At 56.3% G+C, this 86106-nt stretch carries 83 protein-coding genes, 1 tRNA gene, 1 other RNA gene and 3 pseudogenes; 63 read left to right on the top strand and 25 right to left on the bottom strand.

The window, feature by feature from the left end; all coding sequences use genetic code 11:
- Positions 1 to 180 precede the first annotated feature (180 nt).
- The 8 genes from EL26_RS23895 (at position 181) to EL26_RS14735 (ending at position 7721) form a co-directional block, all read left to right on the top strand.
- Positions 181 to 1359 (top strand): WXG100 family type VII secretion target, encoded by a 1179-nt coding sequence (locus tag EL26_RS23895; RefSeq protein WP_052036420.1) that lies wholly within the window; start codon positions 181 to 183, stop codon positions 1357 to 1359.
- 46 nt (positions 1360 to 1405) lie between these two features.
- Positions 1406 to 1882 (top strand): immunity protein Imm33 domain-containing protein, encoded by a 477-nt coding sequence (locus EL26_RS26735; protein WP_476688971.1) that lies wholly within the window; start codon positions 1406 to 1408, stop codon positions 1880 to 1882.
- 203 nt (positions 1883 to 2085) lie between these two features.
- Positions 2086 to 2658, top strand: a complete 573-nt coding sequence (locus EL26_RS14755) for a hypothetical protein (RefSeq protein ID WP_038090420.1) — start codon at positions 2086 to 2088, stop codon at positions 2656 to 2658.
- A gap of 112 nt (positions 2659 to 2770) precedes the next feature.
- On the top strand, positions 2771 to 2920 hold the full coding sequence (locus tag EL26_RS25550; RefSeq protein ID WP_161780738.1) for a hypothetical protein: 150 nt from the start codon (positions 2771 to 2773) through the stop codon (positions 2918 to 2920).
- 364 nt (positions 2921 to 3284) lie between these two features.
- Positions 3285 to 4043 (top strand): sensor histidine kinase, encoded by a 759-nt coding sequence (locus EL26_RS14750; protein WP_052036419.1) that lies wholly within the window; start codon positions 3285 to 3287, stop codon positions 4041 to 4043.
- A 1-nt stretch (position 4044) separates the two neighbouring features.
- Positions 4045 to 4482, top strand: coding sequence for a hypothetical protein (locus EL26_RS14745; protein WP_038090417.1), 438 nt, complete (start codon positions 4045 to 4047; stop codon positions 4480 to 4482).
- A 114-nt stretch (positions 4483 to 4596) separates the two neighbouring features.
- Positions 4597 to 6684: a sensor domain-containing protein gene (locus EL26_RS14740; protein ID WP_052036418.1), complete on the top strand. Its 2088-nt coding sequence runs from the start codon at positions 4597 to 4599 to the stop codon at positions 6682 to 6684.
- Positions 6685 to 6803: 119 nt separating this feature from the next.
- Complete coding sequence (locus EL26_RS14735) at positions 6804 to 7721, top strand: copper amine oxidase N-terminal domain-containing protein (protein WP_038090413.1); 918 nt, start codon at positions 6804 to 6806, stop codon at positions 7719 to 7721.
- Between the two features lie 50 nt (positions 7722 to 7771).
- On the opposite strand, the gene EL26_RS25545 is transcribed toward EL26_RS14735, so the two are convergent.
- Positions 7772 to 7927: a hypothetical protein gene (locus tag EL26_RS25545; protein ID WP_161780737.1), complete on the bottom strand. Its 156-nt coding sequence runs from the start codon at positions 7925 to 7927 to the stop codon at positions 7772 to 7774.
- Between the two features lie 37 nt (positions 7928 to 7964).
- Here EL26_RS25545 and EL26_RS26475 point away from each other — a divergent pair.
- Positions 7965 to 8102: pseudogene (locus tag EL26_RS26475) on the top strand (hypothetical protein); the annotation flags it as partial.
- 52 nt (positions 8103 to 8154) lie between these two features.
- On the opposite strand, the gene EL26_RS26225 reads toward EL26_RS26475, so the two are convergent.
- Positions 8155 to 8817: a TetR/AcrR family transcriptional regulator gene (locus EL26_RS26225; protein WP_038090411.1), complete on the bottom strand. Its 663-nt coding sequence runs from the start codon at positions 8815 to 8817 to the stop codon at positions 8155 to 8157.
- 164 nt (positions 8818 to 8981) lie between these two features.
- Here EL26_RS26225 and EL26_RS14725 point away from each other — a divergent pair, with 164 nt between their 5' ends.
- The 12 genes and pseudogenes from EL26_RS14725 (at position 8982) to EL26_RS14670 (ending at position 21298) form a co-directional block, all read left to right on the top strand.
- Positions 8982 to 9962, top strand: coding sequence for an aldo/keto reductase (locus EL26_RS14725; RefSeq protein WP_038090409.1), 981 nt, complete (start codon positions 8982 to 8984; stop codon positions 9960 to 9962).
- 154 nt (positions 9963 to 10116) lie between these two features.
- Positions 10117 to 10998, top strand: coding sequence for a branched-chain-amino-acid transaminase (gene ilvE / locus EL26_RS14720; protein ID WP_038090407.1), 882 nt, complete (start codon positions 10117 to 10119; stop codon positions 10996 to 10998).
- Positions 10999 to 11445: 447 nt separating this feature from the next.
- The gene (locus tag EL26_RS14715; protein ID WP_038090404.1) at positions 11446 to 11724 is read left to right on the top strand and encodes a hypothetical protein; all 279 of its coding nucleotides are present in this window, start codon (positions 11446 to 11448) and stop codon (positions 11722 to 11724) included.
- A 323-nt stretch (positions 11725 to 12047) separates the two neighbouring features.
- A complete protein-coding gene (gene ilvE, locus EL26_RS14710) occupies positions 12048 to 12953 on the top strand; it encodes a branched-chain-amino-acid transaminase (RefSeq protein WP_038090395.1) in 906 nt (301 codons plus the stop codon).
- Positions 12954 to 13064: 111 nt separating this feature from the next.
- Positions 13065 to 13547 (top strand): annotated as a pseudogene (locus EL26_RS26220) (thiamine pyrophosphate-binding protein); the annotation flags it as partial.
- Positions 13548 to 13902: 355 nt separating this feature from the next.
- A complete protein-coding gene (locus EL26_RS14700) occupies positions 13903 to 14967 on the top strand; it encodes a sensor histidine kinase (protein ID WP_038090391.1) in 1065 nt (354 codons plus the stop codon).
- Positions 14968 to 14992: 25 nt separating this feature from the next.
- Positions 14993 to 15613: a response regulator gene (locus EL26_RS14695; RefSeq protein WP_038090477.1), complete on the top strand. Its 621-nt coding sequence runs from the start codon at positions 14993 to 14995 to the stop codon at positions 15611 to 15613.
- A gap of 111 nt (positions 15614 to 15724) precedes the next feature.
- The gene (locus EL26_RS14690) at positions 15725 to 16507 is read left to right on the top strand and encodes a sulfite exporter TauE/SafE family protein (protein ID WP_038090388.1); all 783 of its coding nucleotides are present in this window, start codon (positions 15725 to 15727) and stop codon (positions 16505 to 16507) included.
- A gap of 13 nt (positions 16508 to 16520) precedes the next feature.
- Positions 16521 to 17654 carry an MBL fold metallo-hydrolase gene (locus EL26_RS14685; RefSeq protein WP_038090385.1) on the top strand — a complete coding sequence of 378 codons (1134 nt, stop codon included), beginning with the start codon at positions 16521 to 16523 and terminating at the stop codon, positions 17652 to 17654.
- 75 nt (positions 17655 to 17729) lie between these two features.
- The gene (locus EL26_RS14680) at positions 17730 to 19067 is read left to right on the top strand and encodes a cytochrome ubiquinol oxidase subunit I (protein ID WP_038090377.1); all 1338 of its coding nucleotides are present in this window, start codon (positions 17730 to 17732) and stop codon (positions 19065 to 19067) included.
- Positions 19057 to 20079, top strand: coding sequence for a cytochrome d ubiquinol oxidase subunit II (locus EL26_RS14675; RefSeq protein WP_038090369.1), 1023 nt, complete (start codon positions 19057 to 19059; stop codon positions 20077 to 20079). The genes EL26_RS14680 and EL26_RS14675 overlap by 11 nt, the downstream gene beginning before the upstream one ends.
- A gap of 22 nt (positions 20080 to 20101) precedes the next feature.
- Positions 20102 to 21298 (top strand): NAD(P)/FAD-dependent oxidoreductase, encoded by a 1197-nt coding sequence (locus tag EL26_RS14670; protein ID WP_038090367.1) that lies wholly within the window; start codon positions 20102 to 20104, stop codon positions 21296 to 21298.
- A 43-nt stretch (positions 21299 to 21341) separates the two neighbouring features.
- Here the strand turns inward: EL26_RS14670 and EL26_RS14665 are convergent, their stop codons facing one another.
- Positions 21342 to 21935 carry a biotin transporter BioY gene (locus tag EL26_RS14665; RefSeq protein WP_038090364.1) on the bottom strand — a complete coding sequence of 198 codons (594 nt, stop codon included), beginning with the start codon at positions 21933 to 21935 and terminating at the stop codon, positions 21342 to 21344.
- 98 nt (positions 21936 to 22033) lie between these two features.
- Between EL26_RS14665 and EL26_RS14660 the strand changes: the two genes are divergently transcribed.
- Both EL26_RS14660 and EL26_RS23880 read left to right on the top strand, forming a co-directional pair.
- Positions 22034 to 22948 (top strand): ATP-binding cassette domain-containing protein, encoded by a 915-nt coding sequence (locus EL26_RS14660; RefSeq protein WP_052036415.1) that lies wholly within the window; start codon positions 22034 to 22036, stop codon positions 22946 to 22948.
- The gene (locus EL26_RS23880) at positions 22945 to 24672 is read left to right on the top strand and encodes an ATP-binding cassette domain-containing protein (protein ID WP_052036414.1); all 1728 of its coding nucleotides are present in this window, start codon (positions 22945 to 22947) and stop codon (positions 24670 to 24672) included. Before EL26_RS14660 ends, EL26_RS23880 begins: the two co-directional genes overlap by 4 nt.
- A 16-nt stretch (positions 24673 to 24688) precedes the next feature.
- Here the strand turns inward: EL26_RS23880 and EL26_RS14650 are convergent, their stop codons facing one another.
- From EL26_RS14650 to EL26_RS14630, 5 genes are all read right to left on the bottom strand, one after another.
- Positions 24689 to 26149, bottom strand: a complete 1461-nt coding sequence (locus tag EL26_RS14650) for a sensor histidine kinase (protein WP_052036413.1) — start codon at positions 26147 to 26149, stop codon at positions 24689 to 24691.
- Complete coding sequence (locus tag EL26_RS14645) at positions 26146 to 26874, bottom strand: response regulator transcription factor (protein WP_038090363.1); 729 nt, start codon at positions 26872 to 26874, stop codon at positions 26146 to 26148. Before EL26_RS14645 ends, EL26_RS14650 begins: the two co-directional genes overlap by 4 nt.
- Before the next feature lie 90 nt (positions 26875 to 26964).
- Positions 26965 to 27717: an ABC transporter permease gene (locus EL26_RS14640; protein WP_038090361.1), complete on the bottom strand. Its 753-nt coding sequence runs from the start codon at positions 27715 to 27717 to the stop codon at positions 26965 to 26967.
- Positions 27718 to 27729: 12 nt separating this feature from the next.
- Positions 27730 to 28443 carry an ABC transporter permease gene (locus EL26_RS14635; protein WP_052036412.1) on the bottom strand — a complete coding sequence of 238 codons (714 nt, stop codon included), beginning with the start codon at positions 28441 to 28443 and terminating at the stop codon, positions 27730 to 27732.
- Positions 28443 to 29357: an ABC transporter ATP-binding protein gene (locus EL26_RS14630; protein WP_038090350.1), complete on the bottom strand. Its 915-nt coding sequence runs from the start codon at positions 29355 to 29357 to the stop codon at positions 28443 to 28445. Before EL26_RS14630 ends, EL26_RS14635 begins: the two co-directional genes overlap by 1 nt.
- Before the next feature lie 168 nt (positions 29358 to 29525).
- Here EL26_RS14630 and EL26_RS14625 point away from each other — a divergent pair, with 168 nt between their 5' ends.
- Positions 29526 to 31271, top strand: coding sequence for a stalk domain-containing protein (locus EL26_RS14625; protein ID WP_152559275.1), 1746 nt, complete (start codon positions 29526 to 29528; stop codon positions 31269 to 31271).
- Between the two features lie 114 nt (positions 31272 to 31385).
- Here EL26_RS14625 and EL26_RS14620 read toward each other — a convergent pair.
- A tRNA-Arg gene (locus EL26_RS14620) sits at positions 31386 to 31460 on the bottom strand.
- A 126-nt stretch (positions 31461 to 31586) separates the two neighbouring features.
- On the opposite strand from EL26_RS14620, the gene thiD reads away from it, so the two are divergent.
- Positions 31587 to 32426, top strand: coding sequence for a bifunctional hydroxymethylpyrimidine kinase/phosphomethylpyrimidine kinase (gene thiD, locus EL26_RS14615; RefSeq protein WP_052036410.1), 840 nt, complete (start codon positions 31587 to 31589; stop codon positions 32424 to 32426).
- Between the two features lie 126 nt (positions 32427 to 32552).
- On the opposite strand, the gene comER is transcribed toward thiD, so the two are convergent.
- Positions 32553 to 33395, bottom strand: coding sequence for a late competence protein ComER (gene comER, locus EL26_RS14610; RefSeq protein WP_038090348.1), 843 nt, complete (start codon positions 33393 to 33395; stop codon positions 32553 to 32555).
- Between the two features lie 126 nt (positions 33396 to 33521).
- Between comER and EL26_RS14605 the strand changes: the two genes are divergently transcribed.
- From EL26_RS14605 to EL26_RS14530, 17 genes are all read left to right on the top strand, one after another.
- Positions 33522 to 33713 (top strand): YetF domain-containing protein, encoded by a 192-nt coding sequence (locus EL26_RS14605; RefSeq protein WP_038090346.1) that lies wholly within the window; start codon positions 33522 to 33524, stop codon positions 33711 to 33713.
- A 139-nt stretch (positions 33714 to 33852) separates the two neighbouring features.
- Positions 33853 to 35250: an RNA polymerase factor sigma-54 gene (gene rpoN, locus EL26_RS14600; RefSeq protein WP_038090342.1), complete on the top strand. Its 1398-nt coding sequence runs from the start codon at positions 33853 to 33855 to the stop codon at positions 35248 to 35250.
- Between the two features lie 166 nt (positions 35251 to 35416).
- The gene (locus EL26_RS14595; RefSeq protein WP_038090339.1) at positions 35417 to 36451 is read left to right on the top strand and encodes a sugar-binding transcriptional regulator; all 1035 of its coding nucleotides are present in this window, start codon (positions 35417 to 35419) and stop codon (positions 36449 to 36451) included.
- A gap of 27 nt (positions 36452 to 36478) precedes the next feature.
- Positions 36479 to 37489 carry a type I glyceraldehyde-3-phosphate dehydrogenase gene (gene gap / locus EL26_RS14590; RefSeq protein ID WP_038090337.1) on the top strand — a complete coding sequence of 337 codons (1011 nt, stop codon included), beginning with the start codon at positions 36479 to 36481 and terminating at the stop codon, positions 37487 to 37489.
- A 182-nt stretch (positions 37490 to 37671) separates the two neighbouring features.
- The gene (locus tag EL26_RS14585; protein ID WP_038090335.1) at positions 37672 to 38859 is read left to right on the top strand and encodes a phosphoglycerate kinase; all 1188 of its coding nucleotides are present in this window, start codon (positions 37672 to 37674) and stop codon (positions 38857 to 38859) included.
- A 41-nt stretch (positions 38860 to 38900) separates the two neighbouring features.
- Positions 38901 to 39665 (top strand): triose-phosphate isomerase, encoded by a 765-nt coding sequence (tpiA, locus tag EL26_RS14580; protein ID WP_038090327.1) that lies wholly within the window; start codon positions 38901 to 38903, stop codon positions 39663 to 39665.
- Positions 39666 to 39677: 12 nt separating this feature from the next.
- The gene (gpmI, locus tag EL26_RS14575) at positions 39678 to 41213 is read left to right on the top strand and encodes a 2,3-bisphosphoglycerate-independent phosphoglycerate mutase (protein WP_038090324.1); all 1536 of its coding nucleotides are present in this window, start codon (positions 39678 to 39680) and stop codon (positions 41211 to 41213) included.
- Between the two features lie 55 nt (positions 41214 to 41268).
- Entirely contained in the window at positions 41269 to 42555 is a 1287-nt protein-coding gene (gene eno, locus EL26_RS14570) for a phosphopyruvate hydratase (protein ID WP_038090322.1), read from the top strand.
- A gap of 143 nt (positions 42556 to 42698) precedes the next feature.
- A complete protein-coding gene (gene secG, locus EL26_RS14565; RefSeq protein WP_038090319.1) occupies positions 42699 to 42935 on the top strand; it encodes a preprotein translocase subunit SecG in 237 nt (78 codons plus the stop codon).
- A 104-nt stretch (positions 42936 to 43039) separates the two neighbouring features.
- On the top strand, positions 43040 to 43738 hold the full coding sequence (locus EL26_RS14560) for an alpha/beta hydrolase (protein ID WP_038090316.1): 699 nt from the start codon (positions 43040 to 43042) through the stop codon (positions 43736 to 43738).
- Positions 43739 to 43871: 133 nt separating this feature from the next.
- Positions 43872 to 46331, top strand: a complete 2460-nt coding sequence (gene rnr, locus EL26_RS14555; protein ID WP_052036408.1) for a ribonuclease R — start codon at positions 43872 to 43874, stop codon at positions 46329 to 46331.
- Between the two features lie 84 nt (positions 46332 to 46415).
- The gene (gene smpB, locus EL26_RS14550; RefSeq protein ID WP_038090314.1) at positions 46416 to 46889 is read left to right on the top strand and encodes an SsrA-binding protein SmpB; all 474 of its coding nucleotides are present in this window, start codon (positions 46416 to 46418) and stop codon (positions 46887 to 46889) included.
- 63 nt (positions 46890 to 46952) lie between these two features.
- Positions 46953 to 47323, top strand: a transfer-messenger RNA (tmRNA) gene (gene ssrA, locus EL26_RS24625).
- Between the two features lie 99 nt (positions 47324 to 47422).
- Entirely contained in the window at positions 47423 to 48658 is a 1236-nt protein-coding gene (locus EL26_RS14545; protein WP_038090313.1) for an AAA family ATPase, read from the top strand.
- Positions 48655 to 49311: a retron system putative HNH endonuclease gene (locus tag EL26_RS14540; protein ID WP_038090311.1), complete on the top strand. Its 657-nt coding sequence runs from the start codon at positions 48655 to 48657 to the stop codon at positions 49309 to 49311. The genes EL26_RS14545 and EL26_RS14540 overlap by 4 nt, the downstream gene beginning before the upstream one ends.
- Positions 49312 to 49436: 125 nt before the next feature.
- Positions 49437 to 51440 carry a site-specific DNA-methyltransferase gene (locus EL26_RS14535; RefSeq protein WP_038090310.1) on the top strand — a complete coding sequence of 668 codons (2004 nt, stop codon included), beginning with the start codon at positions 49437 to 49439 and terminating at the stop codon, positions 51438 to 51440.
- Between the two features lie 3 nt (positions 51441 to 51443).
- Positions 51444 to 53750, top strand: coding sequence for a DEAD/DEAH box helicase family protein (locus EL26_RS14530; protein ID WP_038090308.1), 2307 nt, complete (start codon positions 51444 to 51446; stop codon positions 53748 to 53750).
- Positions 53751 to 54021: 271 nt separating this feature from the next.
- On the opposite strand, the gene EL26_RS14525 is transcribed toward EL26_RS14530, so the two are convergent.
- On the bottom strand, positions 54022 to 54606 hold the full coding sequence (locus tag EL26_RS14525) for a Uma2 family endonuclease (protein ID WP_038090299.1): 585 nt from the start codon (positions 54604 to 54606) through the stop codon (positions 54022 to 54024).
- A gap of 395 nt (positions 54607 to 55001) precedes the next feature.
- Complete coding sequence (locus EL26_RS14520; RefSeq protein WP_038090297.1) at positions 55002 to 55460, bottom strand: VOC family protein; 459 nt, start codon at positions 55458 to 55460, stop codon at positions 55002 to 55004.
- Between the two features lie 178 nt (positions 55461 to 55638).
- On the opposite strand from EL26_RS14520, the gene EL26_RS24990 reads away from it, so the two are divergent.
- From EL26_RS24990 to EL26_RS14480, 9 genes are all read left to right on the top strand, one after another.
- Complete coding sequence (locus EL26_RS24990) at positions 55639 to 56361, top strand: hypothetical protein (protein WP_152559273.1); 723 nt, start codon at positions 55639 to 55641, stop codon at positions 56359 to 56361.
- 12 nt (positions 56362 to 56373) lie between these two features.
- Positions 56374 to 56847 (top strand): hypothetical protein, encoded by a 474-nt coding sequence (locus tag EL26_RS14510; protein ID WP_038090293.1) that lies wholly within the window; start codon positions 56374 to 56376, stop codon positions 56845 to 56847.
- Positions 56848 to 56857: 10 nt separating this feature from the next.
- On the top strand, positions 56858 to 57346 hold the full coding sequence (locus tag EL26_RS14505; RefSeq protein ID WP_038090291.1) for a hypothetical protein: 489 nt from the start codon (positions 56858 to 56860) through the stop codon (positions 57344 to 57346).
- 157 nt (positions 57347 to 57503) lie between these two features.
- Complete coding sequence (locus tag EL26_RS14500; RefSeq protein ID WP_038090285.1) at positions 57504 to 57728, top strand: FeoA family protein; 225 nt, start codon at positions 57504 to 57506, stop codon at positions 57726 to 57728.
- Between the two features lie 15 nt (positions 57729 to 57743).
- A complete protein-coding gene (gene feoB, locus EL26_RS14495; protein WP_038090282.1) occupies positions 57744 to 59750 on the top strand; it encodes a ferrous iron transport protein B in 2007 nt (668 codons plus the stop codon).
- A gap of 27 nt (positions 59751 to 59777) precedes the next feature.
- Positions 59778 to 59942, top strand: coding sequence for a FeoB-associated Cys-rich membrane protein (locus tag EL26_RS24620; protein WP_081857223.1), 165 nt, complete (start codon positions 59778 to 59780; stop codon positions 59940 to 59942).
- 153 nt (positions 59943 to 60095) lie between these two features.
- The gene (locus EL26_RS23875; protein ID WP_052036407.1) at positions 60096 to 60716 is read left to right on the top strand and encodes a transcriptional regulator; all 621 of its coding nucleotides are present in this window, start codon (positions 60096 to 60098) and stop codon (positions 60714 to 60716) included.
- 37 nt (positions 60717 to 60753) lie between these two features.
- Positions 60754 to 61980 (top strand): MFS transporter, encoded by a 1227-nt coding sequence (locus EL26_RS14485; protein WP_038090280.1) that lies wholly within the window; start codon positions 60754 to 60756, stop codon positions 61978 to 61980.
- A 51-nt stretch (positions 61981 to 62031) separates the two neighbouring features.
- Entirely contained in the window at positions 62032 to 63276 is a 1245-nt protein-coding gene (locus EL26_RS14480) for a PD40 domain-containing protein (protein ID WP_052036406.1), read from the top strand.
- 174 nt (positions 63277 to 63450) lie between these two features.
- Here EL26_RS14480 and EL26_RS14475 read toward each other — a convergent pair whose 3' ends face one another.
- Positions 63451 to 63807: a SagB/ThcOx family dehydrogenase gene (locus EL26_RS14475; protein WP_052036405.1), complete on the bottom strand. Its 357-nt coding sequence runs from the start codon at positions 63805 to 63807 to the stop codon at positions 63451 to 63453.
- Positions 63808 to 63982: 175 nt separating this feature from the next.
- Here EL26_RS14475 and EL26_RS14470 point away from each other — a divergent pair, with 175 nt between their 5' ends.
- Positions 63983 to 65218: an MFS transporter gene (locus tag EL26_RS14470; RefSeq protein ID WP_038090278.1), complete on the top strand. Its 1236-nt coding sequence runs from the start codon at positions 63983 to 63985 to the stop codon at positions 65216 to 65218.
- A 23-nt stretch (positions 65219 to 65241) separates the two neighbouring features.
- Here the strand turns inward: EL26_RS14470 and EL26_RS26730 are convergent, their stop codons facing one another.
- The 4 genes and pseudogenes from EL26_RS26730 to EL26_RS23870 all read right to left on the bottom strand — a co-directional run bounded on the left by EL26_RS26730 (position 65242) and on the right by EL26_RS23870 (position 68835).
- Positions 65242 to 66285: an acetate/propionate family kinase gene (locus EL26_RS26730; protein ID WP_052036422.1), complete on the bottom strand. Its 1044-nt coding sequence runs from the start codon at positions 66283 to 66285 to the stop codon at positions 65242 to 65244.
- Positions 66286 to 66396: 111 nt separating this feature from the next.
- Positions 66397 to 66942, bottom strand: a pseudogene (pduL, locus tag EL26_RS26725) (phosphate propanoyltransferase); the annotation flags it as partial.
- A gap of 37 nt (positions 66943 to 66979) precedes the next feature.
- Positions 66980 to 68260, bottom strand: a complete 1281-nt coding sequence (gene hcp / locus EL26_RS14460; RefSeq protein ID WP_038090275.1) for a hydroxylamine reductase — start codon at positions 68258 to 68260, stop codon at positions 66980 to 66982.
- A gap of 158 nt (positions 68261 to 68418) precedes the next feature.
- Positions 68419 to 68835: a helix-turn-helix transcriptional regulator gene (locus EL26_RS23870; RefSeq protein ID WP_052036404.1), complete on the bottom strand. Its 417-nt coding sequence runs from the start codon at positions 68833 to 68835 to the stop codon at positions 68419 to 68421.
- A 193-nt stretch (positions 68836 to 69028) separates the two neighbouring features.
- On the opposite strand from EL26_RS23870, the gene EL26_RS14450 reads away from it, so the two are divergent.
- The 3 genes from EL26_RS14450 (at position 69029) to EL26_RS14440 (ending at position 71463) form a co-directional block, all read left to right on the top strand.
- Entirely contained in the window at positions 69029 to 69241 is a 213-nt protein-coding gene (locus tag EL26_RS14450) for a helix-turn-helix domain-containing protein (protein ID WP_038090266.1), read from the top strand.
- A gap of 193 nt (positions 69242 to 69434) precedes the next feature.
- Positions 69435 to 70475: an alpha/beta hydrolase gene (locus EL26_RS14445; RefSeq protein ID WP_052036403.1), complete on the top strand. Its 1041-nt coding sequence runs from the start codon at positions 69435 to 69437 to the stop codon at positions 70473 to 70475.
- Positions 70476 to 70530: 55 nt separating this feature from the next.
- Complete coding sequence (locus EL26_RS14440; protein WP_038090263.1) at positions 70531 to 71463, top strand: DMT family transporter; 933 nt, start codon at positions 70531 to 70533, stop codon at positions 71461 to 71463.
- Between the two features lie 35 nt (positions 71464 to 71498).
- Here EL26_RS14440 and EL26_RS14435 read toward each other — a convergent pair whose 3' ends face one another.
- Positions 71499 to 72170, bottom strand: a complete 672-nt coding sequence (locus EL26_RS14435) for an SOS response-associated peptidase (protein ID WP_038090262.1) — start codon at positions 72168 to 72170, stop codon at positions 71499 to 71501.
- An 81-nt stretch (positions 72171 to 72251) separates the two neighbouring features.
- Positions 72252 to 72617, bottom strand: a complete 366-nt coding sequence (locus EL26_RS23865; protein ID WP_052036402.1) for a helix-turn-helix domain-containing protein — start codon at positions 72615 to 72617, stop codon at positions 72252 to 72254.
- A 151-nt stretch (positions 72618 to 72768) separates the two neighbouring features.
- On the opposite strand from EL26_RS23865, the gene EL26_RS14425 reads away from it, so the two are divergent.
- From EL26_RS14425 to ppc, 3 genes are all read left to right on the top strand, one after another.
- Complete coding sequence (locus EL26_RS14425; protein WP_052036401.1) at positions 72769 to 72975, top strand: helix-turn-helix transcriptional regulator; 207 nt, start codon at positions 72769 to 72771, stop codon at positions 72973 to 72975.
- Positions 72976 to 73234: 259 nt separating this feature from the next.
- Entirely contained in the window at positions 73235 to 73750 is a 516-nt protein-coding gene (locus EL26_RS14420; protein WP_038090257.1) for a phosphatase PAP2 family protein, read from the top strand.
- Positions 73751 to 73948: 198 nt separating this feature from the next.
- Positions 73949 to 76759: a phosphoenolpyruvate carboxylase gene (ppc, locus tag EL26_RS14415; protein WP_052036400.1), complete on the top strand. Its 2811-nt coding sequence runs from the start codon at positions 73949 to 73951 to the stop codon at positions 76757 to 76759.
- Positions 76760 to 76831: 72 nt separating this feature from the next.
- Here the strand turns inward: ppc and EL26_RS14410 are convergent, their stop codons facing one another.
- Positions 76832 to 77704 carry an ankyrin repeat domain-containing protein gene (locus EL26_RS14410; RefSeq protein ID WP_052036399.1) on the bottom strand — a complete coding sequence of 291 codons (873 nt, stop codon included), beginning with the start codon at positions 77702 to 77704 and terminating at the stop codon, positions 76832 to 76834.
- A gap of 136 nt (positions 77705 to 77840) precedes the next feature.
- Between EL26_RS14410 and EL26_RS14405 the strand changes: the two genes are divergently transcribed.
- From EL26_RS14405 to EL26_RS14395, 3 genes are all read left to right on the top strand, one after another.
- A complete protein-coding gene (locus tag EL26_RS14405; RefSeq protein WP_338010861.1) occupies positions 77841 to 78389 on the top strand; it encodes a GNAT family N-acetyltransferase in 549 nt (182 codons plus the stop codon).
- An 85-nt stretch (positions 78390 to 78474) separates the two neighbouring features.
- The gene (locus EL26_RS14400; RefSeq protein WP_038090255.1) at positions 78475 to 78999 is read left to right on the top strand and encodes an RNA polymerase sigma factor; all 525 of its coding nucleotides are present in this window, start codon (positions 78475 to 78477) and stop codon (positions 78997 to 78999) included.
- Between the two features lie 4 nt (positions 79000 to 79003).
- Complete coding sequence (locus EL26_RS14395) at positions 79004 to 79858, top strand: anti-sigma factor family protein (protein ID WP_038090253.1); 855 nt, start codon at positions 79004 to 79006, stop codon at positions 79856 to 79858.
- A 122-nt stretch (positions 79859 to 79980) separates the two neighbouring features.
- On the opposite strand, the gene EL26_RS14390 is transcribed toward EL26_RS14395, so the two are convergent.
- The 3 genes from EL26_RS14390 to EL26_RS14380 form a co-directional block, all read right to left on the bottom strand.
- Positions 79981 to 80598: a hypothetical protein gene (locus tag EL26_RS14390; RefSeq protein ID WP_038090251.1), complete on the bottom strand. Its 618-nt coding sequence runs from the start codon at positions 80596 to 80598 to the stop codon at positions 79981 to 79983.
- Positions 80599 to 80715: 117 nt separating this feature from the next.
- Positions 80716 to 81006 carry a MazG nucleotide pyrophosphohydrolase domain-containing protein gene (locus tag EL26_RS14385; protein ID WP_038090249.1) on the bottom strand — a complete coding sequence of 97 codons (291 nt, stop codon included), beginning with the start codon at positions 81004 to 81006 and terminating at the stop codon, positions 80716 to 80718.
- Positions 81007 to 81131: 125 nt separating this feature from the next.
- On the bottom strand, positions 81132 to 81899 hold the full coding sequence (locus EL26_RS14380) for a MerR family transcriptional regulator (protein ID WP_038090247.1): 768 nt from the start codon (positions 81897 to 81899) through the stop codon (positions 81132 to 81134).
- Positions 81900 to 82183: 284 nt separating this feature from the next.
- On the opposite strand from EL26_RS14380, the gene EL26_RS14375 reads away from it, so the two are divergent.
- Positions 82184 to 83893, top strand: coding sequence for a methyl-accepting chemotaxis protein (locus EL26_RS14375; RefSeq protein ID WP_038090238.1), 1710 nt, complete (start codon positions 82184 to 82186; stop codon positions 83891 to 83893).
- Positions 83894 to 84072: 179 nt separating this feature from the next.
- The gene (locus EL26_RS14370) at positions 84073 to 84447 is read left to right on the top strand and encodes a VOC family protein (protein ID WP_038090236.1); all 375 of its coding nucleotides are present in this window, start codon (positions 84073 to 84075) and stop codon (positions 84445 to 84447) included.
- Between the two features lie 67 nt (positions 84448 to 84514).
- Here the strand turns inward: EL26_RS14370 and EL26_RS14365 are convergent, their stop codons facing one another.
- Positions 84515 to 85717, bottom strand: coding sequence for a macrolide family glycosyltransferase (locus EL26_RS14365; protein ID WP_038090232.1), 1203 nt, complete (start codon positions 85715 to 85717; stop codon positions 84515 to 84517).
- Between the two features lie 240 nt (positions 85718 to 85957).
- Positions 85958 to 86071 (bottom strand): FDLD family class I lanthipeptide, encoded by a 114-nt coding sequence (locus EL26_RS26720; RefSeq protein WP_420802068.1) that lies wholly within the window; start codon positions 86069 to 86071, stop codon positions 85958 to 85960.
- Between the last annotated feature and the right edge of the window lie 35 nt (positions 86072 to 86106).

Here is an 86106-nt window from a genome sequence, read left to right as displayed (position 1 = left end):
GCGCGGCGGTGGTCAGACCGGCGAGGGGAAACATCCACTTTTTCACTCTCTTCACTCCTTGGGTGTTGTTGTTGATACAGGCATTATTTAGTATATCGGAAATATTAATGAAGTTCTATAATAGATCGATTCTTGATCATTATTGAAGGTAAAATTTAAAATGGGGGAGAATGAGGTGAAATGATGTTACAAGCAGACCCCCAAAATCTGCGCTATGCGGCATTTCGTTTTTCCGCTGGAGCCACTGAACTTCGCAGGCTTGCCAGTCGAGCAGTCGGGTACAAAACGGAACTCGTCACGACAAATTGGAGAGGGACGGCCTCTCAAGCGTTTGACCCAAAAGCGGAACTTCAAGCCGGCTACCTCCGAAAAACCGCAGATGCCTTGGAAAAAGCGGTTTCCGCCTTGAACCAACTGGCCAATCACATCGACAGCATCGTGGACTTGCGAAGGCGGGCGGAGCAGTTTGAGCAAGCGAGTTGGGAATACGGCGGGGATTCGATCGACGAGTTGCACCACCGCCAAAACCTCGCCCGCCAAGCGGACTCCTTGCGTCAACAAGCCGATTGGGAAGCGAATCAAGCGGATGCAGCGGCTGCCAGTCAAATCCATGCGATTTTGACTCTGATTCCTGGGATTGGCGATCTGTTGAATCAGCACCATGAGATGCCGACAACCACTCTGGCTTACATAAAGCGTCAAGATGATATCCACGAGACGTTGGTCGAAGCGATCTTCCAGTATTACAAGTTGAAGCAATCCGAGGACTGGTCTGACGCAGAACGTTCCGAGACGGCCTCGCAATATTTGATCGACACAAACAAGATGAGCAGCCAAGATCTGTACAACATGCTGGAACAACTGCTGTCCGACGATGAACGTGCCGCACATTATCAATCCCTCGTCCAAGACCCCAACTTCGATGCCGACGCGTACTTGGAGAATGATGCAGGGTATAAAGGGTACGTGTTCGAACAAGCCTTCCAATCCGATAGCCCCGGCAGCACGGCCATCGCAGGAATCCAATTCGCCGTGTTTACCATGAAGGCGCTTCCGCCTAAATTTCAGGCGGACTGCGTGGAAAATAATGGTGGATTCGTTTCAGGAGAGAACATTGAAGAAGTAGACGAAAAAGCCGATCTATTAACAGCTTCAAATGCAATATCACGGACAGACTATGCAAAGCGTAGACGAAAAACACCAAGTGATGAGATACGGAAACAGGTAAATCCAGAGGGTCCCAAACTTGTTCCTGTTTACGGGTATCCAGTTGAGAAATTAGAGGCAGATCACATTTACCAGACAATGTTAGGGAGGAAATGCTACAAGCTGAGAGAATTGCGAAAGAAGCGATCCTAGACGCAATCCTGAGAGGACTTAATAAAAAGTGATACGTACGACAAGAATGATTGGCAATCAAACGATTGTTGTGACATGTGAAGATTTTCTAGAACCACAAGCCGAATGGCTGTTAGACCTCATTGAAGGGATCGGACATACTCGTTCCATCCATGATGGAATGAAAATACAAGTGGGGTGGACGATTCTTTCAGCCGTTGAACAAAACGGTGTTATGAAACTCGTAGCTCCAAATTATGAGACGAACCCGTTTACCGAAGCGACGGATGACCTTACCGTATCTCTATCGGTTCAGCTTGCACAGAATCATGTGCTTACGAAATTGAATGTAGAGGGAGAAACCTCTCTCTTCCAAGACAAAATCATCGCAGCCAAAGGAGCAATCGATCTGGAACGTGTCTATTTGGAACGTTCTACACATCAAACAGAAGGCGATTCAGGCTGGTACTTGGGTCCTGTTGACAATTCNACAATTCCGACGAGAACCCTGAACTGGAGGCCTATTACATCTACCAGTTGCTAAAAATCCGACCTTCCTTACTGAAAGCATTAGCGATACCACGAGGGTATCTGGTTGTATTCGAATAAGGAAGACATTGAAGCAGTTGTCGATGAGAACGATCAAAATATTTGGGGATAGTGTGACCGTAAAGCAAATCCCCGCCCCGCCGCAAAAATGAGTGTTCCCCCAAAAACTGCACATCCTACTCTCAGGAGGGGATGTGCATGGCAAGAGGCAGAGCCAGAAAAACCATCGGCATCACGTTGATGATCGCAGGACTGCTGCTCGCCGGGTACGTAGGCTTGACCTACTGGCTGGAGCATCGCAACGAACCGCCGAGCACCCCGGCCCCGCCGGAGCAGAATACTCCGGCAGCGTCGGACATCTCCGTGCCCGGCGTTCCCGCCGGATGGACCAAGACGCCGACGGGCAATCCCGGCATCTGGTCGGGGGTGGACTACACCAACCCCGCCGATCCGAAGCAAAAAGTCAGCTACGTCTACTCGCTTTGCATGGGCTGCGTGATGGAACCCGACCCGTTTGCCAAAGGCCAAAACGTCCCCGACCCGCTGGTCGCCCTGCCCAGCGACGCGCTCGACAAGCGCGTGGCGGACGATCACTTGAGCGCCACGTACACGCTCAGCACCAAACCCTATCCCACCTACGGCAAAATCAAAGTGGAGAAGGACGAGAACGGCGACTACAAAGGCTACTCCACCCTCGAAGTCACGCTGCCGCCAGACGACCAAGCACTCACGCAAAAAATTCTGAACGGCGGCAAAGACCCCGGTTCCTAAAAAACTCTCAGCTCCGCGCGGAGCCGGGAGTTTTTTTCATGGCAGAAGGAGGGAAATTTTTCAATTCCATTGAAGAGTTACGTAAGTAAGAAGTAAGGAGGTCAGCCATCTCGTGTTTGAACCGCTTTTCTTACAACTGCTTATCGTCTTGTTGCCCAGTATCGCGTTTCAGTTTTTGCAATTGCAGAGAGGAATCCCGAAGATCGTCTTCCACTCCCGGCGGATCGCAAGCCTGATCTGGGGTGGAACGGCGATGCTATGAGTGACGTTTGCGCTCGATGCAGGGAATGAGTACTATTGGGATTTGCGCTTTGCCCCGCTGGTGTTGGCGTTTCTGTATTCGGGGTTGGGCACAGGTCTGATTTCAATGGTGTTGTTTTTGCTGTACCGCGTGTTCGTGGTCGCGGGGCACTTTTCCGACGTTGCGATTCTGGGCACGATGGCCGTGCTGTCTGTACCCGCCTATGTCGCATGGCGGGGGCGCATGCAACGGTTGAGCAGCGGTTGGAGAATCGGCGTGTCGATCTTGTTGGCGCTCTTCGGAAGCGGCGTGACGTCGGCGTTTTTTTTTCTACTATCGCGAAACGAATCACCTGCCGTCGCCCCATCCTTGGTTGTATCCCCTCTTGATCTTGTTCGTCGTGGTGGGCGTGGCGGTCAACTGCGTGTTCGCCGAAGCGATCATCAAAAAAGTCGGGGTCGAAATCGAACTGCAACGCGTGGAAAAAACCGGCGTGATCAGCGAACTCGCCGCCTCTGTCGCGCATGAAGTCCGCAACCCGCTGACGGTGGTGCGGGGGTTTTTGCAACTGTTGCAAGAGCGGGTGCAAGGCTATGAGCGGGACCGCCAGTACATGAGTTTGGCGCTTAGCGAATTGGACCGGGCGGAGTCGATTTTGGGCGAGTACCTGTCGTTTGCCAAGCCGCAGACGGAGCGGATGGACCGTGTGGATGTCACGCAGTTGGTGGAGAGCACGTGCCACATCGTGCTGCCCTTGGCGAATTCCACGGGCGTGAAGTTTGCGTGGGACGCGGAGCCGGGGCTGGCGACGCGGGGAGACCGCAGCAAGCTGCAACAATGCCTGCTCAACCTCACAAAAAACGCCATCGAAGCGACTGCGTCCGTCTCGGGAGGCGAAGTACAAGTGGTCGTGGACAAACAGTTGAATTTCGTGCGCATCCGCGTCGTGGACAACGGCTGCGGCATGTCCGACGAACACCTCCAACGCCTCGGCACGCCCTATTATTCCATGAAGGAAAAAGGAACCGGTCTCGGCCTCATGACCACGTTCCGCCTCGTCGAAGCGATGCACGGCAAACTCAAATTCCACAGCAAACCGGGCACCGGCACGACGGCGGTGTTGCTGTTTGAAAGCGAGGAGTGACATGGCGAAGTCCCAGAAACAAAAACGGAAACAGAATCCAAGCAACCCCCGCATTCTCCCCGCAGGCCTTGGCAGCGGACTTTTTCTCGGGCTGGCGTTGACGCTGGCGAGCCGCGTTTCCGGGTACCCGCTCGATACCGTCCTGCTCGATCTCTCGTACGTGCCTGTGCTCTCCAACTTCAACACGCTGTTCGTCCAATGGGCGGCACATCTGCTCGTCGCGCTCGTCGCGGCGTGGGTGTACGCCAAACTCACCGCCCGCCTCGACGTTCGCAGTCGGCGGCTCGGCCTCGTCTACGGAGTGCTCGTTTCTTCGATCTATTTCGTCCTCGCTCCACAAGCGGCGCCGGAGTTGATGACTCCTTTTTCTTGGGAAGCCTATCTACTTTGGGTTGCTTTTCACATGTTGTATGGAATTGTTTTGGAGAAACTCCTTTAAAAAGGGTCTTATTTTTCACCCAAGATAAATTTCATTTCATATTATGGTGTGGTATGATTTGAAGTGAGAGAACTTGCATTTGATTGGTAAGGGGTTAGGGAAAGGGGTTACGCCATGGACGGGGGAAGAAAGGCAGGCTATGGTGTGTTTGGAACCCGAGACGAGCGCTTTCGGCTGATCGTCGAAAATGTAACCGACATGATCGCCGTCTTGGACAACGAAGGGACGATTCTCTACGCGTCGCCTTCCCACACGCAGGTGTTGGGGCGGGACCCGGCGTTTTACGAAGGCGTTTCTTCGTATGAATTCATTCACCCAAATGACGCACACAGCGTGCGCGACTTGATCGCCCGCATGCACATCACCAAAGAGCAGGCACAAATCGAATTTCAATTCCAAAGCGAGTTTGGTTGGAAGCAAATTGAAGTCCGCGGAATGCCGGTGCTGAGCGATGTGGGGGACATCGACGGCTTCGTGATCGTCGGACGCGACATCTCGGTGCGCAAAGAGGCGGAACGCCGCCTCGAAGAAAGCGAGCAACGCTACAAATCGCTCTACGAACAGAATATCGACGCCGTGTTCTCCTATGACACCGAGGGGAAGTTCATGGGAGGCAACCCTGCTTGGGAAGCGTTGACCGGCTATTCAGAAGCAGAACTGACAGGGAACGGCTCGACACATCATCTGATCCCAGCGGAAGACTTTGACCGCATCAACATGCATCTGCAAAAAGCTCTGCGCGGGGAGGCGCAGTTTTTTGAGATGACGTTTTTGCACAAACAGGGGTATCGCGTGCACGCGAGCGTCACGAACGTCCCGATCCTCGTCAACGAGCAGATCGTCGGCGTGTTCGGCATCGCCAAGGACATCACGAAACGCAAACGGGACGAGCAGATGATCTACCACCTCGCCTACCACGATCCGCTGACCAACTTGCCGAACCGCCGTCTGTTCCTCGACCGGCTGCAGTACGCCTTGGAAGACGCGCGCGAATCGCAGCAGAACGTGGCGGTGCTGATGCTCGACCTCGACCGCTTCAAAGTGGTCAACGAATCGCTCGGGCACGCCATCGGCGACCAGATTTTGCAGGAAGTGGCGGAACGCTTGCACAGTTGCATCGCGCCGGAGCACACGGTGGCGAGACTGGGCGGCGACGAGTTCGCGCTGTTGATGCCAAGCCTGCTCGATCCGGATCTTGCCGTGGAGACGGCGCAGCGCATCCTCAACGCGTTCACACCGCCGATTCTCGTAGCGGGCTACGAATTCCATATCACCGCCTCGATCGGGATTGCGATCTTCCCGGAGGACGGCTGCGACGTGAACACGCTGCTCAAGCACGCCGACACCGCCATGTACATCGCCAAAGACCAAGGCAAGAACAACTTCCAACTCAACCGGGCGGGCAAAAACAAGCAGGTCTTTGAATACATGGAGTTGGAAAACGACCTGCGCAAAGCCCTCGAACGCGAGCAGTTCGTGGTCTACTACCAACCGCAAATCAACATCAACACCGGATTCGTGATCGGCGTCGAAGCGCTGGTGCGCTGGCAGCATCCCGAGCGCGGTTTGGTGTCTCCGGCGCAGTTTATCCCGCTGGCGGAAGAGACCGGCCTGATCGCCCAGATCAGCGAATGGGTGATGCGGGAAGCGTGCCGACAAGCCCGGCAATGGCAAGTGGAGAAGTCGCAATATTTCAAGGTATCTGTTAATCTCTCGTCCAGCCAGTTCCAACAGATGGATTTGGTGGACAAAGTGCGGCGGATTCTGCAAGAGACGGAGTTGCACCCGCAGTACCTCGACTTGGAAATCACGGAGAGCATCGCGATGCACAACATCGATTTCGTGATTGCAAAACTCAAGCTCTTGGAACTCTTGGGCGTGCACATCTCCATCGACGACTTCGGCACGGGATTCTCGTCGCTGAGCTACCTCAAGAAATTCCCGATTCACACCCTGAAAATCGACCGCTCGTTCATCCAAGACATCACGACCGACCCGGACGACGCCTCGATTGTGACGGCGATTCGCTGGATGGCGCGCAGTCTCAACCTCGACGTGGTCGTGGAGGGTGTGGAAACCCACGAGCAGTTGGAGTTTTTGCGCACGATCGATTGCGACAAAGTACAGGGGTATTTCTATTGCAAGCCGGTGCCCGCCCGCGAGTTTGAGCGGCTGGTCACGCTCGGAGAACTGATGATTTGAGTGAGAGCCCGCGAGCTTGGACAAGCCGCGGGTTTTTTTCGACGTAACAGGCAGGGAGTGGCAGAGCAGGGGACGAATGGAGTAGAGACAAAGACTCATTACGTTGTGGAGGTCTTGTGATGAAAAAAAGTATCCGTCCCGTCCTTGGGGCGTTCCTGACGGGAGCGATGCTGTTGACGTTGTGGTCAGGCGGCACAGCGACGGCCGCGTCCAACATTCGCGTGCTCGTCGACAACAAACCGGTGCAATTGTCGTATCCGGCTGTGCTGGATCGCGACCGCGTGCTCGTTCCGTTGCGCGGCGTGGTCGAAGCGATGCACGGCGCGGTGCAGTGGCTGGAAGCCGATCAAACGGCGCAAGCGTCGCTTGGCGGGCGCAAGGTCTGGTTCCCGATCGACTCCACGACGATGGGGTTGAATCTGGGCGAAGGCACACAGTGGAAAACGATCGACGTCCCCGCGCAAATTCGAGACGGTCACACGATGGTGCCGCTGCGGGCGCTCTCCGAGGGTCTCGGCTGCAACGTCGGATGGGACGGCGCGACGAATACGGTGAGAGTAACGGCTCCGTCGAAAAGCGATGATCCGACGATTCCGGGCACATCCGGCGGAAACGACAATCCGGACGCAAACGGGAATCCCGGCACCACTCCGTCCACGCCGACTCCGGTCGATCCCAACACCGGGTCTGTGATCTCGCAAAGCCTGCCGGTGACCCAAACGCTCGGCAACGTCGACGTGACGGTGGTCTCGATGGAAGTGCTGGCCACGGAAACGATGTTCCGCATCCGCATCGACAACAACAGCACGATGTCGACCAGCCTGTTGGCAGGCATGTCGACGATGAAACTCAGCAACGGCAAGACGATCAAGCACCTCGGGGCGCACATGGACCCGAATCTGTTCGGCAGCGTCGAGCCGAACAATTCGCTGGAAGGCTACATCGCGCTGCCGGGCATTCCGACCGGCAACTCGCTGCTGTTGACGACGCAGTTGTACGGCAACCGCCAACCGCTGGTGTTCCCGATCGCCTTTTAGCCGACCTCAGCAAAAAGTCTCCTGCACCCAACCGGGCCAGGAGACTTTTTTTAGATAAAGCTGAGCGCCACGATGGCGACGGAGAGATGGAAGAGGATCTTGAACCAGTCCTTGTGCCGCGTCTGGTTCAGCAATTGAAACGTGGTATAGCCTGAATGGGCGAAGATGACCAGCCAACAGACCTTCAGAACAATTCCCGGCACCATAAACATCGCTCTCCCTCCTTGGTGAGGATAGTAGGAGATGAGTATGCGGGAAATCGGCACGGTATGCCTTTCTGGGTACAATGAGAGAAATGAGCGAGAGGCGGAGAACGTCCTCAACACCGTGTTGGAACTCGGCATCACCTTGATCGACACCGCCCGCGGCTACGGACTTTCCGAGGAGCGCATCGCCGGCACCGCCGGCAACGGGTTCTTTTTGGGATTCGCTCTTAGGACAAGCTCCTCGAAATCTTTTGCGCGAGATACTCCAACTGCTCCAGCATCTCTTCTTCTTCCATCCCCTTGCGCACGTCGGGGGAGAACAGTTGGTGTTTCTTCACCTCGTAGTAATCGAACAGCGCGTTGCGAAACGACAGGTTGTGCTCCATCAAGAACGCGGGGGTCAGCAAGTCGCGGAACATCTGCTCATCTTGCAACAGCAACAGAGTCGGGTTCAACTTCGGAAACAGCCCGGCTTCCATTCCTTCTTCGTACAGGCGCCGCAAGCGGCTGTTTCTCCGGTGGATCGCGCTTTTGATCTGCTCCAGCATCTCCGGATAGACGTCGCGCAAGTCGCGGTGGAACGCTTCCGACCCGTACGCGGTGATCAACAAGGTTTGCCGGAACGCCCGTTGGAAGCGCTGAACCAAGGTCTCGGAATCGTCGGTGCGCAGTTTCGTGTCCGCGTCGACGATCACTTCCACATAGGCGTCTACGAGATGCTGAATGATCTCGTCCTTGGACGAGAAGTATTTATACAGAGTCGCTTTGGAGATGTCCATCATCTTGGCGATCTCGTCGGTGCGCAGTTGTTGAAAGCCTTCCTTTTTGACATGGGTGATCAGTTTGCCGGCGAGTTTCCGCTTTGCATCTGGATCGTCATATCGAGACATGACCGCAATCCTCCACTTCGTAACCTTCCTTTCAGTATAGCAGAAACTTCATAGGTCGAAACAAAATAGACAAAGTAGACTAAAATAACGAAAATAGTTTACTTCGTTCAAGTCCCGTGGTAGGATATCTTCAAAACCACCCCTGAACAGAGAGGACGATCCTTATGAAAAAACGACACCTCGGCAAAAGCGGTCTCGAAGTTTCCGCTGTCGGCCTTGGCTGCATGAGCATGTCTCCCGATTACTACGGCGCGGCGGACGAGCAAGAGTCGATTCGCACCTTGCACTTTGCGCTCGACATCGGCGTGAATTTCTGGGACACCGCCAACGTCTACGGCGGCGGGCACAACGAGAAACTCCTGTCCCAAGTGTTGCGAGAACGCCGCGATGAAGTGGTGCTGGCGACGAAGTTCGGCTTCGTGCGCACCGAGCAAGGCTTGGTCGGCGTCAACGGAAGACCTGACTATCTCAAGGAACAGTGCGATTTGAGCCTGCAACGCCTCGGCGTCGATCATATCGATCTCTACTACTTGCACCGCGTCGATGCGGCGGTGCCGATTGAAGAGACGGTCGGCGCGATGGCGGAACTCGTGCAAGCGGGCAAAGTCCGTCATCTCGGACTCTCCGAAGTGTCGGGCGCCACGTTGCGCCGCGCGCACGCCGTACATCCGATCGCGGCTGTGCAATCGGAATACTCGCTGTGGAGCCGCGACATCGAAGCGGAAGTGTTTCCGGCTTGCCGCGAACTGGGCGTCGGCATCGTGCCGTACAGCCCGCTCGGACGCGGCTTCCTGACCGGCCAGATCAAGAGCCCGGACGATTTCGCACCGGACGACTTCCGCAAAGGACTGCCGCGCTTCCAAGGCGAGAACTTCCAACTGAACCTCGATCTCGTCCGCGAACTGGAAGCGATGGCGCAGGAGCGCGGCGTCAAAGCGTCGCAGCTCGCCCTCGCGTGGGTGCTCGCGCAGGGCGACGACATCGTCCCGATCCCCGGCACGACGAAGCGCGCCAACCTCCAAGACAACGCGAACGCCGCCGATCTCGTCCTCTCGCCGGACGACCTGCACCGCATCAACGCCATCGCGGAAAAAACCGCAGGGCAGCGCTACGGCGAGTACGCGTTGAAATTCACCAACTTGTAGTCCCGCTTCGAATCCCTCAGCACTCAGCATGATGAAAAAAGCCCGCTGCCGCCCGTCGCGCACGGGCTTTTTTTGTTATAATGTTCTGTAACAGAATACAGAGACATTTACGTTGGTTGGTAGAGTGTTTTTAAAACGGGAAGGGTGGAGAAGCATGAGCGAGTCGTTGATCTATTTGGATGGAGAGTTTGTTCCGAAAAGCAAGGCGGTCGTTTCGGTGTTTGACCACGGATTTTTGTACGGCGACGGGATTTTTGAGGGGATTCGCTGCTACTCGGGCAACGTGTTCTGTCTGCATGAGCACATCGTCCGCCTGTACGAGTCCGCGAAATCAATACTTCTGAACATCCCGTTGAACCCGGAAGAGATGTCGGCGGCGGTGGTGGAAACCCTGCAAGTCAACCGCATGTCCGACGCGTATATCCGGTTGATCGTATCGCGCGGTGTGGGCAATTTGGGGCTCGACCCGTCGTCGTGCGCGAAACCGACGGTGATCATCATCGCGGAACCGTTGAACCTCTTCTCGGCGGAACTGTACGAAGCGGGCCTCAAGATCGTCACCGTTCCGACCCGCCGCAACATCCCGGACGCGCTGAATCCGAAAATCAAATCGCTCAACTACCTCAACAACATCTTGGTCAAAATGGAAGCGGCCCGCGCCGGTTGCGCCGAAGCGCTGATGCTGAACCAAGACGGTTACGTCTGCGAAGGCTCCGGCGACAACGTCTTCCTCGTCAAAAACGGCAAGATCGTCACTCCGCCGACCTACCTCGGCGCGCTCGAAGGCATCACGCGAAACCTTGTGATCGAACTTTGCGCGGAGCTGGGGATTCCGTGCGAAGAGAAGCCGTTTACACGCCACGATGTCTATGTCGCGGACGAAGTGTTCCTCACCGGCACCGCCGCCGAGATGATTCCCGTCATCGAAGTCGACGGCCGCCAGATCGGCAAGGGTCAACCGGGCGAACTGACCCGCCGCCTGACCGAAGCCTTCCGAGGCGTGACGTCCACGCGAGGCACGAGAGTCCCGCTGTAAGAGGTGTCGCCACCTGATCGAGGCTTTCCGAGGCGTGACGTTCACGTGCGGCACGAAAGTCCCGCAATATGAGGAACCGCCTCCCGAAAGACCTCCTCCCAAGCACACCCTTCACTCCCGGCGGGAGGCACCCCATCAATAAATGCCCCTCTGTTTCTGCGGCAGAGAGGCTTTTTTATGCGCGAAAGGTACAGGGTATGAAACTTTTTTACGGAAAATTGGCTTAAAATGTGTCAGTCCATGTCGAAGTCTGCGGCGACAGAACCCTTGTCAAACTGACGGGTCGGTTTAATTGTCAGAATCATTGGCCTCGCTTTTCTCTGAGTCAAACAATTGTATCCGCTTACATTTGCTTCATTCAACGTTTAATCCTAATTGACAGAAAGTTGCGTCCCTTTCTATAATACGAGTAACAAAGGGACGCAACTACAAGGAGGCGAGCAGAAGATGACACACGCACTGTTTATCTGTTGTTCGAACCCGGTACAGATCTTGGGGCCGGTGGCGATGAGTTTGACGCAAGAAGGGTTGTCGATGGATGCGATGACGATTTCGCAGCGAGAGGAATTGGCGGAATTGCACTTGAGCGTCACCGGAGACGAAGACGCGGTCGAACGCTTCCGCAAGCAACTGCAAGACGTGCGCGGCGTACAGCTCGCCACAAACCTCTCGACCGACGAGCAAGGCTGGTTCATCTCTTCGCAAATCAACGAAGTGTACGCCTGATTTCTGAAAAAACTCCCCAGGAGGCACCCTCGCGTGCCTCCTATTTTCATGTCGAAACCACACGAAACATCAAAAAAAATTGGCTCAAAATGCACAGGTCCATCGCAAGCCCTCTCCCTCCCGCGCCCCCGTACAACCCCTCACAAACCTCTTAAATTATCTGAAAAAATGACACACGAAAGATAAGGTTATTTCCTTGTGTAAGCGCTTTACAAGTCCGGATTGGACCTCTCCCACGCGTTGACAGAGGCGCGGAGCAGTCCCATAATACGGGTAACACAGCTACGTGACAGATTTTTCAGACAAAAGAGGAGTGTAGAGAAATGAGCGAAACGTTGGTCTACCTGGACGGAGAATTTGTACCCAAAAGCAAAGCGGTGGTGTCGGTGTTTGACCACGGATTCCTCTACGGCGACGGGATTTTTGAAGGCATTCGCTGTTACGGCGGCAACGTGTTCTGCCTGCATGAGCACATCGTCCGGTTGTACGAGTCGGCGAAGTCGATCTTGCTCGACATTCCGCTCACGATCGAAGAGATGGAGCAGGCGGTGGTCGATACGCTGCAAGCGAACGGAATGGCGGACGCGTACATCCGCTTGATCGTCTCGCGCGGCGTCGGCAACTTGGGGCTCGACCCGCGCTCCTGCGCCCGCTCGTCGGTGATCATCATCACGGAAGCGCTGAGCCTGTTCCCGCAAGCGTTCTACGAACAGGGGCTCTCGATCGTCACCGTGCCGACGCGCCGCAACATTCCGGACGCGCTGAACCCGAAAATCAAATCGCTGAACTACCTGAACAACATCCTCGTCAAGATGGAAGCCGCCCGCGCCGGCGTCCACGAAGCGTTGATGCTCAACCAAGACGGTTATGTCTGCGAAGGGTCGGGCGACAACATCTTCCTCGTCAAAAACGGAAAAGTCATCACCCCGCCGACCTACCTCGGCGCGTTGGAAGGCATCACGCGCAACATCGTGATCGAGCTCTGCGCAGAACTGGGCATCCCGTGCGAAGAGAAGCCGTTCACCCGTCATGACGTGTACGTGGCAGACGAAGTGTTCCTGACAGGCACGGCTGCCGAGATGATTCCGGTCATCGATTGCGACGGACGCACGATCGGCAACGGCCAACCGGGTGAGATGACGCAACGCCTGACCGAAGCGTTCCGCGGCATCACTCATCAGCGCGGCACCAAAGTGCCTGAACTGTATACGGCAGTTGAAACGGTCTGATACCGAGACCCTACGGCGGGATCTTGAGAGGAGTGAGGCGCTTTGAAGCAAGACTTGTCAGCCCGTCACGAACCGCAAGTCAGCAGCACTCCGACCACGAGCCCGGAACACATGACCGGTTCCCGGATGGTGGTGGAATGTTTCAAACGCTTGGGCATCGATACGGTGTTCGGCTATCCGGGCGGCGCGATCTTGCCGCTGAATGACGCACGATACGACAGCGGCGTCGAGCACGTAATGACCCGCCACGAACAAGCGGCAATTCACGCAGCCGAAGGGTACGCCCGAGCGACCGGCTAAGTCGGAACGGTCATCGCGACCTCCGGCCCCGGCGCCACCCATCTCGTCACAGGCATCGCCGATGCTTGTATGGATTCCATCCCTCTCGTGATCATCACCGGTTAAGTGGCGACCGGGATGCTGGGCAAGGACAAGTTTTAAGAAGCGGATGTGTTTGGCATCACGATGCCGATCACCAAACACAAAGTCCAAGTCCGCGACGCCGCCGATCTCCCTCGCATTCTCCGCGAAGCCTACCACATCGCGGGGAGCGGGCGGCCCGGTCCGGTGTTGATCGATTTGCCCAATGATGTCTCCACGCAACTTGCCGTCTTTCACGATTCCTCCTCGTCTCCTTGCGCGGCTACAACCCATGCAGAGGGTATGGAAATTCCCTTTTCCGTCGACCCCTACCGCCGTCATCTCTTGCTGGAAGGGTTGGATGACATCGGCGCATGCGGCAGCCATCGATGCCTGCGAACAGCGGCAGGCGTAAACATCGTCGAATTCGAGCATGTCGGGATCAACGTGAATGTATCCACACATTTTAAAAATAGGGGGCAGCCCCTATTTTTTTTTGTTGCAAAGTGCGACATGATAAGAGAAGTGCAGAAGTCCGTTCTCCAGTTGGCAGGAGGGCGGACTTTTCCAAATCAGAGGAGGAGTTCCGATGGGTCATCCTGACTTCCACAATAAATATATGGAAAAAGTCTTTGAAAACCTGCAAGACGGAATCCTGATCATGAACCAAGACCGGGAAATACTGGTCATGAATCCCTCCGCCTCTCGAATGACCGGGTGGAAGATTGGACAACGGGTTCCCTATTGCAAATTCTGTCAAACGCGGGTCTGTGAAGAAGGGGAGGAGCCTTGCTATCTGGTGGCCAAACGGGAGGTGCCGTACTTCCTCTCGTCCATGCCGACCTATGAGGGAACCTACATCGACGTCGAGATGAGCACGGCGATCATTTATGAGTCGGAAAAAGAAGGGCAGCAGGAAATCTTGTTGGTGCTCAAAGACATGACGTTGAAGAAAAAAGAGGAAGAGGCGCGGTTTACCAAACTCTCTTTGCAAAAAACGCTTCAAGCCCAAGAAAGCGAACACAAACGCTTGGCGCAAGAACTTCATGACGGCATCGGGCAATCGTTGTATTCGGTGTCGCTTGGAGTCCAAGCGATTCAAAAACACTTGGAACAACTGGATCAAGAGGGCACGTTCAAAAGTTATTGTGCGGAACTGTCCCAAGTCATCGACCAAGCGATTCAGGACATCAAAATCTACACCACGCAGCTGCGTCCGACGGGATTGGACCAACTGGGTCTGGTTGCAGCTGTTACCACGATGCTCCAAACCCTGCAAAGCGCCAACACGGACATCGCGTTTGAGTTCAAGCACGACTACAACCTGCCGCTGTCGCAGATGATCTGCCTCAACGTGTATCGGGTGATTCAAGAAGCGGTTCATAACGCCTTGAAGTATGCCGAAGCCAAGTGCGTTTGCGTGACGATCGGGCAGAAAACGGATGATCGGCTCTTGACCTTGCAGATTCAAGACGACGGAAGGGGATTTGACCTCGGGAAGGCGAGGGAAGGATTGGGGCTGAAACACATGGAGGAACGTGTCCACCAAGTGCAGGGACAGATGCGAATTCAAACACAAAAGGGATACGGGACGGAAATTTTCGTGGAGATTCCGGTACCGGAAGAGGAGGGAGAATCTCGTGACCAAGTGTAGAGTGTTGCTGGTGGACGACCATACGATGGTGCGCAAAGGGCTGTCCATGCTGCTCGCCGCTTACCCCGACATTGAAGTGGTCGGGGAAGCGGAAGAGGGCAACGAAGCGGTGCTGTTGGCGCAAACGTTGCACCCGGACGTGATCTTGATGGATTTGTCGATGCCAAACGGTCTGGACGGATTCTTGGCCGGCAAAAAAATCCACGGCCTGCTCCCGGAAATCGGCATCATCGCCTTGACGATGCACGACGAAGAGGTTTTTATTCAACAGGCGATCAAAATCGGCGCGCGCGGCTATATCTTGAAAAATTCGCAAAGCGATGTGCTGGTGTCGGCCATCTACGAAGTTCACAAAGGCCGGCCTTATTTCCGTACGTCGGTCTCCGAAGAAAAAATTAAACAATGGTTGGAAACCAAGGAAGACGAGCCCCTTCCGTCCGTATTGACCGATCGGGAAAAAGAGATCGTGCGCCTTACCGTCTTGGGATTTACCAACAAGCAAATTGCCGACAAATTAATGATTTCCAACAAAACGGTGGAAAATCACAAAACAAACATCATGACCAAACTCAAGTTCACCACCAAACATGACCTGATTCAATTCGCGATTCGAAACGGATACTTTGATATTGTGGTCGAGAAGTAAGAGGGAACACACAGATAGGGGGGTTCCCCCATACTCAACAAGAAGGCGGTTCGGTAGGATGAAGACAGTTGGTGATGCAGAGGCAAGAAAACAGGAAAGAGGTGAGCCAACTTGTCTTTATCACTGATCGTGATCTTGTTTCTGCTCGGATTCGCCGGTTCGTTTCTTTCAGGTCTGGTTGGAATTGGAGGAGCGATCATCAATTATCCCTTGCTGTTGTACGTGCCGGCTGCCTTGGGAGTGGCTTCTTACACTGCCCATGAAGTTTCCGGGATTACGGCTGTACAGGTTTTTTTCGCGGCGCTGTCCGGGGCTTTGGCGTTGCGCAAAGCCAAAGTCATTCATTACAAACTCGTTGCGTACATGGGCGTTGCGATCTTGATCGGGAGCTTTGGAGGGGCGTATGGCGGGAAGTTTCTCTCCAGTGCGGGAGTTAACACGGTGTATGCGATTCTGGCCACGTTGGCGGTAGTGATGATGTTCGCGCCGAAAACGAAAACGGAAGACCTGCCCGTTGACCAGGTGCGCATCAACTACGGGATCGCCGTGGCCTCCGCTTTACTCGTCGGGGGTACGTCCGGAGTTGTGGGAGCCGGGGGGGCGTTCCTGTTGGTTCCGATCCTGTTGACCGTCTTGAAGATCCCGACACGAGTGACGCTCGCCACGTCGCTGGCGATCACGTTCCTCTCTTCAATCGGCTCCACGATCGGGAAAGTCATGGCAGGAGATGTGCTGTGGGGACCTGCGACGGTTCTGGTGGTCGCATCGGTTCTGGCCGCACCGCTTGGAGCCAAGATGAGCGGCAAAGTTCCTTCAATGGTTCTCCGGACGTTGTTAGTGTTGCTCATCGCAAGTACGGCAGGAAAAGTTTGGTTTGAAATTTATACAAAATAGAGGAGGAAGTTCCATGACCGTAAACATCATCAACGCAAAACAAATGCACGAGTGGATGGAAAAGCAAGACGACCTGTGTTTGGTGGATGTTCGCTCGCATCAAGATTTTGACAATTGGAAAGTGTTGACCAAATCGACGCCGCTGGTTTGCATCCCGTATGACGATTTTCAAGACGAGGAGCGAGAAACTTGGAAGAGCCTCCCGTCCGACCGGCCGCTCGGCATTATCTGCTACCGGGGCCGCTCGGCGCGCGAAGTGGCGGAGAAACTCGACGCCAAGGGATTGGATGTGTACGTTCTGGACGGCGGCATGCAGGAATGGAGCCAATTTTACCATCCGGTGACCGTTGTCGAGGACGGTTGGAAGTTGATCCAAATTCAACGCCTTGGCAAAGGATGCTTGTCGTACATGATCGTCTCCGGCGTCGAAGCGATGGTGGTGGACCCGGGCCGTCATATCGAAACATATCTCGAACTCGCCGCGCAAGAAGGCGTTCGCATCACCAGCATCATGGACACTCATCTGCACGCCGACCATATTTCAGGCGCCGTCGAATTGGCGGAAAAAACGGGCGCTCGGTACCTGATCTCTTCGCAAGAGATGCAAGGTTCTACTCTGCCGTATGTGCCGGTGGAATCTATGGACTCGATCAAGATGGGTGACGTGCAAGTCAAAGTGCTGCTCGTCCCGACTCCGGGGCATACGCCGGGTTCCGTTTCCTTCTTGGTCAATGACCGGTACTTGCTCTCCGGCGATACCGTGTTTGTCGGCGGCTTGGGCCGTCCGGACCTCGGCGGTCAGGCGAGAGCGTGGGCACAGAAACTGTACGAAACCGTATTCAACGGATTGGCAAAACTTCCGGATGACACGATTGTTCTGCCGACGCACTTTTCCTCGGTGGAAGAATTCAGCGCATCAGGCTACGTCGGGGCAGACTTGGGCACGATCCGCGCGAACAACGAAGTGATGCGCACCGAAGATTTGGAACTGTTCACCGAGATGGTGGCGGGACGCGTGGGCGCAACGCCGCCGAACTACACGGAAATTGTGGAACTGAACCGCGGACATCTGACGGCTGACGCAGACAAGAAACTGGAGCTGGAATTTGGGCCGAACCGCTGTGCAGCCAAACACTCCAATCTATAGGAAGTAACGAAAGAAAAACAACCGTCCCCATCGGCGGGCGGTTGTTTTCTTCCGGCAGGAGAAAGGGAGAGGACAATGAACTTGGATCAGACGATGCTCGCTCGTATCTTGACGATGATGACGCTGTCCTTTCACATCATATTTGCCACGTTGGGGGTCGGAATGCCGCTGGTCATCTCCATCGCGGAGTTTCTGGGGATTCGTCGGGGGGACGACCACTATCTGCAGATGGCCAAACGCTGGAGCAAAGGGTATACGGTGACGGTGGCGGTCGGGGTTGTCACCGGCACCTGCATCGGGTTGCAACTGTCTCTGCTCTGGCCGACGTTTATGAAATTGGGCGGTGACGCCATCGCGTTGCCGCTGTTTTTGGAAACGTTCGCGTTCTTCTTTGAAGCGATTTTCTTAGGGATCTACCTGTATTCGTGGAATCGGTTTTCCAACCCGTGGATTCACTGGGCATTGGGCATTCCCGTTCTCGTCGGTTCTTCTCTGTCCGCCTTTTTCATCATGACGGTCAACGCGTTCATGAACGCGCCGCAAGGGTTCAAGCTTCAAGACGGCAAGATTGTCGATGTTCAGCCGATCCTTGCGATGTTCAACCCGGCGACGCCGACGAAAGCAGGGCATATGATCTTGTCGGCGTGGGCGACCACCGCGTTTGTGTTGGCGTGTTTGGCGGCTTATCGAATGCTCAAAGGCAACAAGCAAGAGTATGTGAAGAAAGCGCTGCGACTGACGATGGTGCTCTCGTTGGTTTTTTCCTCCGGCACAGCTTTGTACGGCGATTTGGCCGGGAAGTACTTGGCGAAGCACCAGCCGGAAAAACTCGCGGCAGCCGAATGGCATTTTGACACGGGGACGCAAGCAAGCCTCGTGCTGGGCGGCGTGCTGAATGAACAAACGCACGAGATTTCCTACGGCGTGAAAATTCCATACCTGCTGTCTTTTCTCGCAACGGGTTCGCCAACGGGTGAGGTCAAGGGATTGAACGAAGTCGCCAAGGATTTGCAACCTCCGCTTTTTGTCCATTACTTGTTTGACGCCATGGCAGGGATCGGTTCGTATATGGTCTTGGTTCCGCTTCTCTACTTCCTCTGGACGAGAAAGCGCGGCAGAGAAGTTCCGAAGGGGTTGATGCGCTTGATCGTCTGGGGAGGTCCGTTGGCGATGCTCGCGATCCAACTCGGGTGGGTGTTCTCGGAAGTGGGACGCCAACCGTGGATTCTCGTCGGCTATCTGAAAACGGGCGCATCCGCGACGACCTCGGCCCATGTTGGTTCGATGGTAATCTTGTTCGGGCTGCTGTATGTCTTCTTGGGCGTCGCGGCGAGCCGGGTGTTGTTGCGGATGTTCCGAAACAACCCGATCCCGGCGGATGTTGACCAAGGGAGGGAGCCTCATGTCGCTTGAGAACGTGGGCATTACCGTGTTGTGGATGTTTCTCTATGGCTACGTCATCGTGGCGTCCATTGACTTTGGCGCGGGGTTTTTCTCTTACTACAGTTTCATCACCGGGCGGGAGCATCTCGTCAACGGCGTGATCGAACGGTACCTGTCCCCGATGTGGGAAGTGACCAACGTTTTTTTGATCTTTTTCATGGTCGGCTTGATCGGGTTCTATCCGGATACGGCTTACTATTACGGTACGGCGCTGTTGGTGCCGGGGAGCATTGCGCTCGTCCTGCTGGCGCTGCGCGGATCGTTTTACGCGTTCTCGCACTACGCCAAGTCGAGCGCTCTGTATCGCTTTCTCTACGGCGCGACCGGATTGTTCATTCCCGCTTCGTTGGCGACGGTGCTGACGATTTCCGAAGGCGGGTTCATCGACGAAAACAACGGCAAAGTGACTCTCGCTCTGGATCGCTTGCTCAGCAATCCGTATTCCTGGGCAGTGGTGCTGGTGGCGGTGACCAGCGTTCTGTATATTTCCGCAAGTTTTTTGGCGTACTACGCCAAGAAAGCACGAGATCCGGCGGCGGCGGAAACGTTGCGCCGGTTCGCATTGGCGACTGCGTTGCCGACCATCTTTGCTTCGTTGCTGGTGTTTTTTACACTTCGGACGCACAACCCGGGACATTTTGAGCGCATGTTGGACATCTATCCGCTGTTTTTGGGCAGTTTCGGTTGTTTCTTGGTTGCGTTCGCCCTGCAAGTGACGCGCAAGTCGTACGGGTGGGCGTTTGTATGGGTGATGCTGCAGTTTCTGTTCGCTCTGTTTGGGTACGGCGCTTCTCATCTGCCGTATTTGTTGGAGCCGTATATCAAGGTTCACGACAGCATCACGTCCCCGCAGATGGGCTTGGCGTTGGTGATCGGGTTGATCGCCGGGTTGTGCCTGCTCATCCCGTCGCTGGTCTTGCTGATGAAACTGTTTTTGTTTAACACCAAGTATGCGAGCGGCAAGTTGTCGGAGGAGCCATAGGAGAAAGGGAGGCGTTCAAGAGATGAAAACTCGTCATTATAAAGTCGTAATCGTCGGTGGAGGCAGCGGGGGAATCAGCGTGGCGGCCCGATTGCTGCGGGCGAACAGCGGTTTGGCTCGGCAAGTGGCCGTTATCGACCCGGCAACCAAACACTACTACCAACCGCTCTGGACGTTGGTGGGCGGAGGAGCCGCCAAACGGGAGCAAACAGAACGGGAGCAACGGTCGGTGATTCCACGCGGCGCCGATTGGGTGCAAGAAGCGGTTACGGAGTTTGAGCCGGAAACCAACACCGTGATCACGGCGTCGGGAAGCCGGTTCACGTACGAGTACTTGGTGGTGGCGGCCGGCATTCAAGTCGACTGGGACAAAATCAAGGGCCTGCGGGACACGATCGGCAAAAACGGAGTGTGCAGCAACTACTCATATGACTATGTGAACAGCACGTGGGAAGCGATTCGCAATTTCAAAGGCGGACGAGCGATTTTCACGCTTCCGAACACCCCGATCAAGTGCGGGGGCGCTCCGCAGAAGATCATGTACTTGGCGGACGACTATTTTCGGAAATCCGGGGTGCGCGCCAAGAGCGAGATCCGCTTTCTGTCCGCAAACGCCGGCATCTTCTCGGTCCCGAAGTACGCTGCGTCATTGAGTGAAGTGGTCAAGCGCAAAGAGATTCAGACCCGGTTCCAAATGAATTTGGTGGAGATTCGCGGGAGAGAGCGCCAAGCGGTGTTTGAGAACTTGGCGACCGGAGAGCAAGAAGTTCAGGACTACGACATGATCCACGTCGTGCCTCCGATGAGCGCGCCCGACTTTCTCAAGAAAAGCCCGCTGGCCGATGCGGCCGGCTGGGTGGACGTGGACGCAACCTACCTGCGTCACAAACGTTATGGGAACGTGTTTGCCTTGGGGGACTGCGCCAACTTGCCGACTTCGAAAACGGGAGCCGCGATCCGCAAACAGGCACCCGTCGTCGCGCAGAACCTGCTTTCCGTGATGCAAGGAGTCCCGATGAAGTCCACTTATGACGGATACACGTCCTGCCCGATCGTGACGGGGTACGGCAAACTGATCATGGCGGAATTCGATTACCAGTCTCAACCGAAAGAGACGTTCCCGTTTGATCAATCCAAAGAACGTTTGAGCATGTACCTGTTGAAAAAAAACCTGTTGCCGGCGATGTATTGGAAAGGCATGTTGAAGGGTCTGATGTAGGAAGAGGAGAGAAAGCCCCGGTCTGTTGACCGGGGCTTTTGGGTTAGTTCAGTTTGACGACTCGCGATTGAGCCGTGCCCACCAAGCGGGAAGAGGGGTAGAGTTTGCGAACGGGCAGCGCGATCAGCGCTGCGGCAACCGACTTGATCGCGTCGCCGAGCAAGAACGGGTAGCAGCCGCCGACGAGCGCTTTTTGCAAGCTCATGCCGGTGACGTGCATCAGCCACCAGACGCCGCTGACGTAGCAGAGCAGCGCGCCGAACACGTAGATGATCACCGCCAGCAAGACCGCCGCGACCGGGCCGTTGCCTTTGACTTTGTTGCCCAAGTAGCCGACGAGAAACGCGCAGACCGGATAGAGCATGACATACCCGCCGGTCGGACCCGCGAGCACGGAGAGGCCGCCTGTGCCGTGGAGCATCGGCAGGCCGAGGATGGTCAAGAGGATGACGAGCAGCATCGAGAAAAATCCGTACCCCGCTCCGAGGAAGATGCCCGCCAGCATGACGACCATGTTGCCGAGCGTGATGGGAACCGGCGTGAATCCGAGGTTGATGTTCACGTTGCTAAACACGACCATGAGCGCAGCAATCAAAGCGGAAAACACCAGACCGCGCACTGTGAGTTTCGAACGCATTGCAGAAACCTCCGTCCTAATGTTAACTTGGATACTAAATAGGATGACAATCGGATTCTACCACACAGGCAGCAGGGTTGAAAAGGGGAGGAAGCGACATGAGCAGGGAACAAGCGCTCGGCGGCAAGGAAGCGTTCAGGTTGCAAGGCGTGTCCGTTGCGTTTGCGGTGACCGGAGGGACGGGGGAGCATCGGGAAGCCGAGAACGAGACGACTACAAACACGTTGAAACACGCAGGCAGAAACGGCGGGTCTGCAAACCCGGACGGCATTCGTTTCGTCCTGCGTGATCTGGATCTCGAAGTCCGCCGAGGCGACTGGGTAGCCGTCGTCGGCCGCAACGGCAGCGGCAAAAGCACGTTGGGACGAGTCTTGGCGGGATTGTTGCCCGTCTCGCGCGGAACTTTGGAGCGCAGCGCAGGACTGGTGCAACTGGTCTTCCAAACCCCGGACGCGCAGATCGTCGGCGAAACCGTCTGGGAAGACGTCTGCTTCGGCCTGGAAAACCTCGCCGTCCCGCCCGACGAGATGCCCGCCCGCGCCGAAGAAGCCCTGCTCACCGTCGGCTTGCTCGAAAAAAAACACGCCAACGTCTCCACGCTCTCCGGCGGACAAAAACAGTTGCTCGCCGTCGCCGGTTGCTTGGCGATGAAAGCGGACGTGCTGGTGTTTGACGAAGCGACCTCCATGCTCGACCCGGAATCGCGGGCTCGGCTGCTCGACGTCGCCGCCCGCTTGCATCAAGCGGGGCAGACGGTGATCTGGATCACACAATGGATGGACGAAGTGGCGCGGGCGCAACGCGTCGTGGCGTTGGAAGTGGGGCGCGTGGTGTTTGAAGGCGCGCCGGAGGTGTTTTTTTATGGAAGAGAGGGGTCGGAGGGGCAGACGCCTTGTGACTCGTTAGGGTTTGCGCCGCCTTATGTCGTGCAGGTGGCGCGCGCGTTGGAGCGGCGCGGAGTCGCGTTGCGCAAGCGGCCGCTTTTGCCGGAAGAGGTGGGGGATTTCGTATGAGTTTGACAGTGCAGAGTGTGAGTTTGCAGGGGATCTTGCGCGAAGTGACGTGTGAAATTCATTCCGGCATCACGCTGTTGATCGGGCGCACGGGAGCGGGGAAGTCTACGTTGCTCGATGTGATGACGGGGTTGCAGAAGCCGACATCCGGTTCGGTGGTGCATGACGGCGTGCCGCTTTGGGACGGGAAGCGCGTCAACCGCGCGGTGCAAAACGAAATCGGCGTCGTGTTTCAATCGCCGGAACAGCAGTTGTTTGCGCGAACGGTGGAAGCGGAGTTTGTGTATTCGCTGAAGCCGCTGAAGTTGACGCCGGAGGAAACGGGGCGTCGTTCGCGGGAGGCGCTTCTGGCGATGGGGTTGTCGGCGGACTTGTTGCCGCAATCGCCGCTGACGTTGAGCGGCGGGCAGAAGCGCCGCGTCGCGCTGGGGACGACGCTCGCGGTGCAACCGCGCTGGCTGTTTCTGGACGAGCCGACGGCAGGATTGGACCCGCAAAGCACGGCGGGTTTGGTGGACTGGTGCCGCGAGTGGGCGGACGCAACGGATACAGGCGGGCTGGTGATCGCCACGCACGACCTCGACGCGTTCTTCCCGATTGCCGACCGCGTGCTCGTCGTGTCCGGAGGCCGACTGCTCGCCGACCTCACGCCGGACGAACTGTCCGCCAACCCGCAACTCCTCCACGAAGCGGAAATCGGGTTGCCGGAGAGTTTCCAAACAGCGGCAAGCCTTCGCAGGTGCGGATTCAACCTCCCGTCGAAAGTGCTCTCCCCGGAAGAGCTCGCGGAGGAAATTGCGTCGCAGATTCGTTCCAAGACGGAAGCCGGAAGCAACGTGCAGATGCGTTCTTTTGCGTCTGACGCAACTTCGCTAAGTTCAGAAGCCTCGCTGAATGCCGCGCCGAGGCGTTCTTTTGCAACCGACGTTGCACCGCAAAGTTCAGGTGCCGCCTCCCAACAATCCGAGCCCGAAGTGCCCTCCACCCCTCTCATCAACCGCTTGGACCCGCGTGGCAAGTGGGTTTTTTATATCGCGCTCTCGGTGGGGTTGTTGATGCAGACCACGTGGCCCGGCTTGCTCCTTGGAACCTTGCTGACCCTTGCTGTTCTGTTGCTTTCCAAAGCTTCTTACCGCGAACTGTTCCGCGTCACGAAGCCGTTCCTCTACTTCTTGATCTTCTCCGTGCTCCTTTCCGGTTTGCAGTTTGAGGGCGGACTGGGTTTCGCGCTCGACCCGGCGCTGTATACGTTCCGCCAAGTCTTCAAAGTCCTGCTCGTCCTCATCCTCGGCGTCCTGCTTTCCGCCACGACCGGCCAACTGAAGATGAAACGAGCTCTCGAACAAGCCCTCGCGCCGCTCGCCCGCCTGAAACTTCCGGTCGAAGCGTTCGCTCTGGCCGTCTCGCTGCTCCTGCGCTTCATCCCGGTGATCCTGCGCGAACTGCAACGCTTCTCCCGCATCACGCGCGCTCGCGGACGCTCCAACGCTAAACTCGGCGGCTTGCGCGTCCGCGACATCCCCGTGCTGGTGATCCCGCTCTTGCTCTCGATCTTCCAACTCGGCGAAGAGCTCTCCACCGCCATGGAAGCCCGAGGCTACGGCTCTTTCGGAAAAAAACGCACCCACAGCATACGCCTCCGCTTTCAGCGAGCCGATTTTCTGACGATGGGGCTTGGTGTTGCGTGTTTGCTGATCCTGATTCTGATCTCCCGTACGACGTAAAAAAAAACCGCTGCTCCTACCGCAGCGGTTTTTTTATGTCGATCGAAGGCACAGGCGGCAACGAAACCACAATCGTCGTTCCCGCGCCCACAGTGCTCTGTACCTCCAACTGCCCTTCATGCGCTTCCACGAGATGCTTCGCAATCGCCGTGCCCAGCCCGCTTCCGGCGCTTTCTTTCGACGCGGTGCTCGTCCCGCGGTAATAGCGGTCGAACAAGTGCTCCAACGTCTGTGCATCCATGCCGACGCCGTTGTCCGCGATGCGAATCCGCACCCCGCCGTCCTCCGCACGCAACACTTCGACTTCAATCCGCGTGCCGGGCGGGTTGTGCTTGGCGGCATTGACCAGCAAGTTGTCGAGCGCGCGCGAGAACCAGCCCCGGTCGAGCGGGTAGAAGATCGACGGCTGCTCAGCCGACGCAAACACCACTTCTTGATTCGACGTCTGCGGATGGTTGATCAAGTGAATCACCGATTGCCGAGCGACCTCAACCACGTCTTCCAGGCGGCGCTCCATCGGAAGCGCTTTGTTGCGCAGTTGGAAGGTCAAATTCAAGTCTTCCAGCAGGAGTTCCATATGCTTCGCTTTTTCCGAAATCACGTGCCCGAACTCGCGGACTTCCGCTTCGCTCCACGAATACTGCTCCGTGGCGAGCAACTCCGCGTACCCCTTTACGGAAGAGAGCGGAGTCTTCATATCATGCGAAACTCCCGCCATCCATTCTTCGCGGGTGCGATCCAAGCGGGCGCGTTCTTCCTCATTGGCTTGCAAAGCGTCCGTGACCCGCTCCAACGTGTTCAACACGTCGCGATAGAGCCGATACCCCCGGCGCAGATTGCCGGACGGATTCCGACTGCGCGCAATTCCGTCTGCGTCCACCGGCTCGCGAAGCTCGCCCGACGCGATGTTCTTCAACCAGTTCATCATGTGCAGCAACGGCGCTCCCAACTGGCGGCCGAACAGAAACGCCACCAACACGGCAAGCAACAAACTGCCGCCCAACACCAAGATCAAAAACCGCGTGCCGATCGACAGTTGCGTCTCCGCATCAAACGGCAGGGCGTAAACCCACGTCACCGAGTTCTCCCCGGAGCCCTTATACCACGTATGAAGCGCGTACCCGTACTCATGCGGATTCTCCCGCATGAACGCCAACTCACCGGGCCCGATGCGTTCGGGGATGTTCGACGGTTTGCGATACGCGAACAACTCCCGCCCGTCGCCGGAGAGCACCTGCACCCAACTCTGCGGAGCCAATTTCGCCAGCGTCTGGGGCGGCACGGTGGCGCGGCCGTCTTGCACCTCTGTCGTTTTTTCCAACTCGCTCAGGACATCAAACATCTCGTTCTGCTGCGGAATGACTTCCTCCGAATACTGCACCCAAAAAATCGTCCCGCCCCAAACCGCACTCACCAACACCACCAGCAGGAACACTTGAGACAGGAACTTCACCGTTAAGCGCGTCTTCAGATTCATCGGGAGTCCCCGTTCGGCATCGCCGCCAATTTATACCCCAACCCGCGAATCGTCACCAGCAAGCGCGGGCGGCTGGGGTCTTCCTCGATTTTCTCGCGCAACCGGCGGACGTGCACCATCACGGTGTTGTCGTCGCCCATGCTGTCTTCGCCCCAGATCGCTTCATACAACTGCTGGCGGGAGAACACGAAATTCGGGTGTTTGCAGAAATACAGCAGCAGTTGAAACTCCCGCGCCGGACAATCCACGGGGGTTCCGTCGACGACGAGCGTGCCGCTTTTTTCCTGCACTTGAAAGCGGCCGAAGTCGTATACCTGCTCGCGAAACTGCATCGCTTGCGGTTCCGCCTGCACGCGTTGGTGGCGGCGCAGGTGCGCTTTGACCCGAGCCGCCACTTCCAGCGGGTGAAACGGCTTGGTGATGTAATCGTCGCCGCCGATGCCAAACCCCATCAACTTGTCGAGATCGGACGTCCGTGCTGTCAAAAAAAGCACCGGCGCGTCCGTGAACTCCCGCATCCGGCGGCACACTTCAAACCCTTCCAGATCGGGCAGCATCACGTCGAGCACGATCAAATCCGGTTGAAACGTCCGGCAAACTTCGATCGCGTCCCGTCCGGTGGCGGCGAGACGGAGGTTGCGGTAGCCTTCCTTTTCCAAAACGATGCGCAACAGGTCGAGAATCGCCTGCTCGTCATCGACCAACAGCACACGCAAATCGTTCATCAGTGGTCACCTCAAGATACTAGCTTTCGCAGACAGGGAAAAAAGTCCTTGTTCGCGCAAGGACTTTTTTTCCAGAGGGTGTCTTCGGACTTAGTGCTGCACGTCGCGCTTGACGAAATGCGTCCAGCCCGCCGCCACCAGCACCAAACTTCCGCCGAGCACGAGCCAGAAGGAAATCGGCGCCAAGTTCAAGATGCCGCCATGCGTGGGGGACATGCCGAGATACGGCTGCGACCACAGGTAGTACACTCTGTACTTTTCCGCGTTCAGCAGCAGCATGCCGGGGATCGCGAGGATGACGTTGAGCGCAAACGGGAGGCCGAAGTTTTTCCAGACCGTCGCGACCCACAGCTGCAACGCCGCCAGCGGCACGAGGGTCAGCCAGCCGCTGAAACCGCTTTTGCCAAGTTCTGTCCACGGAATCGAACCTTCCACTTGCAGGCACAGTCCAAAAATCAGAACGCCTGCCAGCCAAAGGAATTGCGTGAGCGCCAGCATCCCGAGCAGATAGACCAGCTTCGTCAGATAGAGGGTGCTCCGCGAAACCGGGAGCGCCAGAAGCTGTTTCCAGCCGCCGTTCAGATGCTCAAAGCGGCACAACAGCGATGCATAGACGCCCGCCACCAGCGGGAGGAACAGCACGGCATACGTGCCGAGCATTTGCGGGTACATCCACAGCCAGTCATGAACTTCTGCTTGCCCTTGGGCGTCAGGGTGTGTTTCCCCCGTATGCACGTTGAGCCAGCCGAGCAAGAGGCCGAGCAGCGGGCCGACGGGGATGAGAAACCAGAGGCTCGATTTGCGCACTTTCATCCATTCCGAAACGAGAGAATTCCAGAACATTTCCTGCACCTCCTACTTCACTTCGCGCTTGGCGAAGTGAGACGCGCCTGCGAGGACAACCGCGCAAGCCACTCCCAATCCCAGCAGCGCGAACAACCACGGCTTAGGGTCGTGACCGACAGGGCTTGCATATTGCGGGTACGACCACGGAAGCCACGACGGCAACAGGCTCGCGGAGCCGCTGAGCAGCATGCCGACCACGCTGAGCAGAACCGGCAGCGCTTGGTTGTGAAACACGCTGGACAACCAGACCTGCAACGCCAAGACCGGCAACACCGCCAAGCAGGGAGCGAAGCATTCCGTCAGAATCATCTTCCACGGTGTCGGGCCGAGATCAAATCCCAAGCCGAACAGCACATACCCGACCGCCAGCAGCAGCGAGGAGATCCCAAGCATCGCGGCCAGCCACAGAAACTTCCCCACCAAGAGTTGAAAGCGGGAGATCGGCAGCGCCATCAACTGTTTCCACGTATGCCCTTGGTGTTCAATCCCGAGAAAAATCGACGCGAGGATCCCCGAGCCCAGCATCAGTGAAAACACCGTCAACACGTGCAGGATCTGAATCAGAGTCGCCCAGTTGTCTTGACCGGGCTTCACAAGCGTATCGTAGCTGACCGTATACGCCGCCGTCATCAGCGCCATCAAACCGACCGGCGTGAGGAGTGTCAGAGCGACGATCCACGTGCGGCGCAGTTTGAGGGAGTCGGATGCGAGAATCCGCCACATCAGAGGCTCACTCCCTTTCCGACGAGATCGAGGAAGATGTCTTCGAGCGACGGTTTGACTTCGCGCATCCGGTACACGGAGAAGCCCGCCATGACCAGTTCGCGGTTCACGCCTGCGGACGTTTCGAAGTCGGCGTTCGGGAGCGAGAGCAGGCCGTCCTCAAGCGTGACCGACCAGCCTTGGTCTTGCAAGAAATTCCGCACGTCTTGCGGGCGTTCGGTTTCGAGCACCAACTGCGGACGGCTTTGTCTGCGCAGATCGTCCATCGGGCCTTGGAAGATCATCTTGCCTTCGTTGATGATCCCGACCTGTGTCGCCATCTGCTCAATCTCGCTGAGCAAGTGGGAGGAGACGAGGACGGTGATGCCGTGCTGTTTCGGCATTTCGAGGATCAGTTCGCGAATCTCTTGAATGCCCGCGGGGTCGAGGCCGTTCGTCGGTTCGTCGAGAATCAACAGGTCCGGACTTCCGAGCAGCGCTGCTGCGATGCCGAGGCGTTGCTTCATGCCGAGTGAGTAGCCTTTGACTTGCTTGTTTGCGGCTTGCGTCAAGCGCACCAAGTCCAGCACTTCCGCCACGTGCTGGTCGCAAACGCCGAGCAGTCGCGCGATGACTTTCAGATTCTCCGTTCCGGTCAAGTGTCCGTAGTAGGAGGGAGATTCGACGAGAGAGCCGACCCTCCGGAGGACGGAGATGCGGTTTTTTTCAAGGTCTTGGTTGAAGAGCCGAACGCGGCCCGACGTGGGGCGGATCAGGCCCAGCAACATGCGGATCGTCGTCGTCTTCCCGGCGCCGTTGGGGCCGAGAAATCCGTAGATGCTGCCTTGGGGAACTTGCAGGTTCACGTCCGCGACCGAAACTTGTCGGCCGTAGCGGCGTGTCAGTTGTTGGGTTTGAATTACCATTTCGCTCATGTTGATCACCTCAAGGATCATTCTAGAGCCGGTTGTTGTACAGAAAAGAAACGGAACCTGAACAGAAGCTGAATTTTGACTCGTTTCTCTTCCTGTTTTGTTATAAAATGTAAGCGAGGAGGGGTTTTTCTGAAAAAACAACTACTGGCTTTCACCTTGATCGCTGCGATGGCAACACCGAGCCTTGCCTTTGCCGGCGAGCCAAAAAATGACGCGTCCGTACCGCTGCGTGTTCTCGCCAACCAATTGGGGGCGGAACTCCAATGGGACGCGGGCACGGCGACCGCCACGCTGACCGAAGGGGGCAAGTCCCTCAAAGTGCGGATCGGCTCGCGGAACGTGCAAATCGGGGATACGACTGTGACTCTGTCGGAACCGCTCGCGTTGCGGGAGGACCGAACCTACATACCGTTGTCTTGGGTGGAACAGCTTCTGGGCAAGGATCTGAACTGGAACGAAGCGGAGGGACGTTTGATCGTTGGCAATCCGTCCGCGTTTACACCTCAAGGGGCGAAGAATGGAAGCCACGCGAATTACGACCTGAACCTCGTGATGAACGAAGCGCATGAATTCAAAGTGACGGCGAAGGTGCAAGTGGAGAATCGTTCTGCGGATGTGTGGGACCATGCCGTTTTTTACTTCATCCCGAACGTGTTCACGGAGGAGTTCAAGAACCGGAACTTCGTCCCGAAATACAACAACCCGGACGGCACGCCGATCCTCGACGAGAACGGCAAGCCGCTGAACGACAGACTGCAATACGCCAAGGTGAACATTGACTCCCTGAAAACCGGCGGTCAGGACGCGGCCTATAAACTGACGGGCGATTCCCTCGACGTTGCGTTGCCGACCGCTCTCAAACCCGGTGAAAAAACGGAAGTGGACGTCACCTACACGTTCACGCTTCCGGAGCCGGGCAATCGGTTTGCCAAAGTGGACGAGGAGCAGTTGTACAAGCTGGCGGAATGGTACCCGATGCTCGCGACGTACAACGAATCGGGCTGGAACAAGTTCCCGTACTACCCATCGTCGGAGTCGTACTTCACGGACTTCAGCGATTTCAAAGTTTCGTATGAGTTGCCGGAGGGGTATTCGTTCATCTCTTCGGCGGAGAATGACTTGCCGCGCGGCACCAACAAAGGGCAGTTGACGGTGAACAACGTCAAGGAGATCTACGCGCAGATCGACGGCTCGCCGAGGCTCAAAGAGTTGGATCGGACGGTGGACGGCGTGCAGATTCGGGTGTTTGGGCGCAGCGAGGAAGATCAGGACGAAGCGTTGCAAGAGATTTTGGACGTGGCGGCGAAGTCGGTGCATTTCTACGGGGAGAACATCGGTCCGTACCCGCACAAGCAGTTGGACATCATGGCGAACGACGGCGGGATGGAGTATCCGGGCATCGTGACGGTGCCGGCGGATCCGAATCAGTACCCGTACGACCCGCTGTTTTTCAAAGAGACGGTAGCGCACGAGATTGCGCACCAGTGGTTTAACTTCACGGTTTCGTCCGACTCGTTCCATGAGGGCTGGCTGGATGAGGGGATGACGGAGCTTTCCACTTCGCTGTATATGTACGGGGTGGAGAAGGTGCCGGAGCAGGAAGCGTTCCGCTACCTGAGGTACAACCGCAAGTGGATGGACGGGCTGATGAGCAACATCTCGCTGTCGGAGTTGAAGCCGGGGCAGATGCTCCAAGCGTACTACACGCAACCGGCGTACGAGATGTGGGACCTCTTCAAGCGCAACAGCGGCACGACCGACCCTTTGCAAACGGGCCTGCATTTCCTGCATGATTACTTGAACGCCTATCAGTACCAGCAGATTACCACCCCGGAGTTTATTCGTTTTGCGGAAGCGTACTTCCCGACGGATGAGGGGTTTTATGGTGGTTGGTTGAAGCTGGGGGCGAAATAGGGGTTTAAGTTCGAGTAGAGTAAAAGCCGCGCTGACGTACCAGCGCGGCTTTTTTCAATACCAGTACAAAAAACACCCTGACGAAATCAAATCTCGTCAGGGTGTTTAATCAGTTGGCGTGCCCTGCAGGAGTCGAACCTGCCTCTGCGGCTCCGGAGGCCACCGTGATATCCGATACACTAAGGGCACGTGTGCATATCCAGTTGTGTGCGTTCCTCGGAGGAACAATTGCTATATTACACGATACCGGGACATTTTGCAACTCCCCACATTCTGTTACAATAACCGTAGCATTCCACAGAGAGGGGAACCAACATGGAAGCACAGGCAGCAAACGCAACCGAACAAGCCAAAACCCGCGTTCCGCGGGCGTTAACCATAGCAGGCAGCGATTCCGGCGGAGGCGCCGGCATCCAAGCCGATCTCAAAACGTTCACCGTCCTCAACGTCTTCGGTATGAGCGCTCTCACCGCGGTCACCGCTCAAAACACGCTCGGCGTTCACGGCATCTACAATTTGCCCATCGAAGCGATCGAGCAGCAGATCGACGCCGTCGCCACCGACATCGGGATTGACGCGGTGAAAACCGGCATGCTCTCGCAAGTCCCGATCATCGAAGCCGTCGCCCGCAAGATCAAACAGCACAACATCCCGAACCTCGTCATCGACCCGGTCATGGTCGCCAAGGGCGGAGCGAAACTGCTCGAAGACTCCTCTCAGCAAGCGCTGATCGACCACCTGCTTCCGCTCGCCACCGTCGTCACGCCGAACCTGCCGGAAGCGGAAGTCCTCATCAACCGTGAAATCAAAACGGTCGACGACATGAAGGAAGCGGCCCGCCGCATTCACGACTTCGGCCCGAAGTTCGTCGTCGTCAAGGGCGGTCACCTCGAAGGCGATGCGCTTGACATTCTGTTCGACGGCGAAACCTTCGAGCAGTTCGTCTCGCCGCGTCATGAAACCAAACACACGCACGGCACCGGCTGCACGTTTTCAGCGGCGATCACCGCCGAACTCGCCAAGGGCACGCCGATCCGCGAAGCGGTCGCCATCGCCAAGGAATTCATCACCTGCGCCATCCGAGACACCCTCGGCCTCGGGGCAGGCCACGGCCCGACGAACCACTGGGCGTACAACAACCGCAACAACAAGTAACGTCCACCGAAAATGAATTGCCCCCGGAGAGAGTTCGCCCGCACAGGTGAACCTTTTTCCATCGCGCATAACTCCATCAAAAAAAGCTGGCACCCAACCGGGCACCAGCTCCTTTTTTTCCTACGCCTAATCCTCATACTCCGTCAATTCCACCTTCATCACAGGCGTTTTCGCCCCGTGCTTGCTGTGCGCAATCGACCTCGTCGTCGCCAGCAACTGATCAAAAATCCCCGACATCGACGGCTGCAACACTTTAATCCCTTCCGCCGTAATCCCGCCGGGCACAGACACTCTGCGGATCACGTCGCTAAACTCAAACCCTTCCTCCGCAAGCAATTTGCCAAGCCCCAGCGTCATCTCTTTCACCAACGCATCTGCCAAGTCGCGCGGAATCCCGCCCTGACGCACAGCCGCCATCGCAAACTCCTGCAACAGCACCGCCAAAAACGCCGGCCCGCACGAACTCAAATCGGAACACACGCGCAGATCCGCTTCCTCCACCACCACAGGCTTGGAAATCGCGTCCAACAACGACTCCAACTCATGGCGTTCTTGCAGCGTCGTACGGCTCCCGTGCATCACCAACGTCACGCCCGAGAGCGCCACTTGCGTAATGGAAGGAATCACTTTCGCCACACGGCAGGGCAGGACGGCCTCCATGTCCTCCAACAACACCGCCGAATTGATCGACACAAAATAGTGGTCCTCTCGAATAGAAGGCAGTACTCCGTTTATCACAGCGGGGGCATCTCCCGGTTTTACACAGAGAAACACGACGTCCGACGCCGAAACGGTTTCTTCCGCAGTGGCGCAGACTTGCAAGTGCGGGTACCGCGTCTGGAGCTGCGCCAATTTTTCCGGGCTGCGATTGCAGGCGACTACCTGGATCTCAGAGGAAAGCGTGGATTGGACAAACGCGCGGATCAACATGCTTCCCATACTCCCGGTCCCAATGAATCCTATCCGCAAGGCAGTCTCCTCCTCTTCAAAAATTCACTTGCTATCCCCACCCTATGCTAGCAACCTGCCGTTGTATGCCTCTGAATGTTTACCCGCCACAAAGCACATGCTAACAAGATAAGGAGGTACGCACCCATGAACGCACAAAAACCCACATCCCTTCCGCTGATCCAAGCGGGCAAGATGTGCTACGAAAACCTCATGAAAGCCGGACTCAACGAACCTTGGCTGCGCGAAACGCTCTCCCAACTGCAAATTTACGACCTGCGCGACGTGCGCTTCGCCCTGCTCGACGAGAGCGGCGGCGTGCACGTTCTCTACGCCTAAAACCCGTTCTTTGCCACTCCCCGCGCCGTCGCAAAATCAGCGTCGTTCTGCTACACTGTTCAGTGACGACGCTTTTTTTCATGAGCAAAAAACGGAACCGACACGTCCCAAGGGGCGTTCAAAAGGGGGGACACGCGAGATGCAGATGGGGTACGGCTTGTGGCAAGAACAATCACAGCGCTTGGTCATGACGCCGGAGTTGCGCCAAGCGATTACGGTCTTGCAATTTTCATCGCTGGAGCTGCTGGAATACCTCGAAGGCGAACTCGCCGTCAACCCGGTGATCGAGTCCGAACAGCGCGTAGACTGGTCGGAACTCGCGCGGATGCAACGCGATTCGTCGTCCCGCGTCGCAGGTGCTCCCGCCGTGGAGTCCCGCGACCGCGATCGAGACGAGTGGGACCCCGCCGCCACCGTCCGCCAGAGCCAGTCGTTGCACGACCACTTGAGCAACCAACTGCGCCTGCAAAAACTCTCTCCCGAAGAGCTGCGCATCGGGCGTTACTTGATCGGAAACATCGACGACAACGGCTACCTGACGCTCGGCGTGCCGGAATGCGCGACCCAGCTAAAAACCAAACTGGAGCGCGTGGAAGCCGTGCTGAAAACTATCCAGACGTTTGAACCGACCGGCGTTGGAGCCCGCAACCTCGGAGAATGCCTCCGCCTGCAATTGGCGGAACTTGCGGAACGCACCGAACGCAAGGGACGTTCCAAACAGGAAAAAATCCCGTCCGCGATCTACCCGCTGATCGATCACTGTCTCGAAGACGTCGCCCAGGGACGCATCACCCGCGTCGCTTCCACGCTCGGCGTCACGCCTGCCGAGGTGCAGCGCATGGTCGACCTGCTGAAAACCCTCGACCCGAAACCGGGCCGGATGTACTCCACCGAAACGCCGCATTACATCATCCCCGACGTCTTCGTGGAAAAAGTCGGCCGCGACTACGTGGTCGTCGTCAACGAAAAAGCCTTGCCCAAACTCCACATCAACGAGTTCTACCGCAGCATGTTGAGCACCCAAGACCCGTCGCACAAAGAAACCCGCGATTACATCAACGGCAAACTCAACGGGGCGCTCTGGCTGATGAAGTCGCTTGAACAGCGCCGGCAGACGATCTACAATGTCACGCAAGCGATCGTGGAGATGCAGCGCGGTTTTTTCGACGGAGGCATTTCGAATATGAAACCGCTTACCTTGCGTCAGGTCGCCGACCAAGTCGGACTGCATGAATCGACGGTCTCGCGCGCGACCACGGGCAAGTATGCGCAGACGCCGCGGGGCGTGTTTGAGTTGAAGTATTTTTTCAACTCCGGCGTGCAGACTTCGACGGGAGACGGCGCGGCCGCCGAAAGCATCAAAGCGGAAATCCGCCGCTTGATCTCCGGCGAAGATCCCAAGAAACCGCTCTCCGACCAAAAACTCACCGACCTCTTGCAGGCGCAGGGCATCGAGATCGCCCGCCGCACGGTCGCCAAATACCGCGAAGAAGAAGGGCTTCCGTCCTCTTCGCAACGCAAACGCTACGATGACTAGAATCTGGAATAGAATCTCTCCAATTCACAGCGGAGGGTTGCAGATTTCCTCTGAGTTGGATATAGTAAAAATGAGCAGACGAAGTGTCTGCACTTTTTTCGGAGCAAGCGGGACATAATATGCATATGCGGGACATTATTTGACCCACGAGAGGAGGAACTTCCAGTTGCCAAATGAACTGCTGGCGCTCCAGCAACTGCTGGTCCCCGATCTACTCACCACGATGAAGAAGCGCTACCGCATCTTGCACCACCTTTTTCTTACACAACCGATCGGTCGGAGGGCTTTGGCCCAGCAGTTGCAGACAACGGAACGAATCCTGCGCGCCGAAGTGGATTTTTTGAAAGAACAGGGCTTGTTGACCATCGAAACGGTCGGCATGCACTTGACCGAAAGCGGCAAGTCCTTGCTCGACGACCTCGCCGACGTGATCCGCGAGATCGAGGGCTTAGGCTTGAAGGAACGCCGTCTCGCTGACAAGCTCGGCTTGCAGCAGGTGCGGATCGTCCCCGGCGACGCCGACCACGATCCGTTGGTGATCAAAGCGCTCGGTCACTCCGCAGCCGATTATGTCCGCGGAATTTTGAAGAGCGGCGACATCCTCGCCGTGACCGGCGGAACGACCGTCGCCACGGTGGCTGAGCAGATGCCGCGCACCCAATTGGGTGTGGAAGTGCTTCCGGCACGCGGCGGCATCGGCGAGAACATGGAGTTTCAAGCGAACACCATCGCCTCGAAACTCGCGACGAAGTTGGGCGGTACGTACCGCATGTTGCACGCCCCGGACCTGTTGGGCGACGAGGCGTTGCAAACGTTCATCTCGGAGCCGCACGTTCAAGACACTCTGCAACGCATCCGCAGCGCTCGGATGGTTGTTCATGGGATCGGGCAAGCTATCCCCATGGCAAAACGGCGCAAACTGCCTCCCGCCAAGATCGAACAATTGGCCGGGCAGGGGGCGATTGCAGAAGCGTTCGGGTACTATTTTGACCGCAGCGGCAACATTGTTCACGCGATGAACACGGTGGGGCTTCGAGTATCCGATCTCAAGCACATCGAACAGATCGTCGCCGTCGCGGGAGGCAAGTCCAAGGCAGAAGCAATCTCTGCCGTCGCGCACGGCTGTCCCTTGCATGTCTTAGTGACAGACGAAGCGGTGGCGGATGCCATATTAGAAAGCAGACGAGAAGAACGCACTTGATAGGAGAACCCAAGGAGGAGATTTCTCATGACGATTAAAGTAGGTATCAACGGATTTGGCCGGATCGGCCGCAACGTATTCCGCGCAGCATTCGGCCGCACCGATGTCGAAGTGGTCGCAGTCAACGACCTGACCGACGCGGCGACCCTCGCGCACCTGCTTCAATACGACTCCGTACACGGCGAATTCGAAGGCGAAGTCGTCGCGGAAGGCAACACCCTGCTCGTCAACGGCAAAGCGGTTCAAGTACTCGCGGAAAAAGACCCGGCACAACTTCCGTGGGCACAGCTCGGCGTCGACATCGTCATCGAGTCGACCGGCCGCTTCACCGACGCCAACAAAGCAAAAGCGCACATCGAAGGCGGCGGCGCGAAGAAAGTCATCATCTCCGCACCGGCTTCCAACGAAGACATCACCGTCGTCATGGGCGTCAACGAAGACAAGTACGACCCGCAAAACCACAACATCATCTCCAACGCCTCTTGCACCACGAACTGCCTCGCGCCGTTCGCGAAAGTGCTGCACGAGAAATTCGGCATCAAACACGGCCTGATGACCACCGTTCACTCCTACACCAACGACCAGATGATCCTCGACCTGCCGCACAAAGACCTCCGTCGTTCCCGTGCAGCCGCGCTCTCGATCATCCCGACCTCGACCGGTGCAGCGAAAGCCGTCTCGCTCGTTCTGCCGGAGCTCAAAGGAAAGCTGAACGGCTTCGCAATGCGCGTCCCGACCCCGAACGTCTCCGTCGTCGACCTCAACGTCGAAGTTGAAAAAGCAACCACCGCCGAAGAAGTCAACGCGTTCCTGAAGGAAGCTGCGGAAGGTCCGCTCAAGGGCATCCTCGGCTACTCCGACAAGCCGCTCGTCTCCATCGACTACAACGGCAACCCGAACTCCTCGACCATCGACGGCCTCTCCACGATGGTGCTCGAAGGCACGATGATCAAAGTCGTTTCCTGGTATGACAACGAGTGGGGCTACTCCAACCGCGTCGTCGACCTCTGCGCGTTCATGGAGCAAAAAGGTCTGTAAGTATAACATAATTGCCCGTACAACTGAAAAGAGTATGACAGATTGACCGAATTCTGTTTCCACACAGAGAAACATTTGGTAAAATCAAAACGAATTGCATGTGAGGAGGATGGATATCAGGTTCATTCTCCTCCTTTGCTATGATCGGAAGTCATTCTCATACATACCGGAGGTACGACCCTGTGAACAAAAAAACCGTCCAAGACCTCGACGTCCGCGGCAAAAAAGTATTTGTCCGCTGCGACTTCAACGTGCCGCTTGAAAACGGCGCGATCACCGACGACACCCGCATCGTCGCCGCGCTGCCGACGATCCGCTTCTTGATCGACAACGGCGCGCGCGTCATCCTCGCGTCTCACCTCGGCCGCCCGAAGGGCGAAGTCAACGCGAAGTACAGCCTCGATCCGGTGGCGGTTCGCCTCTCCGAATTGCTCGGCAAAAACGTGGAAAAAACGTCCGACTCGATCGGTCCGGCCGTCCAAGAGCGCGTCAACCTGCTCCAAGACGGCGACGTGCTGCTTTTGGAAAACGTCCGCTTCCACAAAGGCGAAGAGAAAAACGACCCGGAGCTCGCCAAAGCGTTCGCGTCGCTCGCCGACGTGTTTGTCAATGACGCGTTTGGCACGGCGCATCGCGCGCACGCTTCGACGGCAGGCATCGCCGACCACATTCCGGCGGTGGCAGGCTTCTTGATGGAGAAGGAAATCGACATCATGGGCCGTGCGCTCGACGACCCGAACCGACCGTTTACGGCGATCATCGGCGGCGCGAAAGTTTCCGATAAGATCACCGTTCTTGAGAACCTGCTGACCAAAGTCGACCAGTTGATCATCGGCGGAGGCATGGCGAACACGTTCCTCAAAGCGATGGGCTATAACCTCGGCGGCTCGCTCGTCGAGGAAGACAAAGTTCCGCTCGCCAAAGAACTGCTCGACCGCGCGGAGAAGGAAGGCGTGATGATCTTCCTGCCGGAAGACCTCGTCGTCGCGTCCGCTTTCAAAGCAGACGCCGAGCACAAAGTGATCGACGCCGAGCACGAAGGCGTGCCGGAGGGCTGGATGGCGCTGGATATCGGTCCGAAATCGATCAAGACGTTCGGACTCGTCATCGCCCGCTCCAACACCGTGATCTGGAACGGCCCGATGGGCGTGTTCGAAATGGAGGCGTTTGCCAAGGGCACCAACGCGGTGGCGGAAGCGGTCGCCAAGAACACCGGCACCACGATCGTCGGCGGCGGCGATTCGGTCGCAGCCGTCGAGAAATCCGGCCTCGCGGAAAAAATGACCCACATCTCCACCGGCGGCGGCGCGTCGCTTGAATTCCTCGAAGGCAAAGCGCTTCCGGGCGTGGTCGCCTTGCAAGATAAATAAGTAAGACAAATAAGCGGAGAACCAGAGGAGGGCAACCCCCAATGCGCAAACCGATTCTCGCGGGCAACTGGAAGATGTTCAAGACGGTCTCCCAAGCCCTTTCCTACGTCGAGCATCTCGACGGACTGCTCGCCGACATTCCGAACCAAAGCCAAGCGGACGTCGTCATCTGCGCCCCGGCGACGGCGCTCTACGCGGTGCACAATCAAGCGCAAGGCACCCCGATTCAACTGGGCGCGCAAAACGTGCACCAAGCGGAAGAGGGCGCGTACACCGGCGAAACGTCTGCGATCATGCTGAAGGACGCCGGCGCGAAGTACGTGATCATCGGCCACTCCGAACGCCGTCAATACTTCGGCGAAACGGACGAGTCGGTCAACGCGAAAGTTCAGCAAGCGCTCAAGCACGGCCTGCTCCCGATCGTCTGCGTCGGCGAAGATCTCGACCAACGCAACCAGGGCGTGACGAACACGCTCGTGGAGTCGCAAGTCCGCGCCGCGTTCAACGCGGTTTCCGCAGACGACGTCGCGCGCTCGGTCGTCGCGTACGAACCGATCTGGGCGATCGGCACGGGCATGACGGCGACGGCGCAAGACGCAAACGCCGTTTGCACGCACATCCGCTCGGTGCTCTCCGACATGTACGGCCAAGACAAAGCCAACCTCGTCCGCATCCAATACGGCGGCTCTGTAAAACCTGACAACATCGCGGAACTGATGGCGCAATCGGACATCGACGGCGCACTGGTCGGCGGTGCATCGCTTGATCCGGGAACATTCGCCAGCCTCGTTCGCAACGCTCTCTAAGGAGGTTCCATCATGACACGTCCAAAACCGGTCGCGCTGATCATCCTCGACGGCTTCGGCTGCCGCGAAGAGACGACGGGCAATGCCGTTTTTCTCTCGAAAAAACCGAACTTTGACCGCTACTGGAACACCTATCCGACCACCCACCTCGAAGCATCGGGCGAAGCGGTCGGCCTGCCGGAAGGGCAGATGGGCAACTCGGAAGTCGGACACACCAACATCGGCGCGGGCCGCGTCGTCTACCAAGAGTTGACCCGCATCTCCAAATCGATTCGCGAAGGGGAGTTTTTTCACAACGAAACGTTCCTCAACGCGATCAACCACTGCAAGGAAAAAGGCACGCACCTGCACCTCTACGGCCTCGTCTCGAACGGCGGCGTGCACAGCCACATCAACCATTTGATGGCGCTGTTGGAGTTGTGTCACGATCAAAAGTTTCCCAACGTCTACGTCCACGCGTTCCTCGACGGCCGCGACGTCGTGCCGGGCACGGCGACCGCCTACATTGAGGACCTGCAGGCGAAAATGACGGAGCTTGGCGTCGGCAAGATCGCCACCGTCCAAGGCCGCTACTACGCGATGGACCGCGACAAGCGCTGGGAGCGCACGGAGAAAGCGTACCGCGCGATGGTCTACGGAGACGGTCCGAAATCGACCGACCCGATCCAAGCGCTCAAAGACTCGTATCACGCGTCCGTCACCGACGAATTCGTCCTGCCGACTGTCATCACGCACGAAGACGGAACGCCGGTCGGTCTGATCCAAGACAACGACGCGATCATCATGTTCAACTTCCGCCCGGACCGCGCCATCCAGATTTCGCAAGTCTTCACCAACGAAGACTTCCGCGGCTTCGACCGCGGCCCGAAATTCCCGAAAGACCTGTACTATGTCACGCTGACCCGCTTCTCGGAGTCGGTCGGCGGGTTCGTCGCGTACAAGCCGACCAACCTCGACAACACGCTGGGCGAAGTGTTGACGCAAAACGGCTTGAAGCAACTGCGCATCGCCGAAACGGAAAAATTCCCGCACGTCACGTACTTTTTCTCCGGCGGTCGGGAAGCGGAGTTTGACGGCGAAGAGCGCGTGTTGATCCCGTCGCCGAAAGTCGCGACGTACGACCTGCAACCGGAGATGAGCGCGCACGGCATCGCCGACGCGTGCGTCGCCAAGATCGAAGAAGGTCATCTCGACTTCATCGTCTTGAATTTCGCGAATCCGGACATGGTCGGTCACACCGGGTCGCTGGAAGCGACGATCAAAGCGGTGGAAACGGTCGATGAATGCCTCGGCCAAGTCGTGGAGAAAATCCTCTCTGTCGGCGGTGTCGCGCTGATCACGGCGGACCACGGCAACGCGGACATGATGATCATGCCAAACGGCGAGCCGTGCACCACGCACACGACGAATCCGGTGCCGCTGATCCTCACGCAAGAGGGTGCAAGCCTCCGCGACGGCGGCGTGCTGGCAGATCTCGCGCCGACGATTCTGCACTTGCTGCAAGTGCAACAACCGAAGGAAATGACCGGCAAGACCCTGATTCAATAACGTTCAGGAACTAGAGAAAAACATACTCTATAGAAGAGATAGGAGTGTTTCATACATGTCTATCATTTACGACATCCGTGCACGTGAAGTTCTCGATTCCCGCGGCAACCCGACCGTTGAGGTGGAAGTTGAACTCGAAGACGGCACCCTCGGCCGCGCGATCGTTCCGTCCGGCGCATCCACCGGCGCGTACGAAGCGGTTGAACTGCGCGACGAAGACAAGTCCCGCTACCTCGGCAAAGGCGTGCTCAAAGCGGTTGAAAACGTCAACGAGCACCTCGCGCCGGAAATCATCGGCATGGACGCGCTTGACCAAGTCGGCATCGACAAGTATATGATCGAACTCGACGGCACCGACAACAAAGGCAAGTACGGCGCCAATGCGATCCTCGGCATCTCGATTGCGGTCGCGCAAGCAGCCGCGAGCTACCTCGGCCTGCCGCTGTACACCTACCTCGGCGGCTTCAACGCGAAAACCCTGCCGGTTCCGATGATGAACATCTTGAACGGCGGCAAGCACGCGGACAACACCGTCGACTTCCAAGAGTTCATGGTCATGCCGGTCGGCGCGGAATCCTTCCGTGAAGCGCTGCGCATGGGCGCGGAGATCTTCCACTCCCTGAAGTCCGTCCTGAAATCCCAAGGGCTGAACACCGCAGTCGGCGACGAAGGCGGCTTCGCACCGAATCTCGCGTCCAACGAAGACGCGCTGAAACTGATCGTCTCCGCGATTGAAAAAGCGGGTTACACGCCGGGCACCGACGTCATGCTCGCCCTCGACGTCGCGTCCACCGAAGTGTACCAAGACGGCAAATACAACCTCGAAGGCGAAGGCGTTGTCAAAACCTCCGAGGAAATGGTCGCTCTCTACGAAGAGCTCGTCTCCAAGTACCCGATCATCTCCATCGAAGACGGCCTCGCGGAAGACGACTGGGACGGCTGGAAGCTGCTGACCGAGCGTCTCGGCGGCAAAGTCCAACTCGTCGGCGACGACCTGTTCGTCACCAACACCACCCGTCTGGCGGACGGCATCGAGAAGGGCGTCGGCAACTCCATCCTCGTCAAAGTCAACCAAATCGGTACCTTGACCGAAACGTTCGACGCGATTGAAATGGCGAAGCGCGCAGGCTACACCGCTGTCATCTCGCACCGTTCCGGTGAATCCGAAGACGTGACGATCGCCGACATCGCCGTGGCGACCAACGCCGGCCAAATCAAAACCGGCGCACCGTCCCGTACCGACCGCGTGGCGAAGTACAACCAACTGCTGCGCATCGAAGACCAACTGGACTACACCGCGAAGTTCGGCGGCCGCGAGTCGTTCTACAACCTCAAGAAGTAAGTTCAACCTTTCGAAAAAACTCCCCCGGTCACGGCTTGGGGAGTTTTTTAAATGTCGGTCGATTCTTGTACAGCAGATGGGCATATGTTACAATAGACGGGTACATGTGTGGCTCTTCCGCACCTTGGAGGTGAGTAAGTTAGATGTTGACGTTTGCTAAAGTCTTGTTGGTCATCGTGGCGATCGCTTTGATCTTGGTCGTTCTGCTTCAATCGAGTAAGACTGCCGGTCTGTCGGGGGCGATCTCCGGCGGCGCTGAACAGATGATCGGGCGTAAAGCTCGCGGCTTTGACGCGGTTCTGGCTCGTTTTACCGCAGGTCTTGCCATCGCGTTCATCGGCCTCACCTTGTGGGTCGCTTGGTTGGTTACGCACCAGTAGTCGTTTCCTTTTTGACAAATCGAGTACCGTTCTCGTTCCTATCTCATGGGCAGAGGCGGTACTTTTTTTCATAGCTTTTTTCAAAACAGGAGGCTGAGACTTCGATGGGAGTTTGTCTGCTCATCCACGGCTTTACCGGGGCGCCGTCCGACCTCGGGCAATTGGGAGACCGCCTGCGCGACGCGGGACATACGGTCGTGATGCCGACGCTGGCAGGGCACGGCGGGTCGCGCATGGAGCTGGAGCGCGTCTCGTGGCTGGATTGGATTCACAGCGCGGAGAAGGAATTGACGGCGCTCTTGAAAGAACATCAGCAGGTGCACCTCGTGGGGTTTTCGATGGGCGGCCTGATCGCAACGTATCTCGCCAACAAGTACCGCGACCGCATCCGTTCGCTGACTCTGCTCTCGACGCCGATTTACACGATCAACCCGAAGCAGCTGTTCAAGACGATCGCCGAAGCGATTCAGAAATCGATGCGCAACACCGGCGGCGCACGGGACGAAGACGTGCAGCGCTATCTCGCCAAAGTCAAAAGCACGCCTGTGCGCGCGCTGGTGCATTTCCGCCGCCTCGTGCAGACCGTGAAGCCGTTGGTGGAGGAGATCGAGATGCCTCTGTTGGTCGTGCAGGGGGAGCTTGACGACCTCGTGGAAGCGCGCAGCGCGACGTACATCTACGAATTGGCGCGGAGTCAGACCAAGGAGTTGCGGTTGTACCCGCAGTCCCGTCATATGATCTGCGTGGATTGCGAATCGGAACAAGTGATGGCGGAAGTTGTCGGCTTCATCGGGGCGCAATAACCCCTTTTTGCATACATAAGTAGAGAGGCATGGTATACTTGGGACAAGGGGCATTTTATGGAAACATGCCCCCTTTTGTTTAGCATTCGATTTGCAGGAGATACTAGAGCAAAACGCAAAAGGGGGGACCAGCGTGCTAACAGAACAACACATCCTCGATTTGATGCGCGGTCTTGAATATAAGCCGATGAACGCGGAAGAGATGGAAGCGTACTTCGACTTGCAATCCGAAGAAGAAACCGAATCGCTGCTTCAACTCCTCAACATCATGGAGGAGGACGGCAAAGTCGTCCAAACCCGCAGCGCCGCATACGGGGTTCCGGAAAAAATGAACCTCGTCGTCGGCCGCATGCAGGGCAAATCGCGGGGCTTCGGCTTCGTGATTCCGGAAGATCCGGTGAAGTGGGATAAGGACGTGTTTATCGCGGCGGGGGATATGAACGGCGCGATGCACGGCGACCGGGTCATCGCCCGCGTCAACCGCAAAGGCAACGGCCCTCGCCAAGAGGGCGAGATCATCCGCATCTTGGAGCGCGCGACCAAAACGGTCGTCGGCACCATCACCACGATGACCAAGCGGTACGCGTTCGTCTCACCGGACGACAAGCGACTGGGCCAAGACATCTTCCTCGCGGAAGAGGACTTCGCCGGCGTCCAAGAAGGGCAGAAAGTCGTCGTCGAGATCATCGCCTATCCCGAGGGCTGGCGCAATCCGCAAGGCCGCGTGTTGGAGATTCTCGGCAACCCGGACGATCCGGGTGTCGACATCCTCTCCGTCATCCGCAAATACGGCCTGCCGGAAGAATTCCCGCAAGAAGTGCTGGAAGCGGCCAACGACATTCCGGATCTCATCACCGAGCGCGACCTCGTCGGTCGCCGCGACTTGCGCGACGAAGTGATCGTCACCATCGACGGCGAAGATGCGAAGGACTTGGACGACGCGGTGCATGTCAAGAAGCTCGACAACGGCAACTGGTTGCTCGGCGTTCACATCGCGGACGTGTCGTACTACGTTACGGAGGGCTCTCCGCTCGACCAAGAAGCGTACAAGCGCGGGACTTCCGTCTACCTCGTCGACCGCGTCATTCCGATGCTGCCGCACCGTCTTTCCAACGGCATCTGCTCGTTGAACCCGCAGGTGGACCGTTTGACGATGAGTTGCGAGATGGAATTCTCGCCGTCGTTGGAGCTGGTGCGCCATGACATCTTCACGTCGGTGATCAAGACCACGGAGCGCATGACGTACAACAACGTCTACAAACTGCTCTCCGGGGAAGCGGACGAAGAGCTGTTGAAGCGCTACGAGAAGCTGATTCCGATGTTCAAGGACATGGAAGAGCTGGCGATGAAACTCCGCCATCGTCGTTTCGACCGCGGGGCGATCGACTTTGACTTCCAAGAGACGAAGGTCATCGTCGACCGCGAAACCGGCAAAGTCGTGGACATCAAGAAGCGCGAGCACACCGTCGCCGAGAAGATCATCGAGGAATTCATGCTGGCGGCGAACGAAACCGTCTCCGAGCACTTCTACTGGCTGCAAGTGCCGTTCCTGTACCGGATTCACGAAGAGCCGGATTCGGAGCGTCTGCAAGGCTTCAACGAGTTCGTGCACAACTTCGGGTACCACCTGAAGATCGGCAACGGCAAGAGCGTGCATCCGAAGGCGCTGCAAGAGCTGTTGGAGAAAGTCAAGGGCGAGCCGGAGGAGCGGATCATCAACACCGTGCTGCTGCGTTCCTTGAAGCAAGCGAAGTACTCGTATGACCCGGTCGGGCACTTCGGGTTGGCGGCGACGTACTACTCGCACTTCACTTCGCCGATCCGCCGTTATCCGGACTTGCAGATTCATCGCATCATCCGCGACGTGATCAACAACGGCGGCAAACTGACCGAAGAGCGCCATGAGCGACTGGCGGCGATCATGCCGGAAGTGGGACGCCATACTTCCGAGCGCGAGCGTGTGGCGGTCGATGCCGAGCGCGAGACGGACGACATCAAGAAAGTGGAGTTCATGCTCGACAAAGTCGGCGAAGTGTTCGACGGCATCGTCAGCGGCGTCACTTCGTTCGGGATGTTCGTGGAGCTCGACAACTCGATTGAAGGCATGATCCACGTCTCCTACATGGACGACGACTACTACAACTTCAACGAGAAGCAATACTGCCTCGTCGGAGAGCGTTCGGGCAAAGTGTACCGCATCGGCGACCCGGTGCGCGTGAAGTGCATGGGCGCGAACAAACTGGACCGCACGATCGACTTCCAACTGTTGCGCAACGCCAAGGACCACGAGCGTCGCCGCACGATGGAGAACGAGCAGAAGGTCAAGCAGAAGAAAGAAAAGCGTCAAACCTTCGGGAAGAAGCGCAGCGAAACGGCGAAACCGGCTGCTTCGCAAAAACGCAAAGGCGGCGGTGGTGCTGGCGGCGCAGGTGCCGCAGGTGCCGCAGGTGCCGCAGGTGCCGCAGGTGCCGCAGGTGCCGCAGGCAGCAATGCCGGGGCTGGCAACGGCGGACGCACGCCGAAGGAATTGGGCGATCTCAAACAAGTGATTGCGAAGGCCAAACGCAACAAGAAGAGAAGAAATGCTCGCTAAACGCGGGCATTTTTTCCTTCTCTTGGGTTGACTAGAGGTACGTGTCAGTGTATGATATTTGGAACAAGAGGAGGTGCAGACCCTATGGCGACCAAGGCGGAAGAACCGAAAGTATTGGCCCAGAACCGCAAAGCGAATCATGACTATTTTATTGAAGACACGATCGAGGCGGGGATTGTCTTGACGGGCACGGAGATCAAGTCGGTGCGCCAGGGCAAAGCGAACCTCAAGGACAGTTTCGCGCGGATCTCGAATGGAGAAGCGTGGCTGTCGAACATGCACATCTCGCCGTTTGAGCAAGGCAACCGGTTCAACGTCGACCCGACGCGCACGCGCAAGTTGTTGTTGCATCGCGGACAGATCGACAAGTTGTTTGGTCAGATGAAGGAGAAGGGCTACGCGTTGGTGCCGCTCAAGATCTACGTGCGCAACGGCTACGCGAAAGTGTTGTTGGGCTTGGCGAAGGGCAAGAAGAACTACGACAAGCGGCAAGACTTGGCGAAGAAGGACGCGCAACGGGACATTCAGCGGGCGTTGCGTGAGAGGCAGAAGTACTAGGAAGTACCACCGCTTTTCGAGCGGATGTTGTGGTATACTAAGGGTGTACCGCTTCTCTTACATGGGGGCGTTTTTGGATTCGACGGGGATTGTTCGAGCATGTTAGTAGCGAGTCGTGGGGTTGCGAGGCCACGTTAAAAACGCGAACCTAAAGTAAACGCTAAGAAACAATCTTTCAACAACTCTTTCGCGTTCGCAGCTTAGTCTGTGAATCCGTTCAGCTCTCTGTCTCTCGCGTAGCGGGTTGAACGTCACTTTAGCGGGATAGTCGAAGGGATCGTCCGTGGCCCTCCGATGAAACTGTAACGGGCTGGTTGAAGGGAAGCGTGTCGCTCCGCGTCCCCGATACGACAACCCAATAGAGACGACTACACTCGTAGAAGCTCATGTAGCGAGGTCTTCGGACAGGGGTTCGACTCCCCTCGCCTCCACCAAATATGAAAAAGGGAGCATAAATGCGCAAAATTGCCATTTTATGCTCCCTTTTTTGATACTATACTACTACTAGTAGTATTGATGCGGGAGTGACAGCCGTGAAAATCACAAGATTACATATCAAAAACTATCGTAGATTTCGGGATTTAGAGTTGCAGTTGAATGGAGAGAGCGTAGTTCTGTTTGGCGAGAACGGGGCAGGAAAGTCTAGTGTTTTAGAAGCAACTTCGGCAGTTTTATCACGTATGGTTAGACATCTAACCCATGCAACCTTACGCGGTATAGAAGTAAAGGACGTGCGTTTGGGAGCCGATGTAGCGAGTGTGGATGTGGAAGTGGAACACTCCAATACAGAGTATAGTTGGGATACCATTTGCAAAATTCATGTTCTCAAGACACGCCAAAATTCTATTTCGATCAAACTTGGGCATGAAATACTTCGTCATTTAAAGCAGGGAGAGTATAATTTACCAATCGTCGTTTCTTACTCGGTTAATCGAGCCGTAGAAGACACTCCGCTTGACCTAAATGAAAAGAGGCAATTCAGCCAACTGTCTACTTACGATAACTCACTTACCAGCGGTACAGACTTCCGTGTCTTCTTCGAATGGTATCGATACCGTGAAGACCTTGAAAACGAAACAAAAGTCCAAACCAAGCAACTCGAGTACCAAGATATCCAATTACACGCCGTACGTACTGCGATCGAATCTTTCCTCCCTGGGTTTCACAACCTCAGAGTGATACGAAATCCACTGCAACTCGCAATCGACAAAGCCGGTCAAACACTCGAAGTCAACCAATTATCCGACGGCGAGAAGTGCTTGTTTGCCATGATTGGTGATCTGGCAAGACGGTTGGCTCTGGCAAATCCAAGCTTACCAAACCCATTGCTTGGCGAAGGGGTTTGTCTCATCGACGAAATCGAGTTGCATTTGCATCCTGAATGGCAACGAGAAGTCATCCCGAGATTGCGAACCACCTTCCCGAACGTCCAATTTATCATCAGCACGCACTCCCCTCAAGTATTAGGGGAAGTGAAAGATATGAACATCCTCAAACTCGAAGTAGTGGAAGAAGGCGTGACGGTAACGCCGCTGCCGAGCTTTTTTGGCAAAGACAGCAACCGCATCTTGGAAGATGCCTTCGACAGTTCGTTACGCAATCGAGCTATCAAACAACAAATCAGTGAACTGTTTCAAGCGATTGTGGAGGAGCAATGGGAGCAAGTGAAAACCCTCCATCAAGGTCTTGTGGACCAAGTCGGGCACGACGAACCGGAACTCGTAAAAGCAGATGTCTTAATCCGCCGAAAACGGAGCTTGGGAAGATGAAATATATCCAAAAACGGACGGAACCCCAAGAATTTGTGGACTGGAAGACTGATTTCCCAAGTTGGAACGATGGACGCGCCGCTAACTATGACGACCTCCAAAACCCCCTCAAAAACCAAGTCAAACAATCGTTGATCGAAGAACAAGGCAAGATCTGTTGTTACTGCGGGATGCGTATCGACGCAAGAAACACCCACATCGAGCATCTAAAACCGCAGCAACACTGTACGCCCGAGGAGAGTGTTGACTACCACAACATCGTCGCATCTTGCGAAGGGGAGAACAAAAAAGTCCATTGCGGGCATAACAAGCACAATTGGCACGACGAGGCCTTGTTTGTCTCCCCCTTACACGAAAACTGTGCAGCTCACTTTGTGTACACCTACGACGGAAAAATTCTCCCCTGCGAAGATTCCGAACTTGTACCTAAAGCGCGGGAGACGATTTTTCAATTAGGATTGGACAGCGAGAAGCTCAACGCATTGCGTCGTGTAGCTTGGGAGCCGATTTTGTATCTCGAAGACCTGACGATCGCAGACATTGACGCCTATCTTCAGGCTTGTGATACCCCTAATGATCAGGGTGAATTTCCTGAGTACGCGGCAGCCGTACAATCCATTCTTCAAGTGGAAAAAAGAAAAATGCTCTCATGAACTTCAAACAACCCTATCTCCACAAGCGGAGAAGGGGTTGTTTTCTTTTTGTTTACTCAAAAAAGGAATTTGTGTAGAATGAGATTACACAATAGGATAATTGAGAATGGAAAGGTGGTGTCTCCATGAACCCTTCTGTAGACCTTGAAAAACTTGAACGGGACGACCTTCTCAACATCGTCCGGGATTTCCTGAACTCCAACGGAATAGCCTTGCAATTCTCCGGTAAGAGAATGATTCAACAGATCCAAAAGAAAGTCCGTCCTCGTGTCACACGAGTCGTACGCGAACTATGCGTAGGTCCGGAAGACCAACAAGCACGCAATCTGCTCATCGAAGGCGAAAACCTGCAAGCGATGGTTACGCTTTACAAATATCGGGGTCAGGTTGATTTGATCGTCACCGACCCCCCGTACAACACAGGGCAGTTTTTTCGATACAACGACCGCTGGGATGAAGATCCCAACGACCCGGACTTGGGCGATATCGTCTCGCTCGAAGACGGCTCGCGGCATACCAAGTGGATGAAGGCGATGATGCCGCGCTTGAACATGATGAAAGCCATGCTCAAGCCCAACGGGGTCATCGCCGTCTGCATTGACGACAACGAATTGTTCCACCTCGGCATGATGATGGACGAAGTGTTTGGTGAACAAAACCGGATCGCCATCATCAACTGGCAGAAATCCTACGCGCCCAAGAACGACAGCAAGCATGTCTCCTCCGCGACGGAGTATGTGCTAGTCTACGCCCGCGACAAGGAGCAAGCGAAGACAGGCTTGCTCTCCCGCGATGAGGCGATGAACGCCAAATACAAAAACCCGGATCAAGACCCCGAGGGTCCTTGGAAGACCAACGGCGACCCGACGGTCGCGACGCCGGCCGCCAAGGATCGGTACGCCATTCAGTCTCCGTTCACGGGAGCCCTTCATTATCCAGGCGCCCGCGCTTGGTCGAATCCGAAGAAAAAAATGAAAGAATGGCTGGAAGCTTGGGGCAGTTCGTACGTCGAACGCGATCTGGGGGACGGACGCCCGAAAGCGTTGGTGCTCAAAAACGCACCGGTCCCCCGCGTGCCTTCCGACCAAAACCTTGACAACAACCCGGTCGTCGAAGCGACAGAACAACTGGAGGACACGGTACTTGCAGCGGCACGGCAAGCAGCAGAAGCGATTCGGGATCATGAAGTGTGGCCGATGTTGTACTTCTCCTCTAACGGTCAGGGCCGGCCCGCGATCAAGCGCTATCTGAAGCATGTCAAACAGGGCAAAATCCCATTGACCTACTGGGCGGACGAAGAGTACGAAGACCCGGAGGCTCTGGGTGTGCAATCATGGGATCATGAAGAGTCTGGACACAGCCAAATCGGCATCAATGAACTTGATACGATCCTGGGCAAGGGACATCAATTCCAGACGGTCAAGCCGCTGAAACTGATGAAGAAAATCATCCAACTCTGGTGTCCGCCAAACGGTCTTGTGCTTGATCCGTACGCAGGGTCTGGAACAACCGCGCACGCAGTTCTGGAACTCAACTACGAGACGGGATCAGACCGCCGGTTTATCTTGATTGAACAGGGAAGTCCCGAACAAGGGGATGCTTATGCGCGAAGTCTCACGCACGAACGAGTGCGTCGCGCCATTACGGGTCAGCGCCCTTCGTCGAACGGGTCCTTGGAAGCGACCGCTCTGCCTCTCCCCGGCGGGTTTGAATTTCGGCAACTGCTAAATCGAATCGACGCGGCTGCCGTCCTCTCGATGAAGAAGGACGAACTGGTCGATGTTGTCATCACCTCTCATTGGGAGAGCGAACGACGCAATTCCTCGAACTTAATCCGACTTGATGCGGAGGGGTATCGCTACCTAATCGGAAAAAACGACATGGGCGAGGGTTATTTCCTCATCTGGGAAGAGCATGGCGCAGTCGGACAACTGGACATGGAAACGTACGCGGTGATTCACGAAGAGGCGAGACGCGCCGGATTGCATCCGCCCTTTCACGTGTACGCTCGCTATGAAATTTTCCAATCACGAAGTGTCCGTTTTTATAAAATTCCGGACAAGATTTTGTCTCATCTGGGTCTGAACGAGCACAGCGATCCGTTTCATGAGGAAGAGGAGGGTGTGTAAGGCGTGGAATTGAAACCTTTTCAACTTCGTGCGTCCACTCAGATTGCGGAACGGTTCCTCGAATATCTGAACGCGCCGTTGTTTGTTACGGCAACGAAGCGAGTTCCTTTTTATCAGAACTTGTCTGCCCTTACTGGAAGCGGCAAAACCGTGGTGCTCGCAGATGCGATGGAGCAAATTCGAAGCCGCTTGCCGGTGGAACCGATCGTGTTATGGTTGTCCAAGGGGAAGGTCGTGGTGTGGCAAACCTATGCCAACTTATCGGCAGGCAAGTATGCGTCCCTGTTGAACGGGTATCGAACCAAACCGCTGTTGGAATGCAAGCAGGCCGATATCGAACAGGCGGACCGAGGGTTGATGCTTGTCGCTACCGTCGGGAAGTTTAACCAGCGGGACAAAGAACAGAGTGACCGGAAAGTCTACCAAGTTGATCTCGACTATGCAGACCATTCGCTTTGGGAACTGTTAAAAAAGCGCGAGACGGAGGACGGAAAACGGCGGCCCTTTCTCATCGTGTATGATGAAGGGCACAACCTCTCGAATCAGCAGACCGAGCTGTTGTTGGAACTGGAGCCGGACGTCATCCTTGCAGCCAGTGCGACGACGCGCATCCCGGAAGTGTTGGAGCGGATCATCAACCGTTTGAAACAGGACAAGGGCTGGAAGAGTTCCGACCTTGTGACTTCCATCCCAAGTTCTGCTGTTGTAGAAGCGGGGTTGGTCAAACAACATGTCTTGCTTGGCGGGTATATGACCCCCATGGAAGCTGCCGTAAACGACATGTTTGAGCAAATGGAGAAATTGCAAGGCTTGGCGGCACAACTCGAGTTGCCGATACAACCCAAGGCGATCTATGTCAGCAACACGAACCTGACAAGCACAGGTGAGAAAGAGGACAGCATGCGGCCGTTTCAGGAGCGGACGGCCCGTCCGATTCTCATCTGGCGCCACCTCGTTGGAAATTTGAACGTTGACCCGAGAGATATCGCGGTCTACTGCAATCTAAAATTTCATGCGAATTATCCGCCGCCTGCAAACTTCCGACTGTTTGCAGGAGGAGAGGCGGATTACGATACGTTTTCGGCCGGGAACTACCGCCATATTATTTTTAATTTGTCTCTGCAAGAAGGTTGGGATGATCCGGATTGCTACTTGGCCTATATAGACAAAGACATGGGGTCGAAAGATCAGATCACGCAGGTGATCGGGCGTGTGCTGCGCCAGCCGGGAGCGCGCCATTATCCACACCCGGAGTTGAATACCGCCCATTTTTATATTCGAACGGATGAAAAAAGTGTCTTTGAAGAGGTTCTGAGTGAAGTCAAGGCGCAAATTGCCGCAGAATCCCCCGATGTCAGTTTAATTGTCTACAAGAGTGATTCGGGGAAAGCGGCAAAACCTGCTTTGGCGGCGAAGAAAACTCGGTTCTTGCCGGAGATCTCCGTCAATTCGGCAGAGGCGATCTTGCCGATTCGTCGGATTACCGACAACATCCATGATTATCGAAACGACCCTGTCAATACGGTGGGACGGGGCAGCCAAATCAAAGTGTTGCAGACAATCGGCCGTGGAGAAGAGAGACGTCGTGAATGGGTGGAAGTGGAACACAGCAATTTGGTGACGGCGCGTTGGATGTTCGTACGGGAGTTGCAAAAGTACCATTGGCAAGCGGTCCATGTGTGCGATATCGAGGACCCGAAGTTTGACGCGCGGATTGAACATAACAGTCCGGCGGCGAATCGTTTGCGGGAATCGGCGGAGCGTGTTGCGCAAACGTACTGTGAATATTCAACCGTTGTGCAAAACCACTTGGCTTTCTGGCGGGTTGGAGATGTCGTTGTGGACCCGCGTGATCGGGTGGACTTTAAAAATGCGTTGCATGATGGGTATTCGACTTTAAATACGTTGGAAAAAAAGTTTGCCTTCGCCCTTGACGAAACAGGTCATGATTGGATGCGCAATCCTGCCAAAGGCGGTCTGGAAATTCCCTTGCTTGACAGCGGCAAGACGAAATCCTGGAATCCGGATTTCATCGTCTGGGTAGATGATCTGGAAATTGTGGCGATCGACACCAAGGGAGATCATTTAATCCTGGAAGACTCCGCACGCAAGCTGTTTGACCTCGCTTCGTTTGGGGAAGGACCTAAACTGAAGGTCAGATTGGTGACGGAGGGGGAATGGAATTCTTATGTTGATAAAGTTGGCGTGCATGGGTACACCGTTTGGGGGTTGAAGCGGGGAAAAGTGCTTCCTATGTACTGTCACACATTAGAGGAGGCTGTGAGGGTTTGTTCGGAGGTTTCGTACTAAAGACAACCATCCGGGCAAATTTGGCTCATGGCTCAACCGTGATGATTCATGTGAAATGTAAGGAGAGGCTCTCGTCGATGCAGGAGATTTTTACAGATGCGTGATGTGGATTTTGTCGTCAGCGTCGCCACGGAAGCCAGCCATTCCACCATCAAAATACGTGCCGTGCTGGTGGAGGAGATGCTGCGGCTGATGAAACTGGACAACGGCCGCACCCAATGCCCCCGCATTAAGAAAAGCCAGTTCCGCATGAGGAACTGGCTTTTATCACCTAAAAATCAAACACGCTCTTCAACTCAATCTCGCAATCCTCGAAAATGCCAACCTTCAGGACGTCGTCCTTGCTATAGACACGAGCCACGATGTTCGTGGTTTGTTTTTCTTCTTGATTGTACACTTCAACGGTTTGGTTTAACGGGTCGATGATCCAATACTCTTTGACCCCAGCTGCACGATAGAGTCGCAGTTTTTCAGAGCGGTCTTTTTTGGCGGTGCTTGGAGACAGCACTTCAACGACGAGGTCAGGTGCGCCGACACAGCCTTTGCTGTCGAGTTTGTTTTTATCGCAAATGATGCTGATGTCCGGTTGGACATAGTCAATGATTTCCTCATCCGCTTTGTCCTCTGCAAACAATCGCACATCAAACGGCGCGACAAAAGATTTGCACGCTTTGCCCTTGAGATACTGATAAAACTCGCCGTGCAGGTTGCTGATCACGGTTTGATGCTCCGTTGACGGGGCTGGTGTCATGTTGAAGGGCACGCCCTCTATCAGTTCCCAACGATCTTGGTCTCCCCATGCGAGATATTCTGCATAGTTGGAGGGAGCTTTTTGATCATGATGTGGCAGAACCATGCGCCACGCCTCCTTCAGGTGGTAACGGTGAATCCATTATACTATGAGACGAGGGTTGCATGGAAATTCGAGCGAAACGGGGAGTGAGCAGTGTGTTGTACGTAAACATCGACTTTCCCACGAAAGGATTTACCTTTCACAGAAACAGCGAATGCCGATACGTCAGAAATCGAGCGGAGACTCCTTACAAGGGGCTCGATCAATTGAAGCGCGACGGCGGTTGGTTTGAGCATAATTCCTTGGAAGAAGCGCTCGAATGGCATAAAGCCCGGTATGCAATCTTTCCGGTCAAGGAGTGTTCTCGGTGTGCTCTAAAGTAGGCAGTCATGAGAAAGCACCTTTACTAATAAGAAAAAAAAGCATCAGCCCGCCCACTCGGCAGCCTGATGCTTTTTTTATTTCCGTGACTTCTTCCAATCGCTGAACAGCATCCGCACACCATCCGGCTCCATCGCGAAAGGCAACGTGCACATGATCTCCAAACTGTTCCCGTCCGGGTCGTCGAAGTACACGGAGGCATTGGCTTGATGCGGACGGACGGTCGGCTCCGTCGGTGGGTTCGGCTCAAAGCGGGCATCCTTTCTCGGTTGAATCCCGCGCTCCTGCAACCACGCAATCGCGTCTTCGATTTCCTCAAACTCACACCCAAACGCAAAATGCCGGAGCGACGGGTGATAGGGAGTCTCGACTTTCTCCGTCTCCCACAACCCGATCCAACTCTTCCCCTTCTCCACCCAAAAAAACGCCGTATCCTCATCCCGCCACGCCAATTCCAAATCCAACTTCTGATAAAACGCAATCGAACGCTCCAGATCGCCTACAGGCAAATGAGCTTCGTATAATCCACGAATCATTTCGTAAACACCTCCAACCTTATCATATAACAAAAAAAGGAAAAAGGAGAAGAGGGAAGTGCATGAAGAGTACGGTAAATCAATGTGTAATTATGATGAAATGATTTTTAAAATAAACTTGTAATAACATACTGTATATGATATATTTTCCAATAGTTCTAATCAAGGGAGGCTTATTATGCGATTTAAAATTTCAACGCTTGCGGTCATGGGTGTCTTGTCTTTGTTTGTGGCACAGTCTGCCAGTGCAAATGCTTTTGTTGGTGGTTATGATGACTGCTATCCTTCTGCAACGGACAGCGGGGTTACATCCATCTTTGCGAACATCAAGACTCCCAGCACATACCCTGTTGTCGGATCGAATTCAGGCTCCAGTGCTTGGGTCATGATTACAGGAAATGACTCGCATACGATCTATGCACAGGTGGGTTGGGAGAAAAGCTATGGAATTTCCAGCAAGCAAAATAATGCAGGTGATGGAGTTCATTATTTTTATGAAATCAACTACGGAGGCAGTGCTGACAATGATATTAAAGTATTCAACCCTGTTGGCCCAGATCAGGGAGTCACTCACGCCTACCGACTCTACAATGATGGCAAAGGAAATTTTGTTGGAACAGAAGATGGAGCTCAAATCGGCAGTTACTCTGCATTCAAAGGTACTGGTGTCACCTTCGCCGAGGAACTTAACGGTACAAACCAGTGGGCAGCTGCTTACCCGGGAAGTGCGTCCAGCCCTGCTGTCTTCGACAGCCTTCGCTATTTCTTCAACGGAACCACCTATTACTCTCCAGGCTTGTTCTGGGTAAATAATGCATACGGCGGGTCTGACAGGACGAATTACAAGTATGGTGTCGATGGTTCGAGTTCATATATCAAATTCTGGGATACTCGTTACTAACAGGAGGTTCTAATGAAAAAGCGTTACTGGTTTTCCGCGCTGATGGCTGTAGTTTTAACAGGTATTGTCACCGTTCAATCGGGGGCAACCCCTCAGACCGAGTTGAATCTTACGACTTTGAGTAAAATCCACATGCGGTTGGATGTTCCGCCGGGTCAAGCCAAGATGGATAAAAACGCAGTGCTTGAACAGATCAAAACCAAGTATGCGGATGCTACAAGTGAAAGTAAGCAGGTCAAAATCGAGTATCAACTGGTCACAAACCCAGACTTTACTGCCTTCACAACAAGTGCTCTGGAGAAAAATCCGGAACTAAAAGCTAAGGGCTATATGGAAAAATTTCCGGTCTACATCGTGACCTTCAAAGGAATTCATGAAGAAGGTCACGTTCCGTTAAACTACAAAGGTCAAACTCCCATCCATACTGAGATGAGTATCGTAGTGGATGCCCAAACCGGCGAAGAGTTAATGGGCTTCTCGCACTAATGGTTTGGGAATGAAAAAAATCTATTTGATCTTCGCGACCTTGGCGGTTTGTCTCGCGGTGGGCGGCATTGTTTTCTGGCAGGTTTTCTCCAAACCTGCTATGACCACCGAGCACGATATTTCGGGTTTTACCAAATCGGATACGAAGTTTGATTCTCCCGACCCACAATCTCCGCCTGCCTTTGATATTAAAGCCGCGTATAACCGCGCCATCAAGATGTACCCTCAAGCAGCGAAAGAGTGTTCTTCCGTCAATGTAGACTATCAACTGGTGACAACAACCAGCATGGAGGCTTTCTCTCCCGAAGCGCTTGAGAAAAATCCGAAGCTCAAAGCGGACGGGCATATGATCAAAACGCCTGCGTATTTAGTTACATTCAACGGGATCTACGACGAAGGTCATGGTGGCATTGGCGCCCCGCCTCCCGTTTTTACCAAGTTGACTATCTTACTTGACGCCAACTCGGGTGAGGAACTATTCGGAGTCGAACACAACTAAAAATCAAGCCCTCCTCGCCCCGCGCGTAAGGAGGGCTTTTTTTCTCCTCAAACGTTCACACCAAAATTTCCTCTAGACAACTGATGATGAGAAGCGTTATCATTGGAGTAACAGAAATACTGAGAACGATTTTCAACGTCAATGGAGGCGACGCGAGATGAGACTGAGCGAATGCAAGGAAGGGATCAAGGCTGTTGTGAAGGATCTTTTCATGAACGAATCGATCCGCAAACGGATGATGGACTTGGGACTTCTGCCGGGCACGGAAGTGTCTGTGGTCCGCAAGGCGCCGTTCGGCGGCCCGCTGGTCGTGCAATTTCGCGGGTATCAAATCTCGTTCCGCCTGTCCGAAGCCAAACAAATCGCAATCGAAGCTTGTTAGAAAGAAGTGGGGAGCATGAAGACGATCGCCTTAGCCGGCAATCCGAACGCAGGCAAGACATCGCTGTTTAACGTACTCACCGGTACCCGCCAGTACGTCGGGAACTGGGCAGGCGTCACCGTGGAGAAGAAGGAAGGCTGGATCAAGGAACTGCCCGGCAACGTCATCGTCGACCTGCCCGGCATTTACAGTCTGTCGGCGCAGTCCTTGGAAGAGAAGCTCGCAACGGCATACTTGCTGGAGGAATCTCCCGGCGCGCTGATCAACATCGTCGACGCCTCCAACTTGGAGCGCAACTTGTATTTCACCGTTCAACTGCTCGAAATGGGCCTGCCGAGCGTCGTCGCTCTCAACATGATCGACGTCGCCGAAGGACGCGGCCTGCACATCGACGGCTCCCGCTTGGAGCAACGTCTCGGCGCACCGGTCGTCCCGATGGTCGCCCGCAAAGCCAAGGGCCACGAACGCTTGCTCGAACTGTTGAAAAACGGCCTCGACACGTCGTCCGGTCTGTTCATCCCGTATCCCGACGACATCGAAGCGGCTGTACGCGAAATCTCTCAGTTGCTCGATTCGGACGAGACGACCGCCAACCGCCGTCACAGCACGCGCTGGCTGGCGCTCTCCTGGCTTGAGGGCAACGAAACGGTGGAGCACACGATTCGCTCCGAAGTAACGCCTGAGCTGATGGGACGGATGGCGGCGGTGCGTGCAAGTTTCGTTGCGACGCAAGGCGAGAACCTCGACCAGCGCATTCGCAATGCGCGCTACGATTGGATCGGGGTGCTGCTCGCCGAGTGCGTGTCGCAAAACAACGCCGTCAACCGTTCGCTGTCCGACCGGATCGACACGTTGATTCTCAACAAGTGGCTCGGGATTCCGATCTTCCTCGCCTTCATGTACTTGGTGTTCCAAGTGACCTTCTCTTGGGTCGGGACGTCGCTTTCCGACCTCATTGATACGTTTTTCAGCGGTCCTCTGACCGACTGGGTGCAAAGCGCGTTAACGTGGCTGAACAGCCCGGACTGGTTCCGCGCGCTGGTGGTCGACGGCATTCTCGCCGGGGTCGGCGGCGTGCTCGTGTTCGTCCCGCAGATCGGCATCCTCTTCCTGTGCCTCTCGTTCCTGGAGGACTCCGGGTACATGGCGCGGGCCGCCGTGCTGATGGACCGCTTCATGTCGACGATCGGCTTGAACGGCAAAGCGTTTATCCCACTGATCTTGGGCTTTGGTTGCAACGTTCCGGCGATCATGGCGACCCGCACGCTGGAAGACCAGCGCGGGCGCATGGTCACGGCGTTTATCTCGCCGTTCATGTCGTGCTCCGCGCGTCTGTCGGTGTACTCGCTGTTTGTCTCGGCGTTTTTTGACAGCGGGAAAGCGACGATCGTGTTCCTGCTGTACTTGACCGGGATCGTCATGGCGATCGGTACCGCGTTCGTGCTCAAGAAATTCTTGTCGGACGACGAAGGCGTGTTCCTGATGGAACTGCCGCCGTACCGCGCTCCGATGTTCAAATCGCTCATGCTTAACACGTGGGACAAAGCGCGCGGCTTCGTGCGCAAAGCCGGCACGATCATCTTCGGCATGTCGGTCTTGCTCTGGTTCCTCGGCAACTTCTCGTTCTCCGGGATGTCGCCGATGGATTCCTCGTTCCTCGCGCAGATCGGGGGCTTCATCGCGCCGGTGTTTGCGCTGTTGGGCTTCGCGTCTTGGCAAGCGGGCGTCTCGCTGTTGACCGGTTTCTTGGCGAAGGAAGTCGTCGTCTCCACGATGGCGATCGCCTACGCGTCGGGCGACACCGGGTCGCTCGGCACCGTGCTGCAAGGCATGTTCACGCCCGCAGCCGCGCTTGGGTTCCTGTTCTTCGTCTTGCTGTACACCCCGTGCGTTTCCACCGTCGCCATGATGAAGCGCGAGACCGGATCGTGGAAATGGACGCTGGCGTCTGTCGCCTACAGCTTCGGCGTGGCGTGGATCGTCGCGTACGGCGTGTACCGCCTCGGCCTCGTCATTTGGTAAGCAATTCAGTAGAAAGCGGGGAGCCATATGATCTACCTCATCATCGCGGCCGTCCTCGGATTCGCCGCTTGGCAATTGGTTCAATTTGTCCGCCGCACGAAACAAGCGCGCTGCTCCTCCGGCGGTTGCGCCGGTTGCGGTCACAACGCGTCTTGCTCGGCCTCTTCGATCATCAAACTCGAAGAGCTCTAGTCCATACAGAAACAGGAAAGAGCCCGCTTTGGCCGTCGCGCCGAAGCGGGCTTTTTTGTGCTTGCCAAAAAGTGGGGAATGGAATAGGATCAAAGTAACGATCAAGAAAATTTGATCGGTCAAAAAACGTTTGATCGTGGAGGGGGACAACGGATGGAAGACCCTAAACACAGCACGTATATCGTCAAATCGTTCGACCAGTTGAAAGTTCTGTCCAACAACTTCCGGGTGAGGATTCTCAACCTCTACGACGACTGGGAGCCGCGCACGAACAAGCAGATCGCCGACGCTTTGCAACTGCCGCCGTCGAAAGTGCATTACCATGTGCGCGAGTTGGAGCGCGTGGGGCTCTTGCAGTTGGTGGAGACGCGCCAGAGCGGGGGCGTGGTGGAGAAATTCTACCTGCCGATTGCGATGTCGATTTCGATCGAGTGGGACGACGTGCAGGAGACCGCCGAAACGAAAGGGCTCAAGAAACGCGTGAAGGACGCCGCGATGGACGATTTCTGGGCGTCGTATCGGCAGGCGCATGACGAGGCGATGGAACGCCTGTACCGCCCGGCGAGCGAGCTCGAAGCGATGCCGCCGGAGCAGCGCAAGCGCTTCATGGAAAGCATCGGGTTTGCGCATCTGACAGACGAGGAGTACACGGAGTTGCGCAGCGAGATGGTGGCGCTGCTCAAGCGTTGGCAGGAAAGGGGCACGATGCGCACGGGCACGAAGTCGTACCGCCTCTTCTGGACGATGTTTGAAGACGTGACGAACGGGAAGTAGCAGCAAATGGCAAGTCACACGGGGGAGGGTGTTCGGGATGGTGGCTTTTTTGAAAGGGAATCCGCGGTTTTTGCGATATTGGATCTCGACGTGGGGCTCGGAGATCGGCGACTGGATTCGCAACATGGTGATGATGTTTATCGTGTTGGATTTGTCGGGCGGGTCGTCGGTGGCGTTTTCGATCAATATGTTTTGTGAGTTTGCGCCGGTGTTTCTGTTCGGGTTTGTGGTCGGGGTGTTTGCCGACCGATGGCGCAAGAAGCGGACGATCCTCGGCGCGATCTTGTTTCGCGTCGTGATGATGGCGCTGTTGATCGCGGCGATCGTGTGGCAGTCGCTGGTGATGATCTATGTGATCTCGTTTGTGTCGGCGGTGGGCACGCTGTTTTTCCGGGCAGCGGCGCCGGCGTTTACGATTTTGTTCGTGCCGCAGGAAGACCGCAAGACGGCGGCGAGTCTGCGCCAGATGTCGATGAGCACGATGCTTTTGATCGGCTCGCCGATTGCGACGCTTCTGTACTTGAAGATCGGCGCGGCGTGGTCGCTTGGGATCACGGCGGCGTTGTATGGGCTGACTTGGCTGTTGGTGCAGAGCGTGAAAGTGGAAGAGACGCTGGAGCAGGGGAAAAGTCAGAAGAGTTTGGCGGGAGTTTGGAGCGAGATGGTGGAGGGCTTCCGGTATTCTTGGGACAGCCGCGTACTGCGTCCGTTGATGGTGTCGACCGTGTTGTTCGGGTTTGGTGCCGGGTTGATCACGGTGTTGGAGATTTTCATCACGACGGATTTCCTCGGGCTGCCGAAGGAAATGATGGGCGCGCTCGTCACCGTTCAGGGAATCGGCATGCTTCTCGCTTCCCTGTTCATGCCCAAAATCAAGCTGTCGATGCAGCGCTTCGTCTCGTGGGGGATGGTGATCATGGGACTCGGGCTTGGCGGGATGGTGGCGTACCCGAGCCTGTACGCGACGGCGGCGGCGTTGCTCGTGTTCTCGTTGGGACAAATTGGGCTGAACATCGGGATGGCGACGCTGATGCAGACGCGGGTGAAATTCGAGTACCAAGGACGCTCCATGATGACGATCAACACGATTGCCAACGGGTTCCAAGTGCTCGCGATGTTTAGCGCGGGTTGGCTGAACGACTTCTTCACCGTGCAACCGGTCGTCGCGGCGGGAGGCCTGCTCATGGCGTTCGGCGGCGTCGTCTGCGCCATGATGTTTAGAGCGGATGTGGAGACGCCGGAGGCGGCGAATCAGGCTTCGTGAGTTTGCATGCACCCCCGGTCGGCTGGAAACAGTAGGCAGGGGGTGTTTTTTATGAAGAGATGGGTAGCGGCGTTGTTGATGGCGGCGTTGCTTTGGCCGCAGACCTCTTCTGCGGAAAAAAAGGAACCGGCACTGAAAGCTGCGTTTATCCGCGCGGGCAATCTGTGGGTGAAAAGCGGCGGGGTGGAGACGCAATTGACGCAGGACGGCGACGACTCGACGCCGGTATGGTCGCATGACGGGCGGTGGATTGCGTATTCGCGCAAGGATCAACTCTGCGCGTACGACCTGCACGCGAAAAAATCATACCGCGTCGGCAACCTCGGGCATGATCTCCAATGGTCGCCCAAGGAAAACATACTCGCTTTCAACGACGACGGCGTGCTCGATGTGAACGATCTGCGCTCCGGTCAGCCGAAAGGGGTTGCGAACGTGGCGCTGGGAGTGGGGAATTCCTCATGGTTCCCGGACGGCGGGGGTTTTCTGGTCTCGTCCAACGCGCACTTGCTGCCGAGCGGCTGGACGCAGCCGAGTTTGTACCGCATCCCGCTTGCGTTTCAAGTGCAGCCGCAGAATGCCCAGCACCTGTTTGATGTGCCCGGCAAGTTAAAAACGCACGGCCTGCCGCAATTGGCGGTCGGCACGTCGGGGTTCAAGTGGTCGCCGGACGGCGAGTGGATCGCGTTCATCGCCAACCCCACCGCGTCGTGGTCGATGGATCAGAACACGCTCTGCGTGGTTTCGCGTGACTTCAAGACGTTCCATCCGCTGGGCATCATCCTCAACAAGGAACAGTGGTTCCAATGGGCGCCGCCGGACCCCGCAGAGCCGACCACCAGCCGCCTTGGCTTTCTCTCGGGCGAGGGCCGCCTCGTCCTCGCCTCTCCGAAAAAACTGCAAGTCCGCGACCTGCCTGCCGTCCCGCGCTGGCAACTCACGCCGGATCAGCAATCGGAGACGGCGTTTACGTGGCATTCACGGGATCACATCATCGTCGCCCGCGTCCCGCAGACCCAGTGGGAGCAAGACCCGGCGAAGCGTCCGTTGCCAAAGCTCTATGAAGTGAACCTGCAAAACGGCAGTCAAAAACAACTCACGTCGCCGCCGCCCAAGTTCGGGGATGTGAACCCGCAGTTCCTGCCGCATGCGGGGAAGTTGACGTGGGTGCGCGCGTCCCGCGAGTGGGCGGATGTGTTTGTGGAGAATGGAGTGTGGATTGCGGGGCTGGCAAACCCGCCGGAGTACTACGACCAAGGAGATTGGTCGGAGGTGCTGGCGTGGTACGACCCGGCGTAAAAAACGTGCTGGTGGAGCCCCGCATGGGAACTTGCGGGAGGGCTTTGCACGAGGACGACCCGCTCGCAATAAAAATCCGACCCCTCAACGGAGGCCGGATTTTTTCTTACGCGCGTTTTGGAGGGCGGCGGTCTTCGCGCCAGTCCCCGCCCTTGATCTTGCCGACCGACGTCATCAGGATCGAGAGGTGTCGACACCGTCAAGGCCGAGGAACTCGTTCATCTCGTCGTCAAACCAGTGCCCCATCGAGACCGACCCGAGCCCCAGTCCATGCGCGGCGAGATGCAAGCCGTGCGCGACGTGCCCGACGTCCCAGAAGATGCAGCGGTACGTCCGCTCGTGATACTTCCAGCGCTGGCGGTCGGTCATCGCCGTCCAGACGAAATTCACCGCCGCCGCGCCTGCGGCTTGCTGATTGTGCGTGACGGTGTGCGCAAACTCGCGCAAGTCGCCAAACTTCAGCCCCTCCAGCACCCAATCGCGCACGTTCAAATGATACAGCCCCGGCTCCAACCCTTCGACGTTGTGCACGAGCAGGTACGTTTCAATCGGATACAGCGCACCCGCCGACGAGTCGGTGCGAATTTGATAGTCGCCCGTTCCGTCCGCAACCCCTCATTCGCTCAGAGTTTCGAAGATTTCGTGAAACGGAAATTTGGTGTATGCTAGGAGCATCATCAGGTTCCAAGAAGGGGGATTTCTCACCATGCAAACCGTGACCAAGCCGCTTTCCGCACCCGGAACGGCTCCGTCGGCGGCACCCACTGTGTACCGCATCTTGCTCGCGATCTCCCTCGTGCATCTGCTCAACGATGCGATGCAGGCGGTCGTTCCCGCGCTGTACCCGATTTTGGAAAAATCGATGGCGCTCAATTACACGCAAGTCGGTCTGATTTCGTTTTTCTTCAACATGACCTCATCGATCATGCAACCGGGCGTCGGCTTCTTCACCGACAAACGCCCGTCGCCGTTTTTGCTCCCGCTCGGGATGCTCGCGTCGATGGCGGGGATGGTCGGGTTGGCGGTCGCTCCGAGCTTCGGCTGGGTGCTGTTCGCCGCGATGTTTGTGGGCTTAGGCTCGGCTGTGTTCCATCCGGAGGGCTCCCGCGTCGCGCACATGGCGGCCGGCGCGCGCAAAGGGTTTGCGCAGTCGATCTACCAAGTCGGCGGCAACACCGGGCAATCGCTCGCTCCGCTGATGACGGCGTTGATTTTCGTTCCGCTCGGCCAGCCGGGCGCGGCATGGTTTACGCTGCTGGCGGGGCTCGCGATCTTCGTGCTGTTTAACGTCTCGAAGTGGTACCGCCTGCAACTCGCCACCGGCGCCGTTGCCAAAAAAGGCAAGAAAGCCGTCTCCGAAATTCAAGTCAAAAACGTCAAGTTCGCCATCGCCCTGCTCGTCCTCATCGTGTTCGCCCGCTCGTGGTACTCGTCGGCGATCTCGAACTTCTACCAGTTCTTCCTCATGGAGAAATTCCATCTCGAAATCGCCGGCGTCCAGAAGTTTGTGTTTCTGTTCATGCTGGCGGGAGCGGTCGGCACGTTCTTCGGCGGGCCGCTCGCAGACCGCTTCGGTAAATGGCGCGTGATTCTGTTCTCGCTGGTCGGCGCGGCTCCGTTTGCGGTCGTCCTCCCGCATGTCAGCCTGTTCTGGGCGTACCCGCTCTTGCTGTGCATGGGCGCGATTCTGTCGTCGTCGTTCTCCGTGACGGTCGTGTACGCGCAAGAGCTGATTCCGGGCGCCGTCGGGTTGGTGTCCGGCTTGATCACCGGCCTCGCGTTTGGCATGGGGGCGATCGGGGCGGTCGCGCTCGGCAAGTTTGCCGACATCTACGGCCTCTCCACGCTGATGACGGTGTGCTCCGTGCTGCCGCTCTTGGGCTTGCTTACGTTCCTCTTGCCCAAGGACGAGAAATCGAAAAAAAGAACCAGCCTCGCGTGAGGCTGGTTTTTTTCTGGAATCTCTTAGACGGTTAGCTGATACGCATCGCGCGCCATGATCAGCTCTTCGTTGGTCGGGATCACGAGCACCTTCACCGGGGAGTAGCGGCTGGAGATCAGGCGCTCGCCGTGGCCGTCCCAGTTTTGCGACGGGTCGAGGAAGATCCCCGCATACTCCAAGCCTTGGCAGATCCGCTCGCGCAGCTTCGCGGAATTCTCGCCGATGCCCGCGGTGAACACGATCGCGTCCGCCCCGTTCAGACGGGCGAGCGACAGGCCGATGTACTTGTGCAATTTCGCGACGAACAAATCCAGCGCGAGTTGGGCGCGTTCATGCCCTTGCTCCGCGTGCTCCAGCAGCGTCCGCACATCGTTGGAGACGCCGGAAACGCCGAGCAAACCGCTTTTGTGATTCAGCATGTCGAGCACTTCGGCGGTCGTCATGCCCTCCAGTTCTTCCACATGCGGGATGATACCGGGGTCGATGTTGCCGGAACGGGTCCCCATTGTGACACCAGCCAGGGGTGTCAGACCCATCGACGTATCGTACGATTGACCGTTGCGCACGGCGGTCACGGAGACGCCGTTGCCGATGTGGCACGAGATGATGCGCAGCTTGTCGCGCGGGATGTCGAGCAGTTGCTCGGCGCGTTCGACGACATAACGGTGAGACGAACCGTGGAAGCCGTATTTGCGGATGCGGTGTTTTTCGTAGAGCTCGTACGGAATCGCATAGAGGTACGAACTTGGCGGCATCGTCTGGTGGAACGAGGTGTCGAACACGGCGACGTGCGGCACATCGGGGAGGCGGCGCAAGGATTCGCGCACGCCCGCCAGGTTGATCGGGTTGTGCAGCGGCGCCAAGTGCGACACGCTCTCGATCTTCGCCAGCGCGTCTTCCGTGAGGCGCACCGAAGTTTGAAACAGGTCTGCCCCATGAACGATGCGGTGTGCAACCGCGTCGATTCCGCCCTCTACTCCTGCAAAAATCGCTGTAAAGACCTCTTCCAACGATTCGTATTGCGCCCGCTCCAGATTGCCTTCTGCAAGGATGACTTCGTCCGGCATCTGGTACAGTTTGTACTTCACCGACGAACTGCCGCAGTTGACGACGAGCACGCGTTGCGGTTTGAAGGTGCGCAGTTCGTGGAACGCATCGACGTGGACGACTTGGACGAGGTCGCCGTTTCGCAGACCGGCTGCGTTGGCTTCATCGGTGTCGATGTGAAACTCGAGGCGGTATTGCGGATGCACGCGGCAGAGCACGTTTTCCAAAATCACGGAGCGCTCGCCAAACGTTTTCACCGCGACGAGCTGTTTGTCTTGGACGCCCAATTCCGCCGCATCGTCTGGATGCAGGTGAATGTGGCGAAACGGCAAGATGACGCCCGACTCCAGTTCGACCGTACCTTTGGGACCGATGATCCGCACCCCCGGCGTTTCGCGGAGATCGCCGGAGTCGCGCACCGGGGGCGTAACCCCCAGCACGAAACAATCGGTTTTGGAAACTTCCACTTGCGAGTAGGAACGCACCGGCCCGAGCACCCGCACATTTTGGATCGTGCCTTTGGGACCTTGGAGGGTGACGGTCTCTTCGCAAGCGAATTGGCCGGGCTGGCGCAGGTCTTTCCACTTTTTGAAAGAGTAGTCGCGGCCGAACAGAATGTCGGCGTGCGCTTGGGTGAGGTGCACGTGGCGGTTCGAGACGCCTGCAGGGACACGCATGGTTCAGTACCTCGCTTTGATTAGTTGAGCATTATTTCTAGTTGAGCATTTCGAGCAGGTCTTGATGTGCTTCTCCGATCAGCTTCAAGCCGAATTTCTCTTGCAGGACGGCGAGCACTCCCGGCGAGATGAAGTCCGGCGCTTTCGGACCGATGCGGATGTCGGTGATGCCCAGCGAGAAGAGGCCGAGCAGAATGGCGACCGCTTTTTGTTCAAACCAAGAAAGCACGATGGAGACCGGCAGATCTTTGACTTCGCAGCCGAGCGCGTCGGCGAGCGCCATCGCGATTTTGACGGTGGAAATCGAGTTGTTGCATTGGCCGAGGTCGATGTAGCGCGGAATGCCGTCGATCGTGCCGTACTCCACGTCGTTGAAGCGGAATTTTCCGCACGAGGTGGTCAGGATGACGCAGTCGTCCGGAATCGAGGTCGCCAGTTCGCGGTAGTATTCGCCGCCCTTGCCCGGTGCGTCGCAGCCTGCGATGACGAAAAAGCGCTTGATCTTGCCCGCTTTGACCGCGTCGAGAATTTCCGGCGCGATGTTGATGACGGTGTCGTGGTGGAAGCCGGTGAGCAGGGATTCACCGGATTCGATGTACGCTGCCGGCAGTTCCAGCGCGCGCTCGATCAGCGGGGTGAAGTCCAAGTTTTCGATCTTCTGCACGCCTTCAAGGCCCGCTACATCCAGCGAGAACATGCGGTCGGCATAGGTGCCGCGAATCGGCATGACGCAGTTGGTGGTCGCGAGAATCGCGCCGGGGAACTTCTCGAACAGCTGGCGTTGGTCGTACCAAGCTTTGCCGACGTTGCCCTTCAGGTGCGCGAATTTCTTGAGCGCCGGGTAGCCGTGCGCCGGGAGCATCTCGGAGTGGGTGTAGACGTTGATGCCCTTGCCCTCGGTTTGGATCAACAGTTCTTCGAGCGCATGCAAGTTGTGGCCGGTGACGACGATCGACTTGCCTTCAATTTTATTTTGCGACACGCGAATCGGTTCCGGCACGCCGAAGTGCGAGGTGTGCGCGTTGTCGAGGACTTCCATGATGCGGATCGCCGATTGGCCGACTTTCATCGCCATGTCGAGGTGTTCTTGCAGGTTGAAGTTCGAGTTGGTCAAGGTCATGTAGAGCGCTTCGTGCGTGGTCGCGTCGACGAACGGGTCGCTGCAGCCGAGTTGGCGGGCGTGCATCGCATACGCCGCGATGCCTTTGAGGCCGAACACGAGAGTGTCTTGCAAAGACGCGATCTCTTCGTTTTTGCCGCAGACGCCGATGACTTTGCAACCGCCGGACGGGGTTTGCTCGCATTGATGACAGAACATATAGGGTTCCTCCTCAGGGGGGGGTGAAATGCGGTGCGCTTTCGATGTCCTCAGTATAGAAGCTCGAAATGCGAACCGAAATCGGGGGAACTCCCCATGTTGCGCGGGAAAACCCCTGATCCCCTGAGCGGGAAAAAAAGACCGCATCCTCGAAAAAACTAGGCGCGGTCGCGTTGCAACAGTTGAGATAATGTTGTGGTGCCAAAGCGCGCGCCAAGCGTTTCCAGCGCCTGAGGCGGAATCTCGCCGCCGGCTTCGATCGTCTGCCATTGCTCCAAAGACAGGCCCAGTTCCGCCGCAAAATCCTCTTGGCCGAGGCCGAGCTCGCGGCGCAGCAAATTGAGCGTCAACGCCAGCCACGCATGCTCCGGCAAGAAGCCGCCCTGTTGAAGCAACTCATAATACGAGACGCCGTAGGGACGGGAGAGCTTTTGCAAAGTGTCGGGCGAGGGCGCGCGCTTCTCGTTCTCCAGAAGCGAGATAAACGTGTCGGATACGCCGCACATCTCTTCGACTTTGCGGGTGGACAATCCGTTCGCTTCTCGACGCGACTTCAGAAATTCTCCAAGTGTCAAAAGTTTCACCTCGTTGAAATGTTGCAATCTATTGCTGGTGCTAAGTTTTGCTTGCAAGATGATATGGAAATTATATCGTTGGTAAGGGGATTCTATCAACTACAATCTACAGCTTTTAAGTGATTGCGAGCGTAAGCGAAACCGTGTTAGACTGCTTACAACGGTAGATTTCAGGCACGGGAAGGTGGTATACATGATCATCAAAGCGAAGGATCCGGAGTTTGCAAACGCGCGCATCCGGGCGGGTTTCTCGCAGCGGAAGTTGGCTCGCGAGGCGGGTTTAAGTTCGCCGTTCATTTCACAATTGGAGAACGGAAACCGCAATGTCGGCCCTGAAGCGGCGAAAAAAATCTGCGAGGCGTTGAACGTATCGTTTGAAAAAATTTTTGTATTGGAGAAACGCTGACATAAAAGTTTAAAAAACCGCGCGCCCGACCAGCCGCGTGCAAGTCACCCGCATTGACACGGCTCAGCTTCCGTTCACAAAACATCTCCAGCTTTTGGATGCCGGAGGTGTTTTTTTTTCGTCACAAAATCTATATAATTTGCTTTGGTACGTATTTTTTTTCGCACTTCATATTAGAAAAGGTTCTGAGAACATGTTCAAAAAACTTCTTGCGAAAACCCTCGATCATCTTGGGATCACGTTTTTGTTCAGTGAGAGAAGCAAAGTTTTTCATTACAAACCGAGCGTCGGCTTCCCAAGCGACGATTTCGAGGCGTTTTATCAGGCGCCGGAGGTGCCGGAGGTGCGGATGAGTCCGCAAATGAATCGGCCGGACGGCTATGAGTTCGGCCGATTTGAGTTTGAAAGCCCGTTGCTCTCCACGCATCCGGAGAACGACGGCGCGCGCGGCGAGTACTACATTCGCCACGACCAAAAACCCGCCGGGCGGGTTAATGTCGTCATCGTGCACGGCTGGCGCATGGAGCACCTCCAGCGCGTGCATAAGATGTTCACCAAGACGTTTCAGAAAGCGGGCTACGATCTGTATTTCCCGACGGTGCCGTATCATTTTGACCGGGCGTTGCCGGGGTCGTACAGCGGGGAATACTTGGTCACCGCCGACCTCGATCATTCCCTGCAATCGCTGCGTCAAACGACGGCGGAAATTCGCGCGCTGATCCGTTGGATCAAGCAAGCGCGCGGCGGCAAAGTGGTCGTGATCGGCGTTTCGATGGGCGGGTATTTCTCCAACATGATGGCGCTGTGCGAGGAAGAGGCCGACTATGTGATTTCCGTCATGTACGGCAATTCGCTCGTGCACGCGATCTGGCACACGCGCATCGGCAGGCACATCCGAGCCGACTTGGAGCAGGGCGGAATGACGCTGCCGGAGCTTGAAGATCGCTTGCGGATGACCGAGCCGTCGCGCTGGCAGCCCAAAGTGCCCAAGGAGAACATCCTCTTCCTGCACGGCCTCTACGACGTGTATATCCCGCCGCGGGACACCAATCCGCTCTGGGAAGCGTGGGGGCGGCCGGACCGCGTGCTCTATCCGTGCGGGCATGCCGGCATCGTGCTCTACCGCCGCCAGATGGCGCGGGACGTCCTGCACTGGCTGCAGGAGAAATTTCAGAACGAGCCGGAGCCGGTTCGGGTTCTCCAAGAAGCGGCGGCTGTCGGCAAGTTCTTGTAAAAAACGCGCATCACCGCACCAACGGAAACTAGGCATCGGAAAGAAGGGACGCAGGTTGAGAGCGATCTTGTTGGGGCTGTTGGCATCGTTTTTTTTCGCGTTTACGTTTGTGCTCAACCGAGCGATGGACTTGGGCGGCGGCAGTTGGGTGTGGAGCGCGTCGCTTCGTTATCTGTTCATGGCGCCGATGATGATCGCGCTGGTCGCCGTGCGCTCGGAGCTCAAACCGGTTTGGCGGGCGCTTCGCGCGCAACCGGGCGTCTGGCTTGGCTGGAGTTTCGTCGGCTTCGTGCTGTTTTACGCGCCGATCACGTTTGCGTCGGCGTTCGGCCCCGGCTGGCTGGTCGCGTCGACGTGGCAGATCACGATCGTTTGCGGCTCGCTCCTGGCGCCGTTGTTTCGCCAGCGCATCCCGCTTGCGGGGCTTTTGATGTCTTGCATCATCTTGATCGGCGTCGGGCTGATCCAAGCGGAACACGCGGGAAGCATCACGGCAAGCGACGCATGGCAAGGCATCGTGCCGGTCGTCGTGGCGGCGTTCGCTTATCCGCTTGGCAACCGCAAGATGATGGGCGTCGTCGCCGGACGGCTCGATGCGTACCAGCGGGTGCTCGGGATGACGCTGGCGTCGCTGCCGTTTTGGATCTTGCTCGCCGTGTACGGACTGTGGGCGGACGGCTTGCCGAGCCTCGCGCAGACCGGGCAGTCGGCGTTGGTCGCGTTCACGTCCGGGGTGCTGGCGACGGTGATTTTTTTTGGCGCGACCGATCTCGTGCGCCGCGATCCGGCGAAATTGGCGGCTGTGGAAGCGACGCAAGCGGGCGAAGTGGTGTTTACGGTGCTCGGCGAGATGGTGCTGCTCTCGTCCGCGAGCCCGTCGTTGCTCTCTTGGATCGGCATGGCGGTCGTCATGATCGGCATGGTCTTGCACAGCTATGTCTCTCAACCTAAAACTCCGAAACAAACAGAAAAAGCCTCGGCCGCATGAGTTCCAGTGTGCGGGCGGGGCTTTTTTTCTACGTTCTACAGTTCGGCGATGCAAGCGGGCACTTCGTTGCGCACGTTGCCGACCATCGCGTCAACAGGATAGGTGAACATCTCGTCTGCGGAATAGGGGACGAGGAGCGACGTGAGCAAGTCGGGGTCGAAATGCTCGCGGTCGAGCCACAGCTCTTCGTCTTCCCGCCGCAAAATCACCGGCATGCGGTCGTGGATGCCGGATACCAGCGGGTTCGGCTTCGTCGTCAAGATCGTGCAGGTGTGCAGCTTCTCGCCCTCCGGCGACGTCCACGTGTCGTACAGCCCCGCCATCGAGAAGATCTCGCGGTTCTTCAAGAGAATCCGCATCGGCTGTTTGGTCTTGCTCCCCGCCGACTTCTGCCATTCGTAAAACCCGTCCGCCGGGATCAAGCAGCGCTTGCGTTGAAACGAGGTTTTGAACGCGGGCTTCTCCGCAACCGTTTCCGATTTGGCGTTGATCGTTTTGTACCCGATGCTCACGTCCTTCGCCCAAGACGGCACCAACCCCCACTTCAACTGCCCGATCCGGTTCTTCCCCTCATGCCGGATCACGGCGGTGATGTTCTGCCCCGGCGCGATGTTGTATCGCGGGATGTAGTCAAACGGGAGATCGTCGACCTCAAAGCGCATCTTGAGTTGGTCTTCCGTCACCGTCAGCGTAAATCGTCCGCACATCTTCGAACCCCTCCTCTTGCCCCTCAGTATACCAAAACCCAATCTTAGAAAAAAAAGACCCTGCTGCCACGGGTCTTTATCTCAGGAGCTTTCTCCTCGGTGTTTCAACGCGATGTCGACGAGTTGCCGCAGAGCGGTTTGTTCCTCGTCCGCCAGTTTGTCAGGCGTTGCGTCGAGAGCCAGCTTCTCTTGCAGGCGGAGCAAGAGGGCGCGGTCGATCTGTTGAAAGTCCCGCGCAGGAGGCGTAGGGTTCTCGGTCAGTCCAAACAGGTAGTCGATGGAGATGTCAAAGACGGTGGCCAACTGCAGGATGGATTGCGGCGGCAGTTTCCGTCGTCCGGTTTCGTAATGGGAATAGGCTTCACGTTTTACGTCAAGTAATTTCGCCATGTCATGCTGTTTCAGTTTGCGCGACTCGCGCAATTGTTTCAATTTTGCGCCCAACATCTGGGGGAGCACCTCCTTCATGTTCATTATAGATACTAAAAGTATCGGTTCATAGGCTTTCTGCAACTTTTTGCCTTTACGCTACAGTACGTATCCCTTAGTATGAAGATATCACAGACAGGGATACGAAGTGTATTGCGAGGGATGCCGGTTGAAACGATATCCGCTGATTGCCGCTCGTGTGGCGTTAGACAAAACACAAGCCCAAGTGGCGAAAGACCTGTGTCTCTCCGAAGTCTATGTCCGAAAGATCGAAGCAGGGGACAAAAAGCCCGGACGCGAGACGATCATCAGGTTCGCCCGCTACTACCAGCGGCCCGCCCATGAGTTGTTTCCCGATATATTTCGGGACTTTTAATCTTTCTTATTCTAACAAATTCAGGGCAAGAATGTGAGAGGGGTTTTGCGGAATGATGAGTTATTTTGAAATTCACCCGATACCCCTTTTACGCGTTGCAAGCATTGTTTGTAGGATAACTTTTTGTTGATGAAACTGCAATCGGTGTTTATAGAGAGAGTCCCGCTTCGGGGGCTTTTTTTTTGCACGTCTTCATCATTCATTCATAGAATTTTGGTAGGATATAAAGAGCGGACCACGCGAGAGAGGAGTGTTGGACATGAAACGGATGACGGAACTGATGCGCCATGGAGACATCGTGACGTTTTTCTGGTTGAATCGAGCTTGGAAGAACCAATGGCTGGACCGTGTCATGCCGTGGATCACCCATTTGGGCGGCGCGGTGTGGTGTGTGTTGTTGTCGGTGATTTTTTTGGCGCAACGAGATCATGAGTGGCGTCAGGCGGGGATCAACCTCGCGCTGGCTCTGGGCATCTCGCATGCGGTCGTCGCGTTTTGCAAAAAAATCATGCCCCGCACCCGTCCCTACCTCGCGCTGGACAACGTCGCGATCGGGCCGAAAGTCTGGAAGGACGCCTCGTTTCCGTCCGGGCACACCACCGCCGTTTTTTCGGTGGCGACCGTATTGGGCAGCGCGCTGCCGGGCGCATCCTTGCTGTTTTACGCGCTGGCGATCTTGGTCGGGTCGTCGCGTGTGTATCTGGGGCAACATTATCCGTCTGATGTGGTGATGGGCGCGATCATTGGATCGGTGACCGCCACGTTTCTTGTATAGAGGATTTGGAGACGCAACAATGGAAGATCCAACTTGGGAAACGACGCAGCTCCGCGTGGAGAGGCGTCGTTTTTTGGCAGTGATGGACACCGCTTCACTGACGTACTATAGTTAAAGTGACAGTGAAAATGACAGAATAAAAGACAGAATACTGAAAACACTCTCAAACTTCGCTTTGGTGAAGGAGGAGGAACCCGTATGCAACGGAGTGGAGATGAACACAACAAAAGAGAAGAGACAGAAGCGTTGTTCGAGGAAAGCCGGGGAAGCGACAGCGAATCGGCGCTGCGCCGGGACATTCGGATTCTCGGCAATTTGTTAGGCGATGTGATCGTGTCGCAGTGCGGGCCGGAAATTTTTGACGAAGTGGAAAAAGTACGCGCCGCCGCCAAGGATCTGCGCAAACTCGGGACGGAAGCGTGCCGGGAGAAGTTTCGCAAGACGATCCGCGAAATTCCGGCACAGCATCGGCAGGAAGTGATTCGGGCGTTTGCGCTGTACTTTCAATTGGTCAACCTCGCCGAGCAGTCGCACCGGATTCGCCGCAAGCGCGAGTACGAGCGCTCGACCGGTTCGCGTCCGCAGCGCGGGTCGTTGCTCAGCGCGTTCGCCAAGATCAAGCGCGCGGGGATGGAGGCGCCGGAGTTGCAGTCGCTGATCCATCAACTCGGCGTGGAATTGGTGTTGACGGCGCATCCGACGGAAGCGATGCGCCGGACGGTGCTCGACAAGCATCAAAGCATGGCGTTGATTTTGGAGAAGTTCGACGACCCGTCGGTGACGTCGCGCGAGATGAAAGCGTACACGCGGGAGTTGAAAGCGGAGATCGTCTCCCTGTGGCAGACGCGCAACGTGCGCAAGGAGCGCTTGACGGTGCTCGATGAAGTGCGCAACGGGCTGTATTTCCTCGACGAAGTGCTGTTCGACGTGCTGCCGGCGATTCACATGGAGATGGAGGAGCAGTTGCAGGCGCTCTATCCGGAGCAGGAGTGGGAAGTGCCGACGTTCTTGCGCTTCGGCTCGTGGATGGGCGGCGACCGCGACGGGAATCCGTACGTGACGGCGGAGTTGACGATGCAGACGCTGGTGTTGCACTTTGACTTGGCGATGCGCAAGTACGAAGCGGAAATCCTGGCGCTGGGGCAGGATTTGAGCCAGTCGTTTGAGCGCACGGGAGCGAGTGCGGAGTTGATGGAGTCGCTGGAGTTGCCGAGCGACTGCGTGCCGGATGAACCGTACCGCGCCAAGGTCGACCAGATTCTCGCCCGTTTGCAGGCGACGAAAGCGCGGTATCACGGAGAAGTTGTGCTTGGCGGGATCACGTCTTACAGCGGACCGGCGGAGTTTTTGGCGGACGTGCGGCTGTTGGAGCGCTCGCTGCTCACCCATAAGGGGCAGGAGATCGCCGAAGTGAAAGTCAAGCCGTTGATCCGCCAGATTGAGCTGTTCGGCTTCCACATGGCGACGCTCGACATCCGCCAGCACAGCGAAGTGCATGAAGCGGCGCTTGAAGAGCTGTTCCGACGTGCCCGCTTGGGCGGGTATGCGGATTGCACGGAGGAAGAAAAAATTACGCGGTTAAGCGGCTTGCTGGAAGACCGCCGACCGTTGGTTTCGCCGCACGTGGAATTGGGAGCGGGAACGCAAGAGACGCTCGATGTGTTTCACGCGGTGCGTCGGGGTCAGCAGTTGTTCGGGGCGGATTGCATCCAGAACTACCTGATTTCGATGTCGCAGGGTGTGAGCGACTTGTTGGAAGTGCTGTTGCTCGCCAAGGAAGCGGGCTTGTTCCAATGGCGCGAGGACGGGACGGTGGCGAGCGGGCTGAACATCGTGCCGCTGTTTGAGACGATTGAAGACTTGCGGGCGGCGCCGGAGATCGTCGACGTGCTGTTTGCCAATCCGGTGTACCGCGCGCAGGTGCAGGCGCGGGGCGATTTGCAAGAGATCATGCTGGGCTACTCCGACAGCAATAAGGACGGCGGGTATCTCACGTCAAACTGGGAGCTCTACAAGTCGCAAAAAGCGATCCATCGCGTCGCCGAGCGCTACGGCGTGAAGTTGAAATTCTTCCACGGGCGCGGGGGGGCGTTGGGCCGCGGGGGCGGGCCGATCGAGCGAAGCATCCTCGCCCAGCCGCCGGAAGCGATGCAGGGGAAAGTCAAGATCACGGAGCAGGGCGAAGTCATTTCGCAGCGCTATTCGCATCCGGGGATTGCGATGCGGTCGTTGGAATCGGCGGTGTCGTCGGTGTTGCTGGCGTCGTTGAACGTGCAGACGGCGTACATGCAAGATACGGAGCGGCGTTGGTCGGAGATGATGGAAGAGCTGTCGCAAGCGTCGTTTGAAGCGTATCAGAACTTTGTGTACCGCAATGAGGATTTCTTGCCGTATTTCCACCAGGCGACGCCGATCGATGTCATCGGCGAGTTGAACTTGGGCTCGCGTCCGGCGAAGCGGCGGAACTCGCTGCGCATTCAAGATTTGCGGGCGATTCCGTGGGTGTTCTCGTGGACGCAGAACCGGCACTTGCTGCCGGCGTGGTTCGGGTTTGGGAAAGCGATGTCGTCGGAGTTGAAGCGCAATCCGGAGTCGCTCCGGGAGTTCCGGCGGATGTATCAGTTCTGGCCGTTCTTCCAAGCGATGATCGACAACATCCAGATGGCGCTCGCCAAAGCGGACATGTTGATCGCCGCCGAGTATGTGCGGTTGGTGGAGGATCAGGAGTTGGCGGAGCGGGTGTTTGGGAAGATTCAAGAGGAGTACGAGCGCACGAAGCGCGTCGTGCTGGAGATCACGGGCGAGCAAGGCATTCTCGCCAACGCGCCGGTGATCCAAGAATCGATCCGCCTGCGCAATCCGTACGTGGACCCGCTCTCGTACCTCCAAGTGCTCCTGCTCGAAGAACTCCGTCAAACCCGCCGCGAAGACGGCGATGCGGCAGGCGACATCGACGATGTGCTCCTGACGATCAACGGAATCTCGTCGGGGTTGAGGAATACGGGTTGATCGCATTTTATCAATAGAATAGAAAAAAGACCTGCACACCTCTGCGTGCAGGTCTTTTTTACAAGTAAAAAACTACGCCACCGCACCCTTGCTTTTCAGCAGGTCGGCCACGGCAGTGTGGCCTTCTTCCAGAGCGTAGGCGAGCGGGGTCTTGTCTTGGTTGTTCTTGGCATTGAGTTCGACGCCCCGTGCCAGCAGCATCTCGATGATCTCCAAGTCGCCGTTCTGCGCGGCGAGGTGCAGCGGGGTCCAGCCCGGTTCGGAGGGCGTGTTCAGCTCTGCGCCCGACTCGATCAGCAGGCGCGCCACGTCCGTCCGACGCCCGGCAACTGCGGCGTGCAGCGGTTGGTTGCCCATCTCGTTCGTGGAAAAAATCCGGTGGTCCGCCCCGTTCGCCAGCAGAACTTCCGCCGTCTCCCGGTGCCCGAAAAACGCCGCCAGATGCAGCGCCGTCCACCCGTCATGGCTCAAGTTGTTGATCGCCGTCGGGTCCGCTTCCACCAATTCGCGGACGCGTTGGGTGTTGCCCGTTGCAGATGCTTCGTACATCGTCAGCTCAGCTCCTCGTGACAGTAAGAGTGTCGTGATGTCCTTCGCCCCGTAGTAGACCGACATCAAAACCGGCGAATCTTCCCGCTCGCTCGGGGCGTTTGCGAGCGAGGAATCGGCGGCGAGCAGCTCTTGCACGCGCTTGATGTCCCGCGTCTTGACCGCATCCAACATCTCGCGCTTGATCCGCTGGAGGTTGTCCGCCAACTCGCGCGCTTGCCGAATCAAGTCCTCCGCCGACTGAATCCCCATCGTGATCAATTGCGCCGCCGCTTCCGAACGGCTCGCCGACAAACCCGCTTGCACCAGCAAATCGATCACCGCAATCGACGTATCATCCAGTCGCACGGAGATAACGTTGGTGCGGGCTTGTGCAGCGGGGTCTTTTTTTACCATGTGTCTCCCCTTGCGTGATTACGACGTAATTTCAATTACGTTCTCTACGTTATCGGAAAATTTCACCATTGTCAAGAAAAAGGGATTTCCTCCCTCACTCTTGAATGCTTATAACAACACAAAGGAGGAATCGGACTTGCTGTTTCGCTGCACGTTACAGGAAGGCGTCGAATTGCGCCTCGTCGAAGAACAAGACGCCCAAGAACTTTTCGAACTGACCGACCGCAACCGCGCTCACTTGCGCGAATGGTTGCCGTTTGTCGACAACACCCGGACGACGTTCGACTCGCTGTCGTTCATCAAGATGGGACGCCGCCAAATCTCTGACAACCAAGGCGGTCAGTTCGTGATCCTCGTGGACGACAAGATCGCCGGCTGCGTCGGCTTCCACGGCATCGACTGGAACAACCGCTCCACGTCGATCGGCTACTGGCTCGCCCAAGAATACACCGGCCGCGGGCTGATGACGTTGGCGACGGAAGCGCTTTGCAAGCTGGCGTTTGAAAACTACAACCTCAACCGCGTGGAAATCCGCGTCGCGACGGAGAACTACAAAAGCCAAGCGATCCCCGAGCGCCTCGGCTTCACCCGCGAAGGCGTGCTCCGCCAGCGCGAGTGGCTGTACGACCACTATGTCGACCACATCGTCTACTCTCAATTGGCTTCGGAGTGGAAAAAAAGTTGAAGCTCGCCGTCCGCGGGCTTCAACTTTTTTTGCGAGGGCGCGTCTAAAGGGATAGAGAGACAAGAGAGTTGGAGGAGGCAAGGGGATGAAGGAGCAAGATCTGGTGGCCGACGCGCTCGCAAGCCGTTCGTCGATGGCCGAGTTGTTGCGGATGATCGAACCGTATGTGTTCCAAACCGCGTATTACCTGACCGGGAGCAAGATGGACGGCGAAGACGTCGCACAGGACGCCCTGTGGAAGATCTGCCGTTCCCTGCATCAATACAAAGGCAGCAGTTCGTTTCGCACGTGGGTCTACTCCGTCGTGCTGAACACGTACCGCGATGCCGTTCGAAAAAAACGCCGTGTCACGCTTCCGCTTGAGGAAACGTACGTCGACCAGTCGCCCTCCGTCGAGGAAACGGTCGCCGCGCGCTCCCGCTTGGAAGAGTTGCGGCGGGAGATCATGAAGCTTGGCACCGAAGACCGGGAGATTTTCGTGCTGCGGCACTTGCAGCAGTTGTCGTATGCGGAAGTGGCGGCGACGATGGACGTGACGGAAGCCCATGTGCGTTCGCGCTTGTACCGCACGCGCCAGAAACTCAAAAATTTGTTGCACGGAGGTGAGTGAGGGGATGACGTGCCAAGAGATGGAGTTCATGATTCAGCGGCATTATGACGGGGAATTGGTGGAAGCGGAAGAGACGATGCTGCAAGCGCATCTGTACGGTTGCCCCGCTTGCGATCGGGAATTCCGGGAGTTCGGCGCTTTGTTTGGCGACATCGACGCACTGCAAGTGCAGGTGGCGCACCGCGACATCCTCTCGCAAACTTTGATGCGCTTGGAGGAAGCCGAGACGAAGCGCCGCATCGACGTGTGGTGGCGCGGCGCGGCGGTGGCGGCGTCGGTGTTGATCATCGCAAGCGCCGCGTTGCTCAACTGGACCGATTCGGGAAAAGCGGTGAAGCATCGTGTCTCGGCGTTTTTTTCCCACAGTCAGGACACTCCGCCGGTGAACGAGCCTGTGGCGGCGGAGCGTCCGAACACGCAGGTTGAAGCAGACCCGGCGCAGGCGGAAGCGGCGCTCGATGAGATTTATCGGCAAGCGCGGTTTCCGCTGTTGGAACTGAGCGACCCGCGCTTGATTTTGACGTCCACGTCGCTGACGGGCGGCGACGAGACGGCGATGTACCAGATGGTCGAGTTGACGTACACGTTGCGCGCCGCCAAGAACGGTGAGAGCGGAGATGCGGACACGGTGTATTTTTTGGCGACGCCCGACAACTCGCTGAAAGAGAAAGCCAAAAGCAATCTCGGCAGCTATGTCTTCAACGGAGAAGTGCAGGCGGGGAAGTTCATCTGGGCGAAAGTCGGGGAGCATGCGATCACGGCGGAGATCAACGGGGTTTTTTATCAGATTTTCTCGCCGTTTCTTTCGACGGACGACTTGTTGAAGATCGCAGCGGGCATTCAGAAGCGGGTTTCCTAATTGGCTGACAATTTCTGAACTGCATGCTTTGAAAAAACCTCTCATCCGCGTGGATGGGAGGTTTTTTCAGGGGTGGGTTTGGACGGCGCGTTGGAGGAACGAGAGCACTTCTTCGCCGATTTTCAAGCGGTTGGAGCTGAGTTGTTGGACTTCGGCGAAGAGTTGCAGGCCGAGTCGGACGTGCCGGGGGAGGTCGCGGGGGAGGTCGCGGGCAGGGCGACGGTTTTGTAGGATCGCCATGCCACGCTGTACACAGCAGAACCGACGAGCAGCAGGCAGAGCGTCAACAGCGCGAACTTGCGCTTGGGCTGTCTGCAAGGAAACACGAAGCGGTACAGGCCGATGGAGTAGATCGGCAGCAAGATCAGCGCCGTGAGAATCGAGCTGCGGATCAGTTCAATCGGGATGTCCACGAGCATCATCGACGCCTGATTCGGGTCGGCGGGAACCGGATGGTACAGCAGGACGGCGAGCAGCAACGGCAACAGGGCAAATCCCAACTTCGGATAGAAAAAACGAATCTGCCCCTCCTCGTACATGACCCGCCAAATGAAGTACCAGATTCCGGCATATCCGAGATACACAAGCCCTGCAGTCACCCGCGTGCTGATCGGGTCCGGCCAGATCATGCTGAGAAACAAACAGCCAAAAAAGTACAGGACAGACAAAACACCTAACAAAAACGCATGCAGCAACCCCACGGTCAAACCCGTCCCGCAGGCGCGCAAAAATTTGATCATAAGCACACCTCAACGCAAAAATTTCCACAGTTTTCCTTCCTTTATGATACACAGAAAGGATGGAGAAACCTATAGGAACTTCCAAATAGTTTCCTGATAATCCTGATACAACAGGCTTCACTCGTACTTGGCTTGGTTGAGTTTTTCCTTGAGGTGAAAGCAATGTTCGAGGTCGATGTCGTACACGTTGGCGAGGGCGAGCACGTAGTAGAGGACGTCGGCGAGTTCTTCTTCGATGGTGCCTTTGATTGATTTTTTGGCGGCGAGGCGTTTGTCTTTGCGGATCACTTCGGCGAGTTCGCCGACTTCTTCGGACAGTTTGAGGAAGTAGGCGAGTTTTTTGTCAGGTTTGAAGTCTTTGGCTTTGATGTGCTGTTGAAGCTCGGGCAGCGTGAGGTGTTTTTTCATGAGAGGTGACCAGCTCCTTTTCACTTGGGGAGTTCGGAGTTTTGGGTTGAATTCCTCCCTCGATGGCGTTGTAAAAAAACGACCTTGCCCGCAAAAAGACTCGGGACAGGGTCGTTTTTTCGTGATCAGGCTTTGGTCTTGCCGGTGTAGATGTGGATGGCATCGCGCAGGAACGCCGCGGTGCCCGGTTGCTTCGCATCGTAGTGTGCGGTGAACCGCTCGTCGTCCACGTACATCTGCGCGAGTCCGGCGTGCGCTTCGGGGCTGTAGTCGGTCCAGTAGAACATCAGCCAGCGCTTGTGCAAGTCGGCCGCTTTCTGCGCAAGGTCGCTTGCGGGGTCGCCCGTTTGAAACGCTTGGGCGAGCGTGTCGGCGAGTTCTTCCGAGAGGCGCGTGATTTCGGCGTGTTGCTCCGGGGTCATGTTTTGGACTTTGGCGTTGGACTTGTTGACGGCGTCGTCCCCGTACTTTTCGCGGATTTCCTTGCCGTATTTCTGTTCGTTTTCCTCGATCATTTTCTGTTTGAAGCCTTCGAATTTCTCTTGGTCGGACATATGAAGTCTCCCTTCCGTTGACGCAATGGTTTTTTCCACGTTGGCGATCAGCAGATCGAGTTGCTTGCGTTTGTCGAGGAGTTGCTCACGATGTTCTTGCAGGGCGCGGGTTCCGTCGAAGCCGGGATCGGTGATGATCTCCCGAATGCTCTCCAGACTCAGCCCCAGTTCCCGGTAGAACAGAATTTGCTGGAGCGTATTCACTTCTGCCTGACCATAAATTCGGTAGCCCGACGAGTTGATTCTGGCCGGCTTCAGAATCCCGATCTCATCGTAGTACCGAAGCGTTCGTGTCGAGATGCCTGCCAACTGGCCAAGCTTTTGCACCGTATATTCCATTGTGTAGCCTCCTGACAATTTCATGGTACAGCTTGACGCAACGTGAAGGTCAACCGGGGTTATCGAAAAAAAAACATCTGCATGAGGCCCATTCCGTGAATCGTTTTTCTGCAAGGGCGCAGAGGTAAATTCAGCAGGGTCAGTATTTAAATACCTCATTATAGTTGTTGTTCTAGAGGGGGTTTCTCTATTTTGGAAGGTATTTAACAGATTCTGTCGTATTTGTTATCACGCATGTAAAGAATGGGTGATCATTTACTCGATGAAATGGAGGGGGCGTAGGGGTGAAGTTTCGATCATTTTCAATTCGCACAAAGTTGCTGGTTCTCATCGTGCTTATTCTCGTGCCGTCGTTTGCAGCACTAGGATACATGGATCTGAAGCGCGTCGGCAATGCCATCGTGGGGGAGAGCATTGTCAAAGCGAAGTCTGACATGCAGACAGGCTATGCGTTGTTGGAGAGCCAATATCCTGGAGCCTGGAGCGTGCGAAACGGTGAACTCTACAAAGGGGACATCTCGATGAACGGCAACAACGACTTTGTGGATGCGTTCGCCAAGCTGACAGGCGGAGATACCGTTTCGCTGTTTCTGGGAGATGTACGGGTGGCAACAACTTCGATGAAAGACAAGAAACGAACATTTGGTACGAAAGCGGCTGCCGATGTCGTGCAAACCACACTCGTGAAGGGCGAAGTGTACAGCGGGGAAGCGGACGTCTTGGATACCGTGTTCCAAACCGCCTACCTGCCGCTTCGCGACGACAGCGGGAAGATCATCGGCATGTGGGGGGTCGGTTCGCCGAGTTTGGACGACCGCATCGCGGTGCATGAGCAAGCGGTGAAGCGAGACATCCTCATCACCGCCGTGATCGTCCTCGCGATTGCGTTTGTTTTGAGTTTCTGGTTCGTCAACCGCATCACAAAGCGCATCCGCGCGGTGGCGGGAACGATCGAGAGCGTGGCGGGCGGCAACTTGGCGTTGCCGGAATTGAATGCGGGGACAGACGATGAAGTCGGCGCGATGACCCGCAGTATGAACCGGATGGTGCAGGACTTGCGAAGCATGATGTCGCAGGTACGGGACGCCTCTTGGCAAGTGGCGGCTTCTTCGGAAGAGTTGAACGCCAGCGCGGAGCAAACGAACCGCGCCACAGAGCTCATCGTCGGCGCCATTCAAGACATCGCCGCCGGAACGGAGCATCAGGTGTCCATCGTGGAAGACGGTCGGCATGTGCTTCAGGAGATCAACAACCGAATCGAAAACATCACCAAGAGCACTGAAATCGCGGCGGAACGGGCGAACGACGCTTCCGCCATCGCGGAGAGCGGCAACCAAGCGATTCAATCGGCGCTCGATCAGATGACCTCGATCAGCCAAACGATCACCGAACTGGCGGCGGTGATCGAAGGGTTGGGGGAGAGTTCCAAGTACATCGGCAAGATCGTCGAGACGATTACCGGGATCGCCGGACAGACCAACTTGTTGGCGTTGAACGCCGCCATCGAATCGGCACGCGCGGGAGAGCACGGACGAGGGTTCTCGGTGGTCGCAAACGAAGTCCGGATGTTGGCGGAGCAATCGACAGACTCGGCGAAACAAATCGGAGAGTACATCCACCGCATCCAAGAATCGATCGCCCACGCGGTGCAGGGGATGGAGTCCAGCATCCGCGAAGTTCGCGCAGGGGAAAACGTGGTCTTTGTCGCCGGCGAATCGTTTTCGCAAATTCAGCAGTCGATCACCTTGGTCGCCAAGAGCATCAAGGAAGTGTCGGTTGAGGCTCGCGAGATGGTCGCCAGCACGCAATTGTCGGATGCGATGAGAAAGATTGCCGAAGTCGCAGAATCCTCATCCACCGGGACGCAGTACGTGTCGGCGTCCACCGAGGAGCAACTCGCCACGATGGAGGAAGTGTACGCCTCTTCGACGTCGCTTTCGCAGATGGCGGAAGAGTTGCAGCGGTTGGTCGGGAAGTTTCAATTGAAGTCGTGATCCAAGAGCAAGTACCCTCCAGCGATGGTCGCTGGAGGGTTTTTAGGATGGGGAGAGGCGGAGCGAGCGGGACTGTTTCGTTTTTTCACGGTTGTCACAGCTCGCTTTCCGCTGGGAATTTTATTTGTTATAATTTCGAGGTTATGTAAGAAAAACTCAAGAGAAACGAGTGAGGACAGTTGATCAACAAACTTGGGCAAGTGATGTTGTATGTCGCGAATCAAGAGGAATCGCTGAAATTTTGGACGGAAAAAGCGGGTTTCCAAGTTGTTGCAGACGAAACGAGCGGCCCGATGAGATGGATTGAAATTGTTCCTGCAGCCGACGCAGCGACGAGTCTCGTCCTTCACAATAAGGAACTCATTGCGAAAATGCAACCGGAGTTGAATCTCAGCACCCCGTCCCTGCTGTTCTACTCGAACGACCTCGACCGTTTGTATCAAGACTTTAAGGACAAAGGGGTCACGGTCGGAGATCTGGTCAGCATGCCGTCCCGTCGTGTCTTCAACTTTGCCGATAATGAAGGAAACTACTTCGCTGTTGCGGAGAAGTAGGATTCCACGAACGCATAAAAGAGCCGCCTGACGCAAATGCGAAGGCGGCTTTTCTTATGCAACTCGATTAGTGATCGATGCCCAGGCTTTTTTTATAGGCGAAGATCTCCTCGACGGCTCGTTGATCCCCGCCGGCAGCTCGGAACGAATCGCCGATTTCAACGCAGACCTTTCGAATGGACGCATCTTGGAGCACGCGTTCTGCCGCTGCTCGGAGATCTTCCGCAGTTAAGCCTTCTTGATGCAGGTGAACGCCGGCCCCGAGCTCGGCCACCCGCCGCGCCACCATCGGTTGATCGGCGCTTTGGGGAAGTACGATCAGCGGCACGCCATGAGACAGAGCTTCACTGGTGCTGTTCATGCCGCCGTGCGTGATGAACAATTTGGCGTGTTGCAGGATTTCAAGCTGCGGCACATAATCGCGAACGATAAAGTTCGCGGGAATGTCGCCCAGGTCCGCCATCTGGGTTTGCCTGCCGACAGATAGAATCACGGTGTGCTTCGTTTCTGCGAAAGCCGCAAAACAGAGCTTGTAAAAATCCACCGATTGGTTGAAGACGGTGCCGAGCGAGATGTAAATCAGATGGTCGGTGTCCACATGGGAGAAATCAAACGGCTCTTGCGGGCGCGCCAGCATCGACGGCCCGACAAACTTGTACGACTCGTCGAAGCTGTCTCCATCCGGCTGGAAGCGTTTCGACGTGTACACGAGGGTCATGGGCGCTGGATTGCAGAAAACTTCGTAGGCCGAGTCAATTTGCACGTGATAGGTCGCTTGGACGTGACGGACCCGTTCCTGATACTCCTGTTCGGCACGTTCATTCTCTTCGGCTGGAAATGGGCGCAATTGGTGCTCCTGCTGACTCTCAAAGTCGTTTTGTTGAACGGCAAAACTCGTGCACGAGTTGATGGCCGGCAAGCCGAGGAGTTGTGCAAGCAAACACCCGCAGCCGAACATCGAGTCATGGATCATGTAATCGAAATGTCGTCCCTTGGTTTGCTCCAGAACGCTCGGGATGACGATGTCGGCGGTGCGCAAAAGCCCGCCCACTCGACCCCAAGGATGTCTCCCTCCGGCAAGGAACGCCTGTACAAATTGGTTGATATCGAACGGAATCACTTCGGCGCCCGTTTGTTCGACGAGTGCACGAAACGGTTCCGCGACAAAGTACGTAACCTCTTCGCCGCGACGGATCAGCTCTTGAACCACTCCGAGGGTGGGATTGATATGCCCTTCGGAACCTCCGTTGATGAATAATACGCGTGCCATAGCCATCACCTTTCTCATGGAGACTCTTCGCCGTATGGGTACTCTTTTGGTAATTCGAGAGGAGCAGAGGGATGCCAATATCCCCCTCATAATTAAGTTAGCCAAATTCCTTTTTGTTCTGTCAACCTCTAGGACAGAGCGTATAGAAAAACCCCTCCATGGTTGATCCATCGAGGGGTTTTGGGTTTAAGAAAAACCATCACCAATACTTGGTGATGGCTCGTTCTCCTGATGAAAGTGTTAGCAGTCGAATTTTGTGTAGCAGGTTAGACAGGTCATATTCAAGGTTTCGGGTGCAATCATCGTGGGGTTAACTTCCGATCCAGCAGTCACTTGAACGTCGAGGTCGAACATGATTTCCATTAGAATCATTCCTCCTTTACATAAAA

Origin of the sequence: Tumebacillus flagellatus (assembly GCF_000714935.1) — a bacterium.
Taxonomy (GTDB): Bacteria; Bacillota; Bacilli; order Tumebacillales; family Tumebacillaceae; genus Tumebacillus; species Tumebacillus flagellatus.
Note: the sequence above shows the minus strand (reverse complement) of the source record. Positions and strands in the feature narration are given on the sequence as shown.

Bases quoted from the DNA above. Each gene is read 5' to 3' on its own strand.
- rpoN (WP_038090342.1), top strand. From the start codon at position 33,853: ATGCAGATGGGGTACGGCTTGTGGCAAGAACAATCACAGCGCTTGGTC.
- EL26_RS14735 (WP_038090413.1), top strand. From the start codon at position 6,804: ATGAAAAAAAGTATCCGTCCCGTCCTTGGGGCGTTCCTGACGGGAGCG.
- EL26_RS14670 (WP_038090367.1), top strand. From the start codon at position 20,102: ATGAAAACTCGTCATTATAAAGTCGTAATCGTCGGTGGAGGCAGCGGG.
- eno (WP_038090322.1), top strand. From the start codon at position 41,269: ATGTCTATCATTTACGACATCCGTGCACGTGAAGTTCTCGATTCCCGC.
- EL26_RS14470 (WP_038090278.1), top strand. From the start codon at position 63,983: ATGCAAACCGTGACCAAGCCGCTTTCCGCACCCGGAACGGCTCCGTCG.
- smpB (WP_038090314.1), top strand. From the start codon at position 46,416: ATGGCGACCAAGGCGGAAGAACCGAAAGTATTGGCCCAGAACCGCAAA.
- secG (WP_038090319.1), top strand. From the start codon at position 42,699: ATGTTGACGTTTGCTAAAGTCTTGTTGGTCATCGTGGCGATCGCTTTG.
- ilvE (WP_038090395.1), top strand. From the start codon at position 12,048: ATGAGCGAAACGTTGGTCTACCTGGACGGAGAATTTGTACCCAAAAGC.
- EL26_RS14380 (WP_038090247.1), bottom strand. From the start codon at position 81,899: ATGGAATATACGGTGCAAAAGCTTGGCCAGTTGGCAGGCATCTCGACA.
- thiD (WP_052036410.1), top strand. From the start codon at position 31,587: ATGGAAGCACAGGCAGCAAACGCAACCGAACAAGCCAAAACCCGCGTT.
- EL26_RS14665 (WP_038090364.1), bottom strand. From the start codon at position 21,935: ATGCGTTCGAAACTCACAGTGCGCGGTCTGGTGTTTTCCGCTTTGATT.
- EL26_RS14560 (WP_038090316.1), top strand. From the start codon at position 43,040: ATGGGAGTTTGTCTGCTCATCCACGGCTTTACCGGGGCGCCGTCCGAC.
- EL26_RS14485 (WP_038090280.1), top strand. From the start codon at position 60,754: ATGGTGGCTTTTTTGAAAGGGAATCCGCGGTTTTTGCGATATTGGATC.
- EL26_RS14525 (WP_038090299.1), bottom strand. From the start codon at position 54,606: ATGGTTCTGCCACATCATGATCAAAAAGCTCCCTCCAACTATGCAGAA.
- EL26_RS23895 (WP_052036420.1), top strand. From the start codon at position 181: ATGATGTTACAAGCAGACCCCCAAAATCTGCGCTATGCGGCATTTCGT.
- EL26_RS14400 (WP_038090255.1), top strand. From the start codon at position 78,475: ATGAAGGAGCAAGATCTGGTGGCCGACGCGCTCGCAAGCCGTTCGTCG.
- EL26_RS14700 (WP_038090391.1), top strand. From the start codon at position 13,903: ATGGGTCATCCTGACTTCCACAATAAATATATGGAAAAAGTCTTTGAA.
- EL26_RS14640 (WP_038090361.1), bottom strand. From the start codon at position 27,717: ATGTTCTGGAATTCTCTCGTTTCGGAATGGATGAAAGTGCGCAAATCG.
- EL26_RS14680 (WP_038090377.1), top strand. From the start codon at position 17,730: ATGAACTTGGATCAGACGATGCTCGCTCGTATCTTGACGATGATGACG.
- EL26_RS14605 (WP_038090346.1), top strand. From the start codon at position 33,522: ATGAACGCACAAAAACCCACATCCCTTCCGCTGATCCAAGCGGGCAAG.
- EL26_RS14745 (WP_038090417.1), top strand. From the start codon at position 4,045: ATGGCGAAGTCCCAGAAACAAAAACGGAAACAGAATCCAAGCAACCCC.
- tpiA (WP_038090327.1), top strand. From the start codon at position 38,901: ATGCGCAAACCGATTCTCGCGGGCAACTGGAAGATGTTCAAGACGGTC.
- EL26_RS14650 (WP_052036413.1), bottom strand. From the start codon at position 26,149: ATGAATCTGAAGACGCGCTTAACGGTGAAGTTCCTGTCTCAAGTGTTC.
- EL26_RS25545 (WP_161780737.1), bottom strand. From the start codon at position 7,927: ATGGTGCCGGGAATTGTTCTGAAGGTCTGTTGGCTGGTCATCTTCGCC.
- EL26_RS14520 (WP_038090297.1), bottom strand. From the start codon at position 55,460: ATGATTCGTGGATTATACGAAGCTCATTTGCCTGTAGGCGATCTGGAG.
- EL26_RS14385 (WP_038090249.1), bottom strand. From the start codon at position 81,006: ATGAAAAAACACCTCACGCTGCCCGAGCTTCAACAGCACATCAAAGCC.
- EL26_RS14500 (WP_038090285.1), top strand. From the start codon at position 57,504: ATGAGACTGAGCGAATGCAAGGAAGGGATCAAGGCTGTTGTGAAGGAT.
- hcp (WP_038090275.1), bottom strand. From the start codon at position 68,260: ATGTTCTGTCATCAATGCGAGCAAACCCCGTCCGGCGGTTGCAAAGTC.
- EL26_RS14435 (WP_038090262.1), bottom strand. From the start codon at position 72,170: ATGTGCGGACGATTTACGCTGACGGTGACGGAAGACCAACTCAAGATG.
- EL26_RS26720 (WP_420802068.1), bottom strand. From the start codon at position 86,071: ATGTTCGACCTCGACGTTCAAGTGACTGCTGGATCGGAAGTTAACCCC.
- EL26_RS14535 (WP_038090310.1), top strand. From the start codon at position 49,437: ATGAACCCTTCTGTAGACCTTGAAAAACTTGAACGGGACGACCTTCTC.
- EL26_RS14450 (WP_038090266.1), top strand. From the start codon at position 69,029: ATGATCATCAAAGCGAAGGATCCGGAGTTTGCAAACGCGCGCATCCGG.
- EL26_RS14540 (WP_038090311.1), top strand. From the start codon at position 48,655: ATGAAATATATCCAAAAACGGACGGAACCCCAAGAATTTGTGGACTGG.
- EL26_RS14635 (WP_052036412.1), bottom strand. From the start codon at position 28,443: ATGTGGCGGATTCTCGCATCCGACTCCCTCAAACTGCGCCGCACGTGG.
- EL26_RS14420 (WP_038090257.1), top strand. From the start codon at position 73,235: ATGAAACGGATGACGGAACTGATGCGCCATGGAGACATCGTGACGTTT.
- EL26_RS14365 (WP_038090232.1), bottom strand. From the start codon at position 85,717: ATGGCACGCGTATTATTCATCAACGGAGGTTCCGAAGGGCATATCAAT.
- EL26_RS14715 (WP_038090404.1), top strand. From the start codon at position 11,446: ATGACACACGCACTGTTTATCTGTTGTTCGAACCCGGTACAGATCTTG.
- EL26_RS14445 (WP_052036403.1), top strand. From the start codon at position 69,435: ATGTTCAAAAAACTTCTTGCGAAAACCCTCGATCATCTTGGGATCACG.
- gpmI (WP_038090324.1), top strand. From the start codon at position 39,678: ATGACACGTCCAAAACCGGTCGCGCTGATCATCCTCGACGGCTTCGGC.
- EL26_RS14625 (WP_152559275.1), top strand. From the start codon at position 29,526: ATGGCAACACCGAGCCTTGCCTTTGCCGGCGAGCCAAAAAATGACGCG.
- EL26_RS14630 (WP_038090350.1), bottom strand. From the start codon at position 29,357: ATGAGCGAAATGGTAATTCAAACCCAACAACTGACACGCCGCTACGGC.
- EL26_RS24620 (WP_081857223.1), top strand. From the start codon at position 59,778: ATGATCTACCTCATCATCGCGGCCGTCCTCGGATTCGCCGCTTGGCAA.
- EL26_RS14395 (WP_038090253.1), top strand. From the start codon at position 79,004: ATGACGTGCCAAGAGATGGAGTTCATGATTCAGCGGCATTATGACGGG.
- EL26_RS24990 (WP_152559273.1), top strand. From the start codon at position 55,639: ATGCGATTTAAAATTTCAACGCTTGCGGTCATGGGTGTCTTGTCTTTG.
- EL26_RS14675 (WP_038090369.1), top strand. From the start codon at position 19,057: ATGTCGCTTGAGAACGTGGGCATTACCGTGTTGTGGATGTTTCTCTAT.
- EL26_RS14510 (WP_038090293.1), top strand. From the start codon at position 56,374: ATGAAAAAGCGTTACTGGTTTTCCGCGCTGATGGCTGTAGTTTTAACA.
- EL26_RS14685 (WP_038090385.1), top strand. From the start codon at position 16,521: ATGACCGTAAACATCATCAACGCAAAACAAATGCACGAGTGGATGGAA.
- EL26_RS23880 (WP_052036414.1), top strand. From the start codon at position 22,945: ATGAGTTTGACAGTGCAGAGTGTGAGTTTGCAGGGGATCTTGCGCGAA.
- ilvE (WP_038090407.1), top strand. From the start codon at position 10,117: ATGAGCGAGTCGTTGATCTATTTGGATGGAGAGTTTGTTCCGAAAAGC.
- EL26_RS14725 (WP_038090409.1), top strand. From the start codon at position 8,982: ATGAAAAAACGACACCTCGGCAAAAGCGGTCTCGAAGTTTCCGCTGTC.
- EL26_RS23875 (WP_052036407.1), top strand. From the start codon at position 60,096: ATGGAAGACCCTAAACACAGCACGTATATCGTCAAATCGTTCGACCAG.
- feoB (WP_038090282.1), top strand. From the start codon at position 57,744: ATGAAGACGATCGCCTTAGCCGGCAATCCGAACGCAGGCAAGACATCG.
- EL26_RS14645 (WP_038090363.1), bottom strand. From the start codon at position 26,874: ATGAACGATTTGCGTGTGCTGTTGGTCGATGACGAGCAGGCGATTCTC.
- gap (WP_038090337.1), top strand. From the start codon at position 36,479: ATGACGATTAAAGTAGGTATCAACGGATTTGGCCGGATCGGCCGCAAC.
- ppc (WP_052036400.1), top strand. From the start codon at position 73,949: ATGCAACGGAGTGGAGATGAACACAACAAAAGAGAAGAGACAGAAGCG.
- EL26_RS26225 (WP_038090411.1), bottom strand. From the start codon at position 8,817: ATGTCTCGATATGACGATCCAGATGCAAAGCGGAAACTCGCCGGCAAA.
- EL26_RS23865 (WP_052036402.1), bottom strand. From the start codon at position 72,617: ATGTTGGGCGCAAAATTGAAACAATTGCGCGAGTCGCGCAAACTGAAA.
- EL26_RS14660 (WP_052036415.1), top strand. From the start codon at position 22,034: ATGAGCAGGGAACAAGCGCTCGGCGGCAAGGAAGCGTTCAGGTTGCAA.
- EL26_RS26730 (WP_052036422.1), bottom strand. From the start codon at position 66,285: ATGCCGGACGAAGTCATCCTTGCAGAAGGCAATCTGGAGCGGGCGCAA.
- EL26_RS14505 (WP_038090291.1), top strand. From the start codon at position 56,858: ATGAAAAAAATCTATTTGATCTTCGCGACCTTGGCGGTTTGTCTCGCG.
- EL26_RS14740 (WP_052036418.1), top strand. From the start codon at position 4,597: ATGGACGGGGGAAGAAAGGCAGGCTATGGTGTGTTTGGAACCCGAGAC.
- EL26_RS14755 (WP_038090420.1), top strand. From the start codon at position 2,086: ATGGCAAGAGGCAGAGCCAGAAAAACCATCGGCATCACGTTGATGATC.
- EL26_RS14695 (WP_038090477.1), top strand. From the start codon at position 14,993: ATGGTGCGCAAAGGGCTGTCCATGCTGCTCGCCGCTTACCCCGACATT.
- EL26_RS14390 (WP_038090251.1), bottom strand. From the start codon at position 80,598: ATGATCAAATTTTTGCGCGCCTGCGGGACGGGTTTGACCGTGGGGTTG.
- EL26_RS14410 (WP_052036399.1), bottom strand. From the start codon at position 77,704: ATGGTAAAAAAAGACCCCGCTGCACAAGCCCGCACCAACGTTATCTCC.
- EL26_RS14480 (WP_052036406.1), top strand. From the start codon at position 62,032: ATGAAGAGATGGGTAGCGGCGTTGTTGATGGCGGCGTTGCTTTGGCCG.